Raw genomic sequence first — 114,823 nt, 5'->3', positions numbered from 1 at the left:
CAGCCAATCGTTGAGCTGTTTGGCGAACATCTTCCTAACGGCCTTGACCCACGGGTTAACGAGATCAGCGTGGCGCATTTGCTTGCCCAGCAGGCTGGGCTAGAGAGCACATCGGGAAGCAACTATAGCGCCTGGGTCGCTAGCCCCAACTGGGTGAACGATGCGATCACACGCCCGTTCGTTGATGAACCCGGCGGGCAAATGCTCTATTCAACCGGCACCAGCCACTTACTTTCAGCAGCCCTCACCCATGCCAGCGGCGAGACCACTCATGCCCTTGCTCAGCGCTTGCTGGGTGATCCACTCAATATCAATATTCGCCCCTGGTTACGTGATCCGCAGGGCATCTATTTTGGCGGCAACGATATGCAGCTTTCACCGCGGGCGCTGATTGAGATAGGTGAGCTATATCGCAACGACGGCATCGTATTAGATGAAAGCGGCAATGCACAGCGCGTACTGCCTGAAGGGTGGGTTGCTGCATCGTGGCTGCCGCGCGGTTCGTCCCCCTGGACCGGTGACGGCTATGGCTTCGGTTGGTTTATTACCCAGCTGGCAGGAGAAGACGTGTACTACGGGCGCGGCTACGGCGGCCAAGCGCTCTACGTAATTCCCGAACGGGAGATGACCGTGGTGATTACCTCAGACCCCAACCCACCCTCGCCGGGCGGGCAGTTTCAGCAGCAGTTGAATAGGCTGATCGAGACTCTTTTATCACCGCTATAAATGTTAATGGCTTTCTTCCGCCAATAGCTTGGTGCGAATAAAATCGCTGTGGCTAACGTACAGTAAGTCTGCCAAGCGGCGAATCCGATGCTCTTCTAACGGGTCAACGCTGCCGTCAACCCAAGCTAGCTGCCACATAAGCGCGACCAGCTCGCAGCGCTGGTCGTAGTTATAGTGCTCTTTAATCAGGCTGACAAACTGGTAATGATCAACGGCCTCTTCCACCTGCGCTTCGGCCATCGTCATCAGCTCTTCTGCGGCGCTTTCGCTTAACCGATAGCGAGTCAGCAGCATAGTGCGCAGGGTGGCCAACTCTTCATCGGTGGTGTTGTAGTCCGCGCGCACGATTTCACACAGCAGTGCCGCCGTGGCTAGCTCCAGCGTTAGGCTGTGATTTTCACGCTGCTCTGGCTGCGCTAGGGTGCGCTGGAAAAAATCACTAATGGCATTCAGCATGGGTGTTCTCCTGGATAGCAACAGGGCCTTTTTGCCTTAATCCTGCTTGGTAAGTTGCTCTCTTAACTGCTTGGGCACTTGCTTGATGATCAAGCGGTCTTGAGCGGCGTCGTATTCAATGCTGGAACCCAGAAGGTGCGAGTCAAAGCTGATTGAAACGCCTCCCGAGCGGCCGGTAAAGCGCCGGAACTGGCTTAAGGTGCGCTTATCGGGCGGAATCTCCGGCGAGAGCCCGTAATCGGCGTTGCGGATATGCTCGTAAAATGCTTTAGGCTGCTGCTCATTGACGAGCCCTGAGAGTTCTTCAAGCGTCATCGGTTCCCCGCGGCGCAGCTGCTCGTTGGCGTAGTCCACCAGCGTATCGGTTTTTTCACGGCTGACTTCTTCATCGAAATCTTCTTTTTCGACATAGTCGCTAAACGCCTTAAGCAGCGTGCGCGTTTCAGCCGGAGAATCTATGCCTTCCTCCATGCCTAGCAACGCGATCAAGCCTTCAGCCAGTTTTTTACCGCCACGGTCTTTCAAGAACGAGACGTACTGCGCGTTGGGCGCATCGCTTTGCCACTGGGTAAGGTTAATGCGCGCAGCTAGCGTGAGCTGGCTAGTATTGAGCTGTGCGGCAGGCACTGCGTGATGCTGAGGATTAATGCCAATGCCTTCGCGCTGGTGCACTAACGCAACAAGCAGAGTTTCCGTATCGCCCTGGCGCTGATGGCTGACCACTAAATAGCCACTGACTGACAGCTGCTCTTGAAGCTGCTTGGCCAGCCGCTCAGCTAATGAAACGGAAAGCTCAGCAAAGCTTTTCTCGCCGGCTAAGTAGTCGCGCAGCCACATGGCCAGCGGCCCCGCCTGCTCGCCCTCTTCCGCGAAACGCCCCCAGCCCTTGGGCTTGGTGTTGTAGGTGTCATTGAGCGCACCTACCAGGCTCGTCATCACCGGATCGTCACCGGGCTCTGAAGCATTCGGCTCTGAAGTACCCGGCGCGGCGGTCAAGGTTAAGCGCTCACCGTCTAGCGTCGGGTCAAGGCGGTGCACAATACTTTGCAGTAGCGGCATAGGGGTTTATCAGTGTCCAAGGGTTAAAAGTTGGCTCAAGGCTTGAGGCGATAGCCGGTGCGGAACATCCAGCTAATAGTGGCCAGGCAAACCGTTAGAAATAGCGCAATCATGCCCACGCTAGCCGCAAGGCTTACGTCGCTAATGCCGTAAAAGCTCCAGCGAAAGCCGCTCACCAAGTACACCACGGGGTTGGCTAGGGTGACGGTTTGCCAAAACGGCGGCAGCATATCGATAGAGTAAAAACTGCCCCCAAGAAATGTCAGCGGCGTGATGACTAGTAGCGGCACAAGCTGCAGCCGGTCAAAACCGTCGGCCCAAATACCGATAATAAAACCGAGCAGACTAAAGGTGACGGCCGTAAGCACTAAAAAGCTCAGCATCCAAAACGGATGGGCGATTTCTAGCGGCACGAAAAAGTTTGAGGTGGCTAAAATAATCAGCCCCAGCAGAATCGATTTCGAGGCCGCCGCCCCTACGTAGCCAATCACAATTTCAAGGTGCGAAATAGGCGCTGAAAGCAGCTCGTAAATGCTGCCGGAAAACTTGGGAAAAAAGATCCCAAACGACGCATTGGAAACACTTTGCGTCAGTAGCATCAGCATAATCAGCCCCGGCACAATAAACGCCCCGTAGCTGACCCCGTTGATTTCACTGATGCGCGAGCCAATCGCGGCGCCAAACACCACAAAATATAGCGAGGTGGAGATGACGGGCGAAACGATACTTTGCAGCAAGGTGCGACGCGTACGGGCCATTTCCGCCATGTAAATGGCGCGAACGGGATGAAGGTTCATGCGCGCTCCTTAACTAAATCGACGAAAATATCTTCAAGCGAGCTTTGCCGGGTGTTGAGGTCTTTAAAGGCCACCCCTTCCCGCTCCAAGGTGCTCAGCAGTTCTGACATGCTGTGCCCGTCTTCTTCTTGGCGACCGTCGTAGGTATAAATAAGCTCATGGCCTTCTGCCGCCAGGCTTAGCTCGAAGCGTTGCAAAGCTGCGGGCACCTCGGTAAGCGGCGTTTGTAGATTAAGCGTTAGCTGCTTGCTGCCTAGCTTACTCATCAATACCGCTTTCTCTTCAACCAGCACAATCTCGCCATGATTGATGACCCCGATACGGTCGGCCATCTCTTCGGCTTCTTCGATATAGTGCGTGGTTAAAATAATGGTGACGCCGTTGTCACGCAGTTGGCGCACGACTTCCCACATCTCGCGGCGCAGCTCAACATCAACGCCAGCGGTGGGCTCATCTAGAAACAGAATGCGCGGCTCATGCGAAAGCGCTTTAGCAATTAGCACCCGGCGCTTCATGCCGCCTGACAGCGTCATTAGCCGGTTGTGGCGTTTATCCCACAGCGCCAGCGATTTCAGCACTTTTTCGATATGCGCAGGGTTGGGTGGCTTGCCAAACAGGCCACGGCTGAAACTGACCGTGTTCCACACCGTTTCAAACGCTTCGTTGGTGAGCTCTTGGGGTACCAGCCCGATGCGTTCGCGGGCTTGGCGGTACTGGCTGACGTTATCAAAACCGTCGATGGTGACGTGGCCAGCGGTCGGATTGACCAAGCCACATACCACGCTAATCAGGGTTGTTTTGCCCGCCCCGTTGGGGCCAAGCAGGGCAAATATTTCGCCGCGCTGAATCGTTAAATCGACACGGGTTAACGCCTGAAAGCCACCTTCATAGGTTTTGTTCAGGCCGTTAATGGTAATAATTGGGTCGTTCAAGGCGTACTCCTCACGCCGCGCCCTCAAAGGGTCGCGGCGCTTGACGGCCTTCAGGCAAACGTTGCTGACATTAGCTGCGGCTGGTGATTTCTAACAGGTGGTAACCGAACTGTGTTTTGACCGGGCCGTGGACTTGGCCTACTTCGTCGTTGAAGACGACTTTGTCGAACTCAGGCACCATTTGACCGGGGCCGAAGGTGCCCAGATCGCCACCTTGGCGGCTAGAAGGGCAGCTAGAATGCTGCTTGGCGACGTCAGCAAAATCGCTGCCGCTCTCAATTTCTTTCTTAAGTGCTAGGCACTGTTCTTCACTGCTGACCAAAATGTGGCGGGCGCTGGCGCGTGACATAAATTGCTCCTAAAGTGGTTTTTTCGTCGCCGTTTTGATGCCGACGGAAACGAGGACGCACTAGTTTATCATGGCCTGCCAAGAGCACCACTGCGGCGTAACGCTTCACCCACACTTGCCATCGCCCGCTCATGAGTGCTTAAGGCCGCAGGGCCGCGCATACAGCTAACAATCACCCAGGGGCCATCGGCGCTAATATCGGCCTGTTCGCGCTCGGCAATGCCCGCATCGCAGCTGCGCCGCTGCTGAGTACCGGTTTTATGCGCGAAGTTAATGCCTTCACCCAAGCCCGCCTTGAGGCGCTGCTTGCCGGAACTCGTTCGCCGCATCACCTCTAATAGCGCTTGGCGCTGCTCGGCATCTAGATTGTCCGGGCCGTCCTGTTCTTGTGAAAGACCTTGCTGCGCGCCGTACAGGCTCGCCAGTAAATCCCCGTAAGCACTCAGCGTACCGACATTTTCGCCCGTGGCTTCGTAGGCATCAAAGGCGTGGTCGTAATCCGGCTGCGCGAAGGTGTCGGTGCTTACCCCAAGCGCGCGGGCTAGCGCTTGTGGGCGCTGGCTCACCGCGTGTTGACGCAGCGCCATGAAGTCCATGCCGCCCAGCGCACGAGCATCGGGGTGCAGCTGGCCATAAATGCCTTGGCGCACGCCGACTAGCTTAGTAATAGGGCCGATTTCAGAGGGATCACCACCGCTTGCCGCGATCATCCTTCGCGCACGCGCATTAACCGCCGCCAGCCCTACCCGGTCAATCAGCATATCGGTGGCGGTGTTATCACTGACGGTAATCATTTGCTCCATCAAGTAACGGATAGAAATCGGCGTGCCGGGGTCGTGCCAATTAGTGGGGCCTGCGCCATCGACAAAGTCGCTGCGCGCAAGCGTTAAGCGCTCATCTAACGTCAGCGTGCCTGCTTGGCGCTCTGCCAGCACCTGGGCCGCTACCGGCACCTTGATCAGCGAGGCCAAATACCAAGGGGCATCAGCATGCCAAGAGTAGGCTTCGCCAGTGGCCAGGTTCTGTACATAAACGCCTAGCTGGCCGCCAAACACACCTTCGATGGCCTGCAGTCGAGCAGTTAAATCGCCCTGCCAGGTGCTGCGCTTATCTACCTCGTAGTACCAATTGGTCTCGTACCCATTAGTATCGTACTCATTGGTCTCGTCAGCCTGTGCAGAGGCAGGCAGTACGTTGAGAAGAGCTACGATGGGAAGAGCTACGATGAGAAGCGCTAGCGCCATCAGCCCACGCCGTATCCAGTGTCGCAAATGCGTTACCTCTTAATGCTTTATGTGAAAATCAGCGGTGAGCGGCCATCCAACGGGTCACCCAAATCCATGCGGCGGCACCGATTATCAACAGCCCGCCAATACCGAGCGCCTGTGGATAGCTGTAAAGGCCCTCGCCTTGCAATAGAAAGCGCAGCACCAAGAAAATCATCACAATGTGGAAAATAAACGTCTTCAGCGCGTCTGTGCCAATCACAGTCAGCGGCATTAACACCTTGGCGGCACGGGCGCCCCCGGCCAGTGCAAGGGCTAACAGCACCAGCGCACCGCCTAAGCTAAACAGCATAAACTCAAGCCCAGGCGGATGCTTGCCAACGTTATTAGCCACCGCCAGCATGGCCGCGTGCACATCGCCGCTCGCCAATGCTAAGGCATAAAATCCGCCGACCATGAGCGCCCCAAGCCCCAGCAGCGTAAGCACTAAGCGACGCCGTGCGGCGGGTTCAAAGTAGCAGCGTAGCAGCGACTCACCAATAAGCAGCCCGACTAAAATCAACGGTGCACGACTAATCTGCCCCCATGCGTAGTGGTCTTCGTGGTCGACCAGCAGCGCTTTCAGAATATCGTTACCACCGAAGGTAAGGCTCTGCAGCCACACCGTTAGCGCGATGAAGACACCAATCGTGGCGAGTCGGCACCACAGCGGTGCCCGCGCCCATAGCGGCAAAATCAGTGGCACCCACAGCAGCGCGATAGCGTAAAAGCCTAAGATTTCCGTCCAAATCGCGAAGCGCCCGTAGAGCAAGGCATCCACGATATCGCCGGGGGGATAGAACGGCAGCATTTCAATCACGAGCAGCGCTTTGTACCAGAACCATACTTCCACGCCGCGCAGCCAAAGCTTGAGCCTGCGCTTGGGCCAATCATCGCTTTGAGTATGCGACAAAAATGCCACGGCCAAGGCAATACCGAAGACTAAAATAAACAGCGAGGAAGAAAACTTTGTCAAAAAATGGATCGGCACCATGCCCCAGTCCGGCACATTGCGTATGCCGACTAGCCCACTGACCGCGTGACTCATAATCATCAAGCCAATCGCCAGGCCACGCGCCAAATCAATGGCCTGTATACGGCCCTCTGCTTTAGGTAATTGAGGTATTTGCGACCATGTCAGCTGCATCGAGACATCCTTGTAGAGGAGCAATGCACCACTATATCGTGCGCCTTAGTTGATCGTCTTAACGTTGATGACCTTAACGTTGATGGCCTTAAATGGTCAGGCACAAAAATGCCCCGCAATGAACGGGGCATTTTGTGGCTCATCCTTGAACCCGAGAAAAGTTATTCCTTAAAGATCGCAATTACCACCCGGAATCGCCCTGCTGATCGTCAGTGGTGGGTGCTTCTTGCTCCTCTTCCTCTTCTTCGAAAGTGAATTCTTCCTCTTCCTCTTCATACTCCGTTCCTACGTCCTGGCCTTGCTCTTGCTCAGTGTCGTAAGAGTTGTAGGTACCTTGATCGTCTTGCATGGTTTCTTCTTGCGGCGTCGGTTCTTGCTCTGTGCCACTACCTTCCATTTGTGCAAAGGCGAGAGGGCTAGCCATCAGGCCAAACGATACACCTAGGATGCCAAGCTTCTTGAGAGAATCCTTCTTCATCATGATACTGCCTCCTAATAACGTTACTTCTTAAACCGCAATACGAGAATCATAGAGTGGTTTAAAGGTTAAGAACGTCAGGCCTCTTGCCTGCTCCGTTCTTACCTCTATCATTGCACCCCCCGTGCCAGTTGCTGGCAATCATTAATAAAAATCATTACCAAACAGTATCTTATAGTTCTAATACTCATACCAACCATTTGTTTTTATTAATAAAAATTAATTTTTTATTGCCTATAATTGGCACATGCTCCTTAACGGTACAGCCAAACGGGGCAATGTAAGCCTGCTATGTTTAATTGCCCCGCCTGCATCTACCGTTTACTCATAGGTCATCTCTTCAAGCTCTTTACCGCGTGTTTCTTTGACGAAGAGAACAACGAAGAACACCGATGCCACGGCACTGATCGCATAAAAACCGTAAGCACCGAACAGCCCGACGGAAGCCAGCATGATAGGAAATGTCATGGTAATACCGAAGTTGGCTAACCATTGGAAAAGCCCTGCAATCGCCAGCCCCGAACCACGCATCTGATTGGGGAACATCTCGCCCAGCATTACCCACATCACCGGCCCCCAGGAAGCATTGAAAAACAGCACGTAAAGGTTGGCCGCAACGAGCGCAAACACACCCATGTCATCTGATAAGCGCAGACTGCCATCTACCATTGTTGCGGTAGAGAAAGCATAGGAGAGGCAAGCCAGTGTTATTGTCATTCCCACGGAGCCGCCCCATAGCAGAGGCTTTCTGCCGATTTTGTCGATCAGCGCAATCGCCAAGAGGCAGGCGGCAATACTGACGGCCCCCGAAATCACATTAATCAGCAGTGCATCGCTTTCTGAAAAGCCGACTGACTGCCACAGCACGGCACCGTAATAGAACACTACGTTTATACCGACTAACTGCTGGAAAACCGCTAACCCAATGCCCACCCACACGATGCCATGCACCTTGCCCGTGGTGCGGTTAAGCACATCGCTTAAACGCGGTTTATGATCACGATTCAGTGTGGCATTAACCTCCTGTATTTTGGGTTCAATTTCTTCCTCAGGCATCACCAAGCCAAGTACGCGGCGTGCCTCAGTGTCTTTACCCGTGCTGATTAAATAACGTGGGCTTTCGGGAATAAACAATAACGCCACTAGGAAGATGGATGCAGGGATTAGCTCAATCCAGAACATCCAGCGCCACGTCGCAAAACCAAACCACAGCTCCGTCATTGCTGAACCAGAAACATACGCCAGCACATAATTACTCAGAAACGCCACAAACAGGCCGGAAATAATCGCCACTTGCTGGATAGTGGCTAACCGACCGCGATAAGCAGAAGGTGCCACTTCACTAATGTAGGCTGGCGTCATGACACTGGCTGCACCTACCGCAATACCACCAAGAATGCGGTACAGCACAAACTCCATAGAGCTGCCGGAAATACCCGACCCCCAGGCGCTGACCAGAAAAAATACTGCGGCCACAATAAGCAATGTGCGCCGCCCAAAACGGTCCGCCAAGCGACCGGCAAAGAAAGCCCCTATGGCACACCCCAACAGCATAGAGGCAACATTAAAGCCCGTACCCGCGCTATCGGAGTTAAAAGAAGCCTGCAAGCCATCAACCGTACCGTTGATGACGCCACTGTCGAAACCGAAAAGAAAACCACCGATGGCGGCAATGCAACATATCACCAGGATATAAGATGAGCGGCTTAGCGTTCGCTGTTGAGTCATACCTGAAGCTCCTTGTACTTATTATTTAACGTTTGTTTTTGCGTATTTTTTTCGGACCACGCAGCGATACGCAAGTCATTGTCATCGCTTATTTCTATTAATACGTCTTCTTCCTAAGCCCAACCGGCGTCTACCGCCAGCTCTTGCCCTGTGATGGCCTGGCTTTCGGCGCTGGCCAAGAACAGTGCTACGGGCGCGATATGTACAGATTCAAGCCGTAGCTTTAGACACTGGCGTTCTTGAATGGCGGCCTCATCGTCGGGGCCGATCCATTTTTCCAGCTGTCGTTCGGTCATCACCGAACCAGGCACCAGCGTATTAACGCGGATATTGTGCTCACCTAACTCCCGCGCCAGGCTTCGCGTTAATCCATGTACCGCCGCTTTAGCGGTGACGTAGGCGGGCAAACCGCCCAGCGCCATCTGGACACTCACCGAGCCGAAATTAATGATCGAACCACCACCGTTTTTTATCATCTGTTCGGCCACCGCCTGGGCGGTAAAGAACATCGGCCGTAAGTTAAGCGACATCCGCTCATCCCAGTAGGCAACATCGATATCCCGCCAGGAGTGACGATCATCGCTGGCAGCGTTATTCACCAACGTATGGATAGGCCCGACGTTTTCGCCAGTCTCGGCGACGACCTGCTGTAGGCTCGCCACATCACGAATATCACAGTGGTGGTAAATCGGTGCTTGTCCGGTCTCGGTTTTAAGCTCCGCGACCAATGCGTGGCTGGCGTCATCATTGATATCGACGAACACTACCCGCGCGCCCTGATGGTGAAAGGCACGGGTAAGCTCGGCACCAATACCGCTGCCGCCGCCGGTAATAAAGACCACACGCTGGTCAAGGCTCGCATAGCGCACTGAGTGCTGGTTCATATCGATTCTCATATCCATTTTGTAGTGTCTTACTTATGCTGTTTTAGAAATCGACCCACTGCCCACCCGCCTTAGACGACGCCAGTGCGCGGGTGATAAACGTTAAACCATCGACGCCATCGGTCACGTCCGGCGTTTTTGCTTCCAGCGCATTGGTAGTATCGCCACGTTGGCGCGCGTGGATTTGCAAGGCGAAATCGCGATAGAGCTGAGCGAAAGCCTCCAGATAACCTTCGGGATGACCGGCCGGGATACGCGCAGCGGCCATGGCAGCATCGCCAAGACCTGGGCCATTGCGCGTCAGTATTCGCGTGGGCTCTCCCAGCGGTGAATGCATGAGTTGATTAGGGTTTTCCTGTCGCCACTCAAGGCCACCTCGGCTACCGTAAACACGCAGCTGCAGGCCATTTTCGTTACCGGGCGCCACTTGGCTAGACCACAACATGCCTCGCGCGCCGCCCTTAAAGCGCAGCAGCATATGCACGTTGTCATCCAGCGCACGCCCTTCTACAAAGGTGTGCATATCGGCAGCAAGAGACTCAAGCTCCAGGCCGGTCACATAACGCGCCAAGTGATAAGCATGCGTGCCGATATCGCCCAAACAGCCCGCCGGGCCACTGCGTTTGGGGTCAGTGCGCCACTCAGCTTGCTTAACACCGCTATCTTCCAGGCGTGTGGAAAGCCAGTCCTGTGGGTACTCCACCTGCACCACGCGCAGATCACCCAATTCTCCATTAGCGATCATCTCGCGAGCTTGGCGTACCAGCGAGTACCCGGAGTAGTTATGGGTTAAGCCGAAGAACAGCCCGCTACGTTCGACAAGTTCCGCCAGCGTTTGGGCCTCTTCCAACGTAATCGTCATCGGCTTGTCGCAGATCACATGAAAGCCTGCCTCAAGAAAGGTGCGCGCTACGTCGAAGTGCACATGGTTGGGCGTTACGATCGCAACCACGTCAATGCCATCCGCGCGCTTTTGCTCTTCTTCAGCCATGGTTTGGTAATCGGGATAGGCGCGGTCAGCGGCTACGTGCAGCTGTGCCGCCGCCTCTTGGCTGCGTTCGGCGTCAGACGCGAAAGCCCCGGCCACCAGCTCATAGTGGTCATCAAGTCGTGCGGCAATGCGATGCACGCCACCGATAAAGGCCCCTTGGCCGCCGCCGACCATGCCTAGGCGCAGCCGCCGCGGCGTCTCGTGTTGATGGCTCATGTCGTCACCCATGTCGTAATGCTCTCCCTGCTATTTGAGTCCCAGAATGCGACGGTTGGCAGCTTCATCGGCCCCGCCAGCGGCAAAGTCGTCAAACGCCCGCTCGGTCACTTCTATAATGTGATCACGAATAAACGTCGCCCCTTCCCGCGCGCCGACTTCCGGGTGTTTCAGGCAACATTCCCACTCCAGCACCGCCCAGCCGTGGTAATCGTTGGCCGCCATCCACGAGAAGATCGACTTGAAATCGATTTGGCCATCGCCCAATGAACGAAAACGACCCGCTCGGTCCGTCCATGACTGATAGCCCGAATAAACGCCCTGTTTAGGACTGGGATTAAACTCGGCGTCTTTAACGTGAAACATTTGAATATGCTCGCGATACACATCGAGAAAGCCGCGGTAGTCGAGCTGCTGAAGAATTAAGTGGCTAGGATCGTAAAGGATGTGACAGCGAGGATGGTTACCGACCCGCTCAAGGAACATCTCAAAAGTGATGCCGTCATGCAGATCTTCGCCCGGGTGAATCTCGTAGCAGAGGTTCACTCCGGCCTCGTCAAAGGCATCTAGAATCGGCCGCCAGCGTTTCGCCAGCTCATCAAAGGCAGTTTCGATCAATCCTGCCGGGCGCTGGGGCCAAGGGTAAATATACGGCCACGCCAGTGACCCCGAAAAAGTGCCGTGATCCGTTAGGCCAAGATTTTGTGACGCTTTAGCGGCCAGCTTTAGCTGCTCCACCGCCCACTCTTGCCGAGCTTTGGGATTACCACGCACTTCGGGGGCGGCAAAACCATCAAACATCTCATCGTAAGCGGGATGCACCGCCACCAACTGGCCCTGCAGATGAGTAGAGAGTTCGGTGAGTGCTAGGCCGTGTTCAGCCAGGGTGCCTATCACCTCGTCGCAGTAAGTACGGCTTTCAGCTGCGCGCGTTAGGTCGAACAGGCGTGCATCCCAACTAGGAATCTGCACACCTTTATAGCCAAGCCCAGATGCCCAGGCGGCGATGCTATCCAGGCTATTAAAGGGCGCCTTGTCACCGGCAAATTGGGCGAGAAAGAGCGCGGGCCCTTTGATTGTTTTCATAGGACTCTCTCAATAACGTTGCGATTAAGTGCTTGGTGAGACGCGGGTCGAAGTGATGTCCCACCTGCGCCGTTTGATTAGAGCGGTCAGAAAGGAGAATCGGGAAAGTAGTACTGCTCGGCGTTTTCCTCGGTGATCAGCGGTGAGCCAAGAATGTACTCGCCCAATACGGGGCCATTAGAAACAAAGTGCTGCACGGTAAGATCCATGGCAGTGGCGATCATGCCGGGCGGATAGAGCACGTCTACCGGCACCAGTTCATCCCCCTCCATCACCCGCTTGATAATTTCTTTCATGCCAGCACCGCCGACAATAAACAGCTCGTCTTCACGATCCGCCTGGCGCACCGCTTCAATAACCCCCAGGGCGATATCATCGTCCTGAGCCCAAACCGCATCGATGTTATCGAAGCGCGACAAATAATCCTGCATGACCTCAAAGCCATCATCGCGATTCCAGTTAGCGTGCTGCATATCGAGGATGTTGATCTCAGAGCCTTCGATAGCCTCTTGGAAACCTTGAACGCGCTCGTCATCAATCACCGTAGGAATACCTCGCAGCACGACAATATCGCCTTCGCCATCGAGCTGTTCGCGTATGTACTCACCAGAAACGCGACCTAACTCATGATTATTGCCCGCCACGTAAAGGTCTTGGATGCCCTCTTCGGTCAGGCCACGATCCACCACCGTCACGAACACGCCAGACTCTTTAACACGGCGTACCGGGTCGGTGAGTGGGCCTGACTCAAATGGCAGAATTACCAGCGCATCAATACTGCGCAGCGATACCAAGTCTTCCAGGTCATTGGCCTGCTCGCCTGCCGTGCCCGCGGTTGAGATAGTGATTTCAATATCAGGATAGAGTGCCTCGAGCCGCTTTTTAGCCTCTTCAGCATGATAGTTAACGCCGCCGGCCCAGCCATGCGTGGCCGCCGGAATTGAAACGCCAATGGTGAGCTCTTGTGCCATGGCGGCACCGGAGAACCCTATTGCTGACGTGAGCGCTGCGGTAGCGGTGATGGTAGCCACCGCTGTTTTGATGCTGGGCATGATAATGCTCCTTTGCTGTTGTAGTTGTTATGCTGCGTTAGCTTCTAACGATAATGCGCTGATAGGCAGTGTTGCCAAGAGGCCCTAGGGCCGAGTTTTTCTCCACGATGCTCGCTGCAGGTAGACCGCAACAATAATGATGACCCCCTGCACAGTGCCGTTTAGATAGTTGGAAATGGCGTCGGTCAAATTGAGAATATTGCCAATCATAGTGAGCATGATGGCGCCAATGACCGTGCCCCAGATGCGCCCATGCCCACCCTTCAACATAGTGCCACCGATAATGACCGCGGCGATGGCCTCTAACTCCCACAACACACCGGTCGCGCCGGAGGCAGAACCCAATCTCGGCACATAAATAATGGTCGCCAGTGCCACGCACACGCCTTGCAGCATGTACGTCAACGTTTTGACACGGTCGACATGAATCGCGCTGTACTCAGCGACTTTTTCATTAGAGCCAATGGCGAAGCAGTAACGCCCGAAGCGGGTGTAGTTAAGCAGGATGTAGCCAATCACGGCGACCGCGAAAAACACCCATACGGGGAAGGTAATGCCCATAAAGCTGCCGTAGTAAACCGGGCGATAAATATCGCGAACGGCCCAGTCCAGCGTTAAGGTGCCGCCATCGGCAAGGTAAGTGACAAGCGAGCGATAAATACCCATGGTACCGAGGGTAACGATAAACGCCTCAATTTTGCCTTTGGTGGTGACGATGCCGTTGATAAAACCAGCGCATAGCCCGAGCAGTAACGAGGCGCCTATGCCTAGCACAATAGTGGTGACTCCTGCGCCAAACTGTTCGACCAGGCTGTTCATTAGAATAATCATGACCCCGGCAATAAAGGCGGCCATCGCGCCTACCGAAAGATCCAGCCCGCCGGCCGTAATGACAAAAGTAGCGCCGATGGCAATAATGCCGATAAAGGCGCTGCGGGTAAGCATGTTGGAAAGATTATCTAGCCCCAGAAACGCCGGGTTAATCAGCACGCCTAAAATGGCTAAGACCACCAGCGCAATAAATGGCCCCCAGGTTTTCAGGTCGATGGAGAAGCCTTTAGGCCTAGCGGCTGTGTTCTGGGCTGCCGTGTTCTGAGTTGTTTTGTTATTAAGCATGGCGCTGCTCATCTACCCCTACTCCCTTAATGCCGGATGCGTACTGCATAATGTTGTGTTCATTAATTTGCTCGCCTTCGATAATGCCGGTGAGCACGCCCGCGCACATCACGGCGACACGATGCGAAAGCCCTATCAATTCCCCCATCTCTGAAGAAATCAAAATGACCGAACGCCCCGCCTCAGTAAGCTCATGGATGAAATGATAGATTTGATGTTTGGTGCCCACATCGATACCCCGAGTAGGCTCGTTGATAATCACGATATCGGGATCAATGGACATGACTTTCGCGAGCAGCAGCTTCTGCTGATTGCCACCGGAAAGTTCAGCGGCGGTGAGCGCGGCCGTTCGTAGCCGAATATCAAAGCGCTGGACGGCCTCTTGAAAGGCTTTTTCTTCGCGGCGGCGGTCTAGCAGCGGATGGCAGTGAGCGCGCAAGTTCAGCAGAGTCACGTTTGAGCGCAAATCCATATTAAGCACCAGCCCTTTACCTTTGCGGTCTTCCGTCAGGTAGGCAATACGCTGATGCACGGCATCGCGCAGGTGGCGCAACACAACCGGCTGACCGTTACGCAGCACCTGCCCTGCACTTTTCGCGCGCAGGCCAAGCACCGCTTCAATCAGCGCGGTACGCCCAGCGCCCACCACCCCGCCAAACCCCAGCACTTCACCCCGGCGAAGCGTAAAACTGGCCTGTTTAACCGCGCCAGGCACGACAAATGCTCGCGCCTCTAATACCACTGGCGCATCGCTTGAAAGCACGGTCAGCGGCGGGTACATCTCGGTAATTTCACGCCCGACCATCAGGCGTGCCAACTCCTCTTTGCTTCGCCCGGCCATCGGCCCACTATCAATTAAATGGCCGTCGCGCAGTACCGTCACGCGATCGGCTATCTGTTCGATTTCACGCAGCTTATGAGAGATATACAGAATGGCTACGCCGCGCTGGCGCAGGCGAGCAATGAGTGCAAACAGCACCATCACTTCGTTTTCCGTCAGGGTGGCGGTGGGTTCATCCATGATCAGTACGCGCACATCGCGTGTAATCGCCTTGGCGATCTCGACCATTTGCTGGTCTGAGGTACTCAGGTCTTTCACTCTAGCGCGGGGGTCAACGTGCGTTTCAAGTTCTGCAAGCGCCGCTTGGCTGCGCTCGCGCATCGCCCGGCGGTCCAGAAACGGTCCACGGCGCAGTTCGCGACCCAGAAAAATATTTTCTTCCACGCTAAGCTGTTCCGCTAGCGCCAGCTCCTGATGGATCATCACCACGCCGTCAGCTTCGGCGTCGCCACTTGAACGGTAATCCTGCGGGCTGCCGTCGCAAAGCACCTCCCCCGAGGTGGGGCGAAGATAGCCTGCCAGAATTTTTACCAACGTCGATTTGCCAGCGCCGTTCTCACCTAGCAGCGCGTGAATCTCGCCTGCCTGCAGGTCGAGATCAACATCGAAGAGCACCTGATTGTCGCCAAAAGAACGGCAGATATTGCGCGCCGACACGGGCATGGGGCCACCTATGATCACTATTATTATTGTCTGTACGGCTTAATTGAATCGCCTGATTTACTTTAGGTGCTAAAATAAATATCTGCAAATACAACTTAGGTCGTATTTTGGTAATCGCGTTAACGTCTCACGATGATGTCACTAGGCGATTTTTTAACACGCTACCTTTCATCACGATGTATAACGGCGACCCTATGTCCCTTCCGTCGACTGATACTAGCCGCCACGACAATATCCTGGCGGTGCTGCGCACGTTGCGTGAACAGGGCCCGGTCGCGCGCGTTGACCTAGGTGCTTTGAACGGCATCAGCTCCGCCACCGTGACCTCAATCAGCGCAGAATTACTCCAGCAGGGTTTGATTACCGAACATCCCCATGCAACGCCTCGCCCCGCCGTGCGGGGACGGCCTAAAACGCTGATTGCGCTCGATCCACAGGCGGCCTACGTGGTCTGCATTAAGCTATCAATTAATGAGATTCAGCTGGTAGTGGGCAATTTTGCGGGCCAGGTGTGCCACAGCGAATACCATATAATCCCCACCTTGAAGCTGACAGCCGACGATTTAGTCACGCTGCTGCAAGAGAAAGTGAGCGCGGTATGCGCACAACAGCAGGGGAAATTTCAGCGCTTAGCGGGAATCTGTTTAGCGGTGCAGGGAGTGGTTTCATCAGCTTATGGCACGATTATCTGGTCGCCCGCGCTAAGCTTTCGCAACGCATCAATATCCGACCATTTAGTTGAGCACTTTAACTGCAGCGTGCTGCTGGAAAACGATGCCAACTGCATTATCAGCCTTCTGGCAGCACAGCCTGCCTACGCTGACAGCCCCAACTTAGTGGTGATTATGCTGGGCTACGGCATTGGGATGTCGGTACTGATTAACGGCGTGCCGTTTGTTGGCGCTAACGGTTCGGCAGCCGAACTTGGACATAGTAAATATCAGCCGGACGGCGCGCTATGTGCCTGCGGACGACGCGGCTGCATCGAGGCCTACGTCAGCGATTACGCACTTTACCGAGAGGCCGTTCACCATTCAGTGCTGCTTAATGACGAGACGACTCATCCCTCAGAGTCACAGATGCGGTCACTAACGCAAATGGCAGCACAGGGCGACCCGCAGGCTATGCGCATTTATGCCGAGGCAGGCCGCGCACTGGGCTACGGTATCGCCAATGTATTGGCGCTGTTTAATCCTGATCTAGTGCTGATCACCGGCGCTGGCGTACGCGGATTTGATGCGATGCAGGAAGCGATGCAACACGCTATCAGCGAAGCGCTAGTGGCAGAACTGGTTGGCTCAACCCGCATAGAAAGCCACGCCTGGGATCAAGACATGACCTGTATGGGCGGCATCGCCATGACGCTTTACGCCACCGATTCTCAGACGCTGTTATCCACCAATGAGCGGGCGTAAAAGCCTTCAATCGTGATAGACCACGCTGCGCCCACCATCAATGGTCAGGCAGCTTGCGTTGATAAAGGGCGCTTCATCTGAGGCCAGAAAAACGACCGTCATCGCCACTTCCTTGGGCTCCCCAAGCCGCCCAGGCGGCAGCAAGGCTTCGATATGCGCTCGCGCCGCGCCAGGGTCATCGAATGTCTGCCAATGCATCTCCACCGCCGGGGTGGCGATATAGCCCGGCGCAATCGCATTGACTCGGACGCCTCGAGCGGCGTACTCAATGCCGAGTGCCCGCGTCAAACCAATCAAACCATGCTTAGCCACCGGATAGGGAAAGCAGCCGGGGATAATCGCGAAGCTATGCGTGGAGGCAATGTTGATAATGGCACCACCGCCCTGTTCCAACATATCCGGCAACACCGCCCGACTACAGTACCAGGCACCTTCCAGATCGACAGCGAGGCACTGCCGCCAGGCCTCATCAGGCATGGCGAGTGGCTCATGAAAGACATTCATCCCGGCGTTATTGACCAGGGTAGTAATGGGCCCATTAATCTCACGCGCCTTCGCCACAGCGGCCTCCACCGCAGCACGATCGGCAATATCGGCGACCAACGCCAAAGCCTTGTAGCCTTCGCTACGCAACTGAGATACTAGGCATTCGACGCTAGCGCCATCCCGATCCAGCAAGGCGACTGTAGCTCCTTCCCGCACGCAGACCTCGGCGATGGCGCGACCGATGCCGGTGGCTGCCCCGGTCACCAGGATATGCTTAGCGGCCAATCGAGCAGTCATTATCCCTCCTCACGTCTTCTTTTCAGTTAGCCAATCAAGCATTAATGTGCGCCTGTCAGGCCCGTTGACGGCGGGTCTGCTTCCAGCGATCAAACATCACCGCCAGCAGTAAAATTCCACCGCGGACTAGATACTGGTAAAACGTCGGCACGTTGAGCAAGCCCATGGCATTTTGCACGCAACCCATGATCAGCACCCCGACCACCACGCCGGTGATCGTCGCCACACCGCCCGACAACGCGACCCCGCCCAATACACAGGCGGAGATCACCGCCAGCTCCAGGCCCATGGAGGTATTGGGGTCGCCCAGACCCATACGCGAGGCCAGCAGCACCCCTACGACGCCAGCCACCACACCCTGGAGGCCAAAAACAATAATCTTGAGACGGCGGACGTTGACCCCCGCCAACGCGGCGGCCTCTGAGTTACCGCCAGTAGCCAGTACATTGCGCCCGAAGGCCGTCATATTGAGTATCACGCCAAAGATCACAAAGCAGGCCAGCATCGTCCATACCGGCAGGGTTAGACCGAGAAAGGAGGCGCTGCCGAGGTCAAAAAAGCCCGGCACGGTAATCATCACAGCGTCACCGCCAGAGGTGATGTAAGCCAACCCGCGCACAAACTCCATCGCCGCCAGCGTCGCGATCAGCGAGTTAATGCCGAACTTGGCAATGACTAGGCCGTTAAAGGCGCCTACCGCGCCGCCAGCAAGAATGCCTCCCATTACACCGACAAACACGCTACCGGTACTGGTGGTCACCGTCGCGGCGACCACCCCTGCAAAGGCCACCGTAGAGGCCACCGAGAGATCCACCTCACCCAGCGCCAATACCAACATCATGGTGGCCGCTAAACTACCGATCAGCGTCACCGACAGCAGCAACCCGACCATATTGCGGCCAGTTAGGAAATCGGGGATGAGCACCGCTAGGGTGATAAACAACAACAAAAAAATCGCAATCATGCCCGAGGTGTCGAGCAGTGTACGTAGCGGCTTGATAAGCCCTTGGCGCCCCGCCGGGCGAGCAGGCGCCTCATGGCCATCGCCTTGGGTTACATCGTTCGTTGTCATGGTTGTCGTCCTGAGCGTGTTCTTTTAAGAGCAAGCGGGCTGAAAAAAAGCCGACTTAGGCGGGTAATGCCAGCCCCAACAGTCGTTCGGGGGTGGCCGATTCCCGTGGCACCACGTCCACCAGCTCCCCGTCACGCATCACCGCGATGCGGTCGCAAATAGAGCTGACTTCCGCTAGGTCACTGGAAATCACCACGACGCTTTTGCCTTGTTCGGCCAGATCGTAAAGCAGCGAGTAAATGTCTCTCCGCGCGCCCACGTCGATGCCTCGGGTTGGTTCGTCCATCACGAACAGATCAATCTCTTCAGCCAGCCAGCGGGCCAGAATCACCTTCTGCTGATTGCCGCCCGAGAGCTTACCGATGGGCGTTCGCGGGCCCGGCGTTTTAACGCTGAGCTGCTGGATATAAGACTCAGCATTACGTCGCTCACGGCCGGGATGGCGGAACATGCCCCAGCGTTTGAAAAAGCGCCGACAGCTGATATTGAGATTGTCGGCCACGCTGGCCACCGGAAAGATACCCTGGGACTTACGATCCTCTGGGCACATGGCAATCCCCGCGCGGATGGCATCCTGGGGGCTTTTAAACCGTCGCACCTCGCCATTGAATTGCACGCTGCCTGCTTTGGGCGCCTCGACTCCGCAGACCAGCCGTAGCAACTCGCTGCGTCCGGCACCGACGAGACCAAACAACCCAAACACTTCACCGCGCTTAACGGAGAAACTGACCGGTGCTTTGAGACCGCGCCCCTGAATGCCCTCGACGTTCAAAATCACGTCACCATGTTCGCGAGGGCGATAGCCGTAAACATCGTTGATATCCCGGCCCACCATCTCACTCACCAGGAGGTCGTGGTTGAGCACCGACATATCCGCGTGGGTGCGAATATGCTGGCCATCGCGAAAGATCGTGACCGCATCGCACATCTCGAATACCTCTTCCATGCGATGCGTCACGTAGAGCACTACCCGCCCCTCGTCGCGCAGCCGTTTGACGATGCGCTTTAGCTGACGGGTCTCTTGAATAGAGAGGCTGCTGGTGGGTTCATCGAAGGCGATGATCTTGGCATCGCGCAACAGCGCGCGGCCAATCTCAATCATCTGCTGCTGGCCGATAGAGAGATCACGCACCTTGGTCGAGGGGTGGATATTCCCCTCGCCAAGGTCGGCCAGAATCGCCAGCGCTTTTTCGCGCAACTCGCGGCGGTTTACAAAGCCCCGTCGCGTGGGAAGCTGGCCCAGTAGCAGGTTCTCGGCCACCGACATATTGGGCGAGAGCGTCAGCTCCTGATAGATGATGGCGATCCCTTCCCGCAGCGCTTCTCGGGCGTTACTGAACACGTGGCGCTGGCCGTTGATCGACAGCGACCCCTCCGCCACGCGATTAACGCCGCTCAACACCTTAAGCAGGGTGGATTTACCCGCACCGTTCTCACCCATCAGCGCATGTACTTGGCCGGTGTGAGCGCCAAAGCTCACCCTATCCAGCGCGCGCACCCCAGGGAAGACGACGCTAATCGCGTCGAAACGTAGATAAGCATCAGGCATGCTTCAATACTCCCGCGGTCACTTACCGTTACAGATCATGCGCTTTTCACAAGCCATGCACGTCACAAACCCAGCTCTGCGCGTACTTCCTGCCAGTTGTCACGCGTCATTAAGACACCTGAGGTTTCGGTATTGGCCGGCGGTTGTGTGTCCTCGCTAATCCAGCGATAGAGATCTTCTGAGGTCTGACGGCCGTGCATGGTAGAGCTGACCGCGACTGTGCCGTGAAAGCCAGTGGGGTTATCGCGTGAGAACTCGGCAAAGGCAGCACCGGAACCGTTAATACCCACACCAATCACGTCTTCGGCCGCTAGGCCGTACTGCTCAGTGGCCCGGACGCCACCCAACACACTTTCCTCGTTAAGGGCATAGATCACCCAGTGCTCATAATCGCCACGTTGAGAGAGCACCGGGGATGCCGCCGAAAAGGCGCTTGTGGTATCGCTGTTTTGCTGGGGCGCATCGAAGATGTTGCTTTCAGGAAAGCCTGCGTCAAGGAGGGCGGCGGTCGCACCGTCGGTACGCTCAACGGCGGTGGGTAGCTCGTTATTGGTAATGCGTAGCGCGGCGACTTTTTCGGGATCCCAGCCGCGCGCCTCCATCTCGGCAGCAATCGCATCGCCTGCCTGCTGGCCAATCTTATAACCTGACATGCCTAGGTGCGGTACGCCTTCCATCGGCTCACCGCTCGAGTTAACAAACTGGTCATCTACAGTGACCACTTTCATATTGTACTGGTTGGCACGGTTCATGATCGCGGGCCCTAGACGCACGTCCGGCGGGCAGATCACAAAGCCGTCCGCACCCTGGGCGTAGAGGTTATCAATAGCGGTGAGCACTTCCTGGCCATCTTCGCCGCTCAGGCGTACCACGTCGAAACCGAGCTCTTCGCCGATCGCCGTAGCGGCCTGTTGTTCGTTAATAAACCATGCCTGCTCCGGTTTTTTAACGATAAAGCCAATCTTCACCTCGTCTTCCTGGGCCTGTACTGACCCCAGCGAGGCCAACATAACAGCGCTTCCAAGTGCTAAACGGCTAAATGTCTTAGTCAATCTCATTGTTATACTCCTGCGGTTTTTAGCGTTGTTTTTATAGATGTTTCAATCTTTTAACTACCAACCCACTGGGTGTCATTCATCAAAATCCTGCTGTGCCGAAAAGCGGTATACCGTACGCGAGCGGTACGTATCACCCGGCTCTAGGATCGTGCTGGGAAACGCCGATTGATTGGGGGAATCGGGATAGTGCTGAGTCTCCAGCGCAAAGCCGGAGCGGTGCCCGTAAGGTTGGCCCTGTTTGCCGGTCAGGACGCCGTTAAGGAAATTGCCGGAATAGAACTGGATCGCGGGTTCGGTGGTGGAGACTTCCACCATGCGCCCACTCTGCGGCTCCCACACCTTGGCAGCCACCACGAGTTCATCCGATGCTGCGTTATCACGGGCTAGCACAAAGTTGTGGTCATAACCGCCGCCGAAAGCGAGCTGTTCGTTGTCCTGCTCAATCCGTTCGCCGATAGGCGTCGCCTGGGTAAAGTCGAACGGCGTGCCGTCTACCGGGCGAATCTCGCCGGTAGGGATCAGCGTGTCATTAACCGGGGTAAACTCAGGGGCATTAATCATTAGCTGATGATCAAGAATGGTGTCGCTCCCCTCGCCCTTAAGGTTGAAGTAGCTGTGCTGGGTGAGGTTAATAGGCGTGGCTTTGTCAGTCACCGCCCGATAATCCACCATCAGTTCGTCATTATCGGTCAGGGTGTAGGTCACTTCCGTCTCCAGCCTGCCGGGATAGCCTTCTTCGCCATCCTCGCTGGTATAGCGCAGTACTAATCCAGTGCCAGCCTCATTCTCAAACGGCTCGGCCTGCCACAGCACTTTGTCGAATCCCTGATCGCCGCCGTGCAGGTGGTTGCTACCATCGTTGGTGGCCAATGCGTAGTTTTCTCCATCAAGGGAGAACTGGCCACCCGCAATACGATTGCCGTAGCGGCCAATGATGGCACCGAAGTAAGGGCTGGCCTGTCGGTACTCATCGGAGAGATACGCTTCCAAGGCGTCAAAGCCCAGCGCTATATCATCAAACTCGCCCGCCAGATTAGGGGTTTTCAGCGACAGAATGATGCCGCCATAGTTGGTCACCCGCAGCTCAATTCCATTGGCGTTAGTGAACTGATAGACATCGACCTGGCGACCATCGGGCAAGTGACCAAACACCGACGTCTGGACGCTGTTGCCGGCTTTACTGGCCGTGTCAGTTTCAGCGTTGTCCTGGGCTTGCGCGGCGTTTATCAGCAGCAACATGGCGATAGCGCTGAGCAGCAGAGGAGAACCGTTTTTTAATCGTTGGCTGGACATGAGAGGCATGAGCTTCCTCCTGGTGGGATTTTTGTTGTTAGCTTTTTGTTGCTAGGTCAGTGCTATTAATACCGATTCAATCACTACAGTAGCCACGTCTTTCATAACCAACCAATATACAAATGCATCACTATCGATATACGTCTAAGTATCAATAACAATTCAAGGCTTATCCCATGGGCATTCTCGATGAGAACGGGTTTGTAGATACGCGACTAAAGTTGCCCCACTGCTCACTCTTTTGCATCGAATAAACACTCTCACGATGGAGCCACCGGCTCCATCAGACTGGCGATAGTACTGGCGACAGTACTGGCGGCCTCCCACATGACCAGAAATTCAGAGTGAACGCACCGTGACAATCGCTTCATCATCACTGCTAAAGCGCAGCGTGTTACGCAGCGGGCGGCCAAACTCGGGCAGGTCGATCTCGAAGCGGTCGCCTTGTTGGGTTTGCACGCTGTCGGCAAAGCTAAGCGTCGCGGTGCCAAAGTAATGCACATGCACATCGCCCGCTCTGCGAAAGTTAACGTACTTGAAGTGGTGATGTTCTAGATTGGCCAGTGAATGCGCCATGTTCGCCTCGCCGGTCAGAAACGGCTTTTCCCACAGCGTTTTACCATCGCGCACAATGCGGCTGGTGCCTTCAAGGTGCGCAGGCAGTTCGCCAACCAGCAGCTCCGGGCCAAAGCTACACACGCGCAGCTTCGAATGCGCCAGCCATAGATAATTAAAGCGCTCGGTTACGTGATCCGAAAACTCATTGCCGATTGCGTAGCCAACCCGCCGGGGTTGCCCGTCACCATCAATTAAGTACAGCCCGGCCAGCTCTGGCTCTTCGCCCGCGTCTTGCGCAAACGCTGGCACCGGAAATTCGCCTTCTGGATTAACAATAATGCTGCCATCGCCTTTATAGAACCACTCTGGCTGCGCGCCGCACGCACCGCTCTCAGGCTTGCCGCCTTCCACGCCGAGCTTGAACATGCGCATCGAGTCGGTTAGCTCACTTTCCTTGGCCTGCGCCTTAGCATGCATGGCCGAGCGGGTATCGGCACTGCCCAGGTGAGTCAGCCCCGTTCCCGTCACAAGGCAGTTCGCTGGGCTTGAGTGAGTCAATGGTGGAAGTAGCTGCTTCGCTTCTATCAGCGCGGCATAATCTAGGCGCTCTTCGGTCAATGCCGCCTCAACAACCTCCGTTAACGGGCGCGACTCGGCGATAGCCTGCTGGGCCAAGCCATATACTCCTTGGCTACCGCTGATAAGCCGAACCTGTTGAGGGCTTTCGACCATGGCGGCTCTCAATTGGCCTTCGTGTAAACACTGAATCAGACGCATACCGTTCTCCTGTTTTTATAACCGGGTGTTATGAATTTGTTGTTAATATTGATGATTAATGTTGACGGTTAATGCGAGTGACGCGGTACATCAGAGCCTCGGCAGCCGACCAAAAAGTCAAAATCACAGCCTTCGTCCGCTTGCAGCACATGTTCGATATAAAGCTGACGATAGCCGCCCTGGCTGGCGATGACCGTTGACGCTGCGGTGGGGTCGCTCTCGGCCAGGCGCGAGGCAAGCTCGGCATCGCTAATATCCAGGTGCAGCCGCCCACCGTTGCAATCAAGCTCAATCATATCGCCGTTACGCACGGCCGCCAGCGGGCCACCTGCGGCCGCTTCTGGTGCCACATGTAACACCACGGTGCCATACGCCGTACCGCTCATACGCGCATCGGAAATACGTACCATGTCGGTAATACCCTGAGCCAGAATCTTCGGCGGCAGGCCCATGTTGCCCACTTCCGCCATGCCGTGATAGCCGCGTGGGCCGCAGTGCTTCATGACCAAGATATCGTCGGCTTCAACGTCCAGATCCGGGTCGTTGATGCGCGCTTTGTAGTCGTCGTAATCCTCAAACACCACCGCACGACCGCGATGCTGCATCAGCTCTGCCGTTGCTGCCGAAGGCTTTAGCACCGCACCATTGGGAGATAGGTTGCCGCGCAGCACGCAGATGCCGCCGTCTACCGTCAAAGGATTATCCAGCGGGCGAATCACTTCGTCGTTATAAAGCGGGGCGTCCTGGACATTTTCCCAGAGGGTTTTGCCGTTAACGGTTAATGCATCTTTGAAGGGCAGCCGGTCGGCTTCGCCCAGGCGTTTGAGTACCGCTGGCAAGCCACCCGCGTAGTAGAACTCTTCCATCAAAAAACGGCCCGACGGCTGCAGGTCAACCACCGTTGGCGTGCCGCGCCCTACCCGGCTCCAGTCGTCTAGCGTGAGATCCACACCGATCCGCCCGGCGATCGCTTTTAGGTGAATCACTGCGTTGGTGGAGCCTCCAATCGCCGCGTTGGTACGAATGGCGTTATCGAAGGCTTCCTTGGTGAGAATTTTGGAGAGACGCAGATCTTCATGGACCATCTCAACAATTCTGTTACCGGAAAGATGTGCCAGCACATAGCGGCGGGAATCTACCGCAGGAATTGCCGCATTATGGGGTAGCGAGGTACCTAATGCCTCCGCCATACAGGCCATTGTGGAAGCAGTGCCCATGGTGTTGCAGGTACCGGCCGAGCGTGACATACCGGCCTCGGCGGCCATAAAGTCGTGCAGTGATATTTCGCCCGCTTTAACCTGTTCAGAGAGTTTCCACACCACGGTGCCAGAACCAATATCCTTACCTTTGTGCTTGCCGTTGAGCATCGGCCCGCCGCTGACCACGATAGTGGGAATATCGCAGCTTGCCGCGCCCATCAGCAGCGCCGGGGTGGTTTTATCACAGCCCACCAGCAGCACCACGGCATCCATCGGATTACCGCGGATGGCTTCTTCGACATCCATGCTGGCTAAATTACGCGTAAACATCGCGGTCGGGCGCAGGTTGGACTCGCCGTTAGAAAACACCGGAAACTCGACCGGGTAGCCGCCCGCTTCTAAAATGCCCTTCTTAACGTGCTCTGCCAATTTTCGAAAATGCGCGTTGCAAGGCGTCAGCTCTGACCAGGTATTGCAGATACCGATAATCGGCTTGCCCTGAAACTCATGGTCGGGGATGCCCTGATTTTTCATCCAACTGCGGTACATGAAACCGTTCTTATCAGCGGTACCAAACCACTCGGCAGAGCGCAGTTTTGGCTTATTAACATTTGATGAATCACTCATATTCTTCTCCTCGGTCTCGAACTGTCTGCAGCTCAATGTTTTTATTAGTGGTCAATCCATACAGATTTGGTGACGCTCTTAGTCACAACATCTTAGTTACACCAGTGAGAACACCAGCCACGCTAAACCAAACGCCATCAATGAAATTCCGATTGAAATGACGGTCCAGGTCTTCAGCATGGTTTTGGTATCCACACCTAAAAAACGACCTACCAGCCAGAATCCAGAGTCATTGACATGAGAATAACCAATGGCACCCGCGACGATAGCCACGGCAATGCAGGCTGCGGGTAAGCCTGAAAGCGATGGGTCTGCCAATACTACGGGCGCCATAATTCCGGCGGCCGTAGTGCCAGCAACCGTTGCCGAGCCTTGCGCAATACGGATCACTGAAGCGATCACGTAGCCTGCCAGGATGATCGGCAAGCCATAGCTTTGCAGGCTATCGGCCAACGCGTCACCGATACCACTGGCGGTCAGTACTCCGCCAAACATGCCGCCTGCGCCGGTGATTAAGATGATGCTACAAACAGGCGATAACGCTTGTTCAACCGTCTCATTAATAGAACCAATCGCTTCACGCTGTGGCGAACGAAGCACCAGTAGCCACATAGCAATACAGGTGCTGATAAGCATCGCGATGGGCGTTTCACCGATCAAGATCAACCCTTGAATCAGCGGATTGTCTGCATCCACCATGCCGCTATGAGAAAGTGTCGAAAGGCCCGTATTGAGGAAAATAAGTACCAGCGGCAATAGCAGCACCAGTAGTACGGTACGAAACGCGGGGCGCTTGTCTGCCGGCACTTCTGCATTGCTTCCGCCCATAAGATTGGGCACCGCTTGAAACGGCATACGATTGGCCAGTATCAGTGACAGCCGGTACCCCATCAAATACCACGTCGGTAATCCAACAAGCAGGGCGATAAACAGCACTTGCCCAATATCCGCTTGAAGAAAAACGGCGGCGGCAACCGGCCCAGGATGCGGCGGCACCAGCGCATGCATCACCAAGAAGGCGCCTGCAGCCGGTAACCCATAGAGTAATAAAGACGCTTTTAGCTCTCTTGCCACGGAATAAATGACCGGAAGCATGACAACGAATGCGGCATCAAGAAAAATGGGAAAGCCAAATAACAGGCAGGCAATGGAAAGCCCTAACGGCGCCCGGCTATGGCCAAATAGCTTGATCAACGTATCGGCCAGCACCTGAGCGCCGCCGGATACAGCGACAATCCGCCCTAGTACCGCACCAAAGCCAATTAATAGCGCAACGTTGCCTAGCGTCTTACCAAACCCTCCTAAAAGCGTCGGTACTAAGTCTGCGCCGGAAATACCTGTCGCCAATGCAGTGCCAATACTGACGATAACAAGCGCAAAAAATGGATGAAGGCGTACTCTGATAATTAACAACAGCAAAATGATAATGGCAGCAGCTGCGATCAGCATAAGCGCTAACGTTGAAGCTCCTGCTGCTTGCGTCGTTTCTAGCATGGCGTTTTTTCCTAAAATTTTGTTGTTATTGGTGTTGCCGTTACTGGCAATCACCAAAGCAAATGCACTATAGGCAGCCATGCAATAACCAACCAATACCAATAATTGCCAATATCGATATACTTTCAGTTATCAATGACAAAACAAGGCTTATTCCATGGGCGTACTCGATGAAAACTGGTTTCTTCACGTGAGACTAAAGTTGCGTCACTTTCAGTTATTTTTGGCGCTTGATGAGCAGCGTAATCTGCATAGGGCAGCGGCTCAGCTCAACATGAGCCAGCCCGCGGCCTCAAAGCTACTCAGCGACCTAGAAACAAATCTGGGGATTCGTTTATTTGATCGACACGCCCGCGGGTTAACACCTAACTGGTACGGCGAAATAATGATTCGCCACGCCCACAGCATGCTGTCGGCATTACGCCACACCGGCGAAGAGCTAAATGCATTACGTGACGGCAATGCCGGAACGGTTGCCGTCGGTACCGTGATGGCACCAGCGGTCACGCTGCTCACCAGCGCTATCGAGCGCGTGCATAGAGAACGGCCAGGGTTAAAAATTCGCGTTGATGTCGATGTCAGTAAAACACTCGTGCCGCGCCTGCTTGAGGGCGAGCTAGATTTTGCGATTACACGGATCCCGGCAGGCTTTGATATAGAGCGCTTCGTCTTTGAAGAAATTGGCGAAGAAGAACTCTGCTTTGTATGTCGTCAAGGCCACCCACTAACCGACAAAACGTCACTGAGCTTGACCGATATGGCGGACTACCCATGGACGCTACAGCCTGCTGGCGCCCTCATGCGCCAGCGTGTAGACAGCCTCTTTTTGCATCATCAGGTAGCGCCCCCTAGCCAGATAGTAGACACCGCCGATGTGCTGCTCTCGCTCGCGCTGGTTGATAAATCAGACACGATCACCGTCACCACCCGGGAAACCGCCAATCTGCTATGTGCACCGCAGCGCTTTCACCTATTGCCGTTTAGCGAGGCGCTCAGCGTTCAGCCATACGGGCTGGTAAGCTTACGCAATCAGCGCCTCTCTCCCGGGGCCGCCGCGTTAATGAGCACACTGCGTGACATTATCGCGTTAGGGTCTTCTCCTGCGGCACCACATCATGGCTGTGATAATGATCGTGCGTTATGAAGAGGCTCTCGCTGATCTAGATTGTTGGTAGCGATACGCCTTAACCAGAAGAGGCGAACACCACAACACAATCACAGCAATACCCAACCCTGCGCTAATGGGGCGCGCGAAAAAGCTAGTTAAGTCGCCACCGGTGCGCAGCATTGCGCTCATAAAGTTATTTTCGACCGTTGAGCCAAGCACTAACCCCAGAATGGCTGGCGCCATTGGGAAGCCATTGACGGCAAGCACATAAGCCACCAGCCCAATCACCAGCATTATCCAAACATCGACAATGCTGTTATTGATCGCAAACGCACCAACGATACAAAAGCATAAGATAATCGGCATTAAGACGCGGCTAGGGGTCAGGATAAAGAACTTCGATAACCTAATCGCCATATAGCCAATGGGAAGCATCATTAAGTTAGCGATGATAAACACGATAAATAAGGCGTAGATCAGTCCTGAGCCATCCATAAAAATGGTGGGACCAGGATTCATGCCTTTCATGTACAGCACGCCAATCACGATAGCAGTAATGGAATCACCCGGAATACCGAACACCAATGCCGGCACCCACGCCCCGCTCAGGCCGGAGTTATTCGCAGAGCTTGCATCAACAATGCCCTCTATATGCCCGGTGCCATACTTCGCTTTGTCTTTCGACCGGCTTTTGCCCACGGCATAGGCAATCCAGGCAGCAATGTCGGCCCCTGCGCCGGGCAACGCGCCAATCAATGTACCGATTGAGCTGCCGCGTAGCATATTCCGCCAATAGCGCTTCGTATGTCTCGGCACGTTATGAAACACGCTGTCCGTGGCAACAATATTGATGGTCTTTTTCTCAGACTTTGAGCTGTAGTAGTTCATCAGCTCATTCAGAGCAAACATACCAATCATCACCGGTATAAAGTTGACCCCCGCCATTAGGTCAGGCACGCCAAAGGTAAAGCGCGGAGCGCCACTCATCATATCGAGACCGACGGTCGAAAGCAGAATACCAAAGAGCAATGAGAGAAAGGCTTTCGTTTTAGAGCCAATCGAAATAAATATCGAACAGCTTAAACCCAATACCGCAAGCCAAAAGTATTCAAACGCACTGAACTTTAACGCCACTTCCGCTAAAGACTGAGCCACCACAATTAAGATGACAGTACCAAAAATGCCGCCGAATACTGAGCAGACTAAGTTGATACCTAATACTTCTCGTGCCCTGCCTTTTTTCGCCAGCGAATACGACTCTGTCACGTAAGCCGCCGATGCCGGCGTTCCCGGTATATTTAAATAAGTACCTGGAATATCACCCGCAAAAATAGCCATTGCTGATGTCGATACAATAGCGGCGATAGCCGGCGTCGTATCCATATAGAAGGTCACCGGGACTAGCAGCGCCACGGCCATGGTCGCCGTTAGGCCAGGCACGGCGCCGACGAAGATACCAAATAGCGAAGCCGCTATGATGACTAACATAGTGTCTAGCGTTAAAACTAACGCAAAGCCATTAATCAAAGCGTCCATGGCAAGCTACCCCCTAATAAAACGCCTTGAGGTAACGGCACTAAAAGATAGTGTGAAAAAATAAAATAAATAGCCAGTGAGACACCGACGGAGGCCGCCACGGCGACGTATAAGGCCGTTTTTCTTAGCATCATGAGTGAAAACATAATGATCATCATGGCAAACAGCGCGCCGATGTAAGGGCTTGCCAAGACGTAAAAAACAATCATTAGCGGCGGCAATACCATTACCCAGCTTTTTTTGCCTGATGGGTGTTCAGAGCCTTCTGACTCAGTGGCGTTTAGTGCTGATGTTTCAAAAGCGTTGGTTTCTAATTCTGTGGTTGCTAGTTCAGCGCCTTGTAATTCACCTTGCATCATTTGATCAGCCCCCCTGTGCCTTTGCCACATTCCGCTCAACATGAGAACGACGCCGCCGATACAAAATCCCCCTCCAACGATGGAGGGGAAAAGTGAGGGCCCGAACTGGAGACTAGGTAGGGTGGGAAACTGCTGAGCGATGAAAATGGTCACCACTCCAGCAATAACAAACCCTATTCCGATGAGGACATCCCGCATTTTCTTTCCTTAGTTAGCTAGGCCAACTTGCTCAACGATCTCGCCGAAAACGGTATCCATGTCTGCCATCAGCTGGCCAAAGTCTTCAGCATTGCGCCATTCAGTACCGAAGCCTTGCTGATGCATAAAGTCTTGATACGTATCGCTGTTGTAGGCGGATTCCAGCGCGGCCTCAAGCGTGGCGACAACCTCTGGGTCCATCCCTTTGGGGCCTGCAATGCCGCGCCACTCACCTACTTGATAGTTACTATCAAGCAGTTCTTGGGTGGTAGGAATATCGGGAAAGCTATCAATACGCTCAGGGGACATAACGGCGAAACTTTTGACGCGCCCAGCTTCCATCATTGAGCGCGCTTCTGGCACTGAGCTGGGCACAATATCAATGCCGCCGGACACTAGCTCAATCATCGCTGGCGCAGCACCCTCACTCGGGATCCAGATCACTTGATCTGCAGGGACACCTTGATCCATCAAGAAGCCCGCAAAGGCCAAGTGCCAGACGCCGCCTTGACCCGTACCAGACGCGGTGAAGGTGCCTTTGGGCTCGTTCTTAATAGCATCAATCAGATCTTGAAGACTTTCATAGGGGGAATCGGCGGCGACCTGTATGCCCGGAAAGTCATAGTTGACCTGAGCAATCGGTGTAAAATCTTCATAGGTAAGGTCGGTTAAACCCTGCCAGTGCATCATATTGACTTCGCCTGTTGCTAAGCCAATCGTATAGCCATCTGGTGCGGCGTTAATCATCGCGGTATGGCCCACCACGCCACTGCCACCGGTGCGGTTTACCACGTTAACTTTTTGCCCGATTTCATCTTCAAGCGCGCGCGCAATCGTGCGCGCTGTCGCATCGGTACCGCCGCCAGCCGCCCAGGGTACAATCAGCGTGATAGGACGTTCAGGGTAGTCGGCCAGGGCCGCGCCTGATGCCACCATCACCGCCGCGGCAACACCTGAAACAAGCATAGATTTAAGAGAATTATTTATAGTTGTCATATTCACTTTCCTTTGGTCATTGGTTGCTTAGCGTCAATTATCTTTTTTGGAAACGTCACGGGTTAATGCTTTAGGGCTTTCTTTTCTAACAACGTCTGCTTTCTCAGTGAAATAGGTGGGGAGACCTATCGCTTAGAAAGCGTCTTTAAGCATGTTGTAAAAATCTTCTTTCGATGGCGCTCGGGGATTGGTCGCCGTGGAGTGATCTTCTAATGCCCACTGAGCCAGTTGATCCAGGTGCTCTTCCGTAACCCCCATTTCGCTTAAACTAGCGGGCATTCCCAATGTCACATTGAGCCTTTCAAACGCTTTTACTAAATCGTCATCAGGATTGAGGCCCATAGCGTCTTTGAGGCGAGCAAATTTCTCCTCACAGCCGGGCTGATTAAACTTAAGAACAGTAGGCATCAACACGGCATTTAGCGTGCCATGGTGAAGCTTTAACTCATGCAGACCTCCTAATGCATGAGACAAGGAGTGCACCGCACCCAGCCCCTTCTGAAAGGCCATCGCCCCCTCCAGGGCTGCCATCATCATTTCGTTTCGAGCGGTTAGGTTTTCGCCGTTTTCAACGGCTTCTACCAGATATTGGCTGGCACGCGTCAGCCCATCCAAAGCAATCGCTTCAGCGGGAGGATTTATCTTGGGACTTAAAAAGGTTTCCACGCAGTGAGCGATGGCGTCCATACCCGTAGCAGCGGTCAAGAAAGGCGGCAAACCGAGTGTTAGCCGAGGATCGCAGATAGCCACCGCAGGAATCAGATACGGGGAAAGAAAGCCGAGCTTACGATTATCTTTCATCGTAATTAAGGAGGCTCTGCCTACCTCACTGCCGGTGCCGGCCGTTGTCGGCACCGCTATTAAGGGCAGCACGTCTGCATTAATTTTTGCAACGCCGCCTTCAATCGCAGCGTATTGGCGCAGTGGCGCGGGATGATTAAAAAGTAACGCGACCGCTTTAGCCAAATCGATGCTGGAGCCCCCACCAACGGCCACAATGCCATCGCAGTCATTTTCCTTTAAAAACACCAAGGCGCTTTCTACGGCTATTTCCGTTGGGTTTGAAGGAGTGCCATCGAAAACACAGGCATCTGCTTCAAGGCATGCAGCCTCAATGACTTGCGCAAGAACGGGGGTAGCGCTGAGGCCTTTATCCGTCACAAACAGCGGCCTTTTCACCTTCAACAGGTGCAGCTCGTTGGCTAGCTCCGCAATGGCATGCTCACCAAATTGAATTTTAGTCAGGTAGTTGATGATATAAGGCATTGTAATTTCTCATTATTATTAGGTGCAAAACAAAACACCAATGTAGACTCAAAAGGTGTCATACAGTATGACTGCACAACAACAGTCTAGTAACGTATTTTGTGCCTGCCAAGCCCTTTACGAAAAAATACTCTTTACCGATATGGCCAATGGCGAAAGCAACGAATACCTGCCTTGCACTCAGTCTCTGAGAGCAATCTAGAACAAATGAACATTGCATTCAATGACCATTACATAGGACGATAGTCTAATCGACGTACGCGGCCTGCTTGGTAGAGTGCTTCCACAATGATCGCTTTTGAGCCTGTGCCTAGTCATCGCATCAAAAGCCCAACAATCAGTTTGAGGTAAACGATGGAACTCATTAATTCCCCGTCCGTTATTATTCATCTCAACCCAAGAGATAACGTAGGCGTTGCCTCAACAGCCGTGCCGAAAGGCATTCCTATTGATAAAAACGGCACCCTAGCCAAAGGGAATATCGATGCGGGTCATAAGGTTGCGTTAACTAATATCAAAAAAGGTGAGGCCGTTTATAAGTACGGCCAACTGATAGGTCTAGCGTCGCAGGATGTACAGCCCGGCGAGCACGTGCATACTCACAATCTCGCTATGATCGAGCTAAATTCTTCATTAAAAGATTTCAAGCCCCACTCGAAAACCGAAACAGCGCCTTCTTCTCGCACTTTTCAAGGCTTTCAGCGTGCTGATGGCAGCGTAGGTACACGTAATTACATTGGTATTCTTTCCACCGTTAACTGCTCTGCTACGGTGGCTAAAGCCGCCGCCGATATCCTTAATCAATCAGATGACTTAAGCCAAATGGGCTTCGACGGCGTCGTGGCGATTACCCATGGTTCGGGTTGTGCTATGAACACTGACTCCGAGGGTTTTACCTTCCTTGAACGCGTGATCGCGGGCTACGCACAGCATGCTAATTTTGCCTTCGTGCTTATTATTGGGCTGGGCTGCGAGACAAATCAGGTTAAAACGCTCGTTAAGCGCCAAGGCTTAGAAGACGCCTCAAGACTTGCCTACTTCAATATTCAAGACGCGGGCGGCACGCGCACGAGTATCAAAACAGCCTGCGATCACGTCATGCAGATGGCGGCTCAGCACGGCAAAATACAGCGCACGCCGGCTTCCATAGAGCACCTGGTGGTGGCGTTACAATGCGGGGGCTCGGATGGGTATTCTGGCATTACCGCTAACCCAGCGCTTGGCCATGCCGCGGATCTTATCGTGCAACAAGGCGGTAGCGTCATTCTGGCTGAAACTCCTGAGATTTATGGCGCGGAAAACCTGCTGATTGACCGTTCTATCGATGAAAGCGTCGCGCAAAAACTACTGGATCGGATTACTTGGTGGAAGCATTACACTGAGATTAACGGTGCCGAGTTAAACAATAACCCTTCGCCTGGCAATAAAGCGGGGGGGCTTTCAACGATTCTAGAAAAATCGCTGGGCGCCGTCGCGAAAGGCGGCAGTTCAAGCCTTAACGATGTGCTGCAATATGCAGAGAAAATCACTGCGCGCGGCTTTAACTTTATGGATAGCCCAGGCTACGACCCTATTTCCGTGACCGGCCAAATTGCGTCCGGCTCAACGGTGGTGTGCTTTACCACCGGGCGGGGGTCGGTGTCAGGTTTCAAACCAGCGCCCTGCCTTAAGCTCGCCACCAATACGCCCATGTATGAGAAAATGCATGAAGATATGGATATCAACTGCGGTGTAATCGTCGATGGTACTGGCAGTGTAGAAAGCGTTGGGGAAGAAATTTTTGAACGCATTATCGCGATTGCTTCAGGTGACATGAGCGCAAGCGAATCATTGGGTTACGGTAATAATGAGTTCGTTCCTTGGCTGATAGGTGCCGTCACCTAAGCGTTGTTTCAAGAGCAATGGGCTAATCATGACACAAACGCTGCGCGACCAACTTTATACGGCTCTTAAGCAGAGCATTGTTGGCAATCGCCTTGAATCGGGCCTGGTACTGCTTGAGGGCAACATAGCGGCGCTATTTAGCATTAGCCGCTCCCCCGTTCGTCAAACCTTAAGCCGCTTACACGAAGAACAGTACATCTGCCGCTTCGAAGGGCGCGGTTATTTGGTGGGTGCATCACCTGGCGAGATCGTCCGGCGCCCTCTTAGCGAGCGGGATTTCAAGCAGCTGGGCTATGCCCCGAAAGTAGATCGTACCGTTTCCTGGCAGGCGCATATCGACGGCGTGGAACATGACATCGTTCTATGTTCGATTAAGGGCGCATTTGAGCTCAACGAGCTGCAGCTTTCAAAATCACTCAACGTCAGTCGCACGGTCACTCATCAGATTCTGCACCATTTGCGATCCATCGGGCTGGTCGAGAAGATTAAATACAATAGCTGGAGCGTTGTGCCTCTCGACGATGGAAGGCTACACAATCTTTATGAGGCACGGCGCCAGCTAGAGCCTTATATGATTGTCCGCGCGGCGCGCCATATGCCTGAAAGCACCCTCAACGGTTATATTGCCAAGCTTAAAGATGCCGCCGATAGCTACCCTAATATTAAAGGTGAGCTACTCGATGCGTTAGAAAACGACCTCCACCATAGCGCCGTTAGTTTAGGCGCTAATCAGGAGGTAATGGATATGCTTAGGCGCACCCACCCTATTTTACTCATCAGTAAACACCTGCTTGGGCGCGTGCTTAAACTGCCCGACCAAGACCCTTTTTTCGATGAGCATTTATGTATCTTCGAAAAGATACGCCAACAGCAGCCAGAGCAGGCGGGTAAAGCACTGGTAACGCATTTAGAGCGCTCGGAATCTAAAGTGCTTGATCGTCTTATTCACTTTAGAGAATCGGGAGATATCGATATACCGCCTTATCTGCGGCAATAATTAAAATGGACAGAGGAACCAACAATGACAATGTCACGGACTATTGGCTTTATTGGCACAGGCATTATGGGCGCGCCTATGGCGGCACGCTTGGCTAAAGCGGGGCACCGAGTACGCGTCTGGAACCGCACGAAAAACAAAGCCGAAAGTTTAGAATCAACGGGCGCCAGCATCGTCGAAATGCCTATAGATGCCGTGAGCGGCAGCGATGTGGTGATCGTCATGCTCAGCTCAGGGCCTGTTTGCGATGACATTTTGTTAGGTACCAATGGCCTGCTTCAATCCATGCGGCCGGGCGCGACCTTAATCGTCATGAGTTCCATTCCCGTCGATACTGCACGTCGCCAAGCGGCAGAAGCCGCCACGTATCAGGTCCACTATTTAGATGCACCGGTGTCCGGGGGTGAGCAAGGCGCCATCGATGGCAGCCTGGCGATTATGGCAGGAGGTGACGCCGCCGCCTTTCAAGCTGTCGAACACATCCTCTTATCGCTCGGCCGGCCGGTACACGTGGGCCCTGCTGGCAGCGGTGAGCTGGTTAAGCTGGCGAATCAGATGATTGTGGCCAATACCATCGCCACGGTGGCAGAAGCCATATTACTTGCCGAAAGCGGCGGCGCTGACCCGGCGCAAATGCTGGTGGCGCTCGAAGGCGGCTTTGCCGACTCAACGATTCTCAAGATCCACGGCAAGCGCATGGTACAAGAAAACTTTGCCCCAGGAGGCCCGTCAAAGTGGCAGTTGAAAGACACTCAAACGGCCATGGCATTAGCCGAAGAGCTGCGACTTAAGCTGCCGGTATCGTCATTGGTCAATGGGCTTTATGAAGAACTCGTCGCTCAAGGCGATGGCGAGTTGGATCATAGCGCCTTGATACGCCAACTCAGACGACACAATGAGTAAACGAATCTACCAATAACAATTTTTTGAAGAGCCATCTTGTGAAGAACCTCATGTGAAGCATCTCATGTGAAGAACAATCGTATGGAGAACAATGACAATGAGTAAACAGTACGACGTACAGGCAATCATACAGTTCAGCACCCAGCTACTGGCAGCCGCGGGCCTTGATGATGACAAAGCGCAGGCGGTAGCCGACATACTCGTGGAAGGCGACCTGATGGGCCATACCACCCATGGCCTGCAGCTGCTTGCACCTTACCTCGGCGAGATTCAGTCAGGCCGGATGCCGGTCTCCGGCGATTACGAGGTAATTTCCCAGCGTGCCGCCGTAGAGACCTGGGACGGGCGCTATTTGCCTGGCCCCTGGCTGATCATCAAGGCCATGGAAACCGCCGAAGCGATGGCTCGCTCATGCGGCACGGGAACGGTTGTGATTCGACGCTCAAACCATATCGCTTGTTTGGCGGCGTATCTCAAGCGCGCTACCGATCGAGACCTGGTGGTCGTCATCGAATCCTCCGACCCGGCGACAAAATCCGTGGCCCCTTATGGCGGTTTAGCCGCCACCCATACTCCCAACCCGATCGCCGTGGGCTACCCCACCGACTCAGGCCCCGTTTTGCTGGATGTCAGCACGTCTATTACCACCAACGGCATGGTGGGCCGTCTTCACAAGCAGAGCAGTCAACTGCCTTATCCGTGGTTGAAAGACCACCAGGGGAACGCGACGGATCAGCCCGGCGTGCTGTTTGATGAACCCAAAGGCAGCATCATGCCTATCGGTGGGCTTGACCATGGCCACAAGGGGTATGCCCTAGGCCTCATGGTAGAAGCCTTGACGTCTGGTTTAGCCGGGTTCGGCCGTGTGCAGGCGCCTACGCAATGGGGCGCTTCTGTCATGGTGCAAGTGCTGGACCCAGAAGCCTTTGCTGGATTAGCAGCCTTCAAGCGCGAAACAGGAGCGCTGGCCGATGCTTGTCGCAGCAACCCCGTTGCCGAAGGTAGCCCTCCGGTACGCATCCCCGGAGAACGCGGGCTCGCCCTGCATAAACGCTATTCACAAGAAGGCGTGCCGCTACCAGAAGGCGTATTCGAAGCGCTGTCTGAATGGTCGGAGCGACTGGGTGTCGCTTTTCCTGACGCACAGTAATGGCTACCAGTCAGCTCATTCACACGTACTGATCTAGTTCTGGTGCACTGACCTTATTACAGGCACGTTGAAGCAACTGCTTAGAGGCGATTATGAAACAGGAACGCATAGGTTTTATTGGGCTCGGCTTAATGGGCAAGGAAATGGCCGGAAACATCGTACGTAACGGCTACCCGCTGAGCGTTATGGCTAACCGCAACCGCGCCCCCTTAGAGGCACTCTGTGCTGAAGGCGCGGTAGACGTAAGCAGTGCTTCGGAGATGGCCAAAAACAATGACATTGTGTTTATCTGCGTCAAAACATCCGAACAGGTGAACGAGATCGTGACCGGCCCCGATGGACTACTCGCGGGTAGTCATGAAGGATTAATTATTGTCGACTGCTCTACCGCACACCCTGAGTCGACGGAACGCCTTGCCGAAAAAGTCGCGCAGCAAGGGGTCATGTTAGTGGATGCGCCGCTCGCGCGAACGCCTCGCGAGGCGCGTGAAGGCCGGCTCAATGTCATGCTGGGGGGCGACGATGCCACGGTGGCGCGCCTCACTCCGGTGATTAAAAGCTTTGCCGAAAATATCTTCCACGTTGGCAAGGTGGGCTCTGCGCACAAGCTAAAGTTAATCAATAATTTCCTGTCGCTAGGTGCAGCGGCGCTGGTGAGCGAAGCCGCCACCATGGCCGCCGCCATGGATGTTCCCCAGCAAAAAATATTGGAAATCTGTTCTCAAGGCGGTGCTAACAGCGCCATGCTGGCGCCCGTAATGGAATGGGTACTGCAAAGAGAATGTACCAAACTGCAGTTCAGCCTCGGTAACGCTGATAAAGACATGCGCTATCTCGCTGAAACATTAACGTCTTATCAGCTAACATCGAGTATGCTGCCGCCGCTTTGCGAGTTTCTTTCACAGGCGAAAAGCGACGTGGGGGAAGAAAGCTTCGTTCCTCAGGCTTACGACAGCTGCCTGCAGCGCAATGGCATCGCTGCAGGCAACTGACGCTACACTCACTCAATAAATGCGTCGGTCGTATCGCGATGGCCGTATAAAAAAGCATCAGCGACTTGGCGCAGCGGGGCTACATCCACCTCGCTACGCCCGTTTGCTACAAGATCTACAAAGTGCGCGTAAAGCCCGGGGTACTCACGTTCCTCGGCCTCAATAATCAGCTCATCATCAATTTCTAAACGACAGCCCCCCTGAGTGAGGCTCAAACGGCTGCCGTCGCTGTCGATATGAATATCCCAGATTTGCGGACCGGTTTGGCGAAAATCAAAATTCGCCTCAATTACCGCGCCGCGCGGGTCGGTGAAGGCTAACTCTGCAGCAATCGGAGTTTGAGCGTTACTGGGCACTAGCAGCTGCGCTTGGCGCAAGAAGAACGGCTGGGGCAGTATTTCAGTGGCTATTGAAAGCGCGTTAATACCGGGGTCAAACACGCCCATCCCACCCGGCTGCCAGATCCACGCTTGGCCCGGGTGCCACACCCGCACATCCTCTTTCCATTCGATTATAACGCGTTGAACCTGGCGCTCTGCCAGCCACTGTTTAGCCTGCGCCACGCCGGGCGCAAACCGCGAATGCCAGGCCGCAAAGAGACTAACGCCCTGTTCGCCAGCGAATGTAATCAAGTGCTCCACTTCACTTAGCGTCGCCCCTGGCGGTTTCTCCAGCAACACGTGTTTACCGCGCAGCAGCGCCGCACGTGCCTGGGAGTAACGCAAATGGGCCGGCGTGCAGATCGCCACAGCAGAAATCTCAGGGTGCGCGTCCAGCATGGCATCCAGGTTTGCATGGCACGGCACATCGTCTAGCGCTGCATGAGGGTCAGCCACGGCCACAAGACGGCAGCTTGGGGTCGCCGCTATCGCAGGAAGATGCTGATCGCGGGCAATTTTACCCACGCCAACCAAGCCGATGGTAACGTCAGACATATGCAGGCCTTATTTTGATGACAGAAGCTTAATTGAAAAAAAAACGGGTAAAAGAGCTCAAGGAGCTGTATGAGGTAGCTCAACGCTGCGCCCTAAGGAGCTAGCGCTATGCTCAAGCCCAAGCGCCTCTGCGGTGCCTGCCAATACGGCCTGTGCTGCTAGAAAAGCGTCGCGCGGGCGGCGCAGGCGAATACTTTCCATCAGTTGGCGGTGACGTTCAAGACTGTCTTCAGGGTCAGAGGCGCTCTGGTTAGACATCGACACCAGCAGATAGATGGAGGGCCGTAAAATATGTGACAGCTGTGCCCAGACGATATTGTGTGTGGCTTTAAAGATAGCCTCATGAAACGCGATATCACACTCGCTGTGCAGCCGACGTTCTTCTTCGCAGGTCGCATTGCGCAAATTCTGCCCAAGCCCCTCAAAGGCTTCTTCAATAGCAACAAGGTCGCGGGCGGTGGCACGTTTGGCGGCGGTCATAGCCACGTAGGGCTCTACATCAAGACGAAAAGCGAGAATCTCACGCTGAATATCAGGGTTGGGCGCCGCGTAGCGGGTTAACCAGTCGGTTACCTGGGCATCAAGAATATGCCACTCTGAGTACTCACGCACTTTAGAGCCATGGCCAGAAATACGTTCGATAATTCCCGCATCCACCAGTTGGCGCAAGTCGCTACGCACCGCTGAGCGGTTGATAGCAAAACGTTCGCATAGATCTAGTTCACGCGGAACAAAGTCGCCAGGATGATAGTTACCGCCAAATATCTCTTCGGCGAGGTATTCAGCGATACTAGGGCGAGTCAGTGGCTTGCTAAGAGATAACGTCACTGCGATAGGTCCCTATTTCAATGGCTGCCAATCATAGCGTACTTGACTGGTCTGCCGTTATGGGCGAATCCAGCTGCAACGCCGCTCGCTGCCTCAGCTCTAACCGCCTTTCGTAAAGCCCCTTGGCCAGTAAAGTGCCGAGTACCAAGCCTCCCCCCAATAGCGCCACGGGGGCGGGCTGTTCTTTCAGAATCCACCAGGCCAACAGCGTGCCCAGCACCACTTCCAGCAACAGCAGCAGGCCCACTTCGGCCGAAGGAAGATACAGCGGCCCGCGCTGAAGCAGCGTTACACCGCAGGGCAAAATGATCAGGCACAGTAGAACCACCACCGAGAGCTGATTGACCGTGGGCAGCGTCGTTTCACTGCCCGCCAGCCAAAACAGCCCGGCAACGCTGCCGACAATAATACCGTTAAAGACCAGCATCGGACTCATGTCGACCCCTGGGCGCGTACGGCACAGGGTAAAGTTAATCGCCAGCGTCGACGCCGCCATTAGGGCAAACGCGTTGCCCACCCAGGAGCCAGCCCCCACGTCATCAAGCGCGATCATGGCAATACCGACCATGCACAGTGAAATGGCCAGCCATGTTCGTCCGGGCAAACGCTCTTTGAGGATGATCCAGGAGAGAACGGCGGCAATTAACGGCGCGCTGGCCAGTATCATCAATACGTTACCCGCCTTGGTATATTGATTGCCCAGCACGAAACCACAGCTCGTCAGACTAAACAGTAGCGCCACGGCAATACCGGTCCAGCCACAGCGCCGATAGGCCGCCAGCGTGCCGCGGCCGTAGCGCATTAACGCGATAAGCAGAAAGCCCAACGCCGAAAGAAAGCCGCGCCACATTAGGATCTCGGCATCGGGAAGATCAGCCACCTTAATCAGCAAAGCATCGGGCGCCATGATGATCGCACCGCCACCGGTCAACAGCAGACCCTGCTGACGATGCGATAAGTTATTAAACCGGCTCATCGAATACCTGTCCTTTTAGTGGCTAATCCTTTAGTAGCTAGCCCTTAAAAACATCGCGCTTTTAATGATTGTCTCTAGGCGGATGCAGACGGGCAACATCGCGGTACTTGGTTGCGGGTTCCAGCGTCATGCCGCGGTCCAGCGGCTCAATCATGCTGCGCTGAATCTCTTGCCAAGGCGTTTGATGGCCTGGGTAGCGATAACCGCCCTGCTGGGCTAAACGCTCACGGCGTGCGTCCAGCTCAGCGGGCTCAATCAGCAGCTGCACCTCGCCACGTTTGAGATCAACCCGCATCCGGTCGCCACTTTCAAGCAGCGCTAAACCACCGCCGGTCGCGGCTTCAGGCGAGGCATTAAGAATGGAAGGTGAACCCGACGTGCCCGACTGGCGACCATCGCCCAAACACGGTAGTGATTCGATACCTTGTTTGATTAGCGCCTCCGGTGGCTGCATGTTGACCACTTCGGCACCGCCAGGATGGCCCACTGGGCCTGCGCCGCGCATGACCAGGATAGTACGGGCGTCGATGCCTAATGCCGGGTCATCAATGCGGGCGTGATAATCCTCAGAGCCATCAAACACCGCCACCTTCCCTTCAAAGGCTTCAGGGTCGTTGGGGTCGTTTAGGAAACGCTCGCGAAAGTCACGGGAGATTACGCTGGTTTTCATCAGCGCCGAGTCAAACAGATTGCCCTTAAGATTAAGGAACCCGGCATGCTCGACCAGCGGGTCGGCGTAGCGGCAGATCACGTTAAGATCCTGCGTTTCTCGACCTTGAAGATTTTCACCAATAGAGCGGCCATTCACTGTCAGCGCCCCGCCGTGCAGCTTGCCGGCCACATTAAGCTCGTGCAGAACGGCGGGCACCCCGCCTGCGCGATAAAATTCTTCGCAGAGAAATACGCCAGCGGGCATGACGTTCGCCAGCAGCGGAATTTCATGCCCCAAACGCTGCCAGTCGTCATTATCTAGTTCAATGCCTGCATGGCGGGCAATGGCGTTAATGTGTACCGGCGCGTTGGACGAGCCGCCCAGTGCAGAACAGGCAACGATGGCGTTTTCGAACGCTTCGCGGGTCAGGATATCCAGTGGGCGCACGTCCTCCCAGACCATATCGACAATACGCGTGCCGGTATCGTAGGACACCATTGCGCGCTCTTTATACGGCGCGGGAATTACCGCCGAGCCGGGCAGACTCATGCCCAGCACCTCAGCCATAGAGTTCATGGTGGACGCAGTGCCCATCGTATTACAGTGGCCAATCGAAGGCGCTGAATCACTGGCGCGGGAAAGAAATTCCGCGTAGTCGATATCGCCTGCCGCCAGGCGTTTGCGCAGCTCCCAAATAATCGTTCCCGAGCCTACGCGCTCAGCCCCGCGCCAACCGTTAAGCATTGGCCCACCGGAAAGCACAATCGCGGGGATATTCACCGTCGCTGCCGCCATGAGCGCCGCGGGAGTCGTTTTATCGCAGCCGGTGGTTAATACCACACCGTCTAACGGGTAGCCGTGCAGAATCTCGACTAATCCCAGATAGGCAAGGTTGCGGTCTAGCGCGGCAGTAGGCCTGCGTACGTTTTCGTGAATGGGATGCATGGGGAATTCAAAAGGCACCCCGCCTGCCGCACGAATACCGTCTTTAACGCGCTTCACCAAATCAATGTGATGACGGTTGCAGGGGGTTAAATCAGAGCCCGATTGGCTGATGCCAATAATCGGCTTACCGCTGGTTAACTCATCCAGCGTGATGCCGTAATTAAGATAGCGTTCAATACAGAGCGCTGTGGTGCCCGGATGATCGGGATTATCAAACCAGTAGCGTGAACGCAACTGTTCAGACGTAATACGATGAGAACTGGCCATGGTGTCACTCCACGCCTAAAGTGAAGAAATAAGAAAATAATGCCGTGACGTTACGCGTTCTCACCTCCAGCGTCGATACATACAAAAGTCTATGTTGAACATATGCGAAAAAAGTTCCACATTAACCTCCAGTGTTTGCGGTAGCGATGCGCTCTTAAGGGCTATTTATTTAGGGCTATTTCTTTTAGGGCTAGGCTCTAAGTGACGGCATTCTGGAGAATATGTCTGCCTGACGCGTATGGCCGCTTACGTAAAACAACAACAGTTATCGCTTTGCCGGTTTCTTGAAGTACGCCGCGCACAGCCATCAACACCTCGCCAGGAGAACTAATACAATGCAACATTTCTGGAAGCGCACCCTGTTAGTGACCGGTGCCACCCTGCTCAGCTCAAGTATCGCTTACGCCCAAACGCCTGATTTGTCAGATCCGCCTGAAATTGAAGGCGCGGTGGTGGGTGACCACGGCAAGGTGACGATACGCATGGGGCTGGGGCTGGCAGAGACCTCGCCTCAATACATTTCTAGCCGTTATTTTGCAGACATTCTCGACCAGCGCAGCGAAGGGCGCATCAGCGTTAACCTGTTCCCTAACAGCCAGCTCGGCGATGACGTGCAGATGATGGAAATGCTGCAAACCGGCACGCTGGACATGACGTATCCTTCGTCTTCCCCCGCGACCGGCTACGTAGCAGAACTGGCCGTTTTCGATTTGCCTTTCTTGCTTCCGACGCGCGAAGCGGCCGTTGAAGCCATGCGCAGCGATGCTGCTCAAGAGATGCTCGATGCGTTTGATGGCACTGGCATTAAAGCCCTGGCCTTCGCTGAAAACGGCTTCCGTCAGCTCTCTAACAGCGCGCGGGAAGTCTCCTCGCCTGAAGACGTCGCAGGCTTAGACGTACGTGGTCTGTCGGTGCGTACCATGGAAAATCCGGTGCACCTGGCCATTTGGCAAGCGCTGGGCGCCAACCCTACCCCCATGGCTTTCGGTGAGCTTTTCTCTGCGATGGAACAGGGCGTCGTTGATGGCCAAGAAAACCCATGGAGCACCATTCTGACCTCCAACTTCTATGAGGTGCAGGATTACGGCTCGGAAACTCGTCACGTCTACACGCCGTTCATCCAGATGATGTCTCAGCGTACCTGGGATCGGCTCGACCCCGAGTATCAAGAGCTAGTACAGGAAGCCGCACTGCAGGCAGCCGATTATGAAATTCTGCTTTCTAGCGAATACGACGACTGGGCGCGCGACCAGCTTGAAGAGCGCGGCATGCAAGTCACGCGTCTTGATGACGAGCAGATTGCTGCTTTCCAAGAAGCCGTACAGCCGGTCTACGCCGAATGGGCACCGCGCATTGGTGAAGATTTAGTGGCTGAGTTCCAGCGTCTTGCTGAATCCTCTATGGCCGAATCGTCTACAGAAAAGTAAGCGTCCTTGACGGTAAGACCGACGCTAATGTTCGGTCTGCTATTGCAGGACCTCCTCTGAATAGACGTTCTATTGAGAGGTTAGGCAAGAGGCATAGGCCTCTTGCCTTTTCGTTACTCGCCACTTCGGAAAGCTCATGGACATACCCAATACTCCAATTCCTGATACCGCGGCATATTTTGATGACCCCCAACGCGAACCGTTGGAAATTGAACCCGAGCAGCGTCGCGGCCCGGCAATATTTCGCTGGCTAACTCAGGTGATGGAACATGTGATTGCCACCTTGCTGGTCGCCTTGATCATTTCCGTGTCAGCGAATGTCATCGGCCGCGCAGTGTTCAACCGCTCGCTGCCCTGGGCCGATGAGCTGGCGCGAATGCTGTTTATCTGGCTGATATTTATCGGCGCAGCTGCGGCCTTTGCCCGCTATGAACATATTGCAGTTGATATTTTGGTCCGCAAACTAAAACCGCGGGCCGCCCATATGCTGTATTTATTCCAGCACGTGGTTATCACCGCGCTAATGGGCGTCATCATTTGGGGTGGATGCTTGGTGATAGCTCGCGCTTCAAGCCGCACCGCGATTCTCAATGTGCCCTGGAATATCATTAACGTTTCGCTAGTTCTTTGCGCCGTGTTTATTGCCGCTGTGTCTATCTGGCGCGCCTGGCAGAGCGTGCAACAAATTCGCTCGCCTAGCGTTACTATCACGCCTGCTGGAGATCACTAATCATGCTATGGATCTTTTTAGGCATTCTTTTCGCCTCCCTGGCACTTGGCCTGCCCATCGCATTTGGCCTAGGCATTGCCGCCGTCATTATGGCGCTACTGTCTGACATTCCGCTCTCGATCATGATTGAGCAGTCTATCCGGGGCGTTAACAGCTTCCCACTACTGGCTATTCCGTTCTTTATTCTGGTCGGTGAAGTAATGAGTAACGGCGGCATCGCTCGCCGCTTAATGGACCTAGCCGGTGCCTTAGTCGGCTTCGTACGCGGCGGTTTAGGCCAGGTCGCTATTACCGGCTCCATGTTCTTCGGCGGCATTAGCGGTTCAGCCGTGGCAGACACGGCAGCCACCGGCGCGATGATGATTCCGTCGATGACCAAACAGGGCTATACCGCGCCTCAAGCAACCGCAATCAATACCGTTTCATCGGTTATCGGCATCATTATTCCGCCTTCTATCCCGTTGATTCTTTTCGGCATTGTTACCGAGACGTCAATTAGCCGCCTGTTTATTGCTGGCATTGTACCCGGCATATTGATTGCGGCCGGCCTGATGGCGACAACCTTCATCATGGCGACCATTGGCCATGCTGGCCAAACCCGTAAGTTCCGTCTTGATGTGCTCTGGGAAGCTTTTAAAGCAGCATGGCTGGCGCTGGTGCTACCCGTGATTGTGATTGGCGGCATTATCGGCGGCGTATTCACCGCCACCGAAGCGGCCGTTGCGGCGCTGCTTTACTCACTGTTTATCTCGCTGATCGTGTATCGCGAATTCAAGATAACTGAGCTGTGGGGAATGCTCATCCGTACCGCCCGTTTGACCGGTATGGTGCTGCTGTTACTGGCGTTTGCCACCGTTATTGCCTGGTTTTTAACCATTAATATGGTGCCGCAAACACTGGTCACTCAGGTACAGGCGATCACACAAGATCCTTTCCTACTGCTGCTGATAGTGGCGGGCCTACTGCTGCTGGTGGGGTTTGTAATGGATCTAACGCCAGCAATGGTCATCATGGCGCCCATGCTAACGCCCATCGTTACCTCGGTAGGCGTTGATCCGGTGTATTTCGGCGTGCTGATGTCGTTCATTTTAGGCATTGGTCTTTTGACACCGCCGGTGGGCACTTGCCTTTATGTCGGCTGCGGCGTCGGTAAGGTTTCCATGGAACAACTTGTCAAAGCGATGCTGCCCTACTACGCCGCGCTGCTTGTAGTACTGGTTATCCTGATCGCCTTCCCCGGCATCGTGACGTGGCTGCCTGACCTGACTGCTGTGCGCGGTAATTAAGTATTTACGCCCAGTATTTGCGCCCAATAAAATCAATAGCGACAAGGTGATCAGCACACCGATCACCTCACTACGTATTACGCTAGATCGACAATAATGCCCTTTAATAGGAGACCAGCATGACACTGCAAGGCACACTGCTTATCGGTCAACAGACCGTGACAGGCACACAGGATGAGATCCGCGCTATCAATCCCGCTACCGGTGACGTACTTGAGCCAGGCTATCGTGGCGGCAGCCGTTCCGACGTGGAACAGGCCTGCAAACTTGCTGATGCGGCGTTTGATCAGTATCGCGAGACGTCACTTGAGACACGCGCACACTTCTTAGAAACCATTGCTGATGAAATTGAAGCCATTGGCGCCGACTTAACTGAGCGTGGTGTCGCCGAATCGGGCCTTCCTAAGGCTCGTCTTGAAGGCGAGCGTGGCCGTACCTGTGGCCAGCTACGGCTTTTCGCTGCTGTTGTACGCGCGGGAGAATGGCTGGATGTACGCCACGACCCTGCACTGCCAGAGCGCCAGCCGATGCCCCGCGCTGACCTGCGTCAGCGTCACATCCCGCTAGGCCCAGTGGCTGTTTTTGGCGCCAGCAACTTCCCCCTCGCGTTCAGCGTCGCGGGTGGCGATACCGCGTCTGCGCTAGCTGCAGGCTGCCCGGTGGTTGTTAAAGGCCATTCGGCACACCCTGGCACGTCCGAATTAGTGGGTCGCGCCATTCAGCGTGCGGTTGCTAAGTGCGAGTTGCCGGAAGGCGTCTTTTCGCTGCTGTTCGGTTCAGGCAAAGAGATTGGCCAGGCGCTAGTGGCCGACCCGCGCATCAAAGCCGTTGGGTTCACCGGTTCACGTAGCGGCGGCACTGCATTAATGGCCACCGCACAAGCACGCCCCGAGCCGATTCCTGTTTATGCTGAAATGAGCAGCATCAATCCCGTGTTCCTAATGCCAGAGGCATTGAAAGCTCGCGGCACTGCGATTGCAGAGAGTTTTGTGGCATCGCTAAACATGGGAGCAGGCCAGTTCTGTACGAACCCTGGCCTAGTCGTTGGCCTTAAAGGCGCTGACCTTGACGCCTTCGTAGCAACAGCGGGTGACGCGGTAAAAGCCAGCGCAGCCCAAACGATGCTGACACCCGGCATTCATGAGGCTTATCGAAGCGGTGTGAATGAGCTTTCGGGCAACGCTTGCGTTAACGAAGTCGCGCGTGGACAAACCAACGACGGCCCGCATAGCTGCCAAACTGCTTTATTTACCGCTAGCGCCCACGACTTCTTAACTCAAGAAGCGCTGCAGAGTGAAATCTTCGGATCTGCATCACTGGTGATTGAGTGCCGTGACAGCGATGAAATGCAGCGTGTGGCCGAGCAATTGGAAGGCCAATTGACCGCGACACTGCAGCTAGACGATGGCGACTTAGATGCCGCTAAACGCCTAATGCCCGCACTGGAACGTCGCGTGGGCCGTATTATGGCCAATGGCTGGCCGACCGGCGTGGAAGTGGGTCATGCGATGGTACATGGCGGCCCCTACCCGGCCACGTCTGACAGCCGGACGACGTCGGTGGGCAGTGCTGCGATTTATCGCTTCCTGCGCCCCGTCTGCTACCAAGACTTGCCAGCAGGCCTGCTGCCCGAAGCGCTGCGCGATAGCAATCCGTTTAACGTTTCCCGCTTAATCGACGGCAAGCGTGAAAGCTAAGGGGTATCAGACAAGCGTCTTTTAAGCTGCATGTACGTGCCGTAGTGACGGTCGAGGTGGCGCCGCATGGCTGCCTCGGCCGCATCAGGGTCGCGTGATTCAATGGCATCAATGATCTCAGTGTGCGCAGCGGTCGCAGCCTTGTCTTCATCCTTTTGCTGCAACACATGAGCACGCCGATCATCTAGCCACTCGGAAAGCGCCACATGGATAGCATCAAAAATAGGGTTACGTCCGATACTCGCCAATACACCATGAAAGTCGTTATCAGAGCGCTTGAAGCGCGCTTCGTCACCAATAGCATCACGGTTGGCTTGTAAGGCTTCACGCAGCCGCGTCAGATCCTCATCGCTGGCGTGACGAGCGGCGTAGCGGGCTAGCGATATTTCAAACGTAGCCCGAGCTTCCTGGAAGTATTGCTGGCCAGCCGGCTTCGAAAGCAGCTGCCGTGTCACCCCCGAAAGCCTCGCCATCACCGCATCGGCCGTAGGGCGAATGACTCTGGCACGCGTGCCGCTGTTGATCGCAATCAATCCCAGCTGCTGCAAATGGAACAACGCTTCGCGCACCGCGGGTCTACCAACGCCAAACTGCTCCATCAGCTCTCTTTCTGAGGGCAACTGATCATTCTCGCTCAGCCGCCCCTCAAGAATCTCCGCCTCAAGCTGTTCAGCGACCTGTTCGGAAAGCGTTTTGCGCTCAATCCGGTATCTGCTCATAGGCAGTCGCTCCTCGTTAACCTGGAATTGGCCGCCATTTTACTGCATTTTTCGCCATTGTCTTTTCATTGAGCCTTTAATCAAGCCGAGATAGTGGCGTAATCCGGTGCCGCTCAGCCAGTTCGGCATAGGCTAATTGGTTGGCAACATCGAGTGGAACGCCCTGAGCATCGCGCTGCGCCTGGCAGCGCCATTCACGATCACCGGGTGCTAGTACTCTGGCATTTTTTGAGGCTGGCTGGGCGCGAAGGTCTTTCAAATACGCGGCCAGCCCTTGAGCAAAGGTGCCTTCATCAACAAAGGCATCGGGCTTTATGGCTAGAAAGAAATGCCCGACACCCCGCGGCGTTGCCATATCCGGCCCGCCCATCGGCAATAACCTGAAGCCATGCTGCATGCCCGACAGCATCGAACTCAGCACTTCGACCATGCCGCCTAGGCCGGCACCTTTAAAGCCGAAATCACTGCCGCCCAGCGGCAACAAGGCAGCGATATCAGCAGGTACGCGACTCACCTGACCGGCCGCATCTGCCGCGACTTGATCGGGCAGCTGGCGGCCAATAGCACCAAATTGCTGCACTCGGTTCCAGGGGATCGAACTCGTGGCCATGTCCAATAGATACGGCGACTCACCCGCTACCGGCGCTGCAAAAGCGATGGGGTTGGTACCGTGAAAGGGCTTGGCACCATCGTGCAGAAGTACAAAGGGGTCTGAATTACAGAACGCCATACCAAGATAGCCGCGTTCAGCCGCGGCTAACGCATAGCACCCTGCCGCGCCGAAGTGCGATGAGTGCCCCACAGCGACAGCGCCTATTCCGACCTCATCAGCCATCGCCGTGGCGTGTTCCATCGCGGTATAACCCGCCAGATGACCAAGCCCGTCGTCAGCGTTTAAGCAGCCTGTGGCCGCTAAGCGGCGCTGAAACACCATGTTAGGCGCCCCTTTAATGCGCCCGCCTTGAAGCGCCTGCACATAGTGAGGCAATAGACGCAAACCGTGGCTATCGGTCCCCATGCGCGATGCGGTGACCAGCGCGCGGCTCACCGCCTGCGCCGAGGCTTGATTGGCGCCAACAGCGGCGAGTGTCGCCTGTATAAAACGAGCAAGATCCTCGTGGGTAACGCGAAAATCTAATGAGGTATCAGTCATTAATAAAATACTCCGGGTCTTAATAGCGGAGCTGGCATTCCGCCAGCTCCAGCGGTGCTTAGCGATATATCAGCGTGGGTAGCCACATAGAAATAGCCGGGATGAACGTCACCAATAGAAGGCAGATCACCAGGGGTATTAGGAACGGAATGGTGCCTCGCATGCAGCGCTCAAAGCTCACGTTAGAGACCCTGGAAAGCACGTAGAGCACCATGCCCACTGGTGGCGTTAATAGTCCGATCATCAGGTTAAGCACCATGATGACCCCGAAGTGGACAGGGTCTACCCCCACCGCAACGGCCATGGGCAACAGCACCGGGACTAAGATGGTGATCGCAGCGATCGTTTCCATAAAGCAGCCCACGATAATCAGCACGATATTGGCCATTACCAGAACGGCGAGCTTGCTATCGGCAAAGGGGCCCATTAAGGCGATCACATTCTGAGTCACCTGATTGCTGGTCAGTATCCAGGCGAAGATCGATGCCGAAGACACAATGAACAGAATAACCGCGGTGGTCTCGATGGTTTCCATGCTGACTTTAAGCAGTTTACGCCACGTCAACGTACGGTAAACCACGCCACCCAGGAGCAAGGCATAAAACACCGCGGCCACCGCGGCTTCAGTCGGCGTGAAGGCACCGGTGATAATACCGCCCACAATAATGACAGGTGTCAGCAACGATAAAAACGCCCGTTTGAAGGTATGGCCAAGAACCCGCATGGAGAAAATGGCATCGCGCTGATAGCCACGCCGCCTTGAGATGATGAAGATCATCAACATCAGCATGATGCCCATCAACAGGCCAGGGATCAGCCCTGCTGCGAACAGCTGGCCTACCGAGGCGGACGCCATAACCCCGTAAATCACCATCGGCAAGCTAGGCGGAATGATAGGCCCGATGGTCGAGGACGCCGCCGTAATTCCCACGGCGAACTCTTCATCGTATCCCGCATCCTTCATGGCTTTGACTTCAATCATGCCCAGGCCGCCTGCATCCGCTACGGCCGCGCCCGACATGCCCGAGAACACAATGCTAGCCCCCACATTGACATGGCCAAGGCCACCCCGCATCCAGCCCATCAGCGCCTTAGCGAAATTGAAAATACGCTCGGTAATGCCACCATTGTTCATTAGGCTGCCGGCAAAAATAAAAAACGGAATCGCCAGCAGCGGAAAGCTGTCAATGCCGTTAATCATGCGGTGTGCTATGACAATGCTGGGCACCTGGCCGGTGATTAAGACAAACATTAAGCAGGCGCCTGCCAAGCTAACCGCGATAGGCACGCCCAGCACCAGCATGGTAAACAGCGCAAAGAACAAAAAGCCAAGATCGTAGCCCATTAGCGGTAGAATCACGCAGCCCAGAATAGCCAGTGCCGCCAGCAGCGGAGACACTATCGGCTTTTGCCAACGCATCACAGAAAATCGGGACATGGGAGGCCTCTTGATAAAGATGATGTCGCGGGTAGCCACAGCTCAAGCGTCATAGGGAACGCCCCAGATACTTCAAGTAAAGCCGCTGAACGGTGCGCAGCGCCATCAATGTAAACGCCGCACAGACGGTGAAATAGATGATGCTCTTAGGCAGATCCACCGACACCATTAGGCTATTGGTGCGTGATGCCAACTGATAGGCGATCCATGCCATCGCTATATAAAAACTAAGGCTTATCAGGTTGACCAAATGCTCTAGCAAACGCGCCTGCCAGCCCGGCATGTAGTGGTAGAAGAATTCCACCATGATGTGGCTACCGTTACGGGCTGCCATGATGCTGCCAAAAAAGCCCACGCCAATCAGTAAGTAACGGGCAATTTCTTCGGTCCAGCCAATAGAACTACCCAGCACATAGCGACTAAAAAACTGGGCGAACACCACTAAAATCAATGCCCAAAAAAGCGTTAAGGTGACAAAGTCTTCGAGGCGATAATCACTTAGTTTGAACGGTGCATCCTCGAAAGCAGATTCAAAATCAACCATCGGGTCGCCGATAGGCGGGGAATTCTCGCGCGAATCATTCATGGCACAGGACTCCAAACACTCCGCTCAGTAAAGAGCGGAGTGTTATCAGGGGTTGGATTACTGGCCGATAGCCTGTAGGCGATCGTAGGTTTCCTGATCCCATGTCGCGGCATCGCCGTTATGGGCGGGTAAAACGGCCTCACGGAAGAGTTCACGGTCCACTTCATTGATGGTGTTACCCTGCTCTTCAAACCAGGCAACCAGCTCCCCTTCGGCCTTCAGAATATCTTTGGTGTTGTTTTCAGCCGCCTCCTGGAAAACCTCGCGGAATATTTCGCGGTCTTCTTCAGAGAGCTGATTCCAGCGCGGCCCGCCAACAATCGTAATAAGCGAATCGGTAATGTGGCCGGTCAGATTGATGTAGTCCTGTACTTCATGGAAAGCCTTAGCACGAATAGTCGGCAGCGGATTTTCCTGCGCGCCTACAACGCCTTGCTGCAGAGCCAGATATACCTCATCAAACGAAATGGGCGTTGGGTTAGCACCCACCGCCTGAGGCATCATCATGTACATCGGTGCGTTGGGCACCCGAATTTTCAGCCCTTCCATGTCTGCGGGTTCATTAATGGGGATATTGGACGTGACGTGGCGTTCGCCATAATAGTTGAGCGCCAGCGGAACATTGCCGGTTTGATCCTGATAGCCCTGAGCAATCTCTTGGAATAGATCGCTATCGGCAAACGCCTGCCAGTGCTCGAAATCACGGAACATATACGCAGCCCCGGCAATGCCGATGGGGCCATAAGCGCGGCCAGCGAACTGGGTGCCGGTATAAATGATATCGACCGTGCCTAACCCAAGCCCTTCGTTGATGTCTTCCTCTTTACCTAACGAGGCAGCGGGGTATACCTCCATGGTATAGCGCCCATCGGTGCGCTCTTCAATCTCGTCAGCGGCCCATAATGCCCACTTATGGAAAGGCTCGGAGGTTTCATAAACATGGGCGAAACGCAGGTTCTCGACGGCCTGTACCGCACCGGCTACGCTGATACCAGCGGCAATAAGCGTAGCGGTTAGCAAACGGGACATCGTTAGGCGGTGTTGGCTTTTGTAGCTCATCTTGTATTCCTCACAACCATTAGATTTATTGTTGGTTATTGTGCGAGCGGCAACAGTCGATGAAACCGATCATCTTACTGTATACGTATCATACCACCAGATTGAAACCTAGCTGCTGACCCTCAATTACGCAACTACCCGGCGAGCATTTTGCTGTCGTTATTTTGTGTACTTAGTTCGACTCACCGCTCAGGTTAAGCTGCTGATGCAAACGAACGAGTAGTGATGAGTCGCCGAAGCCGCCCGCCTTAGTCATTACTCTGCGGTGGGCATCACCATCCAAACACCCTAATGCCACACCCGGTGACCACTCAGTCTCAACGGTGATATAACGAGCGCCTTGCTGGGAGAGCACTGCCATAGCGATATCGCCACCGGTAAGAAATTGCAGGTGCTCATCTTCGTCATGCCAGGCTGAGATAATGCCAGCCACCTGGGCCGCCATTGCATCGGCCACTTCAATCGCTGTGCGCACTGTTCCATCTTCACTAGGCACGATGACACATGCCTCGACGCCAAGGTGATCAAGCGACGTAGCACACGCCTCAATAATCGCTACGTTGGGTAACTGCTGACACAGCGACTCAAGCTGCTCCGCGGCACGAGGAGCCCGGGAGCCAACGGCATACAGCACCGATTTTATCCCGCACAGTGACCTAGCCTGAGCACAGGGAGTCCCGAAGCGACGTTGAGCAATGGCCATAGCCAATCCCGCTGCGCCGGCCATGACACGTGAGCTTTTGAGCTTCAGCACGCCATCGTAAAGCGCGGCGAGTTCCGCGTCGCTGCTGGCATCGACAATGCAGCTCTCGTCAGGAAGCGTGTTTCCCTTCTCAAGGCGATAGCGCTGTAACGCCAGCCCCCCTGCGGCAAACGCATCATCAATAGGACCCAATAGAGGCGATGATCGCGCATCCTGCTGATATGCCGTATTGGCCAAGCTTACGCCATCAACCCAGACTTCAGCGTTGCGCACAATGCGCCCTTGAGCCGGTACCGCTGGCGCCAATAGCAGTGGATATCCAATGGCCTCTTGCAATGCTCGACACTCGGCAACTACCTGGCCGCGCAAGGTTGAATCCACCTTTTTAAACCATTGCTGCGGGCGTACTTGTGTCAATAGACGAACCGCCTTAGAAACCCGCAACGCTGCTTCATCGGCCCGCAAATGGCGTGACTCGGTATTCACGGCGATGACCGCTGGCCACGTCCCTTGCCCTTGCCACACATCAAGCGTCGCTGTTAATGCTTCTAGACTGACAATCACTCGGGCATCGGCTCCCCGTGCAGCAAAGGGCGCTGATGCATCCAGCGCACCCGACAAATCGTCGGCAATAATGGCTAGCTGGCAGGGGCTCACGAATGCCCGCCACTGGCGAGACGTCGCGCATAGGCAATCGCGGACCCCATATTGGTAGCATCTGCTTTACCTTGCCAGGCGATATCGAACGCGGTGCCGTGATCCACTGAGGTACGCTGTAACGGCAGGCCTAGGCTGACATTCACTGTGGTATCGAATGCAATGAGTTTGACCGGAATATGGCCCTGGTCATGATACTGAGCAACGACTAAATCGAACTCGCCTTTAGAGGCTCGGTAGAACACCGTGTCAGCAGAAATAGGACCACTTACATCAAAGCCACGCTGACGCAGCTGATCCACTGCGGGCGCAATACAGCGGCTGTCCTCATCACCAAAGATCCCCCCTTCACCGCAATGCGGATTGAGTCCGGCAACGGCGATACGTGGCGCACTTAGTCCCAGCGCAACCAAGTGAGCATTGCCGGCTTCGACGGTGGCAACAATACGTTCAGGCGTCACTCGATCGATCGCTTCTCGCAGTGATACATGCGTTGAAACATGCAGCGTCGAAAGCGTCTCCGAGGCCAATAGCATGAACGATGAGGGCGCGCCGGTCAGCGCTGCCAGCATGCCGGTGTGGCCATCGTAATGGTGCCCTGCTTCATGCAGCGCCGCCTTGTTGAGCGGCGCAGTAACAATCACCTGCGCCCGGCCTGACTGCACTAAGTTCACCGCCGCCTGAACGCAACGAAAAGCCATATCACCTGCGCCCGCACTGATTTGGCCATCCGGGATATCGGCACCCACCGGCACGTCCACTACGCTGATAGCGACACAGTGATCACCGCTGGATGGTTGGTCGAGCGGCACAAACATCAGCTCAGCATCGACACTGGCCGCTGCTCGACGATAAATAGCGGGATCTCCCACCACGAGGGCACTGGCTCGTTCGGCGCTAGACATAGCCTTTAACGCGCGACAAATAATTTCCGGGCCAATACCCGCAGGGTCGCCCATGGTGATCGCAATCTCATAACACTTAGCGCCTGGGTCACTACGCAATGACATACTCATGGCATTAGCTGCCCACCGTTGACCTCAATGATTTGACCCGTGACATAGCCGCTCAGTGCGTCTGTTCCAAGAAATACATAAGCCCCTACGCACTCTTCGGACGTGCCTAATCGCCCCATAGGGATCGATGCACGTGCCGCGGCTAAATGCGCCTCGCTGGAGTGGCGCTCGTGAAAATCGGTCGCAATCGTACCGGGGGCGACGGCATTGACGCGGATATTCTCGCCGGCCAGCTCTTTCGCCATATTGCGCGTCACCGTGCTCACAAACCCCTTGGCAGAAGCATAGAGCCCTGCACCGCCACCACCGCCATTACGTGCGGCAATAGACGTGGTATGGATGATATTGCCGCGTCCTGCGCGCCTAAAATGCGCTAGCGCGGCGCGGCTGGCCATGATCACCGAGCGCACGTTGAGATCCATCACTCGGTCGTACTGGTCATCATCCATCGCGTCTAAGCCTACCCGGCCCAGCATGTCACCAGCGTTATTGATTAACAGATCCAACCCGCCCAGGCGTTTGGCCGCTTCATCGACAAGCCGTTGCGTTTCACTGGAATGGCTGACGTCCGCCTTAAGGGTAAAGGCTTCCCCCCCTGCATCGCGGATAGCCTTGGCCACCGCTTCGGCGGGCGCTTCGCTGCTGTGATAGTGCACTGCCACATGGGCACCCAGCGTACCTAGCTGCTTAGCCACCGCCGCGCCGATGCCACGGCTAGCGCCGGTGATGAGGACTCGCTTGCCTTTCCACTCGTCTAACATGACCTTCTCCTTAGGATTTTTACTTTTATTTTTGCACGCAGCGTTAAGCGAAACCGATCTCAATTAGGCAGATTTAACTATCGACCCGAAACCGGACGGTGCGCTAAAGTGAGCCATGAACTGGCATACCTGTCATACAACACAATATCCATAACATGATAGGTGATGGCGCACCAACCACTCGTTGCTCATCACTAGTACATCTTTAGTCCAACTTTTCTGGAGGCGCACATGAACCCACTGTCCCTGACTGACTCTCTTCCCCATGATTTGGATAAAGCGCTGCTCGTTGGCCGCGTTTGGCTGGATGGCACGCCCCCCGGCCCCGCACTGGTAACCGTGCACGCTGGCCAGGTCATCGATATCACCGCGTTTGGCCCCACCATGGCTGATTTGCTGGAACGCGATGATGTGCTGTCCGTCGTGCAACGCGCAGATGGGCCGTCAATCGGTAGCGTCGAGTCGCTGCTCGCCAACTCCCAGATGCCTTCGCCAACCGCGCCCTACTTGCTGGCCCCTTGCGATGTACAGGCCGTTAAAGCCTGTGGCGTCACCTTTGCCGTTAGCCTGTTAGAGCGGGTAATCGAAGAGCAAGCGGGCGGTGATCCGGCTAGGGCTGTCGCGCTGCGCGACGATTTGCAGGCGCTGATTGGCACCGATCTCTCCAAGATTACCCCAGGGTCTGCCGAAGCGATGGCGCTCAAAGAAGCGCTGCAAGCCCGTGGTGGCTGGTCGCAATATATGGAAGTAGGCATTGGCCCCGATGCCGAGGTGTTTACTAAAGCGCAGCCGCTGTCTTCAGTAGGCTTTGGCACCCCGGTGGGTTTGCATGAGTCCTCTCAGTGGAATAACCCAGAGCCGGAAATTGTCCTGGCGGTAGACAGCCGTGGCCAGGTGCGCGGCGCCACGCTAGGCAATGACGTCAACTTGCGCGACGTTGAGGGCCGCAGCGCCCTGCTGCTCGGCAAGGCAAAAGATAACAACGCCTCCTGCTCGCTGGGGCCGTTCATCCGGCTATTTGACGATCACTTCGATATGGATAGCGTACGCAATTGCCAGGTATCGCTGCGTATTGAAGGAGAAGACGATGATTTCTTGCTCCAGGGCGAGAGCGATATGCGCGAAATCAGCCGCGATCCGCTGGACCTAGTAGGCCAAACTATCGGCGAGCACCACCAGTACCCTGACGGCTTCATGCTGTTCCTCGGCACCATGTTCTCACCGATTCAGGACCGCGACGGCGAAGGCCAGGGATTCACCCATCACCTAGGCGATCGCGTCACCATCGCTACACCGTCCCTTGGCGCCTTAGTCAATACGGTAGGCAGAAGCGATCAGCTGCCGCCCTGGACTTACGGTATTCGCGAACTGATGCGCCACCTAGCGCGCCGCTAAGTATTACGCCACCCATAGCACTGATTAGGAGAGCACAATGACAACCATAACACGCGTCGAAATTCAGGATATCCGCTTCCCCACATCGCGCACGCTGGACGGCTCGGATGCCATGAATGCGGCGCCCGACTATTCGGCCACTTACGTCATTCTGCATACTGATGATGGCAGCCCCGAAGGTCACGGCTTAACGTTTACCATCGGCCGCGGCAACGAGATAGTAGTTACCGCCGTGCAATCACTAGCGCCGTTAATTGAAGGGCGCTCACTGGCATCCATCACCGACAATATGGGCAGTTTCTGGCGAGAAATCACCGGTGACAGCCAGCTACGCTGGATCGGCCCCGATAAAGGCGCGATTCACCTAGCCACGGCGGCCATCGTCAACGCCGTGTGGGATATGTGGGCAAAGCACGAAGGCAAACCGGTATGGAAGCTGCTGGTGGATATGACCCCAGAGCAGCTGGTGCGCTGTCTCGACTTTCGCTTCGTTACCGATGCGCTCACGCCGGAAGAAGCAATCTGCTTGTTACGCCGCCAGTCATCCGGCAAAGCAGAACGTGAAGACGAAATGCGCCGCGACGGCTACCCAGGCTACACCACTTCATCGGGTTGGCTGGGCTACAGCGACGAGAAAGTGCGCCGCTTGGCCAGAGAAGCGCTGGCGGAAGGCTGGACGCACTTTAAACAAAAAATTGGTGGCGATATCGAAGAAGATGCCCGCCGCGCAGCGCTGCTGCGCGATGAGATTGGCTGGGACAACGTGCTGATGATGGATGCCAACCAGGTATGGGACGTCGATGAAACGATCACTAAAATGCGCCGCTTAGCGGAATTTGACCCGCTGTGGATCGAAGAACCCACCAGCCCTGACGACATTCTAGGCCACGCTGAAATTCGCCACCGCGTTGCGCCTATTGGCGTTGCTACCGGCGAGCACTGCCATAACAAAGTGATGTTTAAGCAGTTCTTCCAGGCAGATGCCATCGACTATTGTCAGCTTGATGCGGCACGCCTGGGCGGGCTCAACGAAGTCATCCTGGTGGTACTAATGGCCGCCAAGTTCGGCGTGCCAATTTGCCCTCACGGCGGTGGCGTGGGGCTATGCGAATACACCCAGCACATCTCACTCTTCGATTACATTGCGGTATCCGGTAGCCTTGAGGGTCGCGTTCTGGAGTATGTGGATCATCTTCACGAACACTTTATTGACCCGGTCGTCATTCGCGGCGGGCGTTATCAGGTGCCCGAAGCGCCGGGCTACAGCATTGCCATGCACGCGCAGTCACAAGCGCAGCACTCCTTCCCCGACGGCGCTGCCTGGCAGGAAGAGGTCTAATGACAGCGATCACACTCTTTTTAAACGAGCTCGCCAGCCTGCTTGGCGAGCGCGGTTTAATACGCCAACCAGAGGCGATGGCGCGCTACGTTAGCGACTGGGCTGGCGATACGCTAGGCATGCCGCTGGCCGTAGCCCGCCCGGCGAATACCGCTGACGTTGCTGAGATTGTCAGGCGCTGTTATCAGCAAGGGGTCGCAATGACGCCCCAAGGTGGCCACAGCGGCCTAGTGGCGGGCGCATTGCCCGCCGCAAACGGCCAGGAACTGGTGATCAGTCTGGAACGTTTGAACAGCGTGCGGGCCATTGACCCGGTTAACTTCACCATCACAGTGGACGCTGGCTGCATCCTTGAGAACGTCAAGCTAGCCGCTGCCGAGCATGACTGCGATTTTCCGCTTTCACTCGGCGCTCAAGGCAGTTGTCAGATTGGTGGCAATATCGCTACCAATGCAGGCGGCCTTAACGTGCTGCGCTACGGCATGATGCGCGAGCTGGTACTCGGGCTGGAAGTAGTGCTTCCCGATGGGCGCGTGCTGGAAGGCCTCAATGCCCTGCACAAAGACAACCGCGGCTACGACCTTCAGCAGCTGTTTTTAGGCAGCGAAGGCACCCTGGGCATCGTTACCGGCGCAGTGTTAAAACTGTCACCGCGCCCGACTCAAAACCGCACCGCGCTGCTGGGCCTGCCCTCCGTACAAGCGGTGATTGATCTTTACGGTTTGGCCCGCCGCGACTGCTGCGATTTGCTGACGGCTTTTGAGCTGATTCCGCGCCGCTGCATTGAGCTGGCCATAGAAGCAACCCCAGAACTTCGCGACCCCATGGAAAGCGCCTACCCTTGGTACGTGCTCATGGAAGTCGCCGCCACCGGGCCGATAGATTTAGCGACGATGCTGGAACAGCTGCTGGAAACAGGCATGGAGCGTGAGCTGGTGCTTGACGGCGCGCTGGCCGCCAGCGACACCCAGTCGGCCCAGCTATGGCAGTTTCGCGAGAGTATGCTGGAAGGTCAACGTCGGCGCGGCGAGCACTTACGCACCGATATCGCCGTGCCTATTTCAGCGATTCCAGCCTTTGTCACGCAGGCGAGTGAGGTCATCATGGCCGCCTCCCCGGAGTGCGAAATCATTGCCTATGGGCACGTCGGCGACGGCAACCTGCACTTTAACATTCTGCCGCCCAGCGCCATGGCTGACACAGACAAAAAAGCCCACCTGCATGACCTGGAAGAACGGCTTTTTGAAGTGCTCGATGATTTCAACGGCAGCATCAGCGCTGAGCACGGTATTGGCCGCACCAAGCAAGCGCCCTATTTGGCTCGGCTATCACCCATCGAACGTGAACTCATCAGCGGCGTTAAAGCCCTGTTTGATCCTAAAGGGCTGATGAACCCCGGAAGGATTTTGCCGACTGAAGGTTAACGACCCAGCCAGGCAAGCGCAGAAGGCATATCCACATTAAAGCGCTTGCCTGTCCTTCGCTCAGCGTTCATACAAACACTAGCGTTTGAAACGCTCTGCCAAGCCGCGCAAGGCATTGGCATACAGCAGAGCATCGATCCCTACGCCAACGAATGTACAGCCTGCAGCTAGGTAGCCGCGAGCTGCCTGTTCGTCCACCGTGACAATCCCTGCCGCCTTACCCGCTGCGCGAATTTTGTGAATAGCGTCACTAATCGCCGCTTCCACGTCGGGGTGGCCAGCATTGCCAAGATGCCCCATCGAAGCAGATAAATCGGCGGGGCCAATAAATACACCGTCGACCCCTTCTACTGCGGCGATAGCTTCCAAATTATCCAGCGCCTGCTGGCTCTCTACCTGCAGCATCAGGCAAATCTCGTCATCTGCGCGGGCCAGATAGTCCTTCACCTGCCCCCAGCGCGAGGCACGTGCCAACACATGCCCAACGCCACGTTCACCGTGGGGTGGGTAGCGGGTTGCAGCAACCAGCTCAGCGGCTTGCTCGGCCGTTTCCACCATGGGGATCAGTAAGTTCTGTACGCCAATATCCAAATAGCGCTTGATCAGCACGGCATCGCCCGTGGGCGGGCGCACTACTGGGTGGCTTTTATAGGGCGCCAGCGCCTGCAGTTGAGCAAGCAGGCTGCCCAGGTCATTAGGAACGTGCTCGGCATCTAGCAACAGCCAGTCAAAGCCAGCCGTGGCGGCAATTTCCGCTGAGTATGCGCTCGCTAGCCCGAGCCAAATCCCCGTTTGGGGCTGGCCCGCTAACAGCTGCTGTTTAAACTCATTTTGAGGCATGTTCATATTGGCTCCTTTTTATTTTGACGGCGGTTAAAACGCTCGCCTTAAGCTCTTAATAACCCATGAGATCTGGCAGCCACGTGGCCAAGCCCGGCACGGCGATTAGCAATAAAATAGTGGCGATAATCGGCAGTAAGAAAGGCAGTATCGCGGTCACCACCTGGCCATAGCGCAGTCGCGTAATGCCCACCATTAAAAACAGCACCGTGCCAAACGGAGGAGTAATGACCCCGACGGACAGTGTAATCACCATCACAATGCCGAAATGCACCGGATCTAACCCGGCGCTAAGCGCCGCTGGTACCACAATCGGTGTGAAGATCAGGATACTTTCAATCACTGACATAAAGCAGCCAATGAGCAGGAAGAACAGCGCGAAGCAGAGCAATAGCGCCACCGTGGGCATATCGACGCTGGCGACCTGCCCTGCCAGTGCCTGTGGAATGCCCATGCGCACTAGTATCCAGCCGTAGAAGCTGGAAACCGCAATAATCAGCAGAATAACCGCACTGAACATTAAGGTTCTGCGGAAAGCATTAAAAAGATCCCGCCCGTTCAAATCACGGTAAATCACACCGCCTAGAATAATAGCGTACAGCGAGGCAATTGCGCCCGCTTCCGTCGGCGTGAAGAAGCCGCCCCAAATGCCACCCACGATAATGGCCGGCATCATTAGCGGTAATATCGCACGCTTGCCAGTGCGAGCAACTTCGCAGGCATCAAACGGCTTAGGTTTAGGCATCACGACCTTGCCGGTCGCGCCAAGCAGTACGGTCATGCCCATCAGCAGCAGTGCCATCAAAATGCCCGGCAAAAGCCCCGCCATAAATAGACCACCAATGCTGACATTGGCAAGCCAGCCATACACGACTAGCGCAATGCTGGGTGGCAAGATTGGCCCAATAACGCTTGAGGCCGCGGTAATGCCCGTGGAGTAATCCAGCGCATAGCCACGCTCTTTCATGGCCTTAATTTCAATACTGCCAAGCCCCGCAGCGTCCGCTACGGCGGTGCCTGACATGGTAGCGAAGATAGAGCTCGCCACCACGTTAGCGTGGCCAAGCCCACCTTTAGTGAAGCCGACAAGCGCGGTCGCAAAGTCGAAAATGCGCGTCGTCGTCGAGCCGATATTCATAATATTGGCGGCTAGAATAAACAGTGGAATCGCTAGCAGCGTAAAGTTGTTGAGCGTTTGCACCATTCGCAGCGGCAATAACTCAACGGGCAGCCCACCGGTACCGGTTGCCACTAGCGCGATAAACGACGTCACACCAATAGCCACCACCACGGGCAAGCCAATAGCCATCAGTATCAATAGCCCGCCGACAAAAATCAGTAATTCCATCATGGCTGAGCTAACTCCTCTTGATGCTCTTCTTCATCATGCACTTCCAACCACGCGACCGGGCCGCGCAGGGTTTGCCACACTGCTATCAGCGCCATACCCGCAAAACTAAAGAAAATACCGTAGTAGAGATAGCTGAAACTGATACTCAGCGAGACCGTTTTATTGTTGGCGCTCATATCCGACATGATCCATGCGCCCCAAGCGGCAAGGGCAAAAAAACAACATGAAATCAGTGCTGTGGCTCGATACTGGAGACTTTTTCCTAACCCAGAAAGCTTATGGCTAAACAAATCGACTACCAGATGCTCGCTGCGCACCCAGGCCGATAGCGATCCAAAGCCAATCGCGTAGATAGCCATCATAGACGCGACCTCTTCGGTCCAAGGCATACCAAGCCCCAGCAGGTCCCGCGCAATAACCGCCGCCACAATAAGCAGCAGGATAGCGGCCATTAACGCCACGCCCGCCCCATCGCAAAGGCGGGTTACCCAGCGCAACGTATAGAAAGCTATTCGATCGAACCCGTTACTGGGCGGAACCACGTGATTCACAGGAAAACTCCCCGACATTTATCAACATACAAAAATAAAACGACGGCCCGATGGGCCGCCGCTGTTTGCTTCAGGTGCGTATTAGTTACTTTCGCTACCCAGCGCATCTTCGCGAACGCCGTCGGCCATCTCAGAAAGAACGCGATCAATGGCGGGCATCGCCGCTTCACGGAAGGCATCAATATCAGGCTCGATAACCGTCATTCCTTCTTCTTGAAGGGCTTCTAGATAATATTTATCCAGTTCAAGCTCTTGCTCTGAGCCATACTCGCGGGCCACATCGATCGCCTCAGCAATCAGCGCCTGGTCTTCCGCTTCAAGACCATCCCACCAGCGCGAACTGGCTACCCAGCTCCAGGGAAACTGTACGTGGCTGGTCAAAATCAAATAGTCCTGCACTTCCCACAGCCGGCGCGTATAGGGCGATGAAAGCGAGTTTTCGTGACCGTCGACCTGGCCGGTTTGCATGGCCAGATAAATTTCCGGTGCCGGTACGTTGACGACCTGAGCACCAATCTCTTCCCACACTTCTAGCCAAATGGGCAGCGAAGGCAGGCGAAGACGGAATCCGGCAAGATCTGCGGGCGTATTAATTTCTTTATTGGCCGTCATATGACGCGGGCCACGATGCTGAGTACCAAAGAATTTAAGACCGCCTTGGCTCTCTGCCTTTTCAATCAACGCCTGCCCAGAAGGAGTCTCTATATAAGCGTCCACTTCGTCCCAGGTGGTAAACAAAAAGGGCACGGTGATGGCATCATATTCAGGCGCATATTGCTGGCGCCAGTTGCCGCCGGTCAGGGAGATCTGTGTCTGGCCAAGATTCAGCAATTCCAAAATAGCGTTTTCACCGCCCAGCGATCCCGCCAAAAAAGGACGCACCTCAAAGCGGCCCGGCGCCTGCTCTTCTAAATATTCAGCGAAACGTTCCACCGCAGCACTTTCCGAGCCGCCTTCACTCATCGTGTTGTTGACTTGAATTTCGATGGGATTAGCGAGAGCGAAGGGAGCCGCCGTTAACATTCCAAGGGTAGCCAGCGTGGCAAATAATTGTTTCCGCATGCGATGACTCTCTACGGTTGTCGTTATGGGGTGTCATTGTTGTAATCGTTCTTATAGCCATTTCTAGTGGCGCTACTTCAATCTTGAAACAAGCCGTCAATGGGCTCAAATCGACGTTCAAGAAGGCTGCCTTCGTATAATACGATGGCTAGAAACGCCCCTATAGCGCGTTATTTCGTCCCATCACTCACAGGCATACGACCAAAGATGGATAGCGCCGCTGGCCGGAAGCTCATTAACAGGCGCGTTGCAGGCTATTGAATGCTTAATCATTCAGCGCCAGCATTCTCGAAATACGAAGCCGCTAAAGCGTACCTAATCCTCGATAAGCGCCGAATGGGCGCTGTCTCCCGCTAAGTGGTCAACCAAATGCCGGGCCGTGACGGGCAGCGTTGCATAGCGACGTATGCCAATCACCAGTTCGTGCTGAGCCCACGAGTCGCTAAGCGGGATACTTTTCAGCTGTAGATCACCCAGGTCGCGGTAAATGGCTTGCTCGGGCAGCACACCAACGCCCATGCCGTGATGAATCATGCGACAAATAGCGTCAAAGCTACGCACCTGAATGCGCATTCTGAGCGCTTTACCCGTCATATTGGCCTGCTCATTCAACAGCGATTGCACGGATGCATCTTGCTGCAAGCCAACAAAATCAAACTCAAGCGCTTCACTAAAAGCGATGCTTTCACGCTCTGCCAGAGGATGACCCTTGGGCGTCATCAGCACGAGTCGGTCTCGCCGGTACGAGAGCCGCTGAAGATCAGGTGCCGCCACGTGGCCAGCAAAAATACCGATGTCGGTCAGCCCGTCACGCACGGCGGCAACGATTTCGCTGCTGACGCGCTCCTGCAGGTCGATTTTAATTTCGGGATAGTGCCGCGAGAAGGCGCTGAGATCCTGGGGAAGAAACGCAATGATCGCTGAGGTATTGGAGTGAATACGCACGTGGCCACGCACGCCTTCGCCGTACTCGCTCAGCTCTGCATGCAGGCGCTCAATGTTATCCAAAATACGTCGCGCGTGATGTAAAAATGCCTGGCCCGCAGGCGTTAGCTCCACGCCTCTGGGGCGACGGTACAGCAGCTTGGCACCGACCAACACTTCCAGATCACTAATCCGCTTGCTCACGGCGGCAAGCGCCAAGTGTTCGCGCTCTGCAGCCGCTGTCAGGCGCCCCTCATCCGCCACGGAGATGAAGAGCTTAAGAGTGACAAAATCAAAGCGGCGCATAAGAATCTCCGGGCAAGGCAACGGCCTTATGCTATCGCAGACCTTCGTCGTCTACGAAACCTTTGTTACCCATTGTCTAATTGTCCGCCGCAAACCGCTCGCGCATGCTGACAATCTGTAATGAATCCAATCACAAGAGAAAGCCCCATGAATGCTCCCACTGCACGCCAGCTACCGCTACAGGGCCTGAAGGTTCTTGAGCTTGGTCAACTCATTGCAGGCCCTTTCGCCACTAAATTGCTGGGTGAGTTCGGCGCAGATGTGATTAAAATCGAGCCGCCGGGTACCGGCGACCCACTTCGCAAATGGCGAATGATTGAAGACGGCACGTCGCTGTGGTGGCACGTACAAACCCGTAACAAGCGCTCGGTAGCACTGGATTTACGCAGCCAAGAAGGCCAAGCGCTGGTGCGCCAACTTATCGCCGAAGCTGACGTCGTGGTGGAAAACTTCCGCCCCGGCACCTTAGACAGCTGGGGGCTAGGCTGGGAAGCGCTCTCCACACTCAACCCGCGGCTGATCATGGTGCATATTTCCGGCTATGGGCAAACGGGGCCTTACCGCGACAAGCCCGGCTTTGGCGTGATTGGCGAAGCCATGGGCGGGCTGCGCTACCTTACCGGCCAACAGGGAGAGCCTTCCGTGCGCGTAGGCGTGAGCATTGGAGACTCACTTTCCGCACTTTATGCCGTGATTGGTACGCTGCTGGCGCTTCAGGAACGCAGTCGCAGCGGCCTGGGCCAAGAAATTGACGTCGCACTGTATGAGTCGGTGTTTGCAATGATGGAAAGCCTACTGCCAGAGTTCGATGCCAGCGGCCAGGTTCGTCAGCCCAGCGGCAGTGCCCTGCCCGGCATTACCCCTTCGAACGCTTACCGCTGCCAGGGCGGCGACTACGTACTCATCGCTGGTAACGGCGACAGTATCTTCAAACGTTTAATGAGCGTCATTGGCCGCGATGATCTTGGCAACGACCCGGCGCTAGCCCATAACGACGGGCGCAGCCAGCAAGCCGACATGATTGACGCAGCCATTCAAGCGTGGACTGAAGAACGTCCGCGGGATGCTATTTTGCCCGCCCTAGATGATGCCCGCGTGCCCGCAGGCTACCCCTACACCGCCGAAGATATTGCCTTTGACCCGCATTATTTGGCACGGGAAATGATTCAAACCTTTAACCGCCCCAACGGCAAAGCGCTAAAAGTACCGGGTGTCCTGCCCAAACTGAGCGCGACACCAGGGCGGCTCGGCAACGGTGGCCCCGCGCTGGGTCAACATACTGACGACGTTTTGGATGAGCTGGGCATTGATCACGACACCCGCGCCAAACTTCGCCAAGCGGGCATTATCTAACGCACGTACGATTAAGGAGAATACGATGCATAGCACAATGAGCCCGCCAACGCCCTGCTCTGCGAAGGTAGAAATCAACGAAGTCGCCCCGCGGGATGGCCTGCAAATTGAAGCGCGTTATGTACCGACGGAAGAGAAAATTCGTTGGATCGATGCGCTCTCCACCACCGGCCTGCGGCGAATCGAGGCAACCTCGTTCACCTCACCCAAAGCCATTCCCAACCTGCGCGACGCGGCCGACGTAGTGACCGGCATTCAGCGCAGAGAAGGCGTCGATATCACCGTGCTGGTGCCTAATGTTAAAGGTGCCGAGCGGGCATTAGCCTGCCAAGTGGATGAGATTAATCTTGTAATGTCCGCCAGCAATAGCCACGGGCTGGCAAATCTGCGCATGACGCCAGAGCAATCTCTTGAGCAATTCGCGGCTATTTTGGAAGCAACTCAAGGCAGCGGCGTGTTTATCAATGCCTCACTCTCCACCACGTTTGGCTGCCCGTTTGAAGGCGATGTATCCCAAACCCGCGTGCTGGAACTGGTTGAAAAACTGATCGCACTGGGTATTCAGGGCATCACACTCTGCGACACCACCGGCATGGCCAACCCCGCCCAGGTCAACCTGCTGTGCGAGGCCGTCCTTGAGCGCTGGCCAGCAACGTCGTTTACGCTGCATTTCCACAACACTCGCGGCATGGGGCTAGCGAATGCACTGGCGGCCTGGCAGGCGGGCATCACTCGCTTTGACTCAGCGCTCGGCGGGCTGGGCGGCTGCCCCTTTGCTCCCGGCGCCACCGGCAATGTATGTACCGAGGACCTAGTGCATATGTTTGAGGCCATGGGCGTCGATACCGGTGTCGACCTGGATGCACTGCTCGAGGTCGCAGCCACCCTTCCCGACCTGATCGGCCACGATGTGCCGGGACAGGTGGTTAAAGCTGGGAAATCGACGCGGCGATATCCTGTGCCAGCAAAAATAGACACTGCATCACCGTCCGTAACCGAATAAATCAGTCGATTGGCTGAAAAGAGAGTCTTATAGCTAATTCGAGCAATGTTTAAGGTTATCCGGACACTCTGTATCCGGATAATCAAGTTCCAAAGAGGACGTTCCTCTCCCCTCTGAATAGTTAGTAAAGAAGGCCCGGCAGCCAAAGTGCAAGCTGAGGTGCGGCAAGCATCAGGCCGATCATTAACATCAGCGTCGTAATAAAGGGTAAAACACCAATAAATACATCGATCAGCTCGCCCCGGCCACGTACGCCTTGTACTACATAACAAAGCATCCCTATCGGTGGCGTCAGAACGGAGGTTTCTGCAACGAGAACCATCATGACACCAAACCAGACTGGATCGTAACCTAGCCCTACCACGATAGGTGTCACAATCGGAATCGTCAGCACGATCATTGCCAGTGTATCCATGAACATACCCAATATAAGATACATCATCAGGATCATAAGCATAGTGGCTAGTGGGCTCCATTCCAGCCCCTGAACCAGCTCATTAACCACACTAAGCATGCCAGTTGCGCCGATGATAAAGTTCAGCAAAAAAGCAAGAATCGTTATCAAGATCATCATTGATGAGGTGCGCACAGTTCCGATGAATACCTCAACCATCATTTCCCAACTCAGCTTCCCATACCAGGCTGCAAGCCCCATGGAAGCAATGACACCTATTGAGGCCGCCTCAGTAGGGGTAGCCCACCCGGCATAGATCGAACCAATCACCAAAATGAAGAGCGCCAACGGTGGTGCGAGATCCGGAAGGCTTTGAAGCAAAGCTTTAACAGACAACGGGCTGCGTCGGCCGTCCAGCGACGGTGCTGCCACGCATAGCACGATAATTGTTATTGAAAAAATAATCGCCAGTAGTATGCCCGGTATTAAACCGGCGACAAAAAGCTGAGGAACTGAAGTATCCGTTAAAAACCCGAAAATAATCATGTTGATTGAGGGCGGAATCAGAATGCCTAACGTGCCGCCGGCCGCCAAACTACCTAGAAACAGTCGTTCACTATAGCCATGACGATCAACTTGCGGCATCGCCGTAGTTCCTATCGTCGCAGCAGTAGCCACACTCGAACCAGAGGTAGCCGCAAACAGCGCGCTTGCGCCGATGTTGGCATGCATCAAGCCCCCCGGTAGCCAACCGATCCAAGCTGCTACACCATTGTACATCCGATCCGCAATATGTGAGCGCAGCATTATTTCGCCCATCATGATAAACATTGGAATGGCGACCAGAGTAAACTCAATACTGTGCGACCATGCAATTTCACCAAAAGCGCGTTGCAAGGGAAGTGGCGAGATAAGCCAATCCAGCGACACTGCTAACCAACCTAGCACCGCTGCAATGGGCAACCCCAGAGCGATCAGTACAAACAGGAGGATAAGCGCAATACCCATATCACGATCTCCTCAATGCGGATTCGGATGCGCCAAGCTGCGCTGCGAGCGATTGGTTACCACTCACCACGGCCCGAACGAGATCGAATAACAGTGCTATAAGGCAAATCAAGAAAAAGATTAACCCTGTTAGCCAGAGTGCCTGGGGAATCCACAATGGCGTAGCAAGGGAAGTACTGGCTCGCGCACTTAGCCGTAAGGATTCAGCTAAAGTGCCCCAAGCATGAGTCACCACGATACCCATGACCCCAGCAAACGAAGCCATGGATACAATATCGAGTACGCGTTGCACTCGGACAGGCATAAGCAGATAGATAAGATCTACGCGAATATGCGCCCGCATAAATAGCGCCTGTGCAAACCCCCAAGCCATTGCAATTGCAAAGGCATAGCCTACTAACTCTTCAACACCCACAAGGCTGTGCCCAAAAAGTCTCCGTGCTAGTATCTCGGCGGTCATTAAGGTGGCCGATGCCAGTAGCAAAAGCCCACTCCCAATAGCGGCAAAGCGAGCAAAACGTGCCAATTTGGTTGAGATAAGAAAAGATGACAAAACGATTACTCCTCAGCGGCCAGTTGTATATCCAAGACCTCACCCACCGTTGCATTCCAACGGTTGACACAATCTACTCCACAGGCGCGGGTGAATTTAGACACCACATTTTCTGTCACAGCACGCCTTAGGCGTTCGCTATCCTGATCGGATAGTTCGACAAGCGTTAGGTCCGCCTTGGTTAGATTTCGGGGGGAGGTTGCCTCGGGTTCGCAACGATTATCACCGACAGAGCACCAGATACCCTGCTGGGTCGCAACGCGCGCCATGTCCCATCCTGACGGCTCAAGTTTGCGACGAATTTCATCCTGCAAATAAGTCTGAACGGCTGGTTCCAGTCTTTCCCAAGTCTGGGCATTCGCGACAATGAAGTTGACACCCCAGCTCACCCTCAGATCAACAAGGTGCGTCGCAACATCGGTCCATTTTGCGCTATTGCCAGAATTAGACCCTGTAAACGCACAATCAATGACGCCACGCTGCATGGCAGGTACAACTTCATTGAAGGCCATGGTCACCGGGTTAGCACCCAAGGCGGCGACCAACGCAGATGTGGTAGTCGAGAAAACACGGACTTTCTTGTCTGCCAAATCATCCAGATCCTCAACGGGGGTGGCGCACCAAAGAACCTGCGCGCCAGTGGGCCAGAAGCCCAGTGGTATCACCCCTAACTCATCACGATAACGTTCCTCAAGAACCGGACGGTAAGCATCAACCACCGCTCTTAACGTGTCTATATCTTGAACCAACCCTGCAATGTCGATCGCATCGTTTTCAGACAACTCACCAGAAATTAGCGTGGTGCTGCCCGCAACAATGTCGGCCACCCCCAATGCGGTTAACCGCATTAGCTCGGGCCCCTTCACGCCAAGATCGGAAGCGCTGATCAGATCCACCACAATCTGGCCATCACTGCCATCAGGAATAGCACCGGCCCAAAATGGTTGCAGCACATTCGTCCAGTTAGGCGAGTTTACTGGTGAGCCAATAACCGAAAGTTGTGTTTCAGGAATATCTTGAGCAAGTGATGTAAACGGCAAGATGCTGAAAAGCGCTGCGACGCTCAGTATTTTTTTTGTGCTGCGCATGTCTTTAGCCTACCTATTGGCAAATAACTATTTCCGAATTTGCATTTTCAACTCACCAAAGAAGGTGCTTAACCTATTGACGTCGTAGGGCAGCTTACCGCTGAACCTCTTTCATTTTCCCATGTGAAAGGCCTCTATCGGGAGCTGCAATATTTAAGCGAACCATGTCACGTAACAACTGTACGATCGCCATAGAGCTTTCACCCTCAGCCCCATCCACAATGAAACGTGAAGTGCAATAACGCATCTCCCAGCCGCCAGCGTCCAGGCAGGCACGAATGATGCGTTTTTCAAGCTCGGGATCTTGAACGAGCTCCTTGTCCTTTAGCAAAAAGCCCAGCATTGCAGCAATGCCATAGGCACCCCAGTTCGAAATCGAGGCTGGCAAGAAAATATCGGTTGCAGTGACAGTTATAGCGCCACCTGGCTTGCTGGTCTGAGTCTCTCGACCATAGGGATGAAAGTCTTGCATGAAGGAGTGGATGCGCCCGAATCCTATCTCGTTGCCATTGTCACCAATTCCAATACTGAGCACTCCCTGCTGAGCCGCCTTGTCAAACAATGGAGCGACGTTGACGCAATTTTTCGGCGCGACACCCGTCGAGTAATGAACAATGCCACTCTCATTCGGGCCTAGCCGTTCGATTGCAATAATGGCTTTTGGCTTCATCTTGCTCAGTAGATCGTCAGCCCAAGCATCAATCTCAGACTGACCTTCAGGAGCCGTAATCAGGGCTGCACCCATGCGACGATCTTTAGCCAACTCGTAATCTCGGATCATCAAACCTGCTGCCTCTGATGATGCCTTGATCGGTGGAGCATGGCATATCTCGGAGACATAGACCGGCACCGCTTTAAGCCCCCAATACAATGCGCGCGCAATCGATACAGCTCCTGGGGGGCCATCGCTTTCTCCGTGAGGCACTTCAGGCATATAGCCAGCTCCCGTAACGATTAATACCACATCGCCCTCGCCCACATTTTCTACCAGCGCTTCGGCAGCGCGCGCAGTAATAGGGCGCCCCCCTCCCTCACGTCGTGCCTCATCGTATATCGGCGCGATGATGTTGTGGTTCATGCCACGGTTACGCATCTCGACTGTGATCAAGCGATCCACGTACTCGCCCATAATAGTTGCCATATAAAAAGCCTCGGTTCGATTATTGGATGAACCAAGATACTAGTTAGGCAAGAACCCAATTGACGAATCGAATTTTAGAATGAGGCATCAGGAAAAATTATGCTATTGCTGGTAATTTACAGTTATGTTTGTCTAATACAAAACGGATTAACACGAGGTTCTGGTTATTATGCGCGCCTTAAACCACCGTCAGGTCTCAGCTTTTCGTGCCGTCATGCTCAGCGGCAGCATGACGGCAGCAGGCCGCATACTCCATATTAGCCAACCCGCCGTCACCCGCCTTATTCGTGACCTGGAAGAAGATCTTGGCTTAACTTTATTCAATCGCAAATGGGCGAGCATTCAACCCACTCCAAATGCTGTTGCGCTTTTTCGCGAAGTCGAAAAGTACTTTGATGCGATGGAGCGTATTCGCGACAGTGCTCATCAGTTACGAGAAAAACAAGAAGGCCGGTTGCGTATTGCGGCCATGTCTACATTATCGTCTGGAGCTCTTCCCGAAGCTATTCGTCGTTTCCGTGCTATTCAGCCAGGAACCGGCTTTTTTATACACTCTGACAACTCCGTTTATATTCTCAACGCAATGCAACGTGACGAATTCTCTATTGGGTTTGGCCGGGTTCCAGCCGAACGCACCGATATTAACCATACTGCAATGCCAACTTCTTCTGTTGTCTGCTTACTGCCCAAAACTAATCCGCTGGCCAATAAAACATCAATTTCGGTTGAAGACCTAGATGGGCAGCCGTTCATTTCACTTGGCATAAGCAGTCTTCTTAGAATGCAGATCGAGGATGCTATGGATGAAGCAGGCGTTCGGCCAGGCTCTACGGTACAAACACTGTATTCAAATACTGTTTCTAGTTATGTGGCAGCGGGGTTGGGAATTGCAGTCACTGATATCTTTTCAGTTATGGGCACTAACCTCACTAATATTGCAGTCAGGCCCTTCACAGCAAACATAAAATTTCAATTCTCGGCCATTTTTTCTTCACTTGAACACACCGAAAACTCAAAGCTCTTCGCTCAGATTTTTAATGAAATAGTGGCTGAACAAATTATTAATATCGAAAAAACTTACACTAACTGATTATACGCGCTGTATTACATTCTGAGATGTCCACTGTTACTGGACAGAATCACTCGGCTGCTGGCCAGAAACGCCGTTTATGCTACATTTTCGCAACACTCGCGCCATGGGTCTCGCCAACGCCTTGGCGGCGTGGCAAGCGGGCATCACCCGTTTTGATTCATCGCTAGATGGACTGGGCAGCTGCTCCTTTGCCTCAGGCGTTAGCGGAACTGTAGGCACCGAGGACTTAGTACATATGTTTGAGTCCATGAGCGTATACACCAGTGTCAATTTGGATGCCCTGCTTGAAGTGGCCGCCACCCTACCCAACCTCATCGGCCATGAGGTACCGGGGTAGATCGTTAAAGCTGGGAAATCAACGCGGCGTTATACGATACCGAAATCAGCTATCTGGCCCGGGAATCGGAGTTAACTAGGTCCCGGCCAGCGCCAGTTTGTGCAGTCGTTCCTGCGCGCCGGGATTCGCTAGGCAAACGTGCCAGGAGCTTTCGTGCGACAATCCCCGCTCGGAAATAAGGAGAGCGAGGATGCACGGCGAACCCAACCCGGCGGCCCTCAAGGTGCTGCAGGACGTCTTTGGCTACGACAGCTTTCGCGGCCCGCAGCAGGCGATTATTGAGCATGTGATCGCGGGTGGCGATGCGCTGGTACTGATGCCCACCGGCGGTGGCAAATCGCTGTGCTATCAGATCCCTGCGCTGTTGCGCGAAGGCACCGCGATCGTGGTGTCTCCCTTGATTGCGCTAATGCAGGATCAGGTGGCGGCACTCGTTCAGAACGGCGTCCGGGCGGCCTACCTGAATTCCAGTTTGGACTATCACGAAGCGGTCGAAGTGGAAAATCGCCTCAGAGCGGGCGAGCTTGATCTTTTATACGTCGCGCCAGAGCGGCTCGCCATGCCACGCATGCAGTCGCTTTTGGAACAGACGCAAGTTGCGCTGTTTGCCATCGATGAGGCGCACTGCGTCTCCCAGTGGGGCCACGACTTTCGCCCGGAGTACCGACAGCTTTCCCAACTCCACCAGCGCTTTCCTAATGTGCCGCGCATTGCGCTGACCGCCACCGCCGATGTGCCCACGCGCGGCGATATCATCGAACATCTGCAGCTTGGGGAGGCGGCGCTTTACAACAGCGGCTTCGACCGGCCCAACATCCGTTATCACATCGCTGAAAATCAGGGCAACACCCGTGAACAGCTGCTGCGCTTTATCCGCGAGAACCATAGCGGCGAAGCCGGCATCGTCTACTGCCTCTCCCGGCGCAAGGTGGACGACACCGCTGCTTGGCTTGAACGTCAGGGGCTCACCGCACTGCCCTACCATGCGGGGCTTCCCCCCGAGCAGCGCCAGCACCACCAGACCCGTTTTCTGCGTGAAGACGGCGTAATTGTGGTGGCCACTATCGCCTTTGGCATGGGCATCGACAAACCCGACGTACGCTTTGTGGCGCACCTCAATCTGCCCAAAAGCATTGAAGCCTACTACCAGGAAACCGGCCGCGCCGGGCGCGATGGTCTGCCCGCCGATGCCTGGATGGCCTATGGGCTTCAAGATGTGATCACGCTGCGTCAGATGCAGCAGGACTCCAGCGCTCATGACCATCAAAAGCGCATCGAGCAGCAAAAGCTGGATGCCATGCTGGGGCTTTGCGAGATCATCAGCTGCCGTCGTCAGGCGCTGTTGCATTACTTTGGCGATTCGCTAGACGAGCCCTGCGGCAACTGCGACAACTGTCTGATCCCGCCCGAGACCTGGAACGCCACCGTGGCGGCGCAGAAGGCGCTGTCGTGTGTTTACCGCACCGAGCAGCGCTTCGGCGTCACCTATCTAGTGGACGTACTGCTGGGTAAGACCAACGAGCGCATCACCCGTTTTGGTCACGATAAGATCAGCACCTTTGGCATCGGCGGTGATCTTTCGGCCAATGAATGGAAGGCGCTGTTTCGCCAGTTGATTGCGAGCGGTTTTCTCAGCGTCGATATGGAAGGTCATGGCGGGATTCGCTTAACGGAAAACGCCAAGCCGGTGCTGCGCGGCGAGCAGCCGCTGACGCTGCGCAAGCCAAGCAAGGCCAAGACCGCCCGGCGCGGCAGTAAAGGTGCTTCGGCAACGCAGGGCCACGGTCCTTTGTGGGAAGCCCTGCGCCAGCACCGAAAGGCGCTTGCCGAGGCTCAGGGCGTGCCTGCCTACGTTATCTTCCACGACGCCACGCTTGCCGAAATGACCGAACAGAAACCGCAAAATTTGCAGGCACTCGGCGCTATTTCCGGCGTTGGCGCTCGCAAGCTTGAAGATTACGGTGAAGGCTTTCTGACGGTGATTCTAACTAACGGCGATGCCTAGCCGTTAAATGCTGAGACCATTACCGGCAGTGCTCACCGCGGGCGATAGCGGCAACATCAAACACGCCGGTATCCAGCACCCAGCCGGTCACCAGTGACGCCGGCGTCACATCAAAAGAAGGATTCCACACCGGCGCATTTTCTGGCGCCCAAACGACATCCCCAAAAGCACCGGAGGCGCCACGTATTTCGGCGGCGTCGCGCTGTTCAATCGGAATGTCAGCGCCGGTGGCGCAGGCCTTGTCTACCGTGGTGTAGGGCGCCACTACGTAGAACGGTACCTTATGGTAGTTGGCGACTACTGCCAGCATGTAAGTGCCCACTTTATTGGCAAAGTCGCCATTGGCACAGATACGGTCGGCGCCCACCATCACTTTATCCACTTTACCGGCGGCCATTAGGCTTGCGGCCATGCTGTCCGCAATCAGCTGATAGGGAATATCCAGGTCGGCCATTTCCCAGGCGGTTAATCGGCCACCCTGAAGCAGCGGACGGGTTTCATTCACGTACACATGCAGCGTTACCCCACGCTTTTTAGCCACCGCCAGCGCGCCAATGGCCGTACCGACACCCGCCGTCGCCAGCGCACCGGTATTGCAGTGAGTCAGCACTCGCTCGCCCTCTGCCAACAAATCCGCACCGCGCTCGGCCATACGCAAACACAGCTCGCGGTCTTCTTTAAACAGCGCGGCGGCGCGCTCAGAAAGCGCACCCGGCCCTTGGGCAAAGCAGGCCTCCATGGCGTCCAGGCAGTACATCAAATTAACCGCCGTGGGGCGCGTTGCGCGTAAGCGGTCACTTACCCACTGCCACTCGCTCTCCTGCCCGGGATGTTGCACGGCATACTGCGCCAGCACAAAGGCAGCACTCAGGCCTATTAACGGCGCGCCGCGAATCGCCAGACTTTTCACCGCCACCTGCCAATCCTCTGGACTTGCACAGCGTACCCACGTTTCGGCCTGCGGTAGGCGTGTTTGATCCAGATACTCAAGCGAGTCGGCATACACCCGCAAACTGCGTGATTGAAGATGAGGCATCAGGGGCTCCTTGAGTACTGATCGCAAGAACGGGTGAGGAAGAACGAGTGATAAAAAACGGGTGCGGCACATGGCTTATCAGCCGCGAAGCTTATCATATAGAATGAAGGCCTTTAGAAGCGAAGCGGCGCTGATTCTACGATGAGCATACAAGACGAACTGTTAGCAGCGATTTCCTGGGCGGCCCAGCGTGGCTGGGCGCCGGCTACCGGCGGCAACTTTTCTTCACGTACCGACAAAGGCTATCTAGTGACGGCCTCCGGCGTTGATAAAACCTGCGTGACGGCCAGCGACCTGCTGCTTTGCAACCTGGACGGTGGCGTGCTTGAAGGTGATGGTAAGCCAAGCGCCGAAAGCGACCTTCACGCTGCGCTCTACCGCTTGGACTCAACGATTAGCTGCGTGCTGCACACCCATACGGTTGCCAGCACCGTCCTGTCGCGTCGCTTTCCAGAGGGTATTGAGCTAAGCGGCTTTGAAATGCAAAAGGCCCTACAGGGCAACTCTACCCATGCAGCCACTATTCGCTTACCGGTTGTGCCCAATTCTCAGGATATGAACGAGCTGGCCGATCATGTGCGTGCTGGCTGGCCGATGCCCTGGGGCTTTCTAGTCGTGGGCCACGGTATTTATGCGGTGGGCAGCACCATTGCCGAGTGTCGTCGCCATCTGGAAGCCATTGAGTTTTTACTTGCCTGTACCCTTGAAGAGAGTCGGTGGTCTAAATGAACAAACACCCAGGTCTTGATAGCGTAGATATGAATACCCCAAACATTCGCGCCGTGATCACCGATATCGAAGGCACCACCACGGATATCAGCTTCGTGCATAAAGTGTTGTTTCCTTACGCCCATGAGCAGTTGCCCGAATTCGTTCACAGCCATTCAGCCCAGCCTGATGTGGCCGAGCAGATAGCCGCCGTGCGCGCTGAGCTCAAGGCACCGGATGCCTCGCTGGATAAAGTGATCGAAACGCTGCTCTACTGGATTGAGACCGATCAAAAAGTCACCCCGCTCAAAGCACTACAGGGCATGATATGGGCCGATGGCTATCAGCGCGGTGCATTCAAAGGGCATCTTTATAGCGATGTTGCCCCGCACCTTCGTCAGTGGGCAGAAGCAGGCAAGCAACTTTATGTCTACTCGTCAGGCTCGATTCAGGCGCAAAAGCTGCTGTTTGGTTACAGCACAGAGGGCGATTTAACACCGCTATTCAGCGGTTATTTCGACACCCATATTGGCCACAAGCGAGAAGCCCTGGCGTATCAGCATATTGTCAGCAAGCTACAACTCCCCGCCGATGAAATCCTGTTTCTATCCGATGTGGTAGAAGAGCTGGACGCCGCCAAGCAGGCGGGCATGCAAACATTACAGCTAGTGCGGGAAGGCACTCAGGCGGGTACGCAGCACGCTTGCGTCACAAGCTTCGACGAAATTACTCTGTAGCTTTTAGGCCCGTCACTTTTAAAGGAGCGCTTTTGATGTCGCAACTCAAAGTATTTGCCGATCAGAATCCTAACGATGCGTTAGTGGATACCTGCGACGGCGAGCAAATCAAGGCCGAGCTAAATCGTGTGAACGTGCTGTTTGAGCGCTGGGCAACGCCAGGCGAAATCGCAAACGATGCTACCCAGGACGACATACTGGCGCTTTACCAGGATGACATTGAGCGGCTAAAAGCCCAGGGCGGCTACCAGACGGTTGATGTGCTGCATATGGTACCGACGCATCCCGAAAAAGAGGCCATGCGCCAAAAATTCCTAAATGAGCACCGCCATCACGAAGACGAAGTGCGCTTTTTCGTCAAAGGTCAGGGGCTGTTCTGCCTGCATATTGAAGACAAGGTGTATCAGGTGCTGTGCACCCGCAACGACCTAATCAGCGTGCCTGCCAACACCCCCCACTGGTTCGATATGGGCCCTGCCCCTGAATTCACCGCGCTACGCTTTTTCGATAACGTAGAAGGCTGGGTGCCCCACTGGACCGAAAGCGATATCGCTGGCAAATTTGATCGGATTGATCAGCTTTAAGTGGTGAGTCGTTAATAGTGATTAATGAGTAGTAAGTTGCAAATCGAGGAAGGCAGCTTTAGCGCGCGAACGGCTCATAGCTGCCATCTCATAACACGTTGTTACAGCACTTCTCGTTGGCTGTAAGCCTTAGCTAATTCCATTAGCGCAGAAAGGTCGCCGTAAGCCTCCGGCTCCATAATTAAGGCATGGCCCATCAACACGTTGCGTGCTTCAAGCTTGGCGCGAAGAGCGGGGTCTTCAATCTCTTCGAAATCAGCGTTGTGGGCAAGTGAAAGTACCCGGCGGTGCATTTCGATACCGCAGTAAGCCAGCGCGTCCAGTCGAATTTCATCCAGCAGCGCATCGCAGGCGTCGTCTGCACTGTTGCCCTGTTCCTCAAACAGCGCTCTGGGAAACAGAATGCCGGTGCGCTCGGTTTGCCATAGGTGGCGGAACTCGGCATCAAAGCTTGTGAAGCACGCTTCAATCACTTCGAGAATCCATGCCTGGTAAGCGGCCAGCTCGTCATCCTGGCGGTGTGCAGGCTGGCTAAAGTAGGCCATTAGGAAGTTAGCCACCGCCATCCCCAGATCAAACGCCATCGGCCCGTACTGGGAGAACTCAGGGTCGATCACGCGCACGTCGGTATCAGTCGCCATGATCGAGCCCGAGTGCAAATCACCGTGGAGCATGGTCTCGGTGTTGGCGGTGAATTTCATCAACAGCCGCTGCACCTTGGCTTTTAGGCGCGCGTTGCGGCGCAGCTCATCCACCACCGGTGAAAGCTCCGGCGTGTGGTGATTCATTTCAGCGGCGTAATAGGGGTCGGTAAACACCAGCGATTCGGTAATAGCGGGAATCGCCACGTTGCCAGAAAACAGCCCCACATCCTGCTTTTTCTCAGGGCTGCTGAGCGAAAGCTCTGAGCCACGAAACGCCGTGCGCGCGCAGAATTGGCCGATAGTTTCGCCAAGCTGGGCTACTCGCTCGCCAGCCATTAGCTTGCGGCGCAGAATCGTGTGCGGGTGGAGGTACTCCATTACAAACAGCGCCTGAGGCTTATCGAAGTAGTAAACCTCTGGGGCAATACCGGGTGCGCGCTTGGCCTGACGCACCAGCGCGTAATATTCAAAGTGAGCGCGATACGTCGGTAGCGGCCAGCTCTCACCGACCATGCGCACATAGGGCAGTGCCTGCTTGACCACGACACTGCCGAGGCTTCCGGAGACAATAAACACTAGATTGAGATTGCCGTCGCCTACCTCACGAATATCCCAAGCGGCGGATTCGCCGCCGACTCGACTGGCTATCGCGTCAATACTGCCGAGTCTTGTTGAAAGCGTTTCGACGCTAAGGGCGCGGTAATCTTGATCAATCTCCACTGCTCGATCCTCACGAAACTTTTGCGTATATTCCCGCCCGAAGGCGACACTCAAACACGTTAGTTTTGAAAGGGTAACGCTTAAAGGCGGATAAGGGCACTGTTGCCGTCGCTATTAATTAGTGATTCCAATCTTGCCCGCGGCTCAAGGGCAGCGTTGCTCTGACAAGATTTCGGTCCGGATAGTCAATCAACCAAGCTAGCTATTCAGATTCAGTGGCATTAACGCAACTGACTGTCTTTACTGCCGCGGCGGTTATAACCACTAACATTCGACTGTTTTTTGTCTAGCTCGCTCTGACATGCTACACAGAGCCGAACGCCAGGCATCGCCTTACGGCGAGCCTCGGGAATGGGGTCCCCACACTCTTCACAAACCTCAAGACTTTCGCCCTGGGGCAGTTGGCTACGCGCACGCTGTACCGCATCGTCAAGCGTACTCTCCATTTGCTCCTGTTCGGCACCATCCTTCGCCCAACCACCTGCCATGATTGCGATCCTCGCGTCAGTAATAGGCTTTAAGCATAGCAGTCACGAGGGCCGTACACCGCTACCCCAAAAACATTATGCCCTGAGCCGCCAGCGGGCTTCTTAACTTATCGGGCAACGGCACATCGGTCACTACCGCGTCGTAATCACCTAGTTGACCTGCTGTACAGCGAAGAGGGAGATCAAACTTGGTTTTATCTAACACCAGCACACGGTAACTGGAGTGGGCTAACAGCGCTTCACGGACCATGGCTTCATCATCGTTATAATCATAAAGCTGACCATGGCTATCCATTCCGCCCACCGACACAATGCCTACATCGGCACGGTAGCGTTGAAAAAAGCGCCAGGCATCGCCGCCAATGACGTCCTGATCGCGACGGCGCACGCGACCACCGGCCACGACTAATTCGCACTTCAACTGACATAGTTTAATCAGCGCATGCAGATTATTAGTCATGATATGCAAGCCTTGCTTGTCGTTAAGCGCATCCGCCAGTTGCTCAACCGTCGTACCGGTGCCTAGAAACAGTGCCTGATGATCTTGCACCAGGTTTGCCGCGCGAGCTGCAATTTGTCTTTTACCCGCCACATTAACAATCTGGCGCTGGTCATAGCCGATATTCTCCTGCTTGGGAAACGGCAGTACTTCGCCCTGGCGACGCAGCACTAAGCCTTTATCGGCTAAGTAGCGAATATCACCCCGCAAGGTCTGCACCGAAACGTTAAAGAGATGTGCCAATGCGTCCAACGATTGGCGGCCCTCTAAGTGAATACGCTGCAACAACAGCTGGCGGCGTTCGAACTGATGCATGTAGACCTCACGACGAAACGAAAGCAAATAGAGCAGAGAACGAAAGATAAAAAGTTTCAAACGAAAGCGTACTGTCACTTTGTTGTAAGCAGATGACAGTAGCTTAGGTGGGGTTCACTCACTTGAGGTTTTCCCATGTTGAAGCGTCCTTTGTTATCTATCCCGGTTTCTGCCCTTGTTACTGCCGTCGCGGTAGCCAGTCTTGCTGTTTCTTTTCAGGCCGTTGCTAACGATAAGCTCGTGCTCTACACCAGCCAGCCCAACAGCGATGCCCAACAAACGGTGGATGCCTTTCAAGCGGCCTATCCAGACATTGAGGTGGAGTGGGTACGCGATGGCACCACGCGGCTAATGACGCGGCTGCGTTCGGAGCTTTCAGCGGGAGTGAGCAATCCAGATGTACTGCTGATTGCCGACAGCATGACCATGGAGTCGCTCAAACAAGAAGGCCTTTTGCAGCCTTACTTAAGCGATGAGCGTCAGGCACATGACGCCGAGCTATACGACCCCGAGGGCTACTACTACGGCACCAAGCTGATCACCACTGGGATTGTGTATAACACCGGCGCTGAGCACCAGCCGCAAAGCTGGCAAGACCTGTTGGGCCCCGACTATGAGGGGCTCGTCACCATGCCCAGCCCGCTTTACTCGGGCGCAGCGTTAATCCATATGGCGGCCATCAGCGCCAATCCGGCACTTGGAGCTGACTACTACGACGCGCTGCACGCCAATCGTACCGAAGCCCAGGGCGGCAATGGTGGCGTATTTAACGCCGTGGCCGCAGGCACTAAGCCCTACGGTATCGTGGTCGACTTCTTACCCATTCGTGAAGCGGCTAAAGGCTCGCCGGTCGCGTTTGTGTTCCCTGAAGAGGGTGTCAGCGCGGTGACTGAGCCAGTGGCGATTATGCAGGACGCCAAGAATGTGGATGCCGCACAGAAGTTTGTGGATTTCGTGCTCTCCGAACAGGGCCAAGCACTGGTGAGTCAGCAGGGATATCTGCCTGCGCGCAACGATGTAACGCCCCCCGAAGGCTTCCCTGCCCGCGACAGCATTACGCTGATGCCAGTGGATATTGAGCAGGCTCTGGAACAAGAAGCTGCGTTGAAACAGCGCTTTAGCGATTTATTCGGCGGGTAATTATGACATCTGCCCTGACCTATAGCAGCCAGCATCGCTGGCTGCTTTCCAGCCTGTTAATCGGCATTGTGCTGCTTAGCCTAGTGCCCAGCGTGCGCCTGCTGATGGAGGCCTTGAGCGACCTTGCTCAAGGCCGGCAGTCTCCACTGTGGCAAGTACTCAACAGCGCCAGCACCTGGCGTGCACTCTGGCACAGCCTGTATACCTCAGGGCTTGGCATGCTGATTGCGCTGGTGCTGGGCAGCCTGTTTGCGTTTGCCATCACGCTCACCAACGTGCGTGGTAAATCGTGGCTGGTGTTCTGCTTCATGCTGCCCATGATGATCCCACCCCAGGTCACTGCGCTTAGCTGGTTACAGCTTTTTGGCCCAGCCAGCCCGCTATTAAAGAGTCTGGGCATGGCACCGCCGCTAGGCAGCCCTCAACCGCTCTACTCAGCGGAAGGCATTGCCTTACTGCTAGGTATTCAAAGCGCCCCGCTGGTGTTTCTGGCTCTGCGCACTAGTCTACTTTCACTGCCCCGCGAGCTTATCGAAGCCGCGCGCATTAGCGGCGCCAAGCAAACCCAAGTGTGGGGCCATATTATCCTGCCCGTTACCCGCAGCGGCTTAGTGGCCGGGGGCTCAATGGCGTTTATTTCGAGCCTGGGCAACTTCGGCATTCCCGCCATGCTGGGCATTCCTGCCGGGTATTTTGTGCTGCCCACGTTGATCTATCAGCGCATGGCCAGTTTCGGCACCGGCGTGCTGGCTGAAATGGCCGCCCTGTCACTGCTGATTGGCTTACTCGCGCTGACGGGCGTGGCACTCCAGCAGCGCCTGATGAGCCGCAGCCGCTTCGGATTAGGTGGCCATAGCGGCCGCTCGCATGATTTTACGCTTGGCCGCTGGCGCACGCTGGTAACGGCAACGCTGGTCGGCATCTTAGTGGTTATTTTAGTCGCACCGCTACTCGCCCTTATCGCCAGCTCTCTGGTACCGGCCATGGGCGTGCCGCTTAACGCTGAAACGCTCACGTTGAACGCTTATGCCGACGTGATTGGTCGTCAGGGTGCAACGTGGCGGGCAGTCAACAATAGCCTATGGCTGGCGGGCAGTGCCGCCGTGGTGTTGATGCTGCTTAGCCTGCCGCTGGCGTATCGATTACAGCGCTTGCCCGAACGCTTGCGTGGCGTAGTGCTCAGCGCGATTGAAATTCCCTACGCCCTTCCCGGCGTGGTGCTGGCGATTGCCTGCATTCTGCTGTTTGTACGCCCACTGCCGATTATTAATGTGGCGCTCTACGGCACGCTGGGGCTTATTTTCATCGCCTATCTGGCGCGCTTTTTGGTGGTTTGCGTCAAGCCCGTGGCCGCCAGCTTAGCGCAGCTTGACCCGTCGCTTGAAGAAGCCGCCCAGCTAGCCGGCGCAGGCCCTTGGCGGCGGCTAGGCGGCATCGTGCTACCGCTGGTGGCACCCGCCGTGTTTGCCGGTGGGCTGCTGGTGTTCTTATTAGCGGTCAACGAACTCACCGTGTCCGCGCTGCTTTGGAGCGCCGGTAACGAAACCCTCGGCGTGCTGATTTTCAATCTTGATGAAGGTGGCGAAAGCGTTCTGGCCTCCGCCGTTTCAGTGCTGGTGGTGATCATGGTTGCTTCATTAATGCTGGCACTTAGTTTACTGGCGCCACGACTACCCAAAGGAGTGATCCCATGGCAGAGCTAATACTGACAAAGCTAATATGGACAAAGCTAATATGACCGGGCTAACCATTGAGCGTGTCACCAAACGTTTCGGTGAACATACCGCCGTCGATGAACTATCCCTCGCGGTTGCCCCTGGTGAGTTTGTGGCGCTGCTCGGCCCCAGCGGCTGCGGCAAAACCACCATGCTGCGAATGCTGGCAGGCTTTGAGGCGGTTAACGACGGCACTATTCGACTAGGCAACCGCACGTTGGCAAGTACCGAGATTCATGTACCGCCCGAACAGCGCAATATGGCCATGGTGTTCCAGTCCTATGCGCTATGGCCGCACATGAGCGTGGCTGACAACGTGGGCTATCCGGTCAAACTACGCGGCCTGCGCGGGGCGGCGTATCAGCAAAAGGTGCAACAAGCCCTGGCCTTGGTGGAACTTGAAGCCTACGCCGAGCGAACGCCCCAGGCTCTCAGCGGCGGCCAGCGCCAACGAGTGGCCCTGGCACGCTGCCTGGTCAGCGACCCGTCCGTCGTACTGCTGGATGAGCCATTGGCCAATCTTGACCGCCACCTGCGCGCCACCATGGAGCACAGCTTCCGTGACTTTCATCAGCGCACTGGCGCTACCCTGGTCTACGTCACTCACGATCAAACCGAAGCGATGGCGCTAGCCGACAAAATTGCCGTCATGAAAGCCGGAAAACTGGTGCAGTGGGGTGCGCCGGAGACGCTCTATCGTGAGCCGCGTACAGCGTGGGTCGCGGGATTTATAGGCCAAGGCAGCCAGCTAAACGTCGCCGCTGGCCGCCCTGGGCAGAAGCTGGAGAGCGCAAGCCTAATGCACGGCCTGAATGCCATGGCGTCCGAGCGCACTCAAACGGTACTGGTACGCCCCGAGCATATTCGGATCAGCCTCTCTGCTGCGATGGCAGACCAACTGCCCGCTCAGGTTGAAAGCGTCATTTTTCGTGGCGAGCGCTATGAGCTCAGCCTGCGTCTGCCCAGCGGCGAAACGCTGCTCGCCTATCACCACAGCGCACCTGAACTGGGTAGTCAAGTCGCTGCCACCCTTCTTCAAGGCTGGTGTCTGGAGCCCGACCAATGACCGTCAACATCGACATTCTAAGCGGCTTAGGCGACAAAGGCCCTGCCGCTATCGTGGTCGAGGCGAACGGCAAACGCCTGCTGCTGGATGCAGGTGGCGCGCTCCATCCCGGTGACACCATCACGTGGGCCAACCGTCTTGATGTAGACGCAGTGCTGATTAGTCACGATCATATCGATCATATTGGCGGTGTGGCCCACCTGCCTGACGATGTGCCGCTGTACTGCACGCCGCTGGTCGCTCAGGCGCTGCCACCTAGCCGCGCCTGGCGACCATTGCCCGAGCGCGGCTCGCTAAACGTCGCAGGCATTGACGTCACCACGGGGCAAGCCGGCCACTCGCTAGGGGGCGTATGGCTGCACTTAGCGATGGGCAACGGCGTATTTTACAGCGGCGATGCTTGCTTTGAGTCGCGGGTGTTCCCGTTCGATACGCCGCCCAAAGCCGCCACTGCACTACTTGACGGCTCTTACGGCAGCTACGATGCCCCGCAAGCAGTGTGCTATCAGCAGCTGCGCCAGCAGCTTCATCGTCCGCTCGCGCTCCCCGTTCCCACCTCCGGTCGCGCATTGGAGCTGGCGCTATGGCTTAGCCAGCTAGCCCTGCAACAGGGAATAAGTTTGGCGATTGATCCAGCAATACGACGTGCCTTGGCAAGCCTGCTTGCTCAGCCTGTCACGCTAAGACGCCCGGGCATCGATGCCGCCATTGCCCGCGTTTTGACAGGTAAGAATGACCCAAATGCCACGCTTCAACTGATTAGCGACCGCGATGACACGCCAGATCAGTGGCCCCATCATCATCTACTGCATACCGGCTATTTAACGCCCGAACGCTGCGCCCAGCTCGCCGCAGGCAAGATAAGCGCGCAGCGCTGGAATGTGCACCTGCGTGCCTCGCACCTGGTGGCACTCACCGATCAGTTAGGCGCTACCCAGACCGTTCCGCTATTTACTCAGCTTACTGATCATGAATTGAACACGTGGAGCAGGCTGCTGGGTAAGCGCCTCTGTACGACTCGCCGACTTAAAGCCGATGCGCGCTCAGCCACTTTTTCGCCACTAAGGAGTTTTGCATGTCCGCAGTAATTGTTGATGTTGACGGTACCCTTGCCGAGTTTCATCCGCACCAGGTCAGCGACTGGGTGCTGGGTAGCCAAAAACAGTGGGAACCCTTCTTCGCCCATATGGCCGAGGCGCCGGTCATTGAGCCGGTTGTCAGGCTGGTGAAAATGCTTAAGGCACAAGGTCAGCAGATTGTGATTTGCAGCGGCCGGCCGGATAGCCACAGAGCGCATACCCAGCGCTGGCTAGAGCGCCACACCATCCCTTTCGATGCCATGTACCTACGCCCTGAGGGCGATGATCATGTGGATGATGAAGAGGTAAAAGCTGCACTTCTCAATCAAATGCGCCGCGACGGCTTCGCCCCCTGGCTGGTGCTGGATGACCGCGATGCCGTGGTCACCCAGTGGCGCGCACTCGGGCTTACCTGCCTACAGTGCGCGCCGGGGGATTTCTAAGCGTGTGCCAAACTGGCGCGATGCTGCCACAACAGTACCGCCAAGGGCACCAGCGCAGCGGGGATCAACAGTAGGTTAAGCGTCGCCCATCCCAAGCTGCTGACCAAAGGTCCTGCGAGCAACGCAGTGATGGCGGCGGTGCCAAACACTAAAAACTCGTTGGCGGCCTGTGTCCGCGCCTTGTCTACCGGGCGGTAGCTTTCAGTGAGCAGCCCGGTAGCGGGTAGGAACGTAAAGTTCCAGCCCAAACCCAGCAGAATCAGCGCCACGTTGAAACCGGCTAAACCGATCCCCCACTGGGCAACCAACGCACTGGCCACCAGCAGCAGGCAGCCTGCCACAATGACCTGCTTGGCGCCGAAGCGGGCGGCCAAATGGCCGGTGAAGAACGAGGGTAAAAACATCGCCACCACGTGCCACTGAATGGTCATTGAAACGTGGTTAAAGTGGTGCCCAGCCCCTGCCATGGCAAGCGGTGTGGCCGTCATGGCCAGGTTCATCACACCGTAACCGACCATCGCCGCGCTCACCGCCACAATGAAGCCGGGCTGGCGGAGTATCTTACCCAGCGGCAGCGGGGTGCCTTCACCATGAGTGCGCGAGGCGGGCGGTAATCTTGTTAGCATTAACACCACTAACGCCAATGCGTAGAGCGCGGCCAAGCCCACAAAACTCGCCAAAAAGGGTACGTCGCCAAGCTCACGACTCACCCTTGCTAGCCACGGCCCAGCAAAGGCAGCCAGCACACCACCGCCCATCACCAAACCAATCGCTCGATCACGTAGCTTGGCGGGTGCCGCTTCCACCGCGGCAAAGCGATACAGCTGGCCAAAGCCAATGCCGATACCAATCAACCATGTTGCCAGCAAGAACAACCCAAAACGCTGGCTCATCAACGCTTGCACGGCGACCAGCGCGCCCACCAACCCAACGATGTTACCGAGTATAAAGCCGCGTTTACGGCCCAGCCTGGCCATGATGAGCGAGGCAGGAATGGTGGCGCACATTAGCCCCAGCCACTGGGTGGCGACCGGTGCGGTGGACCAGGAGGAACTGGGCGCTAACGATGCTCCAATCAGCGGCGAAACAGCAATCAGCAATACATTGCCGGTGACCAACAGCGCTTGGCAGAGCGATAACAAAGCGACCGTTAAAGGCATGAGGCACTCTCCACTGAGGAATCAGCGTAGGAAGAAGCAAAGCGTTGGCGATAGCTATGAGTGTCAGCGCAAAGCCCAATGTCGGCAAGGGCCATTACCCCACCGATAGGGATAAATCTAACCGGTATGCTCTAGCGGCCCCTCCATACGCCGCACGCTAGAAACGAAATCGCTAAAGCGCTCGCCTTGAATCAACACGTGGTCGCTCAATGCTTGCTGCGCCGCCACAGGGTCACCCTTCTCAATCGCTTCTACGATAGTTTTATGCTCGCTCAGCGAGCTATGCACCCGCTGGCGCACCTGGAGCTGCAGGCGCCGGTAGGGCTTGAGGCGTTGCTTTAACTGACGCGCTTCGCTAGCCAAAAAAGTATTGTGGCTGGCGGCGTAAATGCAGTCGTGAAAGCCTTCATTCTCATAATAATACTCGTCGCTATCACCGGCTAAGGCAGCCGCTTCGCACCGTCGATGCGCTTCACGTAGTGCCGTCAGCTCCTGATCGGTGATCCGGCGGGCAGCGAGGCGGCCGCACATTCCTTCAAGCTCGGCCATGACTTCAAACATTTCGATCAACTGGTCGATTCCGACTTTTGCCACAAAGGTGCCTTTCTTGGGTGACACCGTTACCAACCCGCTGGCAACCAGCTGCTGAAAAGCCTCACGCACCGGCGTGCGCGAGACCTGAAACGCCTGCCCCAAGGCCTCAGGGTCGAGCCGCTCTCCAGGGACACGGCGGCCATTAATGATGTCATCTTCGAGAGAATCTCTCAGTCGCTGTGCGTTTGAACGCTTAATGCCCGTCATGTTTTACCTCCTGAATCGTGGCTTATTTCACGCATTTAAAAAGACCATATAGTTGACATTAGCACAGTTAACCGCTATTGAAATATATATCAGCTTGCCTGATGAACACACAAAAGCTAATCCAAAAACATAACAACAAGTGTTGGAGATGCCACATGAAACGCTATTTGATCCCTACCGCGGCTGCACTAGGTCTTGCTATTGCGGCTTCTCATGCCTCTGCGGATACCGTACTACGCGCCTCGCACCAATTCCCCGGTGGCCAGGGGGATGTGCGCGATGAAATGGTTCAGCTCATGGCCCGCGAAGTGGCCGCCGCGGACGTCGGTCTGACCATCGAAGTTTACCCTGGCCAATCACTGTTCAAAGCACGCGAGCAGTGGGGAGCACTGGCGAGAGGCCGATTGGATATCACGTCGCTACCGCTTGATTACGCCAGCGGCCGCCACCCTGAGTTTTCTGCCACGCTGATGCCGGGCTTAGTGCGCAATCAGGCACATGCCCAGCGCCTGAATGACTCCGAATATATGCGGCTCATCAAAGATGTCATTTTAGAAGGTGGCGGGCGCGTACTTGCCGACGCCTGGTTGTCTGGCGGTTTTGCCTCCAGCGAGCAGTGCATAACGTCACCTGATAGCGTGAGCGGGCAGAATATTCGTGCGGCGGGTCCTGCGTTTGAAGAGATGCTGAAAGAGGCAGGCGCATCCATAGCCTCAATGCCCTCCTCTGAGATTTATACCGCCATGCAAACTGGCGTGCTGGAAGCAGCCAACACGTCCTCCATGTCATTTATCTCCTTTCGACTTTACGAGCAGGTTGAATGTTTGACCCAGCCAGGCGACTTCGCACTGTGGTTTATGTACGAGCCGATTTTGATCTCGGAGCAAGTGTGGCAGGGGCTTAACGAGGAGCAGCAAACGGCGCTGATGGAAGCTGGCAAATCGGCACAGGATTTCTTCGCCGACGCCGCGGCGGCGATTGATCAAGAAATGGTCGACCTCTACGAAGAAAATGGCGTTGAAGTCGTCAGCATGAGCGAAGAAGACTACAACGCTTGGCTTGATATCGCCCGCGAGACCTCCTACAAAAACTTTGCTGAGAACGTACCTAATGGCCAGGCCATTATCGATGCGGCTCTTGCCGTTGAGTAAGCAACGGGTTAACACCTAATAGCTCGGCCACTCCGCTAGGCGTGGCCGCCTTATGATGCTTGCTCAGCCGGATGAACAAATATGGCAACCACCACTCACGAACCCTCCTCACGCGGGGGCATTCTTGGCGGCTACATTCGCGCCATGGACGTGCTTTCTCGCTATTCTGCCTACTTAGCCAGCGCGATGTTTATTGCTGGCGTGCTGGTTATCTGCCAGATGGTCTTTGTGCGCTACGCATTGGGAATGAGCACCAGTTGGCAGACCGAGTTCACCATTTTTTCGGTCACCGGGGCGATGCTCATGGGTAGCCCCTACGTCTTAATGACCGGCGGCCACGTCGCAATCACGATTGTGCCCGATGCGCTGGGTGGCATTGCCCAAAAAGGCATGCGCTTAGTGGCATCGCTATTTGGTCTCGGCTTTTGTGCCGCCTTAGCGTATGCCAGCTGGGTTTACGTACTTGAGGCCCTCCACGGCGACTGGACCACGGGCTCGGTATGGAACCCACCGCTATGGCCGGCACTGTTGCCGATGGCCGTCGGCGCGACCCTGCTATCACTTCAGTATGTGGCTGAAATTTTACGTGGGGAGAGCTGAGCATGGATCCCATTACGTTAGGCATTATTGTCGCCATCGCGTTGATTGCACTAATGGCCATCGGCACCCCTATTGCGTTTGCACTGGGCGGCGTATCCCTGCTGGCGCTGCTTTATGATCGCGGTCTTTCCGAGCTTACTTACTTCGGGGAGACCTTTTTTGATCGCATTGCGGAATTTGGCTTTGTCGCCATTCCCATGTTCATTTTGATGGGCGCTGCGGTGGCATCCTCGCCCACGGGGCGTGATCTGTATCGCTCGCTGGATCTGTGGATGGGTAAGCTACCCGGCGGCTTGGCCGTTTCCAACATCGGCGCCTGTTCGATTTTTGCCGCACTTTCAGGCTCGTCACCGGCGACCTGTGCGGCGATAGGTAAAATGGGCATTCCTGAAATGCGCAAACGCGGCTACCCCGACGGCGTTGCGGCGGGCTGTATTGCCGCCGGCGGCACCTTGGGGATTTTGATTCCGCCGTCGGTCACCATGATCATCTACGGGATTTCCACCGAAACCTCGATCGGGCGGCTGTTTATTGCCGGCGTGGTGCCGGGCTTTATGCTCGCAGGCCTGTTTATGACCTGGACCATGATCGCCTGCAAAAGAGCCGGGGGTTATAGCAACCCAATGGCGGAATCCGCCGAGCGGCTAAAACAGACCGTCAAGCAGAATGTCGATACCAACATGAAGGCATTGGTACGTGTACTGCCGTTTCTCGGCGTGGTAGCGGGCATTCTATTTGCTCTTTACGGCGGGGTGGCAACACCCTCGGAGGCAGCGGGCGTCGGTGCATTCCTCTGCTTGGCGCTGGCTATTCTTATCTACCGCATGTGGCAGCTGGGTCCGATTAAATTGATCATGCGCGACTCGCTGCGCGAAAGCGTGATGATCATGCTGATTATTGCCACCGCCGAAGTGTTTGCCTACGCGCTGTCTTCAATGTTTATCACCCAAACCGTGGCGGCCGCGATTGCAGATTTAGAAGTAAACCGCTGGGTACTCATGGGGGTGATTAATCTTTTCTTGCTGGTAGCCGGCTTCTTCCTACCGCCCGTCGCCGTGATCGTGATGACTGCGCCGATTTTATTGCCTATCATTTTGGCGGCCAACTTCGACCCCTACTGGTTTGCCGTCATTTTGACCATCAACCTGGAGATCGGCCTGATCACGCCACCGGTGGGCCTTAACCTATTCATTATTAAAGGCATCGCGCCGGATATCTCGTTGCGCAACATTCTGATGGGCAGCTTGCCCTACGCGCTATGCATGGTGCTGGGTATGTTGCTGCTTTGTCTTTTCCCAGGCATCGCCCTGTGGCTACCTAATTTGATCATGGGTTGAGGAGCAAATAATGAACATGATGTTTCTTCAGGAGCTGTTCAACAACATCACCCAGCGTGATGCTCTGTTGCGACGCCGCCAGCCTGAGACGCTAACGCCCGACCACCGCCAGCTAGTCAAAGCCTGCCAAGCGCTGCTTGAAAGCGATGGGGAAGCCTCCAGCATCGCCTTGGCAAGTCGCGCCTTAGCGATCTATCAACGCCTTTCAGATGCTGAAAAAAGCAGCTTCTTTGCTCGCCTATCAGCTGACTTCGCGGCCGAGCCAGATCCTATCGACGCTGCCTATGCAAGCTACCATGAGGCCCGTGACAATGACTCACTGCAACGGCTTTTCGAGGCCTGTGAGCCACGTCGTCAGGAGCTCTTCCGGCGTTTGAATCTGGCCAGCGACGGTACTTTTGAGCTGGTTAAAATGCGCGAAGACTTACTAAGATTATTACGCGAACAGCCTGAACTGGCTGCGATTGACGATGATTTTGACCATCTATTCGGCTCTTGGTTTAACCGCGGTTTTTTGATGCTCAAGCGTATTGATTGGAACACGCCGGCCTCAATTCTAGAGAAGATTATTCGCTACGAAGCAGTCCATGAAATTCAAGACTGGAACGATTTGCGTCGACGCCTAGACGCTCGCGACCGGCGCTGCTTTGCCTTCTTCCATCCGGCGATTGGCGACGAGCCACTTATCTTTGTCGAAGTCGCGCTGCATAAGGGTCTGCCGAGCCGTATTCAGCCCATCTTATCTGGAGAGGTGTCTGGCGAGATGTCCGGCGAGAGACCTGGCAATAAAAAAGGACTCAATGATCCGGATGACGCCGATACCGCGGCGTTCTTTGGCATCAGCAACTGCCAAACGGGGCTACGCGGAATATCTTTTGGCAACTTTTTAATCAAGCAGGTGGTTCAGGAACTGTCTCAGGAACTGCCGCAGCTTAAATACTTTGTGACGCTTTCGCCGGTGCCCGGCTTCGCTCAATGGCTGCAAGCCCAGCGTGATGATGAACAGCTGCCCCAGCCGCTGCGACAGACACTCAAAGCGCTTGAAACACCGGCGTGGCATCAAGATAAAGCCCATGAAGAGCAGCTTAAAGCCGCGATTCGCCCGCTGGCCGCGCGCTACTTGGTGGATGAGAAAAACAGCCATGGCCTGCCGCTAAATCCGGTCGCGCGTTTTCACCTGGGCAACGGTGCTGAGCTGCACCGCATCAACTGGTTAGGCGACACGTCCGTCAAGGGGTTTCAACAGGGCGCCGGCTTAATGGTCAACTATCTATATGTGCTGGACGATATCGAGCACAACCACGAAAACTATACCGCCAAGGCCACCGTTGCCTGCTCAAATGAGGTGCGCGACCTCGCTCGTCGCGCGCGCAAACTGGCTAAGGGAGAAACAACCAAATGAGCCATAACCTATTTACAACGTTTGCCGCCAAGATGCGCGAGCGTGCTGATGCCGCGTTTATTACCACGCGCGAAGGTCGCCACTACAGTTATACCGATGCGCTGAACATGAGCGCGCAGCTTGCCGGAGCACTAACCGAGCTTGGCGTAAAACAAGGCGATCGTGTCGCCGTCCAGGTCGATAAAAGCCCCGAAGCAATCCTGCTTTATTTAGCCTGTCTACGCATCGGCGGCGTTTATCTGCCCTTAAATACCGGCTACACCGGCGATGAGATTCGCTACTTCTTAAATGACGCCGAGCCTGCGCTTTTCGTTTGCCGGCCCAAGGCAGCAGATGAGGCGCGCGCACTGGCCGCAAACACCGGCTGCCCGGCGGTAGCCACCCTGGGCAGTATCGCAGACGGCACCTTGATGGACGACGCCCGCCAGTCAGCACCACGCGAAGATATTGTGACGCTTGGCGAGCGCGATCTGGCCGCTATTTTGTATACTTCGGGAACTACCGGGCGCTCTAAAGGCGCCATGCTTACGCATAAAAACCTTGCCTCTAATGCACAAACCCTCTTAAAAGCATGGCGCTTCAGCGCGGATGATCGGTTGATTCACGCCCTTCCCATCTTTCACACCCATGGTCTATTCGTTGCCTGTAACGTCACTCTGATGGCGGGTGCTAGCATGCTTTTCCTGCCTAAGTTTGATGCCGATATCATCTTTGACGAGCTGCCCCGTGGCAGCGTAATGATGGGCGTTCCCACTTTCTATACCCGGTTAGTACAGGATGAGCGCCTGACCCCAGAAGCTACCGCCAACATGCGGCTATTCGTCTCCGGCTCTGCCCCGCTGACCGCTGAAACGCATGAAGCCTTTGAGGCTAAAACGGGCCATGCGATTCTTGAGCGCTATGGCATGACCGAAACCAATATGAATCTTTCCAATCCTTATGAAGGCGCACGCCGCGCGGGCACCGTCGGCATGCCGCTCCCCGGCGTGGAAATGCGCATTACCAACCGTGAGACCGGCGATGAGGTGGCGCATGGCGAAATAGGCATGCTGCAGATTCGCGGCCCGAACGTGTTTATCGGCTACTGGCGGATGCCTGAAAAAACCCGTGAAGAGCTTCTCGATGACGGCTTTTTCATTACCGGCGATCTCGCCATGGTCGACGATCAGAGCTACGTGCATATCGTCGGCCGAGACAAAGACTTAGTGATTTCCGGTGGCTACAACGTCTACCCCAAAGAAGTCGAGCAAGTGATCGATGAGCTTGCACAGGTCGCTGAGTCAGCGGTGATTGGCTTACCCCACCCTGACTTTGGTGAGGGCGTAACGGCGGTAGTCGTGCGCCAACAAGGCGCTGATGCTAAAGCAAACACGCTTGAAGAAGCGGCAGTGATCCAATATTTAGACGGGCGACTGGCCAAGTACAAGCAGCCCAAGCGGGTGTTTTTTGTCGATGAGCTGCCGCGTAATACTATGGGCAAAGTACAGAAAAATGAGCTGCGTAAGCAGTTCAATGACACCTATCGCTCGTCTTAACTGCCCGCTCTACAAGCATACTCATCCGAGCCTTTGGCCCCGCCGCGTGCGGGGCTTTTAGTAGGCCTCTTCTGGGAAAAGGAACCATTTGCTTCACTAAGTGTTAAGGTGAAACCACTTAACGAACGATGGAGCAAATCGCCTTGACTCAGCCTACCGTCACTAATGGTATAACCGCCGCCGAACTGTATCGTATAGTAAGCCAGCCATCGTCCAGCAGCGACGACGCTGCAACGATCGAGTGGCCCCAGGCGACAATCAGCCTGGATGAAACGAATCAAACGCTGATTTGGGAACTTAACGATTACGGCAACTTGCCGATGACGCTTTCGCGCAGCGAAAATGAGTGGATCGCGATGGCGCCCATTGTGGCGGTGGAAAGCGTGACCAAAACCGCTGAACTGAACGACGTGCTGCTGCGTCAGGGTATTTCACTACCGTTAGCCTCTGTCGGCATTGTAGAAATCGACGGACAAGATGTTTATGTGGCCTACGGACAGCTGTTTGGCGACTCCAAGCTTGAATCCATTTGCGCTGAGCTGCACGCCACGGCCGCTGCCGCTATGGATGTCGCTGAACTGATTCAAACGCACTTCGTCTGATACCGATTAATGTACCGTCGCCTCTGTGGTCACTATTGATAGGGTTAATATTGATAGCGATTAGTCGTTGTAGGGCGGCGGTGAGATAACGATATTTTTTAAAAGAGACTCTCTATGTTAAGCAAAATCATGACGGCCCTGCGCGGTAAAGCGAATGAAACCGGTCAAACCGTGGTGGATTCACAGGCACTGCGCATTTTAGACCAGGAAATTCGCGACTCGGAAAACCACCTTAGCCAATCGAAAACCGAGCTCACCCGCTTAATGGGCCAGCGCCAGTTAAACAGCAACAAAGCGGACACTTTGGAAAGCAAAGTTGCTGAGCTGGAAAAAAGCGCTGAGGCGGCACTCGATAAAGGTGAAGAAGAGCTGGCGGTGGAAGTAGCCGAGCGCATGGTCGCGCTACAGGATGATCTCGAAGCAGAGCGCGCGATCGTCAGCGAATACGATGCCAGCATCGAAAAACTGCGCGGCGCGATTCGCGGCACCGACAATCAGCTTCGCCAGCTTAAACAACAGGTTAGCGTTGTAAAAGCCACTGAGTCGGCGCAAAAAGCCCAGTCGGCCGTCGCGGCTCGTCATTCCGGCCAAAACAGCGCCATGAGCAGCGCGATGGAATCTCTTGAGCGCATCAAAGAGCGTCAGCAGCTTAACTCAGCGCAAATGAGCGCGGCGGATGAAATGGCGGCAGAAGAGAGCGGAAGCTCGCTTGAAGCGCGTCTAAAAGCGGCCGGTATTGGCGGCACACAGCGTAAAGCCGATGATGTACTAGCGCGTCTGAAAGCGAAGAAAAGCGCCGCACAAGAGTAAGCTCATCGCTTGTATGACCAAGCTGCTGAGCAGCCGTATTCACTAACGAGGTAGGCCATGTTTGACACCCTCAAGGCACTTTTTCGCGCCAACACGCAAAAAGCCCACGAACCGAGCACAGGCCGCTCGGTAGCCGCAGGGTTGCCCACGGGCATCAGCCAGGAAGACCTCGAAGGGCTGCGGCTGGATGGGCGCGTCAACATTAAGCTGATTGGCCTACGCGCCCACCAGGACGCTCTGTTTCGCTGGGATGATGACGCCTATCATCATATCGCCGCTGTCGGGCACGTTGACCTGGGGCAAGGGGCACACTTAGTGCGCTTTTACTTCGACAACGACACGTGGCTGCAGGCCAACATTGAGCATGGTCAGGTACTTGAATATAAGCTATTCGACTTTTATCGTGTTGCCCATCTTTCGGATGCCGAGTTTGACGATGTCGTAAACGGTGAAACCAAGCAGCCCAACGGCATCGGCGCGCAGACTATCGCCCTTGCTTCGACAGATGATGAGCCGCGCACCTGCAGCTATGAGCGTGCCTGGGGAAACGGCGAAAGCCTGTGGTCACCGCCGGTGATCTTTGAAGAACAGGTAATGACCACGGAAAGCATCGTCGCACGCACGGTCATACACCATGCCATGCTGTACGAGCGCACCATCCAAGATACTGAGCGCATGGAGTATTTACTGCTAAGCGCTGAAAACGATGGTGAAGGTGGCTATATGCTGGTGCAAAACGTCGGTGTCGATGTAGCCTCCGTCGACATTGATGCGGTGTAACCCGCTCGATAATTTTACAATCTAAACAAGCCTCTCGAAGGAAATAAGTACCATGGTAAATTACCTCTACGGCCTGCCGTCATTTTTGGCATACCTAGTGACCGCGATCGTTCTGTTAGCCGCTTTTATGTACTGCTACAGCCGTATTACGCCGCACAACGAGTGGGCGCTGATTCGGGCAGGCAATGCCGCTGCGGCCTCTGCTTACGGCGGCTCCATTCTAGGTTTTACCATTCCGCTGTATGGCGCAATGGCGCACTCGATCAACTTTATCGATTTTGTGCTTTGGGGCGTCGTGGCCTTTATCGTCCAGTTGGCAACCTTCTTCGCGGTTAAGCTATTTTTGCGTAAGCAGGGTGAAAGTCTTTCTCAGCACATCACCGAAGGTCATCAGGCTTACGGTATTTTAATGGCAAGCGTAGCCGTGGCCGTTGGCTTGCTCAACGCCGCTTCGATGACTTGGTAATGATGGCATAGCAAAGGAGAAAGCCGGTATGTCTACACAAGATCGCACCCCGCATTTGCCACGTCGTAAGCGTAGTGGTCGCCTTACCTTAGCGATGATGGGTGCCAGCGCGTTTGGTCTCACCGCCTGTGGTCAGCCGCCTCAAGAAGAACAAATCACTGAAGTCGACTTCGATGAGCCGAAAAGCTTTCAGAGCGTCGATGAGTGCGTTGCAGAGAATGTTTATACGCGCAGTGCCTGCGAAGATTCCTACAAGGCTTCCTTAGAAGCGGTGCCGCGTTATAACACGCTTGAAGAATGTGAGGCGGAAAACGGCGAAGGCGCTTGCGCCGCACCCACTGAAGAACAGTCCCAAGCCGCCACTGGCAGCACGGGTGGCAGCTGGTTTATGCCCGCCATGATGGGTTATATGGTCGGCAGCATGATGTCCAACACTAGCCGTGGTCGTTCCTTTGAGCGGGTTTACCAAGAGCCGGTATACCGCAACCGCCAGAACCAGGGCAACTGGAACACCGCCTCTAACCAAGCCACGCAGCGCGTATCTCAGCGCAACGAGTCAATGCGTAGCTCTGTGGCCCAGAATCGCCAGGCCGCGTCTCAGCGCAGAGGCTTTGGCTCGCGCTCTTCGGCGCGGGGTGGCTGGGGCTCCTAGCCATCAGCGGATACGACTATGCTACGAATCGATATCCCTGAACGCAAAGAATGGAAAGCCCTGGCACAAGAGCTGGGGTTTCATTTTCATACGATTGACGGGGAGCCCTACTGGAAAGAAGACGCCTACTATCAGTTCACCATGGAACAGGTGGAAAGAGATATTGAAGCGCCTACTGAAGCGGTGCATGAGATGTGCATGGAGCTGGTCGATAAAGTCTGCCACTCCAATGCACTTATGCAGCGTTTGGCTCTACCCGAGCACATGTGGGACAGCATCCATAACTCATGGACATCAGGCCAGCCGCATCTTTATGGACGGATGGACTTTGCCTACTCCGGCGACGGCCCGGCCAAGCTACTGGAACTCAATTACGACACGCCCACCTCGCTTTACGAAGCCGGTTTTTTTCAGTGGGTGTGGCTTGAACAGGCGATTGCTCAAGGCATTCTGCCGCGCCACGCCGACCAGTACAATTCGATTCAAGAACGGCTGATCAATGCCATGGCACACCTTGGCGATCGCCTGGACGCACGCACGCTGTATTTTTCCTGCATCAAAGATAACGCCGAAGAGCGTGCCACCGTGCACTATTTACAGGATGTGGCCGTACAGGCGGGCCTGAACGCACCGTTTATCTTCACCGAAGATATCGGGCTACAGCCCGGTGCCGAGCACTTTGTTGATTTAGATGACCAGCCTATCCACGCGCTGTTCAAACTCTACCCGTGGGAAGAGATGGCCGATGATGCCTTTGGCGAGGCTATTCCGCAGTTGAACACGCACTGGTTTGAGCCCCCCTGGAAAGCCATCCTGTCTAACAAAGGTATTTTGCCGCTCTTGTGGGAGCATTTTGAAGGGCACCCCAACCTGCTTCCGGCGTTTTTCGAGAATGCCAGCAGTCCACCGCTGCCAGCGGGCTGGGTGCGCAAGCCGTTCTTCTCACGGGAAGGCAGTAATGTAGAACTGATTACCCCAGCCGGCCAGCATGAAGCCGTGGGCGGCCCGTATACCGACAGCCCTTGGATTCGCCAGGCGTACCATCCGATGCCGCGCTTTGGTGACAACCACGCCTTAATTGGCAGTTGGGTCGTCGGTGACCGCGCCTGCGGCATGGGGATACGCGAAGACGTAGGGCGCATCACTAAAGATTCCTCCTGCTTTGTGCCCCACGCGATCGTTTAATCTGTTCACTAAGCGCCTGCCAACCATAAACAGCTGATCGAATCGCCCTTGGCTATTTCGCTATTAGCAGGAATGACCGCAAACGCATCGGCGCTAATACACGACGAGAGCACGCCAGAGTTCTGATCATCAAACGCATCGGCGGTCACTCCACTAGGCGTAAACTGCAGCGTGACGCGCATGTAGTGCTCGCGCGGGCCGGTTGAGGTGGCAAAGTTAGCGCTAGCGGTAATCGTGGGCAGCTGGCTTAGCGCCGGGCAGCCCAGCATTGTGCCCAGCAAAGGGCGTAGAAACAGCCAAGCACCCACAAATCCCGACACCGGGTTACCCGGCAGACCAACAAAGCGTGCCTGGCTGCCATCACGGCGAGGCAAGCGGCCAAGCGCTAAGGGTTTGCCTGGGCGGATCGCCAGCTTCCACATATCGAGCTGGCCAATTGCCTCCAGCGCTGCCTTAACGTGGTCTTCTTCACCAACACTCACGCCGCCGGTGGTGACCACAAGATCTGCCTCAGCGGCTTCTTTTAACAGCCCCACGGTACGGGCATAGTCATCCGGTACGCTGACCGTGCTCACCACCTCAGCACCAAAGTTCTCTAACAGGCGCTTCAGCATGGGCCGGTTAGAGTTATAGAGCTGCCCCGGTTTCAGCGGCGTGCCGGGGTCGATGATTTCATCGCCGGTCGACAGCAAGGCCACCCTAGGGCGGCGACGCACGCTGACCTGAGTAACGCCCTGCCCGGCCAAATGGCCTAGCGCGGCGGCTTCCAGACGCTCACCGGCATTAAGCAGCACGCTGCCTTGACGCACGTCACGACCTCGGCGGCGAACGTTGTCACCGCTGGGAACATCGGCAGGTATCAAGGCGCGCTCGCCATCAACGTCAACACGCTCCTGCATGACAACGCAGTCAGCCCCTGGAGGAATTTCCCCACCGGTAAAGATACGCGCGCAGCTGCCCGGCGCCAGCGCTTGGGCTGGCGTTCCTGCGGCAATACGCTGGCTAACGGGTAGCCACTTTCCGGCATCGACGGCGCGCAGCGCATAGCCATCCATCGCGCTGTTATCGAACGGCGGCACGTTTAACTGCGCGGTCACTGCATCGGCCAGTACTCGTCCGGCGGCGGCTTCCAGCAAGACACCTTCGATCGCAACGGGGCACACGTCGGCTAGCAGCGCGACAAGCGCGGCGTCTATCGGCTGCAAATCAGCCATGTTGACCTCGGCCTGGAATGACAAGATTAGCGAAATTGCAGGGCTTATGGCGACTATCCAACTGTTCAGCCAGAATGCCGTCCCAGCCGGTGCGGCAGGCGCCGGTTGAGCCGGGTAAGCAAAACACTACCGTCGCGTTTGCCAGACCGCCTAAGCAGCGGCTTTGGATAGTGGAGCTGCCAATTTCATCACCGCTGAGCTGGCGAAAGCGCTCGCCAAAGCCCTCAATGCGCTTGTCCAATAATACTGAGATGGCTTCCGGGGTTGAATCACGGCCGGTAAAGCCGGTGCCGCCGGTAGTGATCACCACCTGCACGTCGCCACTGGCTATCCACTCCGCGACCACCGCGCGAATACGGTAGACATCGTCTGGCACAATGCGCTTTTCCGCCAGGATATGCCCTGCGCTGGTTAGGCGCTCAACGAGCGATTGGCCGCTACGATCCGTGTCTTCCGTTCGGGTATCCGAGACGGTGAGTACCGCTATGCTCAAAGGCACCATGGATTCCATTCGCCTACTCCTGGCTATTTTTCTTGGCTTGGCGCGCATCAAGTGCGGCCAGCTGTTCCGGGGTCGCCTTTGCCTGGTGGTGCTCTTTCCACTCACTGTAAGGCATGCCGTAGACGTACTCGCGCGCGGCCTCCAACTCCAGCGTCTCGTCGCGCTCATCGGCGGCGCTCACCATCCATTTGGAGAGACAGTTACGGCAGAAGTCCGCCAGAATCATCAGGTCAATGTTCTGCACGTCCTTGTTGTCGTCCAAATGGCGCAGCAGGCGGCGAAAGGCGGCTGCTTCAAGTTCGGTACGGGTGGCCTGATCAAATTCGTTAAACGCTGACATTGCCGTTCCTCTCGTTAAAAGTGGCGTAAGGTGCAGCATAACAAAAGACACCGCCAAATGGCGGTGTCTCAGATACTGCGCATGGTGCTCAGCTGGTTCGCGTTGCCGAGGGTTCGCCGCTGCCGCTAGACGACTTACGCGCCGCGATCTCTTCTTCTGAAACCGTCTGATCCTTGACCTCTTCGTACCACAGGCTGTGGTGCTCTTTGGCCCAGGTTTCATCCACGTAACCCGTGGTCATACCTTCTAACGCGCCTTCCGTACCCAGCGTACCGATATAGATATGCCCCAAGGAAACGGCGGTCAGCCCCAGCGCACCCACTGCATGGATAATGTTCGCCCACTGCATGGTGTCGCGCCCCTGATTGAAGTTGGGGAAATCGAGCACAAAGCCACTGGCAATCACCAGCACTCCAACGCTGGCTAGCAGCCAGTACCAGGCTTTCTCGCCGCCGTTAGCAAAGCCTGCTTCTACATGCTGTTTACCAATCATGCCGCCGCCCTTTTTGAACCATACCCAGTCGTGCTTTTTAGGAATGTTCTCTTTAATCAGGCTAACCAGCATGACCACCAGCAATATGCCAAAAATAGGCCCTAAATAGTTATGCAGCACTTTCGAGGCTGCGATCATCCATGCCCAGAAGGCATCGCCAAACAGCGTGCGGAAAATAAACTTACCGAGTAGCAAGTTCAAACCGGTCAGCGCCAGGGTGATAAACAGCGTGGCGACCGTCCAGTGCAGCGCGCGCATCACCAGCGACCAGCGCAGCAGCTTGCGCCCGGTGCGCGGAGCCTCCAGGTGCTTGCGCCCAACAATCAGGTAGAACAGCGTAATCAACGCGGCCGTACCGCCTATCGCAATCATCCCAAACGGTGAGACCCAGCGATTGCGAATCTGCCGCCAGGTTTCACCACTTGCATTGATCAGGCTGTAGTTGCTGTCGTAACGCGAATCGCGGTAATTGGGACCAGTTTCCCCGCTACGCACCTGACGCCACTGATCGGCGGTAATGCCCGGAGCGGCGGTGGTCATTTCACGATCAGGATCCGCCTGCGCTACCGCTACCTGCGTAAAACCAAGGCTAAGTAACAGCGCAAGTGCCACCAGCATAAAGCGCCACATGCCCAGGGCGATGAGCCTTTTATCTGAGCGCGACACCCTGCTGGGCGCCTGTGCAGTCAACTGGTTCATGACACGCCTCCTTACCCTTTATGGGCAGCATCATAGGCTAGGTTGTCGGCACTGGCCTGGGGGTTGTTAGACCAGGCACCGTCTTTGTGACCGCGCTGAACCACTCGCTGGCGAAAGATATCAGCAACGTCTTGCGCATCACCGGCCAGCAGCGCTTTGGTAGAACACATTTCCGCACACAGCGGCAGCTTACCTTCCGCAATGCGGTTAGAGCCGTACTTCTCGTACTCTTCTTCTTTGCTATCGGCAGGGCCGCCGGCGCAGAAGGTACATTTGTCCATCTTGCCGCGCTCGCCAAAGGCATCCTGCTGAGGAAACTGCGGCGCACCAAACGGGCAGGCGTACAGGCAATAGCCGCAGCCAATGCACAGATCTTTGTCGTGCAGCACGATGCCGTCATCGGTTTTGTAGAAACAGTCGGTGGGGCAAACGGCCATGCAGGGTGCGTCGTCACAGTGCATGCAGGCGACAGAGATCGACATTTCGTTCGCTTCGCCGTCATTGAGCGTGACCACACGGCGGCGCTGAATGCCCCACTCAACATCGTTAGCATTCTTACAGGCGGTGACGCAGCCGTTGCATTCAATGCAGCGCTCGGCGTCACACATAAATTTCATTTGAGCCATGTTGTTCTCCTAATGCCGGGGGCTTGTTTTCTAGACTCAGGCGCGCTCAATGCGGCAAATGGTGCACTTGGTCTCTTGCATCAGTGTCACCGGGTCGTAGCCGTAGGTCGTTGCGGTATTAGCCGCCTCACCAATGATGTATGGATCAGACCCATCCGGATAACGATCGCGCAGGCTTTCACCTTGGAACATGCCGCCAAAGTGGAACGGAATAAACGCAACGTTACGATCAACGCGAGGCGTAACCAGCGCTTTGACTTTTATGCGCCCCCCTTCCGCCCCTTCGACCCAAACATCATCGCCATCTTTGACGTTAAGATCATTGGCATTCGCCGGGTTGATCTCGACGAACATCTCCTGCTGCAGCTCGGCAAGCCACGACATGGAACGCGTTTCATCACCACCGCCCTCGTATTCCACCAGCCGCCCGGAGGTGAGAATAATGGGATACTCGCTGGCGTTGTTGCGATCCTGGATCGTTTTGTACAGGGTCGGCAAACGCATGATCGAGTCGAAGTCATCCCAAGTGGGAAAGCGGTCAACCAAATCACGCCGCGTGGTGTACAGCGGTTCGCGATGCTTTGGCACCTGGTCAGGGAAGGTCCAGACCACGGCGCGCGCCTTGGCATTGCCGTACGGCGCGCAGCCATGCTCAATGACCACACGCTGGATACCACCGGAAAAGTCGGTCTTCCAGTTTTTGCCTTCCGCTGCCTGCTTCTCTTCGGCGGTCAGATCATCCCACCAGCCCAAATCTTTAAGCAGCTGGTCGTTGAACTCAGGATAGCCATCGTCGATATCGCCACCCACTGGCGCCGAGCCTTCGGCCAGAAGATTCACGCCGTCACGCTCAATACCAAAGCGCGCCCGGAAACCCATGCCGCCTTCCATCACAGGGATACTGGTGTCGTAAAGGTTGGGTGAACCGGGATGACCGAATTCGGGCGTTCCCCAGCACGGCCATGGAAGACCATAGTAGTCCCCATCGGCAGGGCCGCCCTGGGCGCGCAGATTCTCAAAACTGAAGGTATGCCAGTTTTTTTGATGCTCTTTAAGGCGCTCAGGACTTTGGCCGGTGTAGCCTACCGTCCACATACCGCGGTTAATTTCACGCAGGATATCGTCGATCAGCGGCTCGTCACCGTTCATCTGATAGTTTTTTACCAGCTCATTGCCAAACCCTAACTTACGGGCAAATAAGTACATGATTTCGTGATCGGGTTTGGATTCAAACAGCGGTTCAATCACGCGGTCACGCCACTGAATAGAGCGGTTCGTGGCGGTAACGCTGCCGGTCGTTTCAAACTGACTGGCGGCAGGCAGCAGATAAACGCCGTCGCTGCGATCATGCATCACCGATGCGACGGTGGGGTACGGGTCAACGATGACCATCATTTCTAGCTTGCGCATCGCCTGCTGCATTTCAATGCCACGTGTTTGAGAGTTAACCGCGTGCCCCCAATAGAACATGGCTTTCAATGCAGTACGTTGAGAGATGTTTTCATCATCTTCAAGCACACCGTCAACCCAGCGCGAGACGGTAATGCCGCTGGTGTACATTGGCTGGCCATCGGCATATTCGGCGTCATCAAAGCGGCCTTTAATCCACTCGTAGTCAACGTCCCATACCTGCGCCCAGTGCTGCCACGCGCCTTCCGCTAGGCCGTAGTAGCCCGGCAGCGAATCAGAGCCTAAGCCCAAATCGGTCGCGCCCTGTACGTTATCGTGGCCGCGCAGAATATTGGCACCACCGCCGGATTTACCGATATTGCCTAGCGCCAGCTCTAAAATGCAGTAAGCGCGAGTATTGTTGTTGCCCGTGGTGTGCTGCGTGCCGCCCATGCACCACACGACGCAGCCAGGGCGGTTGTCAGACAGCCGCTTGGCCACGTCAAACATGTCGGCTTCGGAAACGCCCGTCACGTCTTCAACCACATTGGGAGGGAAGTTGGCGACTTCGGCGCGCACTTCATCCATGCCGTAAACGCGCTGGTTGATGTACTCGTTATCTTCCCAGCCGTTGTCGAAGATATGCCACAGCAGGCCCCAAATATAAGCCACGTCAGAGCCCGGACGCAGGCGCACGTACTTGTTAGCTTTAGCCGCTGTGCGCGTAAAACGCGGGTCTGCCACGATGATGTCGCAGTTGTTGCGCTCTTTCGCGATCAGGATATGCTGCATCGCTACCGGATGAGCTTCGCTGGGATTCGAGCCTATAAACAGCATCGACTTGCTGTTGTGCATGTCGTTGAGCGAATTGGTCATCGCTCCGTAACCCCAGGTATTGGCCACGCCCGCAACGGTAGTGGAGTGGCAAATGCGTGCCTGGTGATCGGTGTTGTTGGTGCCCCACAGCGAAGCAAGCTTACGCATCAGGTAGGCTTGCTCATTACTAAACTTGGCCGACCCCAGCCAGTAAACGCTGTCAGGGCCATGCGCTTCGCGTAGTTCAAGCAGCTTGTCGCCAATTTCGTCAATGGCGTCATCCCAGCTCATGCGCTCCCACTCGCCCGCCACTAGCTTCATGGGGTACTTGAGGCGCCGCGTAGAGTGGCCGTGTTGGCGCAGTGAGGCGCCTTTTGCACAGTGCGCCCCGCGGTTGATCGGATGATCGAATGCCGGTTCCTGCTTGGTCCAAATGCCTTCCTGCACTTCCGCATAGACGCCACAGCCCACCGAACAGTGCGAGCAAATGGTGCGCTTTGTTTCTACGGGTGAATCCAGCACGGGCGTTTTACCGGCGGACTCGGCACGCCGCATCATCGGCGCGCCCATAAAGCCCACCGCGGCAACGCCACCCGTGGCAGCACCGCTGCGTTTAAGGAACTGACGACGTGAAATACCCAGCCCGGGAGCCTTGGGGGCGTCTGTTTTGCGAGTTAAGCGCATGGCAAATCTCCTGGCATTCTGCCGTCAATCACGCAACGAGGCGTAATACGCCCGAACGTGGTCGGTCTCACGGTAGTTAGCCGTTTGTTTTTCTTCTTTCGCCGGGGCGCTATCAGCCTGAGCTAAGGTGACATGACCGGCGGCGGCCGCGGCACCAGCGGCAGCGGCTCCTAACCCAACCGTTTTCATAAACCGGCGGCGCTCAGAATTGTGGGGGGTGTGCATGGGTTTCTCCTCTCGCCTATGTTTTATACTGGGTCTTTTTATACGCGACTATCGCCGACGATCTATCCACGTTTGCGTTCAATAATGCGCACCGGAGCGTGGTCAGCATCAATGCTTAAGCTCACCCTCTCGCTTTCCACATAAGCGCTGCCTAACGCTCCCAGCGCTGCATAAAAAGCGGTGCCTACCTGCCCTAGATCGTCGAAACAACTGGCTGCCCACGGGGCAATATGCTGACTAAAAAAATAGGCCTGTTCATGGCTTTCAGACGCAATCAGCATGGCCATTACTTCACATAGCGCCGCCAGATGGTCTTCAGGGTCTCGGGTGTGCTCACTGCGTTCAAAGCCCAGCACTCGGAGGTCTTGGCGCAGCGCCACTAGCGCGGCTTCCATCAACTCACCATTGCGATACCATGAGGCATACGGCACGACGTCGCCCTGAATGACGCCCACCAGATGACGAAAGTGAGCGCGCTGAAGCGGCTCTACGCCAGCGCCTGTCTCATCCATGGCGACTGCCGCATCTGCCAATGCTTGCCAGCGCTTTGCAAGTTGGCTGCCATCTTGTTCAATCGCCAGCTCAGCTAGCCATGCCAGCAGGTCTGCATCCGGGGCTTGACGCAATAAGGTGGCCAACAGCCGGTAGATATCGGCACGTAGGGCATCCGCTTCTTTCAGCGCGGGCAATCCATCCGTCATCGGCTTATACCTTCAGTTGCGCGTCAGGATCGCGAATCATGGTTTTCCAGACATCCTTCACCCGGCAGTCTTCGCACATTTCCAGACGGATCATCGCCTCACCGGCAAAGTAGGGATGATGGGCAAGCTTCTGTTTAATCGCCGCTACCGTGCTCACGGTGGCAAATGGTTTGCCGCAGTTGATGCATTCAAAGGCCGCTTCTTCATGGCAGATATGCCGCGTTTCACGGGCGCCATCTGCCAAAAAGCCTGGCATCAGCGTAATCGCGTTTTCTGGGCACGCCTGCTCACAAAGACCGCATTGCACGCAGTCCGCTTCAAGAAAGCTAAGAGCGGGCGTATTGCCGCCAGATTTTAACGCGGGCGTAGGACAGTTGCTGACACAGGCATGGCACAGCGTACAGGCGTCGCGGTCGACCTGAATCGCGCCGTAGGCAGCGCCGACTGGCATCGTGGTGCGTGCCCCGTTAGGGCTACCCAGCTCGGCAAGGCGCGCTAACACGCGGTTCAAGCGTGTGCGCTTTTCAGGCTCAGGCAACTGCAGCGGCGCCTCTGTTAGAGGAGGAAGCGTCGGCAGCGCATCCCGCGCGGCCCCATCGGCGACGCCAACCAGCTGTACACGAGCGCGGTCGTGCCCTAAGGCATCTAAAATGGCATGTGCCTGAACGATCTGGTCGTTCAAAAAAGTGCTTAAGCGTGCAGGCATACTAGGGTGCAGCTGGATACGCACCTCGGCGGCACCCGCAGCCAGTGCGGTTAGCCACTGGTCGTGGCCCGCCGCCCCCAGCTCTTCCAGCGGGGCATCAATCACATGGCCTGCAGGCACCACGCCGGTTGCGCGCTCAGCGTCTTGCGAATCATGGGTAAGAAAACGCAGCACCGGCACCTGGCCACCCGCATCACGATAGGCCGCGAGCCACGTAGAAAGCGTATCCTGCTGGCGGCGTGTTTCTGGCATGCGAAATTCTATCGCCCCCGTCGGGCAGGCGCTGGTGCAGCTGCCCACGCCTTGGCAAAGGTAGGGGTCAATTTCAATATGGGATTCAATGCGCCCTTGAATGCTGGAGATAGCATCCGCCGGGCAAACATCCAAGCAGCGGGTACAGCCAATATTGCCACTTGTGGAGTGGGCACATAGGTCGCTGTTGACCTGAAAATAGCGCGGCTTGTCGAACTCACCGACCAGCCCGGCAAAATTTTCGAGTGTTTCGCTGCGCTGCTCAACATCCTGCCAAGACATCACCACGTAGCCAGGTGGCGGCAATTCTGAACGCTGGGGATGAGCCATCGCTGTAAGATCAAGCACAAGGTCAAATCCGGCGCGCTCGATCAGCGCCCTGGCGAGATCCAGCGGAGCATCGCCGTCATCTAACCGAGCGCTAAACGCCCCCAAATAACCGCTTATGTGTAGCTGGCTTAGCTGCTCGTGGGTGAGCATTTGCGTCACTAACGGCTCGCTGGCGCCGACTAGCTCTGCCGCCTCGCTTTCAGCACCATTACCAACAGGCCAAGTAACAAGCAACGTAAGCGATGCAAGACCGCGCCCCTGAAGAGCGCGGGCAGCCGGGTATACGTCGGCGGCCGCGCCTATCAGCAGTGCATGGCCACGGCTGTGATAGGTCACATTAGCAGGCGTTAAATTAGCAGGCCACGAAATACGTCGACGTACCGTTTCCCGAGCCTCGGCATTACGCTGGTCGTCTATCGACGCCAGTTGGATTCTTTGATTCATGCATTCTCACGGTCAGTGAATAATTCTTATTATAATTTTGAGTAATATTATTTAACTATTATGGCATAACGTTTCGTTGACACTAAGTTGAGCCTAGGCGTAACACGGTGTTTAGCCAACTTAATTGCGTTTAATGCAGTCTGCAAAAAGGAAGAAAATCAACTTTAACAAATTGATTTTATAGCCATTACTGAGAGCATTTAGACTTTCTTTGGGAAGTAAATATTAAATCAGACTGGTCGTCTAGGAGGGGCTTTTCTACAGCGCTACCGTTGGCGCTGCCAGGTATAGCAGATTCGTTTTCAAACGCGATCAAGTGATCATTGGATTGCTCGCTGGCCACCTGCCCTTTTTGTGGCTCAGCAGAAGCATCTTCTAGCGGCTTATCCAGCGTCTCGTCTACTTTATGGGTCCAGCTGCGCAGTTTGCTGGCAAGCCCAGAGGCCATGGGCTTGAGCTGCTGGCGATAGTCAGCATCGTAGTCATCCAAACCATCGCGCACGTTGTAATTACCGGTGGCCCAAAGGCGCTTCAAAGCGCGCCGGCGCAGGGCTCCGCTGACGCCCGGCAGCATGAATGCACTAAAGTCGCTGCCGACATCCAGGGTATCGGGGTCGGGCAACGTGTGATCGAGACTGCCGGGTTCGCGTTCTGGCTCTTGTGCGTCCAGTGCCGGTGCCGACCATTGATCAACGGTGGCGTGCGGCTGCTCGGCGCCGCTATGAAGCGCGCCAGTTGGCTCCACGGTGATGTCATCTGCAGGCTCGCTGGCAGGCACTACGCTTGGCGAGACACCGCCTTCCTTTTGGGCATTGCGCTTTAGGCGCGACCAGCGTTCCAGGCGGCTCATCGCGGCGGCTCATTGGCAGGCATCTCTTTTGCGCGCCCTGCCCCCTTGCGTTTTTTCTTGCGTACCTCGACGGGCGCCTCGCCGTGGCGAGCAAGGTAGCTCTCAATCCATACCTGAATCGCCATCGGCATCAAGGCTTCCAGCACCTGCTGCTCACCATCCATCCAGCCTGCCGCCACATCTTGGCTAGCCGTGATTGCATCGGGTTGCGGTGCTTGCCCGGTAAAGCCTGCGCGGACAAACAGACGCGGCGCGCTAGAGGTGAGGTTAAAGCGATACGCCGCGCGCTCGGTCATCGAAAGCTGTAGTTGCAGCGCGATAGGCCCCTGATCGCCCAAAGCAAGTTCCGCAATGCGCCACTGCGTTAGGGTAAAGCGCTTTACCTGCTTGGCTTCGGCAACCAATGTGATACTGATGGAGCGTAAATTATCACTCATGGCATTAGCACCCTGAAACTTGAGTAGACGGAACTTGAATAGACTGAGCTTGAATAGATGGAGCTTGAATAGATGGAGCTTGAATGGGTAGACAAGTAAGCATCCCCAGCCCCATCATCGTCAACCCCGACGTTTTGCGAGAACTATTTTCAAGAACTATTTTTCAAGAACTACTTCTCAAGAACTATTTAGCGAGGTTCATGGATGCCTGCCCTTCAGTTAAGCCGAGCCCGCTTACCGGCTACTACTCAGATTAGCATCGTTGACGAATATGGCGATACGCGCCAGCAGGCGATTGCCGCTGAACGGGCGCTAACCGTGTATCTCAATAAGCGCGAAATTGTCACGCTGATGACCCTGGGTGACGACCCCGAAGCGCTGGTGGTCGGCTATTTACGCAATCAAGGCTTGCTGCGAGCTGCCGAGGACTTGACTGCCGTGCAGGTCGACTGGGAGGTAGAAGCCGCCGTGGTGGTTACCCGCCACCTGCCTGAAGACCTGGAAGCACGCTTAAGTACTCGCACGGTCACCACCGGCTGCGGCCAGGGCACGGTGTTTGGTAAATTGTTGGATCAAACCGCGCTGATGGCGCTTCCCGATACGCAGCTGGCACAATCGACGCTTTATCAGCTGTTGCAAAATCTCAACGCCTATAATGAAACGTACCGGAGCGCTGGCGCCGTTCACGGCTGCGCACTTTGCGATCAAGCACAGGTGCTCGATTTTGTCGAAGACGTTGGGCGACACAACGCCGTAGATACCCTGGCGGGGCGCCAATGGCTTCAGCAGGCAGATAGTGCCAATGCAGATATTTTTTATACCACAGGGCGGCTGACGTCAGAGATGGTGCTAAAGGTGGCGCAAATGGGGATTAGCGTACTGGTGTCGCGTTCAGGCGTAACGCAAAAAGGCGTTGAGCTGGCCGAGCGCTTTGGCGTGATGCTTATCGCCCGCGCTAAAGGCCGCCATTTTCAGTCGATCAATACCCAGCATCGCCTGACGCTGGACGCGATTCCTGAGCGACCGTCCACAGTACATTCATCAAAACAGGCGCGCTCATCAAAGCAGGCACATTCATCAACACAGGCACGCTCATGATTCCTACCCAAGAACTAACCGGTATGATTCTAGCCGGCGGCGAAGGTCGTAGAATGGGCGGTCGCGATAAGGGACTTGAGCCTTTTGCGGGCTTACCTCTTGTCGCCCATGCGGTTAAACGCCTGGAGGGCCAAGTAGGCGAACTGCTGATTAATGCCAATCGCAATGCCGATGCTTACCGCTTCTTTGCTGACCGTGTGATCGCTGATCTGGTAATAGAGGGCGCCGACGAAGGCTTCAAAGGCCCGCTCATGGGGATTTATAGCGGGCTGCGCGCAGCCAAAACGCCTTGGCTGCTGATTGTTCCCTGTGACTCTCCCGCCCTGTCAGATGACTTAGTAGCACGTTTGGTCGCAGGGATTGGCGATCATGATATTGGCGTGGCCTTTGACGGTGAGCGGCTGCACCCCGTGGTAGCGCTGCTGCGTACGTCACTCGCCGATGACTTAGCCGCCGTATTGGCCGAGGGTGAGCGCAAAATCGACCGCTGGTATGCGCGCCATCACTGGTGCAAGGTCGATATGTCCGACTGCCCCGAGGCCTTTGCTAACCTCAACACTGAAGAGGAAAAGCTGCACCTTGAAACTGTTCTGCTGTCGACTAAAGGCAAGGAGGCAACGTGACGCTCTCCTGCTTTGATCTCGGTGAGAAAATGCTTAGCGTTGACGAAGCCCGTCAAGCGCTCGCTACGTTGATTGAGCGCCCGCTAGACAGCGAACAGGTGCCTCTGGCACAGGCCCATGGCCGCCGCTTGGCCACCGCTGTGCTGGCGACGCTTAACGTGCCGCAAAATACCAATGCGGCGATGGATGGCGTGGCGCTGGCCTTGGCGAGAGAAGGTGTTGGGGCCAAGCAAACCCATTGGCCCGTGGCCGGAGAGGTATTAGCAGGCCAGTATCGCAGCGAAATGGTGCCTGCCGGCCACTGTGTACGCATTACCACCGGCGCCCCATTGCCGCCAGGCACCGACACAGTGGTGATGAGTGAACAGCTGCGCGAACCGTCAGACGAACAGCCTGAGCATGTGATTATTGAATCGCCTGAGCGCCTCAAGCACGGCCAGCATGTACGCCAGGCCGGTGAAGACATGGCGATTGGCGATACGGCACTTGCGGCAGGTTCGCGACTCGATGCCGCCAAGCTGGGCTTATTAGCGTCGCTAGGCTATGCCACGGTTACCGTGTGCCAACGCCCGAAGGTGGCGATTTTCTCGACCGGCAACGAGGTCACGGCCCCCGGCGAGCCTATTGCTCCGGCCGGGGTTTATGACGCGAATCGTTTTACGCTGATCGGCATGCTTGCCGAGTACGGCGCTGACGTGATTGATCTCGGCATTTTGCCGGACGAACAGGACGCTATCCAAACAGCGCTGGAGCAAGCCGCCCAGCAAAGCAATTTGGTGATCACCAGCGGCGGTGTATCCGTGGGTCAGGCTGATTTTACCCGCACCGCGCTGCAGCAGTTGGGCCGCTTAGCGTTCTGGCGCGTAGCGCTTCGCCCAGGCCGGCCCATGGCCTGCGGCTGGTTAGGCGAACAGCACACGCCGTTCGTCGGCCTTCCCGGCAATCCAGTGGCGGTCATGGTAACCTTTCTACAGTTTGTGACGCCGCTGCTGAATCGACTTCAAGGGCTGTCGGTTTCACCGCCCCATCGCCTTTATGCGATTGCCGATGACGTCTTAAAAAGCCGCTTAAAGCGCACTGATTTTATTCGCGGTGTCTACCATACTGATGGAGAAGGACAGTTACACGTACGTAGCACCGGCGCCCAGGGTTCGGGTATTTTAACCTCGATGGTGGCTGCTAATTGCTTGATTGAACTTGCCGATGACCAAGACGGCGCACAACCAGGCGAGGTAGTCAGCATACAACCACTAACGGGATGGCTATGACCGAGCAACGAACGACTCAGCAACGCGCTGGCCACTCACATTTTGACCAACCACATGCTGACCAGCCACTGATTGATGATTTTGGCCGCCGTATTAGCTACGTGCGTATTTCGGTCACCGACCGCTGCGATTTCCGCTGTGTGTACTGCATGAGCGAAGAGATGACGTTTCTGCCTCGTGCTCAGGTACTGACGCTGGAAGAGATTGCAATGGTGGCCCGCGCCTTCACCGAGCTGGGGGTTGAAAAGATTCGCCTTACCGGTGGCGAACCGCTCGTGCGCAGCGGCATTGACCAACTGGTCGATGAGATCGGCGCCATGCCGGGCCTTACCGACTTCACCATGACCACGAACGGCGCCAGCCTGCGTAAGCACGCTAAACAGCTTTATGCCAGCGGCCTGCGGCGTCTCAATATTAGCTTGGACTCACTGGTTCCGGAACGCTTCAAGCAGCTGACTCGCACCGGCGATCTCGCCAAAGTGATTGACGGCATTCACGCCGCTCAGGAAGCTGGGTTTAAGCGTATTAAGCTCAACGCGGTGATCTTAAAAGGCCGTAATGACGATGAAGTGATCGACTTGGTCACCTTTGCCCGCCAAGAAGGCCTGGACATTAGCTTTATCGAAGAAATGCCGCTGGGTGATGTCTCCGATCACTCACGGGCGGAGACGTTCTACTCCAGCGACGACGTGCAGGCGATGATTGAGTCCCGCTACCCGCTGATTGCCACGGCCGAAACTACACCGGGCCCTTCGCGCTACTTTAAGATGCTCGACAGCGAAAGCCGCGTTGGATTTATCTCACCGCATAGCCACAACTTTTGTGATACCTGCAACCGCGTACGGGTCACCGTGGAAGGCCGTCTACTACTTTGCTTAGGCAATGAACATTCAGTAGATCTTCGCGCCGTGCTGCGCCGCCATCCGGGCAATATGCAGATACTTAAGCAGGCCATCATTGATGCCTTGCCGCTTAAGCCGGAGCGCCATCACTTCACCACCGATGGCGATGTGCAGGTGGTACGCTTTATGAATATGACAGGAGGCTAGGCCTTGTCAGCGTTAACGAAAGTCCCTGTGCATATTATTACTGGCTTTCTAGGTAGCGGCAAAACCACGCTTATCCACAGCCTGATCGAGCAAAAGCCTGTGGATGAAAAATGGGCAATTTTAGTCAACGAGTTCGGTCAAATCGGCATCGATCAGGCGATGTTTGATGCCCGCGATGATGTCGTTGTAAAAGGCCTGCCTGGCGGCTGCTTATGCTGTCAATTGGCGTTTGTACTGCAAGCGGCTCTGGTTAATTTACTGGCACGTAGCAAACCCGACCGGGTAATCATTGAGCCTTCAGGCCTTGGACACCCCGCAGGCCTGCTGGACTTATTGCGTGGTGAGGCATTTAACGATGTGGTCGACGTGCGCGACATTATTGCCACTCTCGACCCGCGCCGCCTGGATGACGCCCGCGCT

General features: G+C 55.4%; 108 protein-coding genes and 1 pseudogene (2 of these 109 running past the window's edge). 44 read left to right on the top strand and 65 right to left on the bottom strand.

The window, feature by feature from the left end; all coding sequences use genetic code 11:
- A protein-coding gene (locus tag ACT3RP_RS12250; protein WP_483393863.1) for a serine hydrolase domain-containing protein crosses the window boundary here: on the top strand, positions 1-726 show its 3' portion. It extends 291 nt beyond the left edge of the window; only the last 726 of its 1,017 coding nucleotides appear in the window; its start codon lies off the left edge, out of view; it ends in the stop codon at positions 724-726.
- Between the two features lie 3 nt (positions 727-729).
- On the opposite strand, the gene ACT3RP_RS12245 is transcribed toward ACT3RP_RS12250, so the two are convergent.
- From ACT3RP_RS12245 to ACT3RP_RS12175, 15 genes are all read right to left on the bottom strand, one after another.
- Positions 730-1,182 (bottom strand): tellurite resistance TerB family protein, encoded by a 453-nt coding sequence (locus tag ACT3RP_RS12245; RefSeq protein ID WP_441686152.1) that lies wholly within the window; start codon positions 1,180-1,182, stop codon positions 730-732.
- Between the two features lie 36 nt (positions 1,183-1,218).
- Complete coding sequence (locus ACT3RP_RS12240) at positions 1,219-2,241, bottom strand: nucleoid-associated protein (RefSeq protein WP_096277877.1); 1,023 nt, start codon at positions 2,239-2,241, stop codon at positions 1,219-1,221.
- Positions 2,242-2,276: 35 nt separating this feature from the next.
- On the bottom strand, positions 2,277-3,038 hold the full coding sequence (locus ACT3RP_RS12235; protein WP_096277875.1) for an ABC transporter permease: 762 nt from the start codon (positions 3,036-3,038) through the stop codon (positions 2,277-2,279).
- Entirely contained in the window at positions 3,035-3,970 is a 936-nt protein-coding gene (locus ACT3RP_RS12230; protein WP_483393862.1) for an ABC transporter ATP-binding protein, read from the bottom strand. The genes ACT3RP_RS12235 and ACT3RP_RS12230 overlap by 4 nt, the downstream gene beginning before the upstream one ends.
- Positions 3,971-4,040: 70 nt before the next feature.
- On the bottom strand, positions 4,041-4,319 hold the full coding sequence (locus ACT3RP_RS12225; RefSeq protein ID WP_096277871.1) for a peptidylprolyl isomerase: 279 nt from the start codon (positions 4,317-4,319) through the stop codon (positions 4,041-4,043).
- Between the two features lie 68 nt (positions 4,320-4,387).
- On the bottom strand, positions 4,388-5,563 hold the full coding sequence (locus tag ACT3RP_RS12220; protein WP_483393861.1) for a serine hydrolase: 1,176 nt from the start codon (positions 5,561-5,563) through the stop codon (positions 4,388-4,390).
- A 58-nt stretch (positions 5,564-5,621) separates the two neighbouring features.
- Positions 5,622-6,731, bottom strand: a complete 1,110-nt coding sequence (locus tag ACT3RP_RS12215) for a heparan-alpha-glucosaminide N-acetyltransferase domain-containing protein (protein ID WP_483393860.1) — start codon at positions 6,729-6,731, stop codon at positions 5,622-5,624.
- 181 nt (positions 6,732-6,912) lie between these two features.
- Positions 6,913-7,212 (bottom strand): hypothetical protein, encoded by a 300-nt coding sequence (locus tag ACT3RP_RS12210; RefSeq protein WP_096277867.1) that lies wholly within the window; start codon positions 7,210-7,212, stop codon positions 6,913-6,915.
- Positions 7,213-7,530: 318 nt separating this feature from the next.
- On the bottom strand, positions 7,531-8,937 hold the full coding sequence (locus tag ACT3RP_RS12205) for a sugar porter family MFS transporter (RefSeq protein ID WP_096277865.1): 1,407 nt from the start codon (positions 8,935-8,937) through the stop codon (positions 7,531-7,533).
- Between the two features lie 113 nt (positions 8,938-9,050).
- Positions 9,051-9,821: an SDR family NAD(P)-dependent oxidoreductase gene (locus ACT3RP_RS12200; protein ID WP_096277863.1), complete on the bottom strand. Its 771-nt coding sequence runs from the start codon at positions 9,819-9,821 to the stop codon at positions 9,051-9,053.
- 43 nt (positions 9,822-9,864) lie between these two features.
- Positions 9,865-11,028 carry a Gfo/Idh/MocA family protein gene (locus tag ACT3RP_RS12195; protein ID WP_483393859.1) on the bottom strand — a complete coding sequence of 388 codons (1,164 nt, stop codon included), beginning with the start codon at positions 11,026-11,028 and terminating at the stop codon, positions 9,865-9,867.
- A 30-nt stretch (positions 11,029-11,058) separates the two neighbouring features.
- Positions 11,059-12,114 (bottom strand): sugar phosphate isomerase/epimerase family protein, encoded by a 1,056-nt coding sequence (locus tag ACT3RP_RS12190; protein WP_483393858.1) that lies wholly within the window; start codon positions 12,112-12,114, stop codon positions 11,059-11,061.
- 86 nt (positions 12,115-12,200) lie between these two features.
- Positions 12,201-13,166 carry an ABC transporter substrate-binding protein gene (locus ACT3RP_RS12185; protein ID WP_096277859.1) on the bottom strand — a complete coding sequence of 322 codons (966 nt, stop codon included), beginning with the start codon at positions 13,164-13,166 and terminating at the stop codon, positions 12,201-12,203.
- Positions 13,167-13,250: 84 nt separating this feature from the next.
- A complete protein-coding gene (locus ACT3RP_RS12180; protein ID WP_483393857.1) occupies positions 13,251-14,294 on the bottom strand; it encodes an ABC transporter permease in 1,044 nt (347 codons plus the stop codon).
- Entirely contained in the window at positions 14,275-15,786 is a 1,512-nt protein-coding gene (locus ACT3RP_RS12175; protein WP_483393856.1) for a sugar ABC transporter ATP-binding protein, read from the bottom strand. The genes ACT3RP_RS12180 and ACT3RP_RS12175 overlap by 20 nt, the downstream gene beginning before the upstream one ends.
- A gap of 194 nt (positions 15,787-15,980) precedes the next feature.
- On the opposite strand from ACT3RP_RS12175, the gene ACT3RP_RS12170 reads away from it, so the two are divergent.
- Positions 15,981-17,201 carry an ROK family protein gene (locus tag ACT3RP_RS12170; protein ID WP_441686129.1) on the top strand — a complete coding sequence of 407 codons (1,221 nt, stop codon included), beginning with the start codon at positions 15,981-15,983 and terminating at the stop codon, positions 17,199-17,201.
- Between the two features lie 6 nt (positions 17,202-17,207).
- Here the strand turns inward: ACT3RP_RS12170 and ACT3RP_RS12165 are convergent, their stop codons facing one another.
- The 8 genes from ACT3RP_RS12165 to ACT3RP_RS12130 all read right to left on the bottom strand — a co-directional run bounded on the left by ACT3RP_RS12165 (position 17,208) and on the right by ACT3RP_RS12130 (position 27,692).
- Complete coding sequence (locus tag ACT3RP_RS12165) at positions 17,208-17,984, bottom strand: SDR family oxidoreductase (RefSeq protein WP_483393855.1); 777 nt, start codon at positions 17,982-17,984, stop codon at positions 17,208-17,210.
- 55 nt (positions 17,985-18,039) lie between these two features.
- Positions 18,040-19,056, bottom strand: coding sequence for an L-arabinose ABC transporter permease AraH (gene araH / locus ACT3RP_RS12160; protein ID WP_096277853.1), 1,017 nt, complete (start codon positions 19,054-19,056; stop codon positions 18,040-18,042).
- 55 nt (positions 19,057-19,111) lie between these two features.
- Positions 19,112-20,605, bottom strand: a complete 1,494-nt coding sequence (gene araG / locus ACT3RP_RS12155) for an L-arabinose ABC transporter ATP-binding protein AraG (RefSeq protein WP_483393854.1) — start codon at positions 20,603-20,605, stop codon at positions 19,112-19,114.
- Positions 20,606-20,667: 62 nt separating this feature from the next.
- On the bottom strand, positions 20,668-21,663 hold the full coding sequence (locus ACT3RP_RS12150) for an arabinose ABC transporter substrate-binding protein (RefSeq protein ID WP_483393853.1): 996 nt from the start codon (positions 21,661-21,663) through the stop codon (positions 20,668-20,670).
- A gap of 72 nt (positions 21,664-21,735) precedes the next feature.
- Positions 21,736-22,965, bottom strand: a complete 1,230-nt coding sequence (locus ACT3RP_RS12145) for an aldose epimerase family protein (protein ID WP_483393852.1) — start codon at positions 22,963-22,965, stop codon at positions 21,736-21,738.
- A gap of 330 nt (positions 22,966-23,295) precedes the next feature.
- Complete coding sequence (gene araD1 / locus ACT3RP_RS12140; RefSeq protein ID WP_483393851.1) at positions 23,296-24,291, bottom strand: AraD1 family protein; 996 nt, start codon at positions 24,289-24,291, stop codon at positions 23,296-23,298.
- Between the two features lie 68 nt (positions 24,292-24,359).
- On the bottom strand, positions 24,360-26,117 hold the full coding sequence (locus ACT3RP_RS12135; protein ID WP_096277841.1) for an IlvD/Edd family dehydratase: 1,758 nt from the start codon (positions 26,115-26,117) through the stop codon (positions 24,360-24,362).
- A 96-nt stretch (positions 26,118-26,213) separates the two neighbouring features.
- A complete protein-coding gene (locus ACT3RP_RS12130) occupies positions 26,214-27,692 on the bottom strand; it encodes a GntP family permease (RefSeq protein ID WP_483393850.1) in 1,479 nt (492 codons plus the stop codon).
- A gap of 76 nt (positions 27,693-27,768) precedes the next feature.
- On the opposite strand from ACT3RP_RS12130, the gene ACT3RP_RS12125 reads away from it, so the two are divergent.
- Positions 27,769-28,755, top strand: coding sequence for a LysR substrate-binding domain-containing protein (locus tag ACT3RP_RS12125; RefSeq protein WP_483393849.1), 987 nt, complete (start codon positions 27,769-27,771; stop codon positions 28,753-28,755).
- Here the strand turns inward: ACT3RP_RS12125 and ACT3RP_RS12120 are convergent.
- The 4 genes from ACT3RP_RS12120 to ACT3RP_RS12105 form a co-directional block, all read right to left on the bottom strand.
- A complete protein-coding gene (locus ACT3RP_RS12120; protein WP_483393848.1) occupies positions 28,750-30,255 on the bottom strand; it encodes a tripartite tricarboxylate transporter permease in 1,506 nt (501 codons plus the stop codon). The two genes, ACT3RP_RS12125 and ACT3RP_RS12120, sit on opposite strands and share 6 nt — an antisense overlap.
- Positions 30,243-30,812, bottom strand: a complete 570-nt coding sequence (locus ACT3RP_RS12115; RefSeq protein WP_441685411.1) for a tripartite tricarboxylate transporter TctB family protein — start codon at positions 30,810-30,812, stop codon at positions 30,243-30,245. The genes ACT3RP_RS12120 and ACT3RP_RS12115 overlap by 13 nt, the downstream gene beginning before the upstream one ends.
- A gap of 9 nt (positions 30,813-30,821) precedes the next feature.
- The gene (locus ACT3RP_RS12110) at positions 30,822-31,808 is read right to left on the bottom strand and encodes a tripartite tricarboxylate transporter substrate binding protein (RefSeq protein WP_096277832.1); all 987 of its coding nucleotides are present in this window, start codon (positions 31,806-31,808) and stop codon (positions 30,822-30,824) included.
- A 132-nt stretch (positions 31,809-31,940) separates the two neighbouring features.
- On the bottom strand, positions 31,941-33,074 hold the full coding sequence (locus tag ACT3RP_RS12105) for a 4-hydroxybutyrate dehydrogenase (protein WP_444671975.1): 1,134 nt from the start codon (positions 33,072-33,074) through the stop codon (positions 31,941-31,943).
- Between the two features lie 354 nt (positions 33,075-33,428).
- On the opposite strand from ACT3RP_RS12105, the gene ACT3RP_RS12100 reads away from it, so the two are divergent.
- The 5 genes from ACT3RP_RS12100 (at position 33,429) to ACT3RP_RS12080 (ending at position 39,000) form a co-directional block, all read left to right on the top strand.
- Positions 33,429-34,958: a UxaA family hydrolase gene (locus tag ACT3RP_RS12100; protein WP_483393847.1), complete on the top strand. Its 1,530-nt coding sequence runs from the start codon at positions 33,429-33,431 to the stop codon at positions 34,956-34,958.
- A 28-nt stretch (positions 34,959-34,986) separates the two neighbouring features.
- On the top strand, positions 34,987-35,955 hold the full coding sequence (locus ACT3RP_RS12095; RefSeq protein ID WP_483393846.1) for a GntR family transcriptional regulator: 969 nt from the start codon (positions 34,987-34,989) through the stop codon (positions 35,953-35,955).
- Positions 35,956-35,979: 24 nt separating this feature from the next.
- The gene (locus ACT3RP_RS12090) at positions 35,980-36,858 is read left to right on the top strand and encodes an NAD(P)-dependent oxidoreductase (protein ID WP_483393845.1); all 879 of its coding nucleotides are present in this window, start codon (positions 35,980-35,982) and stop codon (positions 36,856-36,858) included.
- 97 nt (positions 36,859-36,955) lie between these two features.
- On the top strand, positions 36,956-38,008 hold the full coding sequence (locus ACT3RP_RS12085) for an Ldh family oxidoreductase (protein ID WP_483393844.1): 1,053 nt from the start codon (positions 36,956-36,958) through the stop codon (positions 38,006-38,008).
- A 92-nt stretch (positions 38,009-38,100) separates the two neighbouring features.
- A complete protein-coding gene (locus ACT3RP_RS12080) occupies positions 38,101-39,000 on the top strand; it encodes an NAD(P)-dependent oxidoreductase (RefSeq protein WP_483393843.1) in 900 nt (299 codons plus the stop codon).
- Positions 39,001-39,008: 8 nt separating this feature from the next.
- Here ACT3RP_RS12080 and ACT3RP_RS12075 read toward each other — a convergent pair whose 3' ends face one another.
- From ACT3RP_RS12075 to ACT3RP_RS12060, 4 genes are all read right to left on the bottom strand, one after another.
- Positions 39,009-39,935 carry a Gfo/Idh/MocA family protein gene (locus ACT3RP_RS12075; protein ID WP_483393842.1) on the bottom strand — a complete coding sequence of 309 codons (927 nt, stop codon included), beginning with the start codon at positions 39,933-39,935 and terminating at the stop codon, positions 39,009-39,011.
- Between the two features lie 57 nt (positions 39,936-39,992).
- Entirely contained in the window at positions 39,993-40,763 is a 771-nt protein-coding gene (locus ACT3RP_RS12070) for a FadR/GntR family transcriptional regulator (protein WP_096277815.1), read from the bottom strand.
- Positions 40,764-40,794: 31 nt separating this feature from the next.
- Complete coding sequence (locus ACT3RP_RS12065) at positions 40,795-41,739, bottom strand: DMT family transporter (RefSeq protein ID WP_483393841.1); 945 nt, start codon at positions 41,737-41,739, stop codon at positions 40,795-40,797.
- 61 nt (positions 41,740-41,800) lie between these two features.
- Entirely contained in the window at positions 41,801-43,603 is a 1,803-nt protein-coding gene (locus tag ACT3RP_RS12060; RefSeq protein ID WP_096277811.1) for an IlvD/Edd family dehydratase, read from the bottom strand.
- Positions 43,604-43,938: 335 nt separating this feature from the next.
- On the opposite strand from ACT3RP_RS12060, the gene ACT3RP_RS12055 reads away from it, so the two are divergent.
- From ACT3RP_RS12055 to ACT3RP_RS12040, 4 genes are all read left to right on the top strand, one after another.
- Positions 43,939-45,030, top strand: coding sequence for a TRAP transporter substrate-binding protein (locus tag ACT3RP_RS12055; protein WP_096277809.1), 1,092 nt, complete (start codon positions 43,939-43,941; stop codon positions 45,028-45,030).
- A gap of 136 nt (positions 45,031-45,166) precedes the next feature.
- Positions 45,167-45,760, top strand: a complete 594-nt coding sequence (locus tag ACT3RP_RS12050; RefSeq protein ID WP_483393840.1) for a TRAP transporter small permease — start codon at positions 45,167-45,169, stop codon at positions 45,758-45,760.
- 2 nt (positions 45,761-45,762) lie between these two features.
- Positions 45,763-47,046 carry a TRAP transporter large permease gene (locus ACT3RP_RS12045; protein ID WP_441685425.1) on the top strand — a complete coding sequence of 428 codons (1,284 nt, stop codon included), beginning with the start codon at positions 45,763-45,765 and terminating at the stop codon, positions 47,044-47,046.
- A 119-nt stretch (positions 47,047-47,165) separates the two neighbouring features.
- Positions 47,166-48,743, top strand: coding sequence for an aldehyde dehydrogenase (NADP(+)) (locus tag ACT3RP_RS12040; RefSeq protein WP_483393839.1), 1,578 nt, complete (start codon positions 47,166-47,168; stop codon positions 48,741-48,743).
- Here the strand turns inward: ACT3RP_RS12040 and nanR are convergent.
- The 8 genes from nanR to ACT3RP_RS12000 form a co-directional block, all read right to left on the bottom strand.
- Positions 48,740-49,462 (bottom strand): transcriptional regulator NanR, encoded by a 723-nt coding sequence (gene nanR / locus ACT3RP_RS12035; protein WP_096277800.1) that lies wholly within the window; start codon positions 49,460-49,462, stop codon positions 48,740-48,742. The genes ACT3RP_RS12040 and nanR overlap by 4 nt on opposite strands.
- A gap of 76 nt (positions 49,463-49,538) precedes the next feature.
- On the bottom strand, positions 49,539-50,615 hold the full coding sequence (locus ACT3RP_RS12030) for an Ldh family oxidoreductase (protein WP_096277797.1): 1,077 nt from the start codon (positions 50,613-50,615) through the stop codon (positions 49,539-49,541).
- 58 nt (positions 50,616-50,673) lie between these two features.
- Positions 50,674-52,053 (bottom strand): TRAP transporter large permease, encoded by a 1,380-nt coding sequence (locus ACT3RP_RS12025; protein WP_096277795.1) that lies wholly within the window; start codon positions 52,051-52,053, stop codon positions 50,674-50,676.
- Positions 52,054-52,102: 49 nt separating this feature from the next.
- On the bottom strand, positions 52,103-52,639 hold the full coding sequence (locus tag ACT3RP_RS12020) for a TRAP transporter small permease (RefSeq protein WP_444625025.1): 537 nt from the start codon (positions 52,637-52,639) through the stop codon (positions 52,103-52,105).
- Between the two features lie 57 nt (positions 52,640-52,696).
- Positions 52,697-53,698, bottom strand: coding sequence for a sialic acid TRAP transporter substrate-binding protein SiaP (locus ACT3RP_RS12015; RefSeq protein ID WP_483393838.1), 1,002 nt, complete (start codon positions 53,696-53,698; stop codon positions 52,697-52,699).
- 172 nt (positions 53,699-53,870) lie between these two features.
- Positions 53,871-55,058, bottom strand: a complete 1,188-nt coding sequence (locus tag ACT3RP_RS12010; protein ID WP_483393837.1) for a four-carbon acid sugar kinase family protein — start codon at positions 55,056-55,058, stop codon at positions 53,871-53,873.
- Positions 55,055-56,074 carry a 4-hydroxythreonine-4-phosphate dehydrogenase PdxA gene (gene pdxA / locus ACT3RP_RS12005; RefSeq protein WP_483393836.1) on the bottom strand — a complete coding sequence of 340 codons (1,020 nt, stop codon included), beginning with the start codon at positions 56,072-56,074 and terminating at the stop codon, positions 55,055-55,057. The genes ACT3RP_RS12010 and pdxA overlap by 4 nt, the downstream gene beginning before the upstream one ends.
- On the bottom strand, positions 56,071-56,835 hold the full coding sequence (locus ACT3RP_RS12000; protein ID WP_096277785.1) for an SDR family NAD(P)-dependent oxidoreductase: 765 nt from the start codon (positions 56,833-56,835) through the stop codon (positions 56,071-56,073). Before ACT3RP_RS12000 ends, pdxA begins: the two co-directional genes overlap by 4 nt.
- A gap of 231 nt (positions 56,836-57,066) precedes the next feature.
- On the opposite strand from ACT3RP_RS12000, the gene ACT3RP_RS11995 reads away from it, so the two are divergent.
- The 3 genes from ACT3RP_RS11995 to ACT3RP_RS11985 are packed head-to-tail and all read left to right on the top strand — an operon-like array spanning position 57,067 to position 60,993.
- Positions 57,067-58,230: a fumarylacetoacetate hydrolase family protein gene (locus ACT3RP_RS11995; protein ID WP_483393835.1), complete on the top strand. Its 1,164-nt coding sequence runs from the start codon at positions 57,067-57,069 to the stop codon at positions 58,228-58,230.
- A gap of 37 nt (positions 58,231-58,267) precedes the next feature.
- Entirely contained in the window at positions 58,268-59,569 is a 1,302-nt protein-coding gene (locus tag ACT3RP_RS11990) for an L-fuconate dehydratase (RefSeq protein ID WP_096277781.1), read from the top strand.
- On the top strand, positions 59,569-60,993 hold the full coding sequence (locus ACT3RP_RS11985; RefSeq protein ID WP_483393834.1) for an FAD-binding oxidoreductase: 1,425 nt from the start codon (positions 59,569-59,571) through the stop codon (positions 60,991-60,993). Before ACT3RP_RS11990 ends, ACT3RP_RS11985 begins: the two co-directional genes overlap by 1 nt.
- 78 nt (positions 60,994-61,071) lie before the next feature.
- On the opposite strand, the gene hpaI is transcribed toward ACT3RP_RS11985, so the two are convergent.
- The 5 genes from hpaI to ACT3RP_RS11960 all read right to left on the bottom strand — a co-directional run bounded on the left by hpaI (position 61,072) and on the right by ACT3RP_RS11960 (position 66,027).
- Complete coding sequence (gene hpaI / locus ACT3RP_RS11980) at positions 61,072-61,839, bottom strand: 4-hydroxy-2-oxoheptanedioate aldolase (protein ID WP_096277777.1); 768 nt, start codon at positions 61,837-61,839, stop codon at positions 61,072-61,074.
- A gap of 49 nt (positions 61,840-61,888) precedes the next feature.
- Positions 61,889-63,184: a TRAP transporter large permease gene (locus tag ACT3RP_RS11975; protein ID WP_096277775.1), complete on the bottom strand. Its 1,296-nt coding sequence runs from the start codon at positions 63,182-63,184 to the stop codon at positions 61,889-61,891.
- Entirely contained in the window at positions 63,181-63,735 is a 555-nt protein-coding gene (locus ACT3RP_RS11970; RefSeq protein WP_483393833.1) for a TRAP transporter small permease, read from the bottom strand. The genes ACT3RP_RS11975 and ACT3RP_RS11970 overlap by 4 nt, the downstream gene beginning before the upstream one ends.
- A gap of 81 nt (positions 63,736-63,816) precedes the next feature.
- Positions 63,817-64,797, bottom strand: a complete 981-nt coding sequence (locus tag ACT3RP_RS11965) for a TRAP transporter substrate-binding protein (protein ID WP_444625020.1) — start codon at positions 64,795-64,797, stop codon at positions 63,817-63,819.
- Positions 64,798-65,112: 315 nt separating this feature from the next.
- A complete protein-coding gene (locus tag ACT3RP_RS11960; RefSeq protein ID WP_096277768.1) occupies positions 65,113-66,027 on the bottom strand; it encodes a LysR family transcriptional regulator in 915 nt (304 codons plus the stop codon).
- Positions 66,028-66,174: 147 nt separating this feature from the next.
- Here ACT3RP_RS11960 and ACT3RP_RS11955 point away from each other — a divergent pair, with 147 nt between their 5' ends.
- Together ACT3RP_RS11955 and ACT3RP_RS11950 are read left to right on the top strand one after the other, a co-directional pair.
- Positions 66,175-67,380 carry a CaiB/BaiF CoA transferase family protein gene (locus ACT3RP_RS11955; RefSeq protein ID WP_096277766.1) on the top strand — a complete coding sequence of 402 codons (1,206 nt, stop codon included), beginning with the start codon at positions 66,175-66,177 and terminating at the stop codon, positions 67,378-67,380.
- 37 nt (positions 67,381-67,417) lie between these two features.
- A complete protein-coding gene (locus ACT3RP_RS11950) occupies positions 67,418-68,383 on the top strand; it encodes a hydroxymethylglutaryl-CoA lyase (RefSeq protein WP_096282265.1) in 966 nt (321 codons plus the stop codon).
- A gap of 121 nt (positions 68,384-68,504) precedes the next feature.
- On the opposite strand, the gene ACT3RP_RS11945 is transcribed toward ACT3RP_RS11950, so the two are convergent.
- From ACT3RP_RS11945 to ACT3RP_RS11930, 4 genes are all read right to left on the bottom strand, one after another.
- Positions 68,505-69,785 carry a TRAP transporter large permease gene (locus ACT3RP_RS11945; protein WP_096277764.1) on the bottom strand — a complete coding sequence of 427 codons (1,281 nt, stop codon included), beginning with the start codon at positions 69,783-69,785 and terminating at the stop codon, positions 68,505-68,507.
- A gap of 1 nt (position 69,786) precedes the next feature.
- Positions 69,787-70,338 (bottom strand): TRAP transporter small permease subunit, encoded by a 552-nt coding sequence (locus ACT3RP_RS11940; RefSeq protein WP_096277762.1) that lies wholly within the window; start codon positions 70,336-70,338, stop codon positions 69,787-69,789.
- A gap of 5 nt (positions 70,339-70,343) precedes the next feature.
- A complete protein-coding gene (locus ACT3RP_RS11935; protein WP_096277760.1) occupies positions 70,344-71,426 on the bottom strand; it encodes a TRAP transporter substrate-binding protein in 1,083 nt (360 codons plus the stop codon).
- A gap of 94 nt (positions 71,427-71,520) precedes the next feature.
- Entirely contained in the window at positions 71,521-72,567 is a 1,047-nt protein-coding gene (locus ACT3RP_RS11930) for a glutamate cyclase domain-containing protein (RefSeq protein WP_444625016.1), read from the bottom strand.
- 169 nt (positions 72,568-72,736) lie between these two features.
- Here ACT3RP_RS11930 and ACT3RP_RS11925 point away from each other — a divergent pair, with 169 nt between their 5' ends.
- The 3 genes and pseudogenes from ACT3RP_RS11925 to recQ all read left to right on the top strand — a co-directional run bounded on the left by ACT3RP_RS11925 (position 72,737) and on the right by recQ (position 76,002).
- Positions 72,737-73,657: a LysR substrate-binding domain-containing protein gene (locus ACT3RP_RS11925; RefSeq protein WP_096277756.1), complete on the top strand. Its 921-nt coding sequence runs from the start codon at positions 72,737-72,739 to the stop codon at positions 73,655-73,657.
- A gap of 76 nt (positions 73,658-73,733) precedes the next feature.
- Positions 73,734-73,997 (top strand): annotated as a pseudogene (locus ACT3RP_RS11920) (hydroxymethylglutaryl-CoA lyase); the annotation flags it as partial.
- 190 nt (positions 73,998-74,187) lie between these two features.
- Positions 74,188-76,002 carry a DNA helicase RecQ gene (recQ, locus tag ACT3RP_RS11915; protein WP_444671955.1) on the top strand — a complete coding sequence of 605 codons (1,815 nt, stop codon included), beginning with the start codon at positions 74,188-74,190 and terminating at the stop codon, positions 76,000-76,002.
- Between the two features lie 19 nt (positions 76,003-76,021).
- Here recQ and mtnA read toward each other — a convergent pair whose 3' ends face one another.
- Positions 76,022-77,038 carry an S-methyl-5-thioribose-1-phosphate isomerase gene (mtnA, locus tag ACT3RP_RS11910; RefSeq protein ID WP_444671954.1) on the bottom strand — a complete coding sequence of 339 codons (1,017 nt, stop codon included), beginning with the start codon at positions 77,036-77,038 and terminating at the stop codon, positions 76,022-76,024.
- A 141-nt stretch (positions 77,039-77,179) separates the two neighbouring features.
- Between mtnA and mtnB the strand changes: the two genes are divergently transcribed.
- The 3 genes from mtnB to ACT3RP_RS11895 are packed head-to-tail and all read left to right on the top strand — an operon-like array spanning position 77,180 to position 79,067.
- A complete protein-coding gene (gene mtnB, locus ACT3RP_RS11905; protein ID WP_444671953.1) occupies positions 77,180-77,767 on the top strand; it encodes a methylthioribulose 1-phosphate dehydratase in 588 nt (195 codons plus the stop codon).
- A complete protein-coding gene (gene mtnC, locus ACT3RP_RS11900; RefSeq protein WP_444671952.1) occupies positions 77,764-78,483 on the top strand; it encodes an acireductone synthase in 720 nt (239 codons plus the stop codon). The genes mtnB and mtnC overlap by 4 nt, the downstream gene beginning before the upstream one ends.
- Positions 78,484-78,518: 35 nt before the next feature.
- Positions 78,519-79,067, top strand: coding sequence for a 1,2-dihydroxy-3-keto-5-methylthiopentene dioxygenase (locus tag ACT3RP_RS11895; RefSeq protein ID WP_444671951.1), 549 nt, complete (start codon positions 78,519-78,521; stop codon positions 79,065-79,067).
- Between the two features lie 101 nt (positions 79,068-79,168).
- Here ACT3RP_RS11895 and mtnK read toward each other — a convergent pair whose 3' ends face one another.
- The 3 genes from mtnK to ACT3RP_RS11880 all read right to left on the bottom strand — a co-directional run bounded on the left by mtnK (position 79,169) and on the right by ACT3RP_RS11880 (position 81,733).
- Entirely contained in the window at positions 79,169-80,431 is a 1,263-nt protein-coding gene (gene mtnK / locus ACT3RP_RS11890; protein WP_444671950.1) for an S-methyl-5-thioribose kinase, read from the bottom strand.
- Positions 80,432-80,652: 221 nt separating this feature from the next.
- A complete protein-coding gene (locus ACT3RP_RS11885) occupies positions 80,653-80,919 on the bottom strand; it encodes a DksA/TraR family C4-type zinc finger protein (protein WP_444625010.1) in 267 nt (88 codons plus the stop codon).
- 61 nt (positions 80,920-80,980) lie between these two features.
- Positions 80,981-81,733 carry a DeoR/GlpR family DNA-binding transcription regulator gene (locus ACT3RP_RS11880; protein ID WP_483393832.1) on the bottom strand — a complete coding sequence of 251 codons (753 nt, stop codon included), beginning with the start codon at positions 81,731-81,733 and terminating at the stop codon, positions 80,981-80,983.
- 135 nt (positions 81,734-81,868) lie between these two features.
- Here ACT3RP_RS11880 and ACT3RP_RS11875 point away from each other — a divergent pair, with 135 nt between their 5' ends.
- Genes ACT3RP_RS11875 through ACT3RP_RS11855 form a run of 5 tightly spaced genes read left to right on the top strand, consistent with a single transcriptional unit; the run spans position 81,869 to position 87,176 of the window.
- Positions 81,869-82,873, top strand: coding sequence for an ABC transporter substrate-binding protein (locus tag ACT3RP_RS11875; protein ID WP_444671949.1), 1,005 nt, complete (start codon positions 81,869-81,871; stop codon positions 82,871-82,873).
- 2 nt (positions 82,874-82,875) lie between these two features.
- On the top strand, positions 82,876-84,576 hold the full coding sequence (locus ACT3RP_RS11870; protein WP_441686269.1) for an ABC transporter permease: 1,701 nt from the start codon (positions 82,876-82,878) through the stop codon (positions 84,574-84,576).
- 31 nt (positions 84,577-84,607) lie between these two features.
- Positions 84,608-85,654, top strand: a complete 1,047-nt coding sequence (locus ACT3RP_RS11865; protein WP_483393831.1) for an ABC transporter ATP-binding protein — start codon at positions 84,608-84,610, stop codon at positions 85,652-85,654.
- Positions 85,651-86,742 (top strand): MBL fold metallo-hydrolase, encoded by a 1,092-nt coding sequence (locus tag ACT3RP_RS11860; RefSeq protein ID WP_444625005.1) that lies wholly within the window; start codon positions 85,651-85,653, stop codon positions 86,740-86,742. Before ACT3RP_RS11865 ends, ACT3RP_RS11860 begins: the two co-directional genes overlap by 4 nt.
- Complete coding sequence (locus ACT3RP_RS11855; RefSeq protein WP_096277731.1) at positions 86,730-87,176, top strand: phosphatase domain-containing protein; 447 nt, start codon at positions 86,730-86,732, stop codon at positions 87,174-87,176. Before ACT3RP_RS11860 ends, ACT3RP_RS11855 begins: the two co-directional genes overlap by 13 nt.
- Here the strand turns inward: ACT3RP_RS11855 and ACT3RP_RS11850 are convergent.
- A complete protein-coding gene (locus ACT3RP_RS11850; protein ID WP_483393830.1) occupies positions 87,173-88,336 on the bottom strand; it encodes an MFS transporter in 1,164 nt (387 codons plus the stop codon). The two genes, ACT3RP_RS11855 and ACT3RP_RS11850, sit on opposite strands and share 4 nt — an antisense overlap.
- A 117-nt stretch (positions 88,337-88,453) precedes the next feature.
- Entirely contained in the window at positions 88,454-89,137 is a 684-nt protein-coding gene (locus ACT3RP_RS11845; RefSeq protein WP_441686261.1) for a GntR family transcriptional regulator, read from the bottom strand.
- A 155-nt stretch (positions 89,138-89,292) separates the two neighbouring features.
- Here ACT3RP_RS11845 and dctP point away from each other — a divergent pair, with 155 nt between their 5' ends.
- The 11 genes from dctP to ACT3RP_RS11790 all read left to right on the top strand — a co-directional run bounded on the left by dctP (position 89,293) and on the right by ACT3RP_RS11790 (position 99,657).
- Positions 89,293-90,288, top strand: a complete 996-nt coding sequence (gene dctP / locus ACT3RP_RS11840; RefSeq protein ID WP_441686259.1) for a TRAP transporter substrate-binding protein DctP — start codon at positions 89,293-89,295, stop codon at positions 90,286-90,288.
- A gap of 81 nt (positions 90,289-90,369) precedes the next feature.
- Positions 90,370-90,888, top strand: coding sequence for a TRAP transporter small permease subunit (locus ACT3RP_RS11835; RefSeq protein ID WP_444625003.1), 519 nt, complete (start codon positions 90,370-90,372; stop codon positions 90,886-90,888).
- A gap of 2 nt (positions 90,889-90,890) precedes the next feature.
- The gene (locus ACT3RP_RS11830; RefSeq protein ID WP_441686255.1) at positions 90,891-92,225 is read left to right on the top strand and encodes a TRAP transporter large permease; all 1,335 of its coding nucleotides are present in this window, start codon (positions 90,891-90,893) and stop codon (positions 92,223-92,225) included.
- Between the two features lie 10 nt (positions 92,226-92,235).
- Positions 92,236-93,627: a malonyl-CoA decarboxylase gene (locus tag ACT3RP_RS11825; protein ID WP_444671946.1), complete on the top strand. Its 1,392-nt coding sequence runs from the start codon at positions 92,236-92,238 to the stop codon at positions 93,625-93,627.
- The gene (locus tag ACT3RP_RS11820; RefSeq protein ID WP_483393829.1) at positions 93,624-95,162 is read left to right on the top strand and encodes a malonate--CoA ligase; all 1,539 of its coding nucleotides are present in this window, start codon (positions 93,624-93,626) and stop codon (positions 95,160-95,162) included. Before ACT3RP_RS11825 ends, ACT3RP_RS11820 begins: the two co-directional genes overlap by 4 nt.
- 143 nt (positions 95,163-95,305) lie before the next feature.
- The gene (locus ACT3RP_RS11815) at positions 95,306-95,764 is read left to right on the top strand and encodes a DUF2170 family protein (protein ID WP_225734159.1); all 459 of its coding nucleotides are present in this window, start codon (positions 95,306-95,308) and stop codon (positions 95,762-95,764) included.
- A gap of 114 nt (positions 95,765-95,878) precedes the next feature.
- Positions 95,879-96,574, top strand: a complete 696-nt coding sequence (locus ACT3RP_RS11810) for a PspA/IM30 family protein (protein ID WP_444625000.1) — start codon at positions 95,879-95,881, stop codon at positions 96,572-96,574.
- 57 nt (positions 96,575-96,631) lie between these two features.
- On the top strand, positions 96,632-97,354 hold the full coding sequence (locus tag ACT3RP_RS11805; RefSeq protein WP_483393828.1) for a DUF2491 family protein: 723 nt from the start codon (positions 96,632-96,634) through the stop codon (positions 97,352-97,354).
- A 52-nt stretch (positions 97,355-97,406) separates the two neighbouring features.
- A complete protein-coding gene (locus ACT3RP_RS11800) occupies positions 97,407-97,820 on the top strand; it encodes a DUF350 domain-containing protein (RefSeq protein WP_096277709.1) in 414 nt (137 codons plus the stop codon).
- Positions 97,821-97,848: 28 nt separating this feature from the next.
- Positions 97,849-98,472 (top strand): DUF1190 domain-containing protein, encoded by a 624-nt coding sequence (locus tag ACT3RP_RS11795; protein ID WP_096277707.1) that lies wholly within the window; start codon positions 97,849-97,851, stop codon positions 98,470-98,472.
- Between the two features lie 18 nt (positions 98,473-98,490).
- Positions 98,491-99,657, top strand: a complete 1,167-nt coding sequence (locus ACT3RP_RS11790) for a glutathionylspermidine synthase family protein (RefSeq protein WP_096277705.1) — start codon at positions 98,491-98,493, stop codon at positions 99,655-99,657.
- A gap of 8 nt (positions 99,658-99,665) precedes the next feature.
- Here ACT3RP_RS11790 and ACT3RP_RS11785 read toward each other — a convergent pair whose 3' ends face one another.
- The 11 genes from ACT3RP_RS11785 to ACT3RP_RS11735 all read right to left on the bottom strand — a co-directional run bounded on the left by ACT3RP_RS11785 (position 99,666) and on the right by ACT3RP_RS11735 (position 110,365).
- Entirely contained in the window at positions 99,666-100,871 is a 1,206-nt protein-coding gene (locus ACT3RP_RS11785) for a molybdopterin molybdotransferase MoeA (protein WP_483393827.1), read from the bottom strand.
- Positions 100,864-101,382 carry a molybdenum cofactor biosynthesis protein B gene (gene moaB, locus ACT3RP_RS11780; RefSeq protein ID WP_096277700.1) on the bottom strand — a complete coding sequence of 173 codons (519 nt, stop codon included), beginning with the start codon at positions 101,380-101,382 and terminating at the stop codon, positions 100,864-100,866. The genes ACT3RP_RS11785 and moaB overlap by 8 nt, the downstream gene beginning before the upstream one ends.
- A 4-nt stretch (positions 101,383-101,386) precedes the next feature.
- A complete protein-coding gene (locus tag ACT3RP_RS11775) occupies positions 101,387-101,713 on the bottom strand; it encodes a DUF1244 domain-containing protein (protein ID WP_096277698.1) in 327 nt (108 codons plus the stop codon).
- 88 nt (positions 101,714-101,801) lie between these two features.
- Complete coding sequence (locus ACT3RP_RS11770) at positions 101,802-102,905, bottom strand: formate dehydrogenase subunit gamma (RefSeq protein ID WP_483393826.1); 1,104 nt, start codon at positions 102,903-102,905, stop codon at positions 101,802-101,804.
- 11 nt (positions 102,906-102,916) lie between these two features.
- Positions 102,917-103,531 carry a formate dehydrogenase FDH3 subunit beta gene (gene fdh3B, locus ACT3RP_RS11765; protein ID WP_096277694.1) on the bottom strand — a complete coding sequence of 205 codons (615 nt, stop codon included), beginning with the start codon at positions 103,529-103,531 and terminating at the stop codon, positions 102,917-102,919.
- 36 nt (positions 103,532-103,567) lie between these two features.
- On the bottom strand, positions 103,568-106,420 hold the full coding sequence (locus ACT3RP_RS11760) for a molybdopterin-dependent oxidoreductase (protein ID WP_096277692.1): 2,853 nt from the start codon (positions 106,418-106,420) through the stop codon (positions 103,568-103,570).
- A gap of 24 nt (positions 106,421-106,444) precedes the next feature.
- Positions 106,445-106,645, bottom strand: a complete 201-nt coding sequence (locus ACT3RP_RS11755; protein ID WP_444624996.1) for a twin-arginine translocation signal domain-containing protein — start codon at positions 106,643-106,645, stop codon at positions 106,445-106,447.
- 62 nt (positions 106,646-106,707) lie between these two features.
- Positions 106,708-107,346, bottom strand: a complete 639-nt coding sequence (locus tag ACT3RP_RS11750; RefSeq protein ID WP_096277688.1) for a TorD/DmsD family molecular chaperone — start codon at positions 107,344-107,346, stop codon at positions 106,708-106,710.
- A gap of 4 nt (positions 107,347-107,350) precedes the next feature.
- A complete protein-coding gene (locus tag ACT3RP_RS11745; protein WP_483393825.1) occupies positions 107,351-109,078 on the bottom strand; it encodes a 4Fe-4S dicluster domain-containing protein in 1,728 nt (575 codons plus the stop codon).
- A 187-nt stretch (positions 109,079-109,265) separates the two neighbouring features.
- The gene (locus tag ACT3RP_RS11740) at positions 109,266-109,928 is read right to left on the bottom strand and encodes a DUF3306 domain-containing protein (protein WP_483393824.1); all 663 of its coding nucleotides are present in this window, start codon (positions 109,926-109,928) and stop codon (positions 109,266-109,268) included.
- Complete coding sequence (locus ACT3RP_RS11735; RefSeq protein WP_096277682.1) at positions 109,925-110,365, bottom strand: DUF3305 domain-containing protein; 441 nt, start codon at positions 110,363-110,365, stop codon at positions 109,925-109,927. The genes ACT3RP_RS11740 and ACT3RP_RS11735 overlap by 4 nt, the downstream gene beginning before the upstream one ends.
- A gap of 204 nt (positions 110,366-110,569) precedes the next feature.
- Here ACT3RP_RS11735 and ACT3RP_RS11730 point away from each other — a divergent pair, with 204 nt between their 5' ends.
- The 5 genes in view from ACT3RP_RS11730 to ACT3RP_RS11710 are tightly spaced (at most 3 nt apart) and all read left to right on the top strand, a layout consistent with a single transcriptional unit that may run on beyond the window.
- A complete protein-coding gene (locus ACT3RP_RS11730; protein ID WP_096277680.1) occupies positions 110,570-111,463 on the top strand; it encodes a formate dehydrogenase accessory sulfurtransferase FdhD in 894 nt (297 codons plus the stop codon).
- On the top strand, positions 111,460-112,086 hold the full coding sequence (mobA, locus tag ACT3RP_RS11725) for a molybdenum cofactor guanylyltransferase MobA (protein WP_096277677.1): 627 nt from the start codon (positions 111,460-111,462) through the stop codon (positions 112,084-112,086). Before ACT3RP_RS11730 ends, mobA begins: the two co-directional genes overlap by 4 nt.
- Positions 112,083-113,354: a molybdopterin molybdotransferase MoeA gene (gene moeA / locus ACT3RP_RS11720; protein WP_483393823.1), complete on the top strand. Its 1,272-nt coding sequence runs from the start codon at positions 112,083-112,085 to the stop codon at positions 113,352-113,354. Before mobA ends, moeA begins: the two co-directional genes overlap by 4 nt.
- Positions 113,351-114,403 (top strand): GTP 3',8-cyclase MoaA, encoded by a 1,053-nt coding sequence (gene moaA / locus ACT3RP_RS11715; RefSeq protein ID WP_225734161.1) that lies wholly within the window; start codon positions 113,351-113,353, stop codon positions 114,401-114,403. The genes moeA and moaA overlap by 4 nt, the downstream gene beginning before the upstream one ends.
- Before the next feature lie 3 nt (positions 114,404-114,406).
- Positions 114,407-114,823, top strand: partial view of a CobW family GTP-binding protein gene (locus ACT3RP_RS11710; RefSeq protein ID WP_441685117.1) — the start only. The gene runs 597 nt beyond the window's last position; only the first 417 of its 1,014 coding nucleotides appear in the window; the start codon lies at positions 114,407-114,409; its stop codon lies off the right edge, out of view.

The organism is Halomonas sp. AOP5-B2-8 (assembly GCF_052376475.1).
GTDB classification, from domain to species: Bacteria; Pseudomonadota; Gammaproteobacteria; order Pseudomonadales; family Halomonadaceae; genus Vreelandella; species Vreelandella casei.
Note: the sequence above shows the minus strand (reverse complement) of the source record. Positions and strands in the feature narration are given on the sequence as shown.

Excerpts from the sequence above, each read along its gene's own strand:
- ACT3RP_RS12245 (WP_441686152.1), bottom strand. The coding sequence starts at position 1,182 with ATGCTGAATGCCATTAGTGATTTTTTCCAGCGCACCCTAGCGCAGCCA.
- ACT3RP_RS12240 (WP_096277877.1), bottom strand. The coding sequence starts at position 2,241 with ATGCCGCTACTGCAAAGTATTGTGCACCGCCTTGACCCGACGCTAGAC.
- ACT3RP_RS12235 (WP_096277875.1), bottom strand. The coding sequence starts at position 3,038 with ATGAACCTTCATCCCGTTCGCGCCATTTACATGGCGGAAATGGCCCGT.
- ACT3RP_RS12225 (WP_096277871.1), bottom strand. The coding sequence starts at position 4,319 with ATGTCACGCGCCAGCGCCCGCCACATTTTGGTCAGCAGTGAAGAACAG.
- ACT3RP_RS12220 (WP_483393861.1), bottom strand. The coding sequence starts at position 5,563 with ATGGCGCTAGCGCTTCTCATCGTAGCTCTTCCCATCGTAGCTCTTCTC.
- ACT3RP_RS12215 (WP_483393860.1), bottom strand. The coding sequence starts at position 6,731 with ATGCAGCTGACATGGTCGCAAATACCTCAATTACCTAAAGCAGAGGGC.
- ACT3RP_RS12210 (WP_096277867.1), bottom strand. The coding sequence starts at position 7,212 with ATGATGAAGAAGGATTCTCTCAAGAAGCTTGGCATCCTAGGTGTATCG.
- ACT3RP_RS12205 (WP_096277865.1), bottom strand. The coding sequence starts at position 8,937 with ATGACTCAACAGCGAACGCTAAGCCGCTCATCTTATATCCTGGTGATA.
- ACT3RP_RS12200 (WP_096277863.1), bottom strand. The coding sequence starts at position 9,821 with ATGAACCAGCACTCAGTGCGCTATGCGAGCCTTGACCAGCGTGTGGTC.
- ACT3RP_RS12195 (WP_483393859.1), bottom strand. The coding sequence starts at position 11,028 with ATGAGCCATCAACACGAGACGCCGCGGCGGCTGCGCCTAGGCATGGTC.
- ACT3RP_RS12190 (WP_483393858.1), bottom strand. The coding sequence starts at position 12,114 with ATGAAAACAATCAAAGGGCCCGCGCTCTTTCTCGCCCAATTTGCCGGT.
- ACT3RP_RS12185 (WP_096277859.1), bottom strand. The coding sequence starts at position 13,166 with ATGCCCAGCATCAAAACAGCGGTGGCTACCATCACCGCTACCGCAGCG.
- ACT3RP_RS12180 (WP_483393857.1), bottom strand. The coding sequence starts at position 14,294 with ATGAGCAGCGCCATGCTTAATAACAAAACAACTCAGAACACGGCAGCC.
- ACT3RP_RS12175 (WP_483393856.1), bottom strand. The coding sequence starts at position 15,786 with ATGCCCGTGTCGGCGCGCAATATCTGCCGTTCTTTTGGCGACAATCAG.
- ACT3RP_RS12170 (WP_441686129.1), top strand. The coding sequence starts at position 15,981 with ATGTCCCTTCCGTCGACTGATACTAGCCGCCACGACAATATCCTGGCG.
- ACT3RP_RS12165 (WP_483393855.1), bottom strand. The coding sequence starts at position 17,984 with ATGACTGCTCGATTGGCCGCTAAGCATATCCTGGTGACCGGGGCAGCC.
- araH (WP_096277853.1), bottom strand. The coding sequence starts at position 19,056 with ATGACAACGAACGATGTAACCCAAGGCGATGGCCATGAGGCGCCTGCT.
- araG (WP_483393854.1), bottom strand. The coding sequence starts at position 20,605 with ATGCCTGATGCTTATCTACGTTTCGACGCGATTAGCGTCGTCTTCCCT.
- ACT3RP_RS12150 (WP_483393853.1), bottom strand. The coding sequence starts at position 21,663 with ATGAGATTGACTAAGACATTTAGCCGTTTAGCACTTGGAAGCGCTGTT.
- ACT3RP_RS12145 (WP_483393852.1), bottom strand. The coding sequence starts at position 22,965 with ATGCCTCTCATGTCCAGCCAACGATTAAAAAACGGTTCTCCTCTGCTG.
- araD1 (WP_483393851.1), bottom strand. The coding sequence starts at position 24,291 with ATGCGTCTGATTCAGTGTTTACACGAAGGCCAATTGAGAGCCGCCATG.
- ACT3RP_RS12135 (WP_096277841.1), bottom strand. The coding sequence starts at position 26,117 with ATGAGTGATTCATCAAATGTTAATAAGCCAAAACTGCGCTCTGCCGAG.
- ACT3RP_RS12130 (WP_483393850.1), bottom strand. The coding sequence starts at position 27,692 with ATGGCTGCCTATAGTGCATTTGCTTTGGTGATTGCCAGTAACGGCAAC.
- ACT3RP_RS12125 (WP_483393849.1), top strand. The coding sequence starts at position 27,769 with ATGGGCGTACTCGATGAAAACTGGTTTCTTCACGTGAGACTAAAGTTG.
- ACT3RP_RS12120 (WP_483393848.1), bottom strand. The coding sequence starts at position 30,255 with ATGGACGCTTTGATTAATGGCTTTGCGTTAGTTTTAACGCTAGACACT.
- ACT3RP_RS12115 (WP_441685411.1), bottom strand. The coding sequence starts at position 30,812 with ATGCGGGATGTCCTCATCGGAATAGGGTTTGTTATTGCTGGAGTGGTG.
- ACT3RP_RS12110 (WP_096277832.1), bottom strand. The coding sequence starts at position 31,808 with ATGACAACTATAAATAATTCTCTTAAATCTATGCTTGTTTCAGGTGTT.
- ACT3RP_RS12105 (WP_444671975.1), bottom strand. The coding sequence starts at position 33,074 with ATGCCTTATATCATCAACTACCTGACTAAAATTCAATTTGGTGAGCAT.
- ACT3RP_RS12100 (WP_483393847.1), top strand. The coding sequence starts at position 33,429 with ATGGAACTCATTAATTCCCCGTCCGTTATTATTCATCTCAACCCAAGA.
- ACT3RP_RS12095 (WP_483393846.1), top strand. The coding sequence starts at position 34,987 with ATGACACAAACGCTGCGCGACCAACTTTATACGGCTCTTAAGCAGAGC.
- ACT3RP_RS12090 (WP_483393845.1), top strand. The coding sequence starts at position 35,980 with ATGACAATGTCACGGACTATTGGCTTTATTGGCACAGGCATTATGGGC.
- ACT3RP_RS12085 (WP_483393844.1), top strand. The coding sequence starts at position 36,956 with ATGAGTAAACAGTACGACGTACAGGCAATCATACAGTTCAGCACCCAG.
- ACT3RP_RS12080 (WP_483393843.1), top strand. The coding sequence starts at position 38,101 with ATGAAACAGGAACGCATAGGTTTTATTGGGCTCGGCTTAATGGGCAAG.
- ACT3RP_RS12075 (WP_483393842.1), bottom strand. The coding sequence starts at position 39,935 with ATGTCTGACGTTACCATCGGCTTGGTTGGCGTGGGTAAAATTGCCCGC.
- ACT3RP_RS12065 (WP_483393841.1), bottom strand. The coding sequence starts at position 41,739 with ATGAGCCGGTTTAATAACTTATCGCATCGTCAGCAGGGTCTGCTGTTG.
- ACT3RP_RS12060 (WP_096277811.1), bottom strand. The coding sequence starts at position 43,603 with ATGGCCAGTTCTCATCGTATTACGTCTGAACAGTTGCGTTCACGCTAC.
- ACT3RP_RS12055 (WP_096277809.1), top strand. The coding sequence starts at position 43,939 with ATGCAACATTTCTGGAAGCGCACCCTGTTAGTGACCGGTGCCACCCTG.
- ACT3RP_RS12050 (WP_483393840.1), top strand. The coding sequence starts at position 45,167 with ATGGACATACCCAATACTCCAATTCCTGATACCGCGGCATATTTTGAT.
- ACT3RP_RS12045 (WP_441685425.1), top strand. The coding sequence starts at position 45,763 with ATGCTATGGATCTTTTTAGGCATTCTTTTCGCCTCCCTGGCACTTGGC.
- ACT3RP_RS12040 (WP_483393839.1), top strand. The coding sequence starts at position 47,166 with ATGACACTGCAAGGCACACTGCTTATCGGTCAACAGACCGTGACAGGC.
- nanR (WP_096277800.1), bottom strand. The coding sequence starts at position 49,462 with ATGAGCAGATACCGGATTGAGCGCAAAACGCTTTCCGAACAGGTCGCT.
- ACT3RP_RS12030 (WP_096277797.1), bottom strand. The coding sequence starts at position 50,615 with ATGACTGATACCTCATTAGATTTTCGCGTTACCCACGAGGATCTTGCT.
- ACT3RP_RS12025 (WP_096277795.1), bottom strand. The coding sequence starts at position 52,053 with ATGTCCCGATTTTCTGTGATGCGTTGGCAAAAGCCGATAGTGTCTCCG.
- ACT3RP_RS12020 (WP_444625025.1), bottom strand. The coding sequence starts at position 52,639 with ATGAATGATTCGCGCGAGAATTCCCCGCCTATCGGCGACCCGATGGTT.
- ACT3RP_RS12015 (WP_483393838.1), bottom strand. The coding sequence starts at position 53,698 with ATGAGCTACAAAAGCCAACACCGCCTAACGATGTCCCGTTTGCTAACC.
- pdxA (WP_483393836.1), bottom strand. The coding sequence starts at position 56,074 with ATGAGTATGTCATTGCGTAGTGACCCAGGCGCTAAGTGTTATGAGATT.
- ACT3RP_RS12000 (WP_096277785.1), bottom strand. The coding sequence starts at position 56,835 with ATGTTAGACGAGTGGAAAGGCAAGCGAGTCCTCATCACCGGCGCTAGC.
- ACT3RP_RS11995 (WP_483393835.1), top strand. The coding sequence starts at position 57,067 with ATGAACCCACTGTCCCTGACTGACTCTCTTCCCCATGATTTGGATAAA.
- ACT3RP_RS11990 (WP_096277781.1), top strand. The coding sequence starts at position 58,268 with ATGACAACCATAACACGCGTCGAAATTCAGGATATCCGCTTCCCCACA.
- ACT3RP_RS11985 (WP_483393834.1), top strand. The coding sequence starts at position 59,569 with ATGACAGCGATCACACTCTTTTTAAACGAGCTCGCCAGCCTGCTTGGC.
- hpaI (WP_096277777.1), bottom strand. The coding sequence starts at position 61,839 with ATGAACATGCCTCAAAATGAGTTTAAACAGCAGCTGTTAGCGGGCCAG.
- ACT3RP_RS11975 (WP_096277775.1), bottom strand. The coding sequence starts at position 63,184 with ATGATGGAATTACTGATTTTTGTCGGCGGGCTATTGATACTGATGGCT.
- ACT3RP_RS11965 (WP_444625020.1), bottom strand. The coding sequence starts at position 64,797 with ATGCGGAAACAATTATTTGCCACGCTGGCTACCCTTGGAATGTTAACG.
- ACT3RP_RS11960 (WP_096277768.1), bottom strand. The coding sequence starts at position 66,027 with ATGCGCCGCTTTGATTTTGTCACTCTTAAGCTCTTCATCTCCGTGGCG.
- ACT3RP_RS11955 (WP_096277766.1), top strand. The coding sequence starts at position 66,175 with ATGAATGCTCCCACTGCACGCCAGCTACCGCTACAGGGCCTGAAGGTT.
- ACT3RP_RS11950 (WP_096282265.1), top strand. The coding sequence starts at position 67,418 with ATGAGCCCGCCAACGCCCTGCTCTGCGAAGGTAGAAATCAACGAAGTC.
- ACT3RP_RS11945 (WP_096277764.1), bottom strand. The coding sequence starts at position 69,785 with ATGGGTATTGCGCTTATCCTCCTGTTTGTACTGATCGCTCTGGGGTTG.
- ACT3RP_RS11935 (WP_096277760.1), bottom strand. The coding sequence starts at position 71,426 with ATGCGCAGCACAAAAAAAATACTGAGCGTCGCAGCGCTTTTCAGCATC.
- ACT3RP_RS11930 (WP_444625016.1), bottom strand. The coding sequence starts at position 72,567 with ATGGCAACTATTATGGGCGAGTACGTGGATCGCTTGATCACAGTCGAG.
- ACT3RP_RS11925 (WP_096277756.1), top strand. The coding sequence starts at position 72,737 with ATGCGCGCCTTAAACCACCGTCAGGTCTCAGCTTTTCGTGCCGTCATG.
- recQ (WP_444671955.1), top strand. The coding sequence starts at position 74,188 with ATGCACGGCGAACCCAACCCGGCGGCCCTCAAGGTGCTGCAGGACGTC.
- mtnA (WP_444671954.1), bottom strand. The coding sequence starts at position 77,038 with ATGCCTCATCTTCAATCACGCAGTTTGCGGGTGTATGCCGACTCGCTT.
- mtnB (WP_444671953.1), top strand. The coding sequence starts at position 77,180 with ATGAGCATACAAGACGAACTGTTAGCAGCGATTTCCTGGGCGGCCCAG.
- mtnC (WP_444671952.1), top strand. The coding sequence starts at position 77,764 with ATGAACAAACACCCAGGTCTTGATAGCGTAGATATGAATACCCCAAAC.
- ACT3RP_RS11895 (WP_444671951.1), top strand. The coding sequence starts at position 78,519 with ATGTCGCAACTCAAAGTATTTGCCGATCAGAATCCTAACGATGCGTTA.
- ACT3RP_RS11885 (WP_444625010.1), bottom strand. The coding sequence starts at position 80,919 with ATGGCAGGTGGTTGGGCGAAGGATGGTGCCGAACAGGAGCAAATGGAG.
- ACT3RP_RS11880 (WP_483393832.1), bottom strand. The coding sequence starts at position 81,733 with ATGCATCAGTTCGAACGCCGCCAGCTGTTGTTGCAGCGTATTCACTTA.
- ACT3RP_RS11875 (WP_444671949.1), top strand. The coding sequence starts at position 81,869 with ATGTTGAAGCGTCCTTTGTTATCTATCCCGGTTTCTGCCCTTGTTACT.
- ACT3RP_RS11870 (WP_441686269.1), top strand. The coding sequence starts at position 82,876 with ATGACATCTGCCCTGACCTATAGCAGCCAGCATCGCTGGCTGCTTTCC.
- ACT3RP_RS11865 (WP_483393831.1), top strand. The coding sequence starts at position 84,608 with ATGACCGGGCTAACCATTGAGCGTGTCACCAAACGTTTCGGTGAACAT.
- ACT3RP_RS11860 (WP_444625005.1), top strand. The coding sequence starts at position 85,651 with ATGACCGTCAACATCGACATTCTAAGCGGCTTAGGCGACAAAGGCCCT.
- ACT3RP_RS11855 (WP_096277731.1), top strand. The coding sequence starts at position 86,730 with ATGTCCGCAGTAATTGTTGATGTTGACGGTACCCTTGCCGAGTTTCAT.
- ACT3RP_RS11850 (WP_483393830.1), bottom strand. The coding sequence starts at position 88,336 with ATGCCTTTAACGGTCGCTTTGTTATCGCTCTGCCAAGCGCTGTTGGTC.
- ACT3RP_RS11845 (WP_441686261.1), bottom strand. The coding sequence starts at position 89,137 with ATGACGGGCATTAAGCGTTCAAACGCACAGCGACTGAGAGATTCTCTC.
- dctP (WP_441686259.1), top strand. The coding sequence starts at position 89,293 with ATGAAACGCTATTTGATCCCTACCGCGGCTGCACTAGGTCTTGCTATT.
- ACT3RP_RS11835 (WP_444625003.1), top strand. The coding sequence starts at position 90,370 with ATGGCAACCACCACTCACGAACCCTCCTCACGCGGGGGCATTCTTGGC.
- ACT3RP_RS11830 (WP_441686255.1), top strand. The coding sequence starts at position 90,891 with ATGGATCCCATTACGTTAGGCATTATTGTCGCCATCGCGTTGATTGCA.
- ACT3RP_RS11825 (WP_444671946.1), top strand. The coding sequence starts at position 92,236 with ATGAACATGATGTTTCTTCAGGAGCTGTTCAACAACATCACCCAGCGT.
- ACT3RP_RS11820 (WP_483393829.1), top strand. The coding sequence starts at position 93,624 with ATGAGCCATAACCTATTTACAACGTTTGCCGCCAAGATGCGCGAGCGT.
- ACT3RP_RS11810 (WP_444625000.1), top strand. The coding sequence starts at position 95,879 with ATGTTAAGCAAAATCATGACGGCCCTGCGCGGTAAAGCGAATGAAACC.
- ACT3RP_RS11805 (WP_483393828.1), top strand. The coding sequence starts at position 96,632 with ATGTTTGACACCCTCAAGGCACTTTTTCGCGCCAACACGCAAAAAGCC.
- ACT3RP_RS11800 (WP_096277709.1), top strand. The coding sequence starts at position 97,407 with ATGGTAAATTACCTCTACGGCCTGCCGTCATTTTTGGCATACCTAGTG.
- ACT3RP_RS11795 (WP_096277707.1), top strand. The coding sequence starts at position 97,849 with ATGTCTACACAAGATCGCACCCCGCATTTGCCACGTCGTAAGCGTAGT.
- ACT3RP_RS11790 (WP_096277705.1), top strand. The coding sequence starts at position 98,491 with ATGCTACGAATCGATATCCCTGAACGCAAAGAATGGAAAGCCCTGGCA.
- ACT3RP_RS11785 (WP_483393827.1), bottom strand. The coding sequence starts at position 100,871 with ATGGCTGATTTGCAGCCGATAGACGCCGCGCTTGTCGCGCTGCTAGCC.
- moaB (WP_096277700.1), bottom strand. The coding sequence starts at position 101,382 with ATGGAATCCATGGTGCCTTTGAGCATAGCGGTACTCACCGTCTCGGAT.
- ACT3RP_RS11775 (WP_096277698.1), bottom strand. The coding sequence starts at position 101,713 with ATGTCAGCGTTTAACGAATTTGATCAGGCCACCCGTACCGAACTTGAA.
- ACT3RP_RS11770 (WP_483393826.1), bottom strand. The coding sequence starts at position 102,905 with ATGAACCAGTTGACTGCACAGGCGCCCAGCAGGGTGTCGCGCTCAGAT.
- fdh3B (WP_096277694.1), bottom strand. The coding sequence starts at position 103,531 with ATGGCTCAAATGAAATTTATGTGTGACGCCGAGCGCTGCATTGAATGC.
- ACT3RP_RS11760 (WP_096277692.1), bottom strand. The coding sequence starts at position 106,420 with ATGCGCTTAACTCGCAAAACAGACGCCCCCAAGGCTCCCGGGCTGGGT.
- ACT3RP_RS11755 (WP_444624996.1), bottom strand. The coding sequence starts at position 106,645 with ATGCACACCCCCCACAATTCTGAGCGCCGCCGGTTTATGAAAACGGTT.
- ACT3RP_RS11750 (WP_096277688.1), bottom strand. The coding sequence starts at position 107,346 with ATGACGGATGGATTGCCCGCGCTGAAAGAAGCGGATGCCCTACGTGCC.
- ACT3RP_RS11745 (WP_483393825.1), bottom strand. The coding sequence starts at position 109,078 with ATGAATCAAAGAATCCAACTGGCGTCGATAGACGACCAGCGTAATGCC.
- ACT3RP_RS11740 (WP_483393824.1), bottom strand. The coding sequence starts at position 109,928 with ATGAGCCGCCTGGAACGCTGGTCGCGCCTAAAGCGCAATGCCCAAAAG.
- ACT3RP_RS11735 (WP_096277682.1), bottom strand. The coding sequence starts at position 110,365 with ATGAGTGATAATTTACGCTCCATCAGTATCACATTGGTTGCCGAAGCC.
- ACT3RP_RS11730 (WP_096277680.1), top strand. The coding sequence starts at position 110,570 with ATGCCTGCCCTTCAGTTAAGCCGAGCCCGCTTACCGGCTACTACTCAG.
- mobA (WP_096277677.1), top strand. The coding sequence starts at position 111,460 with ATGATTCCTACCCAAGAACTAACCGGTATGATTCTAGCCGGCGGCGAA.
- moaA (WP_225734161.1), top strand. The coding sequence starts at position 113,351 with ATGACCGAGCAACGAACGACTCAGCAACGCGCTGGCCACTCACATTTT.